Origin of the sequence: Gluconobacter sp. DsW_056, assembly GCF_002153595.1 — a bacterium.
GTDB lineage: Bacteria > Pseudomonadota > Alphaproteobacteria > Acetobacterales > Acetobacteraceae > Gluconobacter > Gluconobacter albidus.
The window spans coordinates 1-115,343 of sequence record NZ_JOPF01000002.1; the positions used below are offsets into that span (position 1 = coordinate 1).

General features: G+C 60.2%; 93 protein-coding genes (1 of these 93 running past the window's edge). 33 read left to right on the forward strand and 60 right to left on the reverse strand.

Annotated features, from left to right (window positions below; genetic code table 11):
• Positions 1-131: 131 nt before the first annotated feature.
• The 4 genes from HK22_RS00845 to HK22_RS00860 all read left to right on the forward strand — a co-directional run bounded on the left by HK22_RS00845 (position 132) and on the right by HK22_RS00860 (position 5,122).
• Complete coding sequence (locus tag HK22_RS00845) at positions 132-1,169, forward strand: 2,5-dihydroxypyridine 5,6-dioxygenase (RefSeq protein ID WP_086648004.1); 1,038 nt, start codon at positions 132-134, stop codon at positions 1,167-1,169.
• Positions 1,169-1,804 carry an N-carbamoylsarcosine amidohydrolase gene (locus tag HK22_RS00850; protein ID WP_086648005.1) on the forward strand — a complete coding sequence of 212 codons (636 nt, stop codon included), beginning with the start codon at positions 1,169-1,171 and terminating at the stop codon, positions 1,802-1,804. Before HK22_RS00845 ends, HK22_RS00850 begins: the two co-directional genes overlap by 1 nt.
• A 28-nt stretch (positions 1,805-1,832) precedes the next feature.
• Positions 1,833-2,630: an alpha/beta fold hydrolase gene (locus HK22_RS00855; protein ID WP_086648006.1), complete on the forward strand. Its 798-nt coding sequence runs from the start codon at positions 1,833-1,835 to the stop codon at positions 2,628-2,630.
• Positions 2,631-2,893: 263 nt separating this feature from the next.
• Positions 2,894-5,122: a TonB-dependent receptor gene (locus tag HK22_RS00860; protein WP_233142307.1), complete on the forward strand. Its 2,229-nt coding sequence runs from the start codon at positions 2,894-2,896 to the stop codon at positions 5,120-5,122.
• A 110-nt stretch (positions 5,123-5,232) separates the two neighbouring features.
• Here HK22_RS00860 and HK22_RS00865 read toward each other — a convergent pair whose 3' ends face one another.
• A complete protein-coding gene (locus tag HK22_RS00865) occupies positions 5,233-6,225 on the reverse strand; it encodes an aldo/keto reductase (protein WP_086648007.1) in 993 nt (330 codons plus the stop codon).
• Positions 6,226-6,267: 42 nt separating this feature from the next.
• Positions 6,268-7,095, reverse strand: a complete 828-nt coding sequence (locus HK22_RS00870; protein ID WP_086648008.1) for an oxidoreductase — start codon at positions 7,093-7,095, stop codon at positions 6,268-6,270.
• 148 nt (positions 7,096-7,243) lie between these two features.
• Here HK22_RS00870 and HK22_RS00875 point away from each other — a divergent pair, with 148 nt between their 5' ends.
• Together HK22_RS00875 and HK22_RS00880 are read left to right on the forward strand one after the other, a co-directional pair.
• A complete protein-coding gene (locus HK22_RS00875) occupies positions 7,244-8,143 on the forward strand; it encodes a LysR family transcriptional regulator (RefSeq protein WP_086648009.1) in 900 nt (299 codons plus the stop codon).
• Positions 8,144-8,346: 203 nt separating this feature from the next.
• The gene (locus HK22_RS00880) at positions 8,347-9,588 is read left to right on the forward strand and encodes a hypothetical protein (protein WP_086648010.1); all 1,242 of its coding nucleotides are present in this window, start codon (positions 8,347-8,349) and stop codon (positions 9,586-9,588) included.
• Positions 9,589-9,700: 112 nt separating this feature from the next.
• On the opposite strand, the gene HK22_RS00885 is transcribed toward HK22_RS00880, so the two are convergent.
• The 12 genes from HK22_RS00885 to HK22_RS00940 all read right to left on the reverse strand — a co-directional run bounded on the left by HK22_RS00885 (position 9,701) and on the right by HK22_RS00940 (position 19,411).
• Entirely contained in the window at positions 9,701-10,660 is a 960-nt protein-coding gene (locus HK22_RS00885) for a hypothetical protein (RefSeq protein WP_086648011.1), read from the reverse strand.
• Between the two features lie 117 nt (positions 10,661-10,777).
• Complete coding sequence (locus HK22_RS00890; RefSeq protein WP_086648012.1) at positions 10,778-11,818, reverse strand: EscU/YscU/HrcU family type III secretion system export apparatus switch protein; 1,041 nt, start codon at positions 11,816-11,818, stop codon at positions 10,778-10,780.
• Positions 11,815-12,621 (reverse strand): type III secretion system export apparatus subunit SctT, encoded by an 807-nt coding sequence (sctT, locus tag HK22_RS00895; protein ID WP_086648013.1) that lies wholly within the window; start codon positions 12,619-12,621, stop codon positions 11,815-11,817. Before sctT ends, HK22_RS00890 begins: the two co-directional genes overlap by 4 nt.
• 3 nt (positions 12,622-12,624) lie before the next feature.
• Complete coding sequence (locus tag HK22_RS00900; RefSeq protein ID WP_062029805.1) at positions 12,625-12,897, reverse strand: EscS/YscS/HrcS family type III secretion system export apparatus protein; 273 nt, start codon at positions 12,895-12,897, stop codon at positions 12,625-12,627.
• A 38-nt stretch (positions 12,898-12,935) separates the two neighbouring features.
• Positions 12,936-13,586 carry a type III secretion system export apparatus subunit SctR gene (gene sctR / locus HK22_RS00905; RefSeq protein WP_086648014.1) on the reverse strand — a complete coding sequence of 217 codons (651 nt, stop codon included), beginning with the start codon at positions 13,584-13,586 and terminating at the stop codon, positions 12,936-12,938.
• Positions 13,583-14,653, reverse strand: coding sequence for a FliM/FliN family flagellar motor switch protein (locus HK22_RS00910; RefSeq protein ID WP_086648015.1), 1,071 nt, complete (start codon positions 14,651-14,653; stop codon positions 13,583-13,585). The genes sctR and HK22_RS00910 overlap by 4 nt, the downstream gene beginning before the upstream one ends.
• Positions 14,650-15,201, reverse strand: coding sequence for a hypothetical protein (locus HK22_RS00915; protein ID WP_143412354.1), 552 nt, complete (start codon positions 15,199-15,201; stop codon positions 14,650-14,652). Before HK22_RS00915 ends, HK22_RS00910 begins: the two co-directional genes overlap by 4 nt.
• Positions 15,177-16,895 carry a FliI/YscN family ATPase gene (locus HK22_RS00920; RefSeq protein ID WP_233142309.1) on the reverse strand — a complete coding sequence of 573 codons (1,719 nt, stop codon included), beginning with the start codon at positions 16,893-16,895 and terminating at the stop codon, positions 15,177-15,179. Before HK22_RS00920 ends, HK22_RS00915 begins: the two co-directional genes overlap by 25 nt.
• A complete protein-coding gene (locus tag HK22_RS00925) occupies positions 16,888-17,487 on the reverse strand; it encodes a hypothetical protein (protein WP_062029796.1) in 600 nt (199 codons plus the stop codon). Before HK22_RS00925 ends, HK22_RS00920 begins: the two co-directional genes overlap by 8 nt.
• The gene (locus tag HK22_RS00930) at positions 17,480-18,115 is read right to left on the reverse strand and encodes a hypothetical protein (protein ID WP_143412355.1); all 636 of its coding nucleotides are present in this window, start codon (positions 18,113-18,115) and stop codon (positions 17,480-17,482) included. The genes HK22_RS00925 and HK22_RS00930 overlap by 8 nt, the downstream gene beginning before the upstream one ends.
• Complete coding sequence (gene sctJ / locus HK22_RS00935; RefSeq protein WP_062029792.1) at positions 18,112-18,870, reverse strand: type III secretion system inner membrane ring lipoprotein SctJ; 759 nt, start codon at positions 18,868-18,870, stop codon at positions 18,112-18,114. The genes HK22_RS00930 and sctJ overlap by 4 nt, the downstream gene beginning before the upstream one ends.
• Before the next feature lie 4 nt (positions 18,871-18,874).
• Positions 18,875-19,411 (reverse strand): hypothetical protein, encoded by a 537-nt coding sequence (locus tag HK22_RS00940; RefSeq protein WP_062029790.1) that lies wholly within the window; start codon positions 19,409-19,411, stop codon positions 18,875-18,877.
• Positions 19,412-19,575: 164 nt separating this feature from the next.
• Here HK22_RS00940 and HK22_RS00945 point away from each other — a divergent pair, with 164 nt between their 5' ends.
• Positions 19,576-20,199, forward strand: a complete 624-nt coding sequence (locus HK22_RS00945; RefSeq protein WP_062108708.1) for a hypothetical protein — start codon at positions 19,576-19,578, stop codon at positions 20,197-20,199.
• An 80-nt stretch (positions 20,200-20,279) separates the two neighbouring features.
• Here HK22_RS00945 and HK22_RS00950 read toward each other — a convergent pair whose 3' ends face one another.
• Positions 20,280-20,813, reverse strand: a complete 534-nt coding sequence (locus HK22_RS00950) for a hypothetical protein (protein WP_062029786.1) — start codon at positions 20,811-20,813, stop codon at positions 20,280-20,282.
• Between the two features lie 308 nt (positions 20,814-21,121).
• On the opposite strand from HK22_RS00950, the gene HK22_RS00955 reads away from it, so the two are divergent.
• On the forward strand, positions 21,122-21,967 hold the full coding sequence (locus HK22_RS00955) for a lipopolysaccharide assembly protein LapB (protein WP_086648018.1): 846 nt from the start codon (positions 21,122-21,124) through the stop codon (positions 21,965-21,967).
• On the opposite strand, the gene HK22_RS00960 is transcribed toward HK22_RS00955, so the two are convergent.
• The 10 genes from HK22_RS00960 to HK22_RS01005 form a co-directional block, all read right to left on the reverse strand.
• Positions 21,928-22,659, reverse strand: a complete 732-nt coding sequence (locus tag HK22_RS00960) for a hypothetical protein (RefSeq protein WP_086648019.1) — start codon at positions 22,657-22,659, stop codon at positions 21,928-21,930. The genes HK22_RS00955 and HK22_RS00960 overlap by 40 nt on opposite strands.
• Entirely contained in the window at positions 22,656-24,098 is a 1,443-nt protein-coding gene (locus HK22_RS00965; protein WP_062029780.1) for a type II and III secretion system protein family protein, read from the reverse strand. Before HK22_RS00965 ends, HK22_RS00960 begins: the two co-directional genes overlap by 4 nt.
• 22 nt (positions 24,099-24,120) lie before the next feature.
• Entirely contained in the window at positions 24,121-24,840 is a 720-nt protein-coding gene (locus HK22_RS00970; RefSeq protein WP_062029778.1) for a response regulator transcription factor, read from the reverse strand.
• Between the two features lie 31 nt (positions 24,841-24,871).
• Positions 24,872-27,013: a type III secretion system export apparatus subunit SctV gene (gene sctV / locus HK22_RS00975; RefSeq protein ID WP_086648020.1), complete on the reverse strand. Its 2,142-nt coding sequence runs from the start codon at positions 27,011-27,013 to the stop codon at positions 24,872-24,874.
• Positions 27,010-27,333 carry a hypothetical protein gene (locus tag HK22_RS00980; protein ID WP_062029774.1) on the reverse strand — a complete coding sequence of 108 codons (324 nt, stop codon included), beginning with the start codon at positions 27,331-27,333 and terminating at the stop codon, positions 27,010-27,012. Before HK22_RS00980 ends, sctV begins: the two co-directional genes overlap by 4 nt.
• Before the next feature lie 4 nt (positions 27,334-27,337).
• On the reverse strand, positions 27,338-27,718 hold the full coding sequence (locus HK22_RS00985; protein ID WP_062508269.1) for a hypothetical protein: 381 nt from the start codon (positions 27,716-27,718) through the stop codon (positions 27,338-27,340).
• Positions 27,719-27,755: 37 nt separating this feature from the next.
• Positions 27,756-28,661, reverse strand: a complete 906-nt coding sequence (locus tag HK22_RS00990; protein WP_086648021.1) for an EscD/YscD/HrpQ family type III secretion system periplasmic domain-containing protein — start codon at positions 28,659-28,661, stop codon at positions 27,756-27,758.
• Positions 28,662-28,769: 108 nt separating this feature from the next.
• Complete coding sequence (locus tag HK22_RS00995) at positions 28,770-28,958, reverse strand: hypothetical protein (protein WP_141306867.1); 189 nt, start codon at positions 28,956-28,958, stop codon at positions 28,770-28,772.
• 166 nt (positions 28,959-29,124) lie between these two features.
• Positions 29,125-29,805: a hypothetical protein gene (locus HK22_RS01000; protein WP_143412356.1), complete on the reverse strand. Its 681-nt coding sequence runs from the start codon at positions 29,803-29,805 to the stop codon at positions 29,125-29,127.
• A 261-nt stretch (positions 29,806-30,066) separates the two neighbouring features.
• Positions 30,067-30,486, reverse strand: a complete 420-nt coding sequence (locus HK22_RS01005; RefSeq protein ID WP_086648023.1) for a lytic transglycosylase domain-containing protein — start codon at positions 30,484-30,486, stop codon at positions 30,067-30,069.
• A 137-nt stretch (positions 30,487-30,623) separates the two neighbouring features.
• Here HK22_RS01005 and gspG point away from each other — a divergent pair, with 137 nt between their 5' ends.
• Positions 30,624-31,067: a type II secretion system major pseudopilin GspG gene (gene gspG, locus HK22_RS01010; RefSeq protein WP_062029762.1), complete on the forward strand. Its 444-nt coding sequence runs from the start codon at positions 30,624-30,626 to the stop codon at positions 31,065-31,067.
• Here gspG and HK22_RS01015 read toward each other — a convergent pair.
• The 5 genes from HK22_RS01015 to HK22_RS01035 form a co-directional block, all read right to left on the reverse strand.
• Complete coding sequence (locus HK22_RS01015; protein WP_233142310.1) at positions 31,044-31,901, reverse strand: type II secretion system protein GspK; 858 nt, start codon at positions 31,899-31,901, stop codon at positions 31,044-31,046. The genes gspG and HK22_RS01015 overlap by 24 nt on opposite strands.
• A 1-nt stretch (position 31,902) precedes the next feature.
• Positions 31,903-34,212, reverse strand: a complete 2,310-nt coding sequence (gene gspD / locus HK22_RS01020) for a type II secretion system secretin GspD (RefSeq protein ID WP_158093523.1) — start codon at positions 34,210-34,212, stop codon at positions 31,903-31,905.
• Positions 34,213-34,247: 35 nt separating this feature from the next.
• Positions 34,248-34,877, reverse strand: a complete 630-nt coding sequence (gene gspM / locus HK22_RS01025) for a type II secretion system protein GspM (RefSeq protein WP_233142312.1) — start codon at positions 34,875-34,877, stop codon at positions 34,248-34,250.
• 5 nt (positions 34,878-34,882) lie between these two features.
• Positions 34,883-35,863: a PilN domain-containing protein gene (locus tag HK22_RS01030; RefSeq protein ID WP_143412357.1), complete on the reverse strand. Its 981-nt coding sequence runs from the start codon at positions 35,861-35,863 to the stop codon at positions 34,883-34,885.
• Positions 35,864-36,066: 203 nt separating this feature from the next.
• Positions 36,067-36,948 carry an A24 family peptidase gene (locus HK22_RS01035; protein ID WP_233142314.1) on the reverse strand — a complete coding sequence of 294 codons (882 nt, stop codon included), beginning with the start codon at positions 36,946-36,948 and terminating at the stop codon, positions 36,067-36,069.
• On the opposite strand from HK22_RS01035, the gene HK22_RS01040 reads away from it, so the two are divergent.
• The 8 genes from HK22_RS01040 to HK22_RS01075 all read left to right on the forward strand — a co-directional run bounded on the left by HK22_RS01040 (position 36,947) and on the right by HK22_RS01075 (position 45,293).
• Complete coding sequence (locus HK22_RS01040) at positions 36,947-38,638, forward strand: GspE/PulE family protein (RefSeq protein WP_086648027.1); 1,692 nt, start codon at positions 36,947-36,949, stop codon at positions 38,636-38,638. The two genes, HK22_RS01035 and HK22_RS01040, sit on opposite strands and share 2 nt — an antisense overlap.
• Positions 38,635-39,885, forward strand: a complete 1,251-nt coding sequence (locus HK22_RS01045) for a type II secretion system F family protein (protein WP_086648028.1) — start codon at positions 38,635-38,637, stop codon at positions 39,883-39,885. The genes HK22_RS01040 and HK22_RS01045 overlap by 4 nt, the downstream gene beginning before the upstream one ends.
• Positions 39,869-40,336, forward strand: a complete 468-nt coding sequence (locus HK22_RS01050; protein ID WP_086648029.1) for a Tfp pilus assembly protein FimT/FimU — start codon at positions 39,869-39,871, stop codon at positions 40,334-40,336. Before HK22_RS01045 ends, HK22_RS01050 begins: the two co-directional genes overlap by 17 nt.
• On the forward strand, positions 40,326-40,739 hold the full coding sequence (locus HK22_RS01055) for a prepilin-type N-terminal cleavage/methylation domain-containing protein (protein ID WP_086648030.1): 414 nt from the start codon (positions 40,326-40,328) through the stop codon (positions 40,737-40,739). The genes HK22_RS01050 and HK22_RS01055 overlap by 11 nt, the downstream gene beginning before the upstream one ends.
• Positions 40,736-41,347: a prepilin-type N-terminal cleavage/methylation domain-containing protein gene (locus HK22_RS01060; RefSeq protein WP_086648031.1), complete on the forward strand. Its 612-nt coding sequence runs from the start codon at positions 40,736-40,738 to the stop codon at positions 41,345-41,347. Before HK22_RS01055 ends, HK22_RS01060 begins: the two co-directional genes overlap by 4 nt.
• Positions 41,348-41,396: 49 nt before the next feature.
• Positions 41,397-41,927, forward strand: coding sequence for a hypothetical protein (locus tag HK22_RS01065; RefSeq protein ID WP_086648032.1), 531 nt, complete (start codon positions 41,397-41,399; stop codon positions 41,925-41,927).
• Between the two features lie 349 nt (positions 41,928-42,276).
• Complete coding sequence (locus HK22_RS01070; RefSeq protein WP_233142330.1) at positions 42,277-43,953, forward strand: phospholipase C; 1,677 nt, start codon at positions 42,277-42,279, stop codon at positions 43,951-43,953.
• Between the two features lie 5 nt (positions 43,954-43,958).
• Entirely contained in the window at positions 43,959-45,293 is a 1,335-nt protein-coding gene (locus HK22_RS01075; RefSeq protein ID WP_233142317.1) for a cytochrome-c peroxidase, read from the forward strand.
• Positions 45,294-45,327: 34 nt separating this feature from the next.
• Here HK22_RS01075 and HK22_RS01080 read toward each other — a convergent pair whose 3' ends face one another.
• The 6 genes from HK22_RS01080 to HK22_RS01105 all read right to left on the reverse strand — a co-directional run bounded on the left by HK22_RS01080 (position 45,328) and on the right by HK22_RS01105 (position 52,047).
• The gene (locus HK22_RS01080; protein ID WP_099253073.1) at positions 45,328-46,785 is read right to left on the reverse strand and encodes a carbohydrate porin; all 1,458 of its coding nucleotides are present in this window, start codon (positions 46,783-46,785) and stop codon (positions 45,328-45,330) included.
• Positions 46,782-47,282 (reverse strand): heme-binding protein, encoded by a 501-nt coding sequence (locus HK22_RS01085; protein WP_231865312.1) that lies wholly within the window; start codon positions 47,280-47,282, stop codon positions 46,782-46,784. Before HK22_RS01085 ends, HK22_RS01080 begins: the two co-directional genes overlap by 4 nt.
• A gap of 14 nt (positions 47,283-47,296) precedes the next feature.
• Positions 47,297-48,931 carry a GMC family oxidoreductase gene (locus tag HK22_RS01090; RefSeq protein ID WP_086648033.1) on the reverse strand — a complete coding sequence of 545 codons (1,635 nt, stop codon included), beginning with the start codon at positions 48,929-48,931 and terminating at the stop codon, positions 47,297-47,299.
• A gap of 17 nt (positions 48,932-48,948) precedes the next feature.
• Complete coding sequence (locus tag HK22_RS01095; RefSeq protein ID WP_158093524.1) at positions 48,949-50,412, reverse strand: cytochrome c; 1,464 nt, start codon at positions 50,410-50,412, stop codon at positions 48,949-48,951.
• 19 nt (positions 50,413-50,431) lie between these two features.
• Positions 50,432-50,983, reverse strand: a complete 552-nt coding sequence (locus tag HK22_RS01100) for a sorbitol dehydrogenase family protein (protein ID WP_086648035.1) — start codon at positions 50,981-50,983, stop codon at positions 50,432-50,434.
• A 137-nt stretch (positions 50,984-51,120) separates the two neighbouring features.
• On the reverse strand, positions 51,121-52,047 hold the full coding sequence (locus HK22_RS01105; RefSeq protein ID WP_086648036.1) for a LysR family transcriptional regulator: 927 nt from the start codon (positions 52,045-52,047) through the stop codon (positions 51,121-51,123).
• Between the two features lie 168 nt (positions 52,048-52,215).
• Here HK22_RS01105 and HK22_RS01110 point away from each other — a divergent pair, with 168 nt between their 5' ends.
• The 7 genes from HK22_RS01110 to HK22_RS01140 all read left to right on the forward strand — a co-directional run bounded on the left by HK22_RS01110 (position 52,216) and on the right by HK22_RS01140 (position 65,650).
• Complete coding sequence (locus HK22_RS01110; RefSeq protein WP_086648037.1) at positions 52,216-54,549, forward strand: TonB-dependent receptor; 2,334 nt, start codon at positions 52,216-52,218, stop codon at positions 54,547-54,549.
• A gap of 40 nt (positions 54,550-54,589) precedes the next feature.
• On the forward strand, positions 54,590-55,876 hold the full coding sequence (locus HK22_RS01115; RefSeq protein ID WP_086648038.1) for an MFS transporter: 1,287 nt from the start codon (positions 54,590-54,592) through the stop codon (positions 55,874-55,876).
• Between the two features lie 27 nt (positions 55,877-55,903).
• Positions 55,904-57,040 (forward strand): M20 family metallopeptidase, encoded by a 1,137-nt coding sequence (locus tag HK22_RS01120; protein WP_198945446.1) that lies wholly within the window; start codon positions 55,904-55,906, stop codon positions 57,038-57,040.
• Positions 57,041-57,476: 436 nt separating this feature from the next.
• Entirely contained in the window at positions 57,477-60,254 is a 2,778-nt protein-coding gene (locus HK22_RS01125) for a TonB-dependent siderophore receptor (protein ID WP_198945447.1), read from the forward strand.
• A gap of 97 nt (positions 60,255-60,351) precedes the next feature.
• Positions 60,352-62,856: a zinc-dependent metalloprotease gene (locus tag HK22_RS01130; protein WP_086648157.1), complete on the forward strand. Its 2,505-nt coding sequence runs from the start codon at positions 60,352-60,354 to the stop codon at positions 62,854-62,856.
• Positions 62,857-62,905: 49 nt separating this feature from the next.
• Positions 62,906-64,672, forward strand: a complete 1,767-nt coding sequence (locus tag HK22_RS01135; RefSeq protein WP_198945448.1) for an amidohydrolase family protein — start codon at positions 62,906-62,908, stop codon at positions 64,670-64,672.
• Between the two features lie 66 nt (positions 64,673-64,738).
• On the forward strand, positions 64,739-65,650 hold the full coding sequence (locus tag HK22_RS01140) for a LysR family transcriptional regulator (protein WP_062027305.1): 912 nt from the start codon (positions 64,739-64,741) through the stop codon (positions 65,648-65,650).
• A 52-nt stretch (positions 65,651-65,702) separates the two neighbouring features.
• Here HK22_RS01140 and HK22_RS01145 read toward each other — a convergent pair whose 3' ends face one another.
• The 10 genes from HK22_RS01145 to HK22_RS01190 form a co-directional block, all read right to left on the reverse strand.
• Complete coding sequence (locus HK22_RS01145) at positions 65,703-66,731, reverse strand: methionine synthase (protein WP_062027303.1); 1,029 nt, start codon at positions 66,729-66,731, stop codon at positions 65,703-65,705.
• A 30-nt stretch (positions 66,732-66,761) separates the two neighbouring features.
• Positions 66,762-67,745 (reverse strand): DUF1852 domain-containing protein, encoded by a 984-nt coding sequence (locus HK22_RS01150; protein ID WP_086648039.1) that lies wholly within the window; start codon positions 67,743-67,745, stop codon positions 66,762-66,764.
• 226 nt (positions 67,746-67,971) lie between these two features.
• Positions 67,972-70,401, reverse strand: coding sequence for an ABC transporter permease (locus HK22_RS01155; protein ID WP_086648040.1), 2,430 nt, complete (start codon positions 70,399-70,401; stop codon positions 67,972-67,974).
• An 11-nt stretch (positions 70,402-70,412) separates the two neighbouring features.
• The gene (locus tag HK22_RS01160; RefSeq protein WP_143412358.1) at positions 70,413-71,825 is read right to left on the reverse strand and encodes a TolC family outer membrane protein; all 1,413 of its coding nucleotides are present in this window, start codon (positions 71,823-71,825) and stop codon (positions 70,413-70,415) included.
• 52 nt (positions 71,826-71,877) lie between these two features.
• On the reverse strand, positions 71,878-74,313 hold the full coding sequence (locus HK22_RS01165) for an ABC transporter permease (RefSeq protein ID WP_086648041.1): 2,436 nt from the start codon (positions 74,311-74,313) through the stop codon (positions 71,878-71,880).
• Positions 74,314-74,318: 5 nt separating this feature from the next.
• Positions 74,319-76,775 carry an ABC transporter permease gene (locus HK22_RS01170; RefSeq protein WP_086648042.1) on the reverse strand — a complete coding sequence of 819 codons (2,457 nt, stop codon included), beginning with the start codon at positions 76,773-76,775 and terminating at the stop codon, positions 74,319-74,321.
• A 5-nt stretch (positions 76,776-76,780) separates the two neighbouring features.
• Complete coding sequence (locus HK22_RS01175; RefSeq protein ID WP_086648043.1) at positions 76,781-79,210, reverse strand: ABC transporter permease; 2,430 nt, start codon at positions 79,208-79,210, stop codon at positions 76,781-76,783.
• A gap of 5 nt (positions 79,211-79,215) precedes the next feature.
• Positions 79,216-81,660, reverse strand: coding sequence for an ABC transporter permease (locus HK22_RS01180; protein ID WP_158093525.1), 2,445 nt, complete (start codon positions 81,658-81,660; stop codon positions 79,216-79,218).
• 27 nt (positions 81,661-81,687) lie between these two features.
• On the reverse strand, positions 81,688-82,371 hold the full coding sequence (locus tag HK22_RS01185) for an ABC transporter ATP-binding protein (RefSeq protein ID WP_062108639.1): 684 nt from the start codon (positions 82,369-82,371) through the stop codon (positions 81,688-81,690).
• Positions 82,372-82,397: 26 nt separating this feature from the next.
• Positions 82,398-83,717 (reverse strand): efflux RND transporter periplasmic adaptor subunit, encoded by a 1,320-nt coding sequence (locus HK22_RS01190; RefSeq protein ID WP_231865377.1) that lies wholly within the window; start codon positions 83,715-83,717, stop codon positions 82,398-82,400.
• Positions 83,718-83,874: 157 nt separating this feature from the next.
• On the opposite strand from HK22_RS01190, the gene HK22_RS01195 reads away from it, so the two are divergent.
• Together HK22_RS01195 and HK22_RS01200 are read left to right on the forward strand one after the other, a co-directional pair.
• Positions 83,875-85,083 carry a sigma-54 dependent transcriptional regulator gene (locus tag HK22_RS01195; protein ID WP_086648045.1) on the forward strand — a complete coding sequence of 403 codons (1,209 nt, stop codon included), beginning with the start codon at positions 83,875-83,877 and terminating at the stop codon, positions 85,081-85,083.
• On the forward strand, positions 85,084-86,304 hold the full coding sequence (locus HK22_RS01200; protein WP_086648046.1) for a PAS domain-containing sensor histidine kinase: 1,221 nt from the start codon (positions 85,084-85,086) through the stop codon (positions 86,302-86,304).
• A 9-nt stretch (positions 86,305-86,313) separates the two neighbouring features.
• Here the strand turns inward: HK22_RS01200 and HK22_RS01205 are convergent, their stop codons facing one another.
• Genes HK22_RS01205 through HK22_RS01220 form a run of 4 tightly spaced genes read right to left on the reverse strand, consistent with a single transcriptional unit; the run spans position 86,314 to position 90,081 of the window.
• Positions 86,314-87,378, reverse strand: a complete 1,065-nt coding sequence (locus tag HK22_RS01205; protein WP_086648047.1) for a sulfate/molybdate ABC transporter ATP-binding protein — start codon at positions 87,376-87,378, stop codon at positions 86,314-86,316.
• Positions 87,375-88,193 carry a sulfate ABC transporter permease gene (locus tag HK22_RS01210; protein ID WP_086648048.1) on the reverse strand — a complete coding sequence of 273 codons (819 nt, stop codon included), beginning with the start codon at positions 88,191-88,193 and terminating at the stop codon, positions 87,375-87,377. Before HK22_RS01210 ends, HK22_RS01205 begins: the two co-directional genes overlap by 4 nt.
• Positions 88,190-89,035, reverse strand: a complete 846-nt coding sequence (gene cysT, locus HK22_RS01215) for a sulfate ABC transporter permease subunit CysT (RefSeq protein WP_369827193.1) — start codon at positions 89,033-89,035, stop codon at positions 88,190-88,192. Before cysT ends, HK22_RS01210 begins: the two co-directional genes overlap by 4 nt.
• A gap of 11 nt (positions 89,036-89,046) precedes the next feature.
• A complete protein-coding gene (locus tag HK22_RS01220; protein ID WP_086648050.1) occupies positions 89,047-90,081 on the reverse strand; it encodes a sulfate ABC transporter substrate-binding protein in 1,035 nt (344 codons plus the stop codon).
• Between the two features lie 268 nt (positions 90,082-90,349).
• On the opposite strand from HK22_RS01220, the gene HK22_RS01225 reads away from it, so the two are divergent.
• The 3 genes from HK22_RS01225 (at position 90,350) to HK22_RS01235 (ending at position 94,871) form a co-directional block, all read left to right on the forward strand.
• Entirely contained in the window at positions 90,350-91,354 is a 1,005-nt protein-coding gene (locus HK22_RS01225; RefSeq protein ID WP_086648051.1) for a formylglycine-generating enzyme family protein, read from the forward strand.
• Positions 91,355-91,377: 23 nt separating this feature from the next.
• Complete coding sequence (locus HK22_RS01230; protein WP_233142319.1) at positions 91,378-93,387, forward strand: sulfatase; 2,010 nt, start codon at positions 91,378-91,380, stop codon at positions 93,385-93,387.
• Positions 93,388-93,473: 86 nt separating this feature from the next.
• Positions 93,474-94,871, forward strand: coding sequence for a sulfatase (locus HK22_RS01235; protein ID WP_086648052.1), 1,398 nt, complete (start codon positions 93,474-93,476; stop codon positions 94,869-94,871).
• A 48-nt stretch (positions 94,872-94,919) separates the two neighbouring features.
• Here the strand turns inward: HK22_RS01235 and HK22_RS01240 are convergent, their stop codons facing one another.
• Positions 94,920-96,284 (reverse strand): aryl-sulfate sulfotransferase, encoded by a 1,365-nt coding sequence (locus tag HK22_RS01240; protein ID WP_086648053.1) that lies wholly within the window; start codon positions 96,282-96,284, stop codon positions 94,920-94,922.
• Between the two features lie 178 nt (positions 96,285-96,462).
• Between HK22_RS01240 and HK22_RS01245 the strand changes: the two genes are divergently transcribed.
• The 4 genes from HK22_RS01245 to HK22_RS01260 all read left to right on the forward strand — a co-directional run bounded on the left by HK22_RS01245 (position 96,463) and on the right by HK22_RS01260 (position 104,423).
• Positions 96,463-97,905 (forward strand): sulfatase, encoded by a 1,443-nt coding sequence (locus HK22_RS01245; protein WP_086648054.1) that lies wholly within the window; start codon positions 96,463-96,465, stop codon positions 97,903-97,905.
• Positions 97,906-98,086: 181 nt separating this feature from the next.
• Entirely contained in the window at positions 98,087-100,606 is a 2,520-nt protein-coding gene (locus HK22_RS01250; protein WP_086648055.1) for a TonB-dependent receptor, read from the forward strand.
• Positions 100,607-100,623: 17 nt separating this feature from the next.
• Positions 100,624-102,972: an arylsulfatase gene (locus HK22_RS01255; protein ID WP_086648160.1), complete on the forward strand. Its 2,349-nt coding sequence runs from the start codon at positions 100,624-100,626 to the stop codon at positions 102,970-102,972.
• 29 nt (positions 102,973-103,001) lie between these two features.
• Entirely contained in the window at positions 103,002-104,423 is a 1,422-nt protein-coding gene (locus HK22_RS01260) for an arylsulfatase (RefSeq protein WP_233142321.1), read from the forward strand.
• A 69-nt stretch (positions 104,424-104,492) separates the two neighbouring features.
• Here HK22_RS01260 and HK22_RS01265 read toward each other — a convergent pair whose 3' ends face one another.
• The 9 genes from HK22_RS01265 to HK22_RS01305 all read right to left on the reverse strand — a co-directional run.
• Entirely contained in the window at positions 104,493-106,250 is a 1,758-nt protein-coding gene (locus tag HK22_RS01265) for a dihydroxyacetone kinase family protein (protein ID WP_086648057.1), read from the reverse strand.
• Positions 106,251-106,286: 36 nt separating this feature from the next.
• On the reverse strand, positions 106,287-107,306 hold the full coding sequence (locus HK22_RS01270; RefSeq protein WP_077803267.1) for an ABC transporter permease: 1,020 nt from the start codon (positions 107,304-107,306) through the stop codon (positions 106,287-106,289).
• Positions 107,296-108,801, reverse strand: a complete 1,506-nt coding sequence (locus tag HK22_RS01275) for a sugar ABC transporter ATP-binding protein (protein ID WP_086648058.1) — start codon at positions 108,799-108,801, stop codon at positions 107,296-107,298. Before HK22_RS01275 ends, HK22_RS01270 begins: the two co-directional genes overlap by 11 nt.
• A gap of 33 nt (positions 108,802-108,834) precedes the next feature.
• The gene (locus tag HK22_RS01280) at positions 108,835-109,767 is read right to left on the reverse strand and encodes a substrate-binding domain-containing protein (protein ID WP_062108616.1); all 933 of its coding nucleotides are present in this window, start codon (positions 109,765-109,767) and stop codon (positions 108,835-108,837) included.
• Positions 109,768-109,821: 54 nt separating this feature from the next.
• Positions 109,822-110,304: an RpiB/LacA/LacB family sugar-phosphate isomerase gene (locus HK22_RS01285; protein ID WP_086648161.1), complete on the reverse strand. Its 483-nt coding sequence runs from the start codon at positions 110,302-110,304 to the stop codon at positions 109,822-109,824.
• Between the two features lie 35 nt (positions 110,305-110,339).
• On the reverse strand, positions 110,340-111,149 hold the full coding sequence (locus HK22_RS01290) for a triose-phosphate isomerase (RefSeq protein ID WP_077803264.1): 810 nt from the start codon (positions 111,147-111,149) through the stop codon (positions 110,340-110,342).
• Between the two features lie 185 nt (positions 111,150-111,334).
• The gene (locus HK22_RS01295; RefSeq protein WP_086648059.1) at positions 111,335-112,318 is read right to left on the reverse strand and encodes a hypothetical protein; all 984 of its coding nucleotides are present in this window, start codon (positions 112,316-112,318) and stop codon (positions 111,335-111,337) included.
• A gap of 3 nt (positions 112,319-112,321) precedes the next feature.
• Positions 112,322-114,031 (reverse strand): glycerol-3-phosphate dehydrogenase/oxidase, encoded by a 1,710-nt coding sequence (locus HK22_RS01300; RefSeq protein WP_086648060.1) that lies wholly within the window; start codon positions 114,029-114,031, stop codon positions 112,322-112,324.
• Positions 114,028-115,343, reverse strand: the 3' portion of a protein-coding gene (locus HK22_RS01305; RefSeq protein WP_086648061.1) for an FGGY-family carbohydrate kinase. 304 nt of this gene lie beyond the right edge of the window; only the last 1,316 of its 1,620 coding nucleotides appear in the window; its start codon lies beyond the right edge, outside the window; the stop codon is at positions 114,028-114,030. The genes HK22_RS01300 and HK22_RS01305 overlap by 4 nt, the downstream gene beginning before the upstream one ends.

Consider the following 115,343-nt stretch of genomic DNA (forward strand, 5'->3'; position numbering starts at 1 on the left):
GTGGCCGGGGCGGGAGACCTCACTTTCACAATCGGCGGTGTGACGCTGGGCGGCATTGCAACCGCCACGATCGCCGCCATCGGCCTCAATCAGATCCTGAGGACGGGATCGGAATCCAAGGAGCCACCTTCATGCCCGTAAGTGATTTTGAACTGGTCCAGGCCTGGCGACAGGTGCTGACGCTGTGCCGTCTGGAAGCGGGGCAGACCGTGACGCTGCTGACATCGCTGGGCAGCAATGAACAGACCCTCCGCTGCGCGGTTCTGGCCGTCCGGGAAAAAGGGGCGATTGCGAACCGGCTGGATCTTCAGCCGACGAACGGGGCGCTGTCCTTCTCGCGTGATCCACTGGCGTTTGTCGGGACGACGCCGCTGACGAACAACCGGGCGGCGGTCGAAATGCTCAAGGCCAGCGATCTGGTTCTGGATCTGATGACGCTGCTGTTCTCGGCTGAGCAGCATGAAATACTTGCAGCAGGTGGCCGCATCCTGCTGGCCGTGGAGCCGCCCGAGGTTCTGGTGCGGATGACGCCGACGATGGAAGACCGGGAGCGTGTGCTGGCGGCTTCGAAAAAGCTTCAGGCGGCGAAAGTGATGCGCGTGACCTCGGCGGCGGGGACGGATGCGTCCTTCGCGCTGGGCGATTATCCGATGCTGGAAGAATATGGTTTCGTGGACGCACCAGGCCGCTGGGACCACTGGCCGAGCGGCTTTCTGGCGACATGGTCCAATGAAGGCTCGGCGGAAGGAAAGATCGTTCTGGCGCCAGGAGACATTCTCCTGCCGCAGAAATCCTATGTGACGGCGCCCATCACCTGCCACCTTGAAAAAGGCTTCGTCCGGGCAATCGAGGGCGGTTACGAGGCCGACCATCTGCGGGACTACATGGAAAGTTTCAACGATCCGGAAGTCTATGCGGTGTCGCATATCGGCTGGGGAATGCAGGATCGGGCGCACTGGTCGGTCATGGGGTTTTATGACCGCGAGGCCAGCATCGGCATGGACCCGCGCGCCTGTTCGGGGAACTTCCTGTGGTCCACGGGGCCGAACAATGAAGCGGGCGGCACGCGAGATACGGCGTGCCATATCGATATTCCGATGCGGGGCTGCACGGTCGCGCTTGATGATGTGTCGGTCGTGAAAGACGGCAGGCTTGTGGAGAACGCATGATGAGCACGCAGGATAACCGCGACGAGGATCGCTACAAGAAGCAAGGTTTCGGAAACGAAATGGGCATGACGGGGCGCATTGCGCTTCTGATTGTCGATTTCGTCAACGGGTTTGCCGATCCGGAAGCCTTTGGCGGCGGCAATATTCCCGAAGCGATCGAGCGGACGAAAACGCTGCTGGCGACGGCGCGGCGTCTGGGCTGGAAAGTGGCGCATACGCGGATCGTGTTCGCGGATGATGGCGCGGATGCGAATATCTTTTCGCTGAAGGTGCCGACGATGCTGGGGCTGACGGAAAGTAACCCCGCGTCTGCGATCGTGGACGAACTGGCGCCGGAGCCGGGCGAATATGTGGTCCGCAAGACGGTGCCGTCGGCATTCGCGGGCACGCCACTGGCTTCCTGGCTGGTGACGCACGGTGTGCAGACCGTTGTTGTCGCCGGATGCGTAACGTCCGGTTGTGTGCGGGCAAGCGTGCTGGATGCGATGCAGTACGGGTTCCGTCCGGTGATCGTCTCCGATTGTGTGGGGGATCGCGCCATCGGGCCGCACGAGGCCAATCTGTTCGACATGGCTCAGAAATGCGGGGACGTCATGGACCTCGACGCCCTGCTGTCCCGCCTTCCCAACGCCTGACTTCACGATTTTTCAGAAGGATCACTTCATGACGCAAACACGTCTGCTTTATGGTGCGAATGTCCATGCCAACGGCATCCGGCAGCATTATCTGCGTTACGGCGGCAAGGGCACGCCGCTGGTACTGGTGCCCGGCATTACAAGCCCGGCCATCACCTGGGGGTTCGTCGCGGAGCGTCTGGCCGCGACGCATGATGTTTATGTGCTGGATGTGCGCGGGCGTGGCCTGTCTTCGACGGGGCGGGATCTGGATTATGACCTCGACACCTATGCGGCGGATGTCCGCGGGTTCATTGATGCGCTGGGCCTGAAAGACGTGGTTCTGATGGGGCATTCCATGGGAGCGCGGATCGCAATCCGTACGGCCCGTCAAAATGACGCGGGACTGGCGCATCTGGCGCTGATCGACCCGCCCGTCAGTGGGCCGGGCCGCCGTGCTTATCCCGCCAAGCTCGACTGGTACACGGAATCAATCCGTCTGGCGCGCAGAGGTATGAGCGGGGCGGACATGAAGCGTTTCTGCCCGACATGGACGGATGAGCAGTGCACTCTGCGGGCGCAGTGGCTCCATACCTGCGATGAGCTGGCGACCCGGATCACGTTTGAGAAGTTCCATACGGAAGACATTCATCAGGATCTGCCCCATCTCAAAACCCCCGCAACTCTTGTCGTGGCAACGCGGGGTGGGGTGATCCAGCAGGAGGATGTTGAAGAAATCCTTCAGCTCAATCCTGCGATTGCCATCGCCACCGTTCCGGATGCGGGTCATATGATTCCCTGGGACAACTTCGATGGTTTCTTCGAAGCGCTTCACGGCCGCTACTGACTTTCAGGATCGAATTCCCGTCCCGCTACAGGACGGACGCCAGATGAGGTAGACTGTATATGTGTAAACGACCCGGCTCCCTGTCTCTTGCACTCTCGGTGACGACGATGCTGTCGGCCGCCTTTTCTTCATCCGCCATGGCAGCCAGCAGACATTCGTCCCTGATGCACAAGATGGTTCCTGCTGCACATAAAACCACGTCTCGTATACGGACTCCGCCGCATCGGCATTCAGGGCCGTATGTAAGTAAAACTGCGGAAAATATGGCAGTTGTGGCGCGTCATCCGCCTCGGGGGAGTGTCGAGACGGTCAGTCAGAAGATGCTGTCGGAGGCGCCTGCCGGAACCAATCCGATGAAGGTGATCGCGCAGCTTCCGGGCATCACGTTCCAGTCGGGCGATGCACAGGGGCTCGACACCTGGAGTGCGCAGATCTTCATGCATGGTTTCCAGCAGCAGGAAATCGGCATGACGCTGGACGGGATGCCGCTCGGGGAGATGACGTACCGGAACTATAACGGCTTGAACCCGATCATGGCGATCTCGTCGGAAAACGTGGCGCGCATTGACGTATCGCAGTCCGCCGGTGCGGAAAGTATGGCGGCGAGCAACAATCTGGGTGGCGGCCTGAGCTATGTTTCGATGACGCCGTCGGACAAAATGGGCGGAACGGCTGCGGCGGGTTTCGGCAGCTACAGTACCTATCACACGTTCCTGCGTTTCGAGAGCGGCAAGCTCAATTCCAGTGGTACGAAGTTCTATACGTCCTACATGCGCAACGATAGCGGGATGTGGAAGGGCTATGGCGAGCAGTTCATGCAGCAGGTGAACGCCAAGCTGGTGCAGCCGATCGGCCATGACAGCTCGATTTCGGCATTCTTTGACTGGAGCGACCTGCACCAGAATACCTATCCGGACATCTCTCCACAGATCATCAAGCGGGTGGGCTATGGTCTGTCGAGCTACGAGAATGGCAGCAATTCCGGCTATATCGCGGCAGTGAATGCGGCGAACGGGATCTATCCCGGCAAGGTCGGAACGCTCGATGATCCGGCGGATGCAGCCTATTATGATGGCAGCACGAATACGGTCGATACGTTTGGCGGGATCAAGGCCGATCTGCGCCTGACGGATCGTCTGACCTGGAATACAACGGCTTACGGGCATGGTGAACGCAACCAGACGTCCTGGGCAACGCCGTATTTCCCATCGCCGACAGGATCGCCCGTCAGCGAGTTGATGAAAGAACCGGAAATCCGGCGTTTCGGCATTGTCTCGGCTTTGCATTATGATGTTGCGCGCAATCATCTTGGCGCGGGTGTCTGGTACGAAAACAACAGCTACATGTCGCCGATGAACGCCTATGCACAGCCGGCGGTGGTGAACGGGGTTGTTCAGGGTGCGGTGCATGACCCCCTGACCCAGTGGCGTGATCCGTTCGCACAGATTTTCAACCAGAATTATAATACCAACACGTTCACGGCCTTCGTGCAGGATACGTATAATGTTCTGCCAAATCTGGCGCTGCATTTCGGCTTCAAGTCCCTGCTGAGCACGACCAATGTCGGGGACGGGTATCTGAACCAGGAGTATTACGGCGCAGGAGCCCGGATCACGAGTGGCGAAAGTCTGACAGTGGCCAAGCCCTTCCTGCCGCATATCAGTGCGGACTGGCATTTCCTGAAGGATCACGAGCTGTATTTCGATATTTCGGAAAACGCCCGGACTTACGCGGAATCCGGCTACAAACTGTCGAACTCGCCTTTTGCCGTCTCCCAGACGGCCTATGACGATACGAAGTCCTCAATCCGCCCCGAAACGGCCTGGACCTATGCAATCGGCTATCGCTACACGGGCAGGCTGGTTGCCGCGACGGTCTATGCGTATCGGACCAACTATAACAACCGTCTGCAGCAGATTACGGAAGGGCCGGTCGTCAACCCGATCTCCGCCGTGTCCAATGTGGGGGGCGTGACGATGAACGGCGTGGATGCGGGGCTGACCCTGACGCCATTTCGCGGCTTCGCGCTGACCAATTCCATCAGCTACAACCATGGTGTCTACGATCAGAACCTTGTCAGCGGCTCTACTGTCTATGCGACCAAGGGCCAGCAGGTCGTGAATTATCCGCGCTTCATGTACAAAGGCCGGGTGTCATACGAGTGGCGGGGCATGACGGCCTATGCCGACGGAAGTTACACCGGCACACGCAATTACAGCTATACGGGAGACGTCAAAAGCCCCGGCTACTGGCTGACGAATGTCGGTGTGCAGTACAGTTTCGGGAACATGAAGAAGTACAACCGCTACCTGGGCGCCATCAAGAACCTGACAGTCGCGTTCAACGGCTCCAACCTGACGAACAAACGCTATATTTCCACGATGGGCCAGAACGGCAATCCGGCGGATATTGCGACAGGCGCGCTGACGGACCAGTCCATGCAGATCGGAGCCCCCCGGATGTTCTTCGGAAGCGTGCGCGCGGATTTCTGAAAACAGGGCCTGCTTCCCGATCGTAGCTGATCACCTGCGACAACTTCGTCGCCTGACACCCTGAGGCTCCGGGTCTTGACTGACCCGAAGCCTCATTCGCAAAGCGTCTATCATAGACCTGTCATTTTCAGGACGGCCTCAGGTAGTCTGTCGCCCTGCACGATGATCTGCGCGGTTGCATCATCAATCTCCTGAAGGTCCGCAGGTGTAAGAACAAGATCGACCGCGTCGAGATTTTCTTCAAGGCGTGAGAGTTTGGTCGTGCCGGGTATTGGCGCAATCCATGGCTTTTGCGCCAGCAGCCAGGCAAGTGCGACCTGTGCCGGCGTTGTCTCTTTACGGCTTGCAACATCTTTCACGACATCCACGAGAGCCAGATTGGCTTTGCGGGCTTCCGGTGAAAAGCGCGGAACGACGTTGCGGAAGTCTCCTGCTGGAAACTTTGTGTCCATCGTGATCTGACCGGTCAGAAAGCCTGCCCCCAGCGGGCTGAAAGGCACAAAACCGATCCCAAGTTCCTCAAGGGCCGGGAGAAGCTCTTTCTCCGGCTCGCGCCAGAACAGGGAATATTCGCTTTGCACCGCTGTCACGGGATGAACGGCATGGGCACGGCGGATCGTCTGTACGCTGGCTTCGGACAGTCCGAAATGTTTGATTTTTCCTTCCCAGACAAGCTCCTTGATTGTGCCCGCAACGTCTTCCATCGGGACATCGGGATCAACGCGGTGCTGATAGAACAGATCAATCCGGTCGGTTTTCAGGCGTTTGAGTGCCGCTTCAGCCACCGCGCGGATATGCTCCGGCCGACTGTTGACACCGCCGGAGCGTTCGCCGGTTTGCTGGTTGATATTAAAACCGAATTTGGTGGCGATCACGACCTTGTCGCGGATCGGTTCAAGCGCTTCGCCGACCAGTTCTTCATTGGTGAACGGCCCGTAGGCTTCGGCAGTATCAAAAAACGTCACGCCGCGATCAAAAGCATCGTGGATCAGTTTGATCATGGCGGAACGATCCGCTGCTTCCCCATAAACGCCGGTCATTCCCATGCAGCCCAGGCCAAGTGCGGAGACTGTGAGGTCTTTTCCTAATGTCCGGTGTCTCATTGTCATTTATCCTGATTTCATGGTTACGAATCTGGGGAGAGGTCAGGAGCAATCCGTGCTTGTACTGACGGCTTTCCACTCTTCAATTTCCTGAAGGTCGGCCTTGATGGCATCCGTGGCCCATCTCACGGCGTCACTGCCAAGGAGAAGACTATCCGGCAGTTTATCCCCGCTGATGACATCAATCAGAACCTGAGCAGCTTTGATGGGATCGCCTGTTTCTTTGCCGCTGGTTTTATCGGCTGTCTTGCGTCGAAGGCCGACTGTTGAATCGTAATCTGCGATAACTGTTTTCGAGCCATGAAGGGAACGACCCGCAAAATCCGTACGGAACGCCCCTGGCTGTACGACCATGACCCTGATGCCCAGAGGAGCAACCTCCTTGCGGAGTGTGGCCGAAATTCCTTCGAGCGCCAGTTTGCTGGCCGAGTAGTAGCCTGATCCCGGGCTCGCGATGCGGGGCGCGACAGAAGAGACGTTTACGATTGTTCCGGCGCGGCGCTGACGCATGCCGGGAAGGACAGCTTTCATGACAGAAACCGGCCCGAAGACATTGGTGGCGAACAGGGCCGCGACATCGACTTCCTCACCTTCCTCTATGGCGGCGCGGTAACCATAACCTGCGTTGTTCACCAGTATGTCGATCCCGCCGAATGGCGTTTCAGCGCTCTGTACGGCCTTCGCAATCTGATCCGTGTTCGTCACATCGAGTGTCTGGGCCAGGGCTTTGCCGGGGTAGGTTTCGACAAGATCTTTCAGACTGTCGGAGTTACGGGCGGTAATGACGGCATTATGGCCGCGTCTGAGCACGGCCTGTGCCAGATCTTTCCCCAACCCGCTGGAGCATCCGGTGATAAGCCATGTGGTCATTTTATTCCTCCATCCGCGAAGACTGTCACTACGGATCATTCAGGTGCTGAAGGGGCATGCCTTACAAAAGATAAGATAGAAGCTATCTGATCTTGTGACTGGCGATTAGGCGCTATAAAGCGGATGTAGTTATTAGAAGAGCTAATCAATGCCGCATGAGAACTTCAATGACCTGGCAGCCTTTGCCGCCGTGGCGCAGGAGCGGAGCTTCACCCGGGCAGCCGCTAAAATGGGGGTGTCCCAGTCAGCGCTCAGTCAGACTATCCGGGGTCTTGAAGAGCGGCTTGGATTGCGCCTGCTCACGCGTACCACCCGCAGCGTTGCGCCGACCGAGGCGGGTGAGCGCCTGTTTCAAACGATTGGGCCAAGATTCAGAGAAATAGAGGCGCAACTGGCCGATTTAAGTGCTTTGCGGGATAAACCTGCCGGTAAGGTGCGAATCACGGCCGGAGAACATCCTGCTCTTTCCATCCTTCAGCCGGCTTTGAAGCGCTTCTTGCCGGATCATCCGGATGTCAGTGTCGAACTGGTTGTTGATTACGGCCTGACGGATATCGTGGCTCAGGGATATGATGCAGGTGTCCGGATGGGCAGACAGGTCGCAAAGGATATGGTGGCGGTCCGGATCGGTCCTGATATGCGAATGGCTGTTGTTGGGTCTCCGAAATATTTCAAAAACCGTTCATTGCCGCAGTCCCCTCATGATCTGATGGAGCATAACTGCATCAATGTTCGGCTGCCCACGTATGAAGGCATTTTCCCGTGGGATCTGGAAAAAGACGGGCAGGAAGTGAATGTACGCGTTGAAGGACAGCTGGTGTTCAACACTCTGGCGCTTCGGGTGCAGTCTGCCCTTGATGGTTTGGGAATAGCCTATCTCCCCGAAGATGCTGTGGCATCACATATCAAGGCCAAGAGGCTGACACGCGTGCTGGAAGAATGGTGCCCAATGTTTTCCGGCTATCATCTGTATTATCCCAGCCGGAAGCATACGCCGGCCCTGTCCCTTCTGATCGACAGGCTTCGCTATCGTGGCAAACAGGATTGAGTATGACCGGAGCCAGGCTCTCTTCCCTCTTTGCCAGGATAGCCGCGCATCATTCTGGAAATACCAGCGCCGGAAAGGGGGGATGTAGCGGAGGATTTTGATGCACTTCTCCAGCTATCGTTCCGTACAGACAGGTTGACGTCAGCATCTGCTTTTAGCGTCCGGGACAGAATGATTTTTCTCTGTCTTGATGGAGTGTGGATATGCTGACTGGGACTATTGCGGCGGGAGGCACGGCATCCGGAGGGCAGGTTGCTGGTACTGAACTGGAGCAGGCTGGCACGGACAGTACCAAGACGGGAAAAAAATCGGACAAGAACGCGGCCTATAACGAGAATCTGGAACAGGGAATGGATACGCTTCAGCAGAGCGATCCGGCCCTGTTTTCCAAAATCATGACTGCGGGAGAGTCCGGAAACGGCAACAGCCTCGTCGAGGACGAGCTTCAGGCCTACAAGAACGGCGACCTGACCAAAAGTCAGGCGATTGCGGCGATTTCCGGTGCCCAGTCACTTGCAAACAACAACGGCGGCGGACGGATCAACAAGAAGGAGCGGGCCGAGGCGAAAGAGGTTCTAGGGGGAAGCTATATCAAGGGCGGCCAGACCCGTGCCGGTCATGCGATCCTCAAATTTCTTGAAGATACGTCCCCGATTGCCCAGATCGTAAAGGGCATCAAATCCACGACGTCTGATGGACCGGGGAAGGAAACGGTTCTTCAGGCGGGAAGTGGTGCTTTGTCGATCGCGACACAGCAGGCCATGTCTGACCTGGAGCAGACAGATCCTTCTCTGGCCCAGCAGTTTTCCACCGATGCCAGCAAGAAGAATGGCAATGCCATGGCGCAGGATCTGGAAGTTGCGGGCGAGGAAGCCGTCAGCTCCGGGGGGGCGTTTTCCGATGCTGACGCAGCAGCGCTCGGAAGCCAGATCGGACAGATGGGGGCAGGCAAGGTCTCAAAGAAGGACGCCGCGGATTTCGAGGCGGAATTCGGAGAAGGCACAATTGATCGTGGCAGCACGAAGGGCGCCAAAGGATGGGACAAATTCGAGACGGGGGTTGGTCATTTCCTGTCTTCTGTCGTCTCTCCGCTGACGGACGGTGTCGGTATGATCGACCAGTTCGCCAAGGGAAACAAAAGTCAGGGTCTGAAAGATCTTGGCGGAATGTTTGAAGGCGTCGCCAGCGATGCCGCGCTGCTCTTTGTTCCCGAAATCGCGCCCGAAGTGGATGGAGCGGAAGCAGCGGCCCGCACGGCCGAAGGTGTTGCGGAAAGTGCGGAAAAGGGTGCTTCCTCCATTGGCGACATTCTCAAGAGTGCTGCCGGGAAAGTCGGCAACGGGCTTCTGACCGGCCTGGATACAGCGGATTATGGCTATAATCTTTACACCATGGGGCAGGGCGACCCGATTGTGCAGCAGCACAAAAATACAGGCGAAGCCTGAGAGGTGCCGGCTTACGCCACCCCGGTGGCGTTCCGGTTTGATGTTCTGAAAGCAGAAGCCATGAACCGGGGCGATATTGCCCCGGCTCATGGCTGTTTTGTCTGATGCCGGATCAGGCGTCTCCGAAGTCTGCCGTGTAATGCTGGCTTGTATCCTGTGCCATGGTCATCGGATTGGAGCTGGTCGCGTTGCGATCATCATCCGGGTGGATATAGGCGTTCCCGGTGCCCAGCTTTGACTCCATATAAGCGCCACCGTCTTTCATGTCCTGCGTTGAGCCGTCATACCATCCGGTCACGGTCGCACGGCCAGCTGCGTCTTTCGTGACCGCATTGGAGGGGGCGTCGCTGGCAATGCTCTGGCTATCGCCTGCGGTTTTGCCGTTGCCGTCGGAAACCTTGATGGAGGCGTTGCGTCCGTCGATGTAGCTGACATCGTCGTTATTGACGCCCTTGGCATCCGCATAGAATTCGAGGCGGCTGGCGGTGGACTGGAAATTGCCGGACGAGTCTGCTTCGGCGTCATAGCCGCCCTGGCCATTCTCGTATTTCAGCGTGCCGGTCTGGCCGGGTTTGAGGTCGATCTCGGCTGTGGGCTGGGTCGTGGACCCACCGTTGAGAAACTGGCCGATCTTCTCGTCGTGATTGCTGGTGTTTGTGATGGTGGTCGTGTTGGGACCGTCTCCCGCACTGACGCCCGAGGTGCCGGACGTCACGGCTGTGGCTGCGGGGCTGGACGTGCCACTCGAAGCCGGAGTTGCGGACGACGTGGATCCTGTGGCGGGTGTCGCAGAGGCCGAAGATCCAGCCGCCGGAGAGGCAACCGGAGAAATGGCCGGGCTTGCCGTATCGGAGCCGGGGTTTGTCGAAGTTTCCTGGTTTCCCTGCTTCAGCAGGGCCATGAGTTCCTGAAAGACTTCCGCAAGTTTGGCCTCTTCCTGCGAATTCTGGGTCCCGCTGCTCTGGCCTGCGCCGGTCGCGCTTCCAGTCCCGGAAGAGAGGCTTCCGGACTGCATTGCGGCCATCAGTTCCTGGATCAGGCTCTGGGTGTCGGGCGTGATTGAAGTGCTCATGTCGTCCTCATCGTGCGGCTGAAAGCGGGCATGGCAAACGGATTCATGGCCGCGTTTTTCTGCACGGTCTGTTTACGATGGGAAGCTGACGTCAGCCTGATTTGCGTCCAGATGACGTCACGACGGAAGATTCTGAAGGATACGCGCAACAGGCTGGAAGAATTCAGGCGTGATCGTTGTGCCGGGCTTGAATTTCTCCGCAAGGTTTCGCGCAAGTTCGTAATCCCAGACGACAGGAATGCGGCTCTCCTGAGCGATTGTGCGATAGATCCCGGCCTGTTCTCCATGCGCCCGACAGACAATACGCGGAAGAGGTGTCTGGGGCGGTTTGTAGCGCAGACCGATGCAAATCCCGTCTCCGCAGATCATGACGCTGGCCTGCTTCGGGCCAAGCGGTGCGGTATTGCGACGGGCCTGGCTCTGGAGGCGTCGCTGCTGGCGCTTGATGAGCGGATTGCCCTGGCTTTCCTTGCGTTCGTTCTTCGCCTCGGTGGGCGTCATCCGCATTTCCTTGAGGAACATCTGCCGCTGGATCAGCAGGTCGATCACGCCGGCAACCATGTAGAAAACACAGGCGGCACCGAAAATCGGCATCAGCAGCGCTGAAAGGATGCGGGGCAGTTCGGCAATCCCGGCCTCGGGCACACGGACGAGACCGCCGATCGCACCATGAATGATAAGTGCCAGTGCGCCGCCGAAAAACAGGACCTTCATCAGTGACATCCCCAGATCCACGAAAGTCCGGGCCTTGAAGAGGTTTGCGAACCCCGAAACCGGATTGATCTTCTCGAATTTCGGCATCACAGGGTCGAGTGCGAAAACAAACCCGCCATTGGTCAGCAGCCTGACGAGAATGCCCGTGACGACGGCCAGAGCGAGAGGGGTCAGGGCATCTTCGAGGCAGATGGTTCTAAGGGCCTGACCCACGCTTGCGACCCCGGATCTGAAATCCATCGCAAGAGAGTTTCCGACCGCATCCATCATCGTTTGCAGATGAACGGCAATCGCGTTTCGCCGCAGCAGAAGCCAGCCGATCAGGATGATGGTCACCACTCCGGACTGAAAATCCGGAGCCTTGGCGATATGGCCTTTGCGACGTTCATCCGCGAGTTTCTTGGCAGAGGCCGGGAGTGATTTTTCCTCGCTGCTACCGCTCATGGCTTCAGCAACTGGCGCATGGTGCCAAGAACATCCCGCGAGGCGACAAGATCATGCTTCATGTACGACACGAGCCAGGCGCAGTAGCCGAACATCATCAGGATGAAGACCAGATTGCGCAGGTTCGGGGCAAGATCATAAAGATGCAGTTTCGGGATGGCGCGCATCAGCAGAATGACGCTCGCCTCACACAGCAGCATCGCCAGCATGACGGGAGCGCCGATTGAAAGACTCACGGTTTCCAGCCGGTCAAGCAGACCCAGCAGGACCATGCCGTACCCCGGCTGCGGCGCCAGCGCCAGAGCGAGCGGAGGCCAGAGCGTTTCGGACGACAGCAGCGTATCGGCCAGAAGATTGAGCCCCCCTGACAGGACAAACAGCGTCGTGACGGCAAGGGCAAAAAAACCGGCGGTTGTGGACTCCTGATTGCCGCTTCCCGGATCTTCGGCCTGACCCTGCGTTGCGCTGCGCTGGGTGTCGAGCAGTTCGCCCGCGCATTGCACGCCCCAGATCGGCAGACCGATGAGCAAACCGATGATGACGCCGATCACCATTTCCTTGGCCCCGAGCATACCAAGCGCCATCAGGGATCGTGGTTCGGTGAGCAATCCGGCATGGATCATGGGGGTTGCCGGAATACCCAGCGCGAAAGCAATGGCCCCCGTGATGGGGCCGCCAAGTTGCATGCGTGTAAAGACCGGCAACACGATGGCCGCCCCCGCAGGGCGGCTCATCGCCAGTGCGATGGAGCTCAGCCAGGGCATCATCTGTTGCAGGACAACAAGGGCGTCAGTGGCAGGCACGGCTCAGAAGCGCGTCATGGCCGGAAAATCGGTCAGAACGTGTTCGGTAAAGGCCAGCAGGGGCGGAAAGAGTGTCGAGGCCATAAGCACCAGCGTCGCGCAGACTGCGACGACCTTGAAGGTCAGCGGCATCGTCTGGTCCTGAAGCTGCGTTACGGCCTGCAGAAGCCCGATCAGAAGCCCGACCACCAGCGCAATCGCCAGCGGCGGTCCCGCGATCGAGGCGAACAGGAAAAGCGCGGAAGAGAGTTCCTGCGTAAGGGCCGCATCATCCACAGGCAGTGTTCTCCCGCAGATGTGTGCGCCTCGAGGGCCTATGCATAGCTCATCACCAGCCCGTGCAGCAGGCGTGTCCAGCCGCTGGCCAGAACGAACAGAAGCAGCTTGAGCGGAACCGAAATCGTGTTGGGCTGCACTTGGGACAGGCCCATCGCGATCAGAATCGTGGTGACGACGAGGTCAATGGTAATGAACGGCAGATAGATCAGGAAGCCGATTTCAAACGCGCGTTTGAGCTCTCCCGTCAGGAAGGAGGGGAGAAGGATCGGGAGCGATTCCGGCGTCAGGCTGTCGCGCATGTCCTCGGGCCACAGGCGCTGGGTGGCGTTCATGAAGAAATTGCGCTCGGGAGCCTGTGTGAAGCGGAGCAGATGCTGGGCGACGGGGGTCTGCACGCGTTCATAGGCATCCACATAATCCGTCAGCGTCTCGTATTTCTGGTCGCTCTCCATGGCCGCCTTGTAGATGTCGTGACCAAGAGGCGCGGAAATGAAAAGCGTGAGGATCAGCGAGATCGCATAGAGCACGATATTCGGCGGAGACTGTTGGATGCCGAGCGCGGTGCGCAGCAGGAACAGGACGACCGAGATTTTTACGAACGATGTGGTGGTGATGACCGCGAGGATCAGGACGCCGAACCCAAGGGTCAGGACAAGGGCCGTGACGAGATTGGTCGAGCCGATCATGCGGTGATGATCCGCGTCACCCGAATGGCGACGGAGGACCCGAGATCCACGAGTTCGCCCTCGCCAATGCGGCGGCCATTGGCCATGATCGACACGGAACGCTCGGTGAGCGCGCCAATATCAATCACATGTCCTTCTCCGATCGTCCTCAGTTCGGCCAGCGAGACCGGCATCCGCGCCAGTTCAAAAGTCAGGGGGATCTGAAGCTGTTCGATGGCGGAGGCTTCGGCCTCGACCGGGATGGCCGGGCGCGGGCTGCTCGCGGAGGAGGGGTGTGTTTCAGTCATGCTGTTCCAATCTGCTGGCCAAATCCGGGCGAGAGGCACAAACCCGCCCTCAAAGACAATCCTGCTGCCGTCATGGCGGACCACTGCGCCCAGCACCTCGCCCGCAACGATGACGTGCCGGACCTGTGCCGCCGTCCCCAGGACCAGTCCGAAACCGGGGCCGAGCGCCATGAGTTCTGCGGGCGAGACCAGAACGCTGCCAACCCTCAGCGACAGCATCACCGGCGGATCGGGAAACCGGCGTACAAGCGGCGGTGCCAGACGATGCAGCACAGGTATCAGCGCCAAAGGCAGGCGCACGAGGCCGCAGAAACTGTCCGAATTTCCAAAACGGGCCTCAAACCCGATCTCGCCAAGCGCGGGCATGTGGGGCAGGGCCTGCTGCGCGGGTTCGATCCGCGTAAACCGGATCGGCGCGCCTGTCGCAGCTTCCAGTGCAGTCAGGCCCTGATCCAGCAACATCTCAAGCAGCAGCAGGGCCGCCAGCGCTTCCATCGGGGCGCGAGGCTTCGGCTCCGCCAGCGAAACCAGCCTTTGAAGGATCTCGTGAGGGAGAACACATTGCCCCTCCCTGTCACCGATCCGAAAACTGATCGCACTCCACTGCCCTGAGGCCCGCTGTCCTGTGACGACGACCGGCGGCGTAAAGCGCACCGAAAGTCGCTCTTCGCCCACGGGCAGGACGAAGTCGTGCCGCCCGAGCAGACCTGCCGTCGCAGCGTCATAGCCCAGCGGCCTCGGTGTAAGGCGATGTATCGCGCGCGGCAGAGACAGCGTCATGGAACGCTGAACCGCGATGTCGTGCCGCGCTGGCGCAGGCGTGTGAGTCGCGCGTTGCTCTGGCGCATCATGGCGATCTCTGCAATGTCCTGCTCCTCGCGCTGCTCCTGCGCCGTGCGTCGTTCGGTCAGAACGCGGTCCAGCAGGTCGCGCGCCTGTTTTTCGCGCTGTTCGTACTGCATCAGGAGGCGACGTGTGGCGGCGGCGAGCTGCCGGGCTTTTTCGACGTCCCGTTCGGCCTGGGCGATCCCGTCTTTCAGGCGCTTTTCGTGACGGGCGAGCTCTTCGATATGATCATGATCCCGACGCAGGAGCACGGCGCTGACCGGCGCATTCTGTGCGCGTGCGACGATCTCCGTCTGAACCCGAAGCTGATGTGTTTGATGGTCGGACAGGATCTGGCTGGCGTGGTTGAGACGCGCCAGACGCTGATCGGCCTGCGACGTTGCCGCCGACAGAAGCTGCCGCGCCTCTGCGGCACGGCGCTGGCGCAGCGTCACAAGCTGTTTCGCTGCCTGCGGGCTCAGGTGCAAAGACGGTTCAGCCATTCCAGCATCTCCGCAAAGGACGTCCGCTCGTCGTTGCCCTGACGTAGGAAACCCCGCAGCGCGCCGATTTTGGCAATCGCCTCATCCGCCAGTGCGTCACCGCCGGGCTTGTATTCGCCGACCTGTAACAGAAATTCGACCTCCTGATATTTCGCCCACAGGCTCCGGATTTTCGTGGCCGCCGCCTGATGCCGGGGATCGGTCACGAGAGACATCACGCGCGACCGGCTGGTCAGGACGTCAATCGCCGGATAGTGCCCCGCCGCCGCCAGTGCGCGCGACAGAATGACATGGCCGTCCAGAATGCCGCGTGTTTCTTCAGCAATCGGATCATCCATCCCGTCCTCGACCAGCACGGTATAAAACGCTGTGATCGACCCCCTTACGCCCATGCCCGCGCGCTCCATGAGCTGGGGCAGGGCTGCGAAAACCGAAGGGGGAAAGCCGCGGCGCGTGGGCGGTTCCCCGGCAGCCAGCCCGATCTCGCGCAGGGCGCGGGCATATCGGGTGACATTGTCCACGAAGAGCAGAACCTTAAGCCCCTGGTCGCGGAAATATTCCGCAACTGTCGTGGCAGCCTGTGCACAGACGACGCGCTCGGCAGCGGGCCGGTCGGAGGTCGCGACGATCAGGACAGCATTTTTCAGCCCGTCCGCCCCCAGATTATGCTCGACGAACTCGCGCACTTCGCGGCCACGTTCGCCCACCAGCGCCACGACTGCGACATCGGCGGAACTGCCCTTGACGATGGCGGACATCAGCGTGGATTTGCCCGCCCCGGCCTCGCCATACACCCCGAGCCGCTGTCCTTCGCCACAGGTCAGCAACCCGTCCAGAGCACGCAGCCCGACGGGCAGCGGCCGGGCGATCGGCTGACGTTCCATCGCGGGGGGCGGTGCAGCCTGGACGGAGCGTGATGGTCCGGCTGGCAATGGTCCCAGACCATCAATCGGCGTGCCGAGTGCATCGAGCACCCGGCCCAGCAGCCGTTCGCCGACCGGGAAGCTGCGTCGCCCTCCGGTTGTGACGACTTCCGTGTCCGCCGAAACCCCTTCGAGACCGCCCATCGGCGTCATGAGGACTTCGTTTCCGTCCAGTCCCACCACCTCGGCATCCAGGGACCAGTCCCGATCGCGGTTCTGCAAACGGCACAGATCGCCCACGGACACATTGGGCAGAATGGCACGGATGATGGTTCCGGTGGCGCTCACGACGCGTCCCTGCATCGGATGTGTGTCGATCCCCGCCGCCCGTGAGCGCAGCATGGGCAGAAGGGTTTTCATCCGCGCGATGACATGATCGGCTGTCTGCGACGGATCGCGGCTCACCTGCATCCGGGGCAGAGGCTCAGCCTGCCGGTCCTGCGTCACGGGCGCGCCGGAAAGACGGGACATGTCTTTCGGGGCCGGGTTTTCAGAAACCGTATCGCGTTTGATGAGAGACGCTCCGGACTGATCGGTCCGGGCGTCTTGTGTGTCGGGACCGGGACGGGAAAGGGCCTGTTCCGCGTCTTCGGGGGGCAGGTCCTGCTCGGGTTGCGTGTTGTCCGTCCGCTGAAACATATGCAGGCGGACGAAATCCGCTTCCAGCGCACTGGCGAGAGACACAGCCGGACGCGCGACATCCATGAGACCGTCCGCGGAAACCGTGTCGTCCGGAGCCTGGGAGGACGGCATGAGCGGGATGTCAGTCATGCTGCATCCACTGTGCGCTGAGATGCTCCCGTAGCACGGCAAGCTGGGCGTCCACGCCCAGTTCCGCCACGCCCAGTTCGCTCTCCAGCACACACCGTCCGGGCGATAGCATCGGGTCGATCTCAAGACGCAGGCCGGGATTATGGACCGTCAGGTCTTCCACGACCGGGCGCAGGATGTCGGCGCAGTCGGACGCCACCCGCAGCGTGGCGAGCGTGCCATGCCGGATTTTCCCCAGCGTATGCCTGATGGCGGCTGGAAGAGCGCTCCCGATATCAAGCCGCCCGAACAGATCCGTCACGACATCCGTCACAATGGCCGGGAGGCTCGTTTCCAGATCCCGGAGCACTTTTGCGACTGCCTCATCGGTCACGAGAAGACGACGCGCCATTTCTGCGGAGGCTTTGTCATGCCCGGTCTGATAGCCACGCCGACATTCCGCATCATAGGCGTTCCGCGTGGCGCAGAGCAGCATCGTGGCGTTTCGGATGGCGGTGTCATAGGCCAGGGACGCGTCGCACCAGGCGCTCATTTCCTCAGGGCGCAAGACCGTCGTGGAGGGTCGCATCCGCGAAAACATCCGCTCAGACATGCGTGGCAATCCCTTCCGCGACCTTCAGGATGATCGCGTCGTACGTGCCGGATGCCGCGGGCAGAAGGGTCCTTGCGGGCAGTTTCAGCGTGGCGAAGCGCCCGTAATCGCCGGCCAGACTGTCGCACCAGCGGATCAGGCAGGACCAGCCGCAGTCGGTGACGGCTCTTGCGAGGCCGGGAAGGTCCGTGTCGGGGTCGGTCGGTGTTCCTGCGGACGGGATTGACAGACCGGCCTGCGCCCAGTGAGCCCCGTTACGGATACCAAACAGCCTGACGTCTTCGCCCAACGTGGCATCAAGGACCGTAATCGCCTGCCGGTCCACCTGTTTGGACAGACTGCGCCAGTGAACGACAGCCCCCATACGTCGTCCCGCCTTCTGCAGGACGGCATCAGGTTGAAGCGCCAGGGCTTCCAGCGCGTCCTGGGGCGGATGAGCCGGCGGCAGGTCCTGACAGTCCAGCATCTCAATCAGGCGGTTCGAAAGCCTTGAACAGGTCTGGAGTTTCCGGACCGTATCACGTTGCAGCATCGGCAGGCGCAGTTGCAGATGGGACGGATGAATACTCGCCAGCATCTGACTGCAGTCTGGCCCAGAAGACGCGCCCGTGCCGTGTGGTGTACTCACGCAGCCTCACGCGGCACGATGGCCAGTTCCGTCGTGGTCGGAACCGCTTTCCTGCGAAAGCGTCGCCACAGGAGGCTGGCGCCATATCCGGCAGGGAAGGCGAAAGCGAAAAACCATCCGGTCCAGCCGAGCGGACTCATCCATTCCGTCTGAACCGGCGCAAGATGGGGAACCGCGACCGGCAGAAGAATGACGGACACCCGGTCATAGGCCAGATCCTGAACGGCATTGGCGACCATCAGCTTGATCTTGGGCAGCAGCCCCGATACAGCCGTTCCGGAATCGTACCGGATGACAACCGATGCCGTCGCCGGTTTGTCCACACCCGTCACCGGATCGCTCGCGGCAGGCGCAATATGAACACGCGCATCAATCACGCCATCAATGTCATTGAGCGTGTGCCCAAGCTCCTGACTGATGCCGTAATACAGCTTGGCGCGCTCGGCCGTTGGGGTGCTGATCATGCCCTGCTGCTGGAAGATCTTGTCCATGCTGTCATATCCGTTGCGGGGATAATGACTGCTGCGCAGGATGGAGACGGCATCCGCCACATGCCGTTCCGACACTTCCACAGTGGAACTGCCGTCCTTGGCGATCAGACGGGTGGCGGAAATCCCGTGCTGCAGAAGGATGGCGATCATCTCCATCGCATCACGTTCCGAAAGCTCGGTGTAGAGCACGGTCTGACACGCAGTGAGGGAGAGGAGAAGGAGCAGGGCGGGAAGGGTGAGAAACAGACGCCGGATACGGAACATGATCTCAGCCTCCCTGTGTGAGGAGGCTCTTCAGCGTGGAGGTCATGTTCTGTGACGACACGGTGATGATATGGGTTTCGAATTCGGAGTTGGTGAATGCCATCTGTCGCGTCAGGGCCTCGTTGTACATCGCAATCCCCTCCTGCTCGACTTTCTCGAACAGACTGTTCAAAGGGGCAGTTTTTCCATCCGTCTTGCCTGCGGAAGCGACACTGGAAGCGCCTGAAAGTCCCGCTGTTCCGACGCTGCCCTGCGGGAGAGCCAGGTGTTCCGTTCCCGTCGTGGGAATAACAGTCGGCGCCAGCGTATTGAGCGTGGAAAAAGCGCTGCTGATCCGCCCCAGCCCGGACAGGATCTGATCCCCCAGTGTGTCTGTCGTGGAGAGGGACTGCGTCTCGTATGTCTGGCGGACAGGTGTACTTTGCAGGAAGGCAACCTGATCGTCGCCGGGCGCAGGCGCTCCTGCGGCCATGCCGCCTGTCTGGTCGGTGAGGGAGCGCTGGGCCAGCGCTGTCGCATCTAATCCCGTAATGCCTGTCATACCTGCGACCCCGAACAATTTCCTGCAACAGGCCCGGACCTATCGGGATCAAGCCTAGGGGCGAAAGCTGATCTGAACCTGACCTTCAAACGGGCTGTCCGAAAGTGTCTTCAGGCGTCCGGCAAGAATTGTCGGGCCTCTGCGCGCGGTCTATAGAAGAAAAGATGAAGCAGAACTCCAATTGCAGTTCGGAAAAGACGGCGATGCCGCACCGGCGATTTCTTTCCGGCGTTCTGCTGGCCTCTGCGGTGCTGGGCTCTGTGGTGCTGGCACTGCCGCACAGCGTCCGGGCAGAGCCGCTCCCGCTGCCCGATCAGGGACGCTATACTGTCATCCATCAGACTTTGCCCGATGTCCTGACCCAGTTCTGTGAAGACGTGAACCTGCGCGTCGTCGTGGACCCGTCCATTCAGGGAAATGTGCGCTCCGGCTTTACCGCCGAGACGCCGCTGGCATTCCTGAATGCGTTGTCCGCCGAATACAGGCTGGACTGGTACTATGACGGCAACACCCTGCACGTCACGCCATCATCCGCGACGACGACACAGTCTTTTCCGCTGGGTGGTGTGTCTTATGCGGCATTGATGCGGGTTGTGGACGCGAAGAAAATGCTCGAGCCCCATTATTCGGTCCACACCGATGATCGCGGGCGTTCCGTCAGCGTCTTCGGGCCACCCGATCTGCGCGATCGCATCAGCCAGACGATCCAATCCCTCAGCGGACCGGGCGCAGGCCATCGGACAATCAGGATTTTCCGGGGGAGTGCCGTTCAGGAAGTCTCGAAATAGATCGGGACATTTTTGACGAACGGATATGAAATCTCTTCCCGGTCAGAAATTGTGACCGGGAAGAGAAGTGCGGGCAGGTTTCAGGACGTCTGCTGCGAGGGAATGGGGGCCAGATCCGGCAGTTGTCCGGTCGTACCGGAGGCATCGGTTCCCGAAGCGTCGCCGCTCGTTCCCGTGTCCTTCGCGCTGGTTGCGCTGGAGCTGCTGGAAGAGTCCTTGTTCCTGGCTTCCTGAGCCTGACCGAAAGAAATCAGGCTGGCAATCTGTGCGGTAGACCCCAGCGTGACAGTGAGAGGCTTCAGGATCTTGTCGAATTTATCGCCAAAATCCTTCGCCGTGTCGCTTTTGGATTTGGCAGGCTTTGCTTTTGGTTCTGCGGTAACGGTGTCGGCTTCAGTATGAGGGGTGTGCGCAGCAGGCGCATGCTCGGACGCGACCGATGTGGGATGTATTTCCGAATTCTGCGAATAAACGGAGCTGGTGGGTCGGGGCGCCGTGTTGTGAAGGGTCTCGTTGAAACCCGTAATTTCGCTCTGCGGGGTGGAGGTGCTGCCGCCCGCGTGGGTTACAGGCGTATGCGGCTCAATTTCGCTGGATCCGATTCTACCGGGCATCTCTGGCTCTCTCCATAACTCAATGTTGCGCTCATCACCGAAATGCTGAAAGACCGGGACAGAGGGGCAAATCGGCGTGCTTTCATTCTGTAAGAGAGCAGTCTGTCTTTATCCTGATCTGGTTTTGACATTTGCAAAGCGCGGTTCCGCTTTCACGTAACCATAACAGTCTGACGAAAATCCCGCTTCCTGCCACCTGTCAAAAAAAATCCATATTTCAGGATGTGTCCTGAAATCGTCAGCGTCTGATAGATTTGGTAAATTGCGCCCTCCAAACCTGGTCTGCGCTTCGTTACGAAAGTTTTTTCATGCGGGTTTCTTTTCCGTCACGTGCTGTGGTCCTTGCTTTCACGCTGACGGTTCCTCTTGCCGGCTGTGTTTCAAGCGCTTCGCATAACGCACAGGATGTCGTGCGGGAGCGGCAGGCGGCGCGAAACCCCGAGACCATGATGAAAGTCGGCGACAGCGCACGCTCACGCGGAGACTGGACCACCGCCGCAGCCTTTTACGGCCGGGCCGTTGCACTGCGCCCCGGACAGCCGGATTATGTCGGGCCTTATGCCGAAGCGCTCATGCATCAGGGGCGGACGAACGAGGCAATCGAAGCCATTCATGGTGCAGAGGCCAACGCGACGTCTGCCGAGCGTGTGCGCCTTGCGCTGCTGCTCGCCCAGTTGCTCAATACCGCACAGCGCTCACAGGAAGCGATCGGGGTTCTCCTCCCCGTGATCCAGCAGAACCCCAATTCCGCTCCTTTGCGTGTGGCGCTGGGAATTTCCTATGAAATTTCCGGAGATGCACAGGGCGCGCGCCAGAGTTATCGCGATGCGCTGCGGATCGACCCCGCCAATATCGCCGCCGCCAATGATCTCGCCCTTTCGGAAGCCCTCGGAGGGCAGCCGCAGCAGGCGCGCACCGAGCTTCTGACCCTCCGGACACAGGCCGTCGAGCGCGGGGCGTCAGCCGCCTCGCTCTCCACGATCGACGGAAATCTGGCGATTGTTTACGCCCTTGAAGGCAAATTGTCGGACGCGCGGCAATCCGCACGTTCTGCCGCCCTCAGCAGCGAACAGATCCAGCAGAACATGCGGTTCTATACGCTCCTGCACGCCGCTCAGGGCGTGGACGCCGCCTCGTCCGCAACGGGGGACTGAGACGTATCGCTCTGTGTCGTGGCGTCTGAGGGGACTGCCGGGCTGTCGCTTCCGGTCGTCGGTGTGGAACTGCTGCCCCCGGTGCTCCCCCCCGTGCTGCCACCGCTCATGGCCGATGGGAAGGTCGACGTCGCAGGCGTTCTGTTCTGCGAATTGCGATCCATCCCCGCCTCCCACAATTCCACAACACGGCCAAACCGCGCACCATTGGCCGGTTGCAGATGTGCAGGCTCCAGCAGATCTCCCGGATTGGCGATTTCCGCGGCGAGCGCTGCCGCCTGAAGGCACTGTCCAAGGGGATAAAGGCTGTCGGACGTGTCTCCGGTCCAGGACGGTCGGAGGGCCTGACGACAATCGGGTTGGGCTACGACATACGCCCTGAGGACGAGCGTGTCCGACACATCATGAACGACGCGGATCCGTGCCGGTTCCACCCCGGCACGGACAAGCGCATGCGTCACCAGAGCCGTAATCTGCGGGTCCGCACCGTTGATCGTGGCGTGGACGGCGCGGGGATCGCCCAGCCTGCTGAGCGCAGTATCGAGCGCACTGTCTGCGTTGGCGGCATCAAGAGGAATGCGATGCTGGTTGACGCCCAGCAGAAGCGGAGGCGGCGAGCCGGACGAACGGGTGCCGCTGAATGTGCAGCCGGTCAGCGACAGTGCAAGAAGGGCGGAAAGCGCGTGTCTCATTCGTAAAGAAACCCGGCCGCACCCTGAAGATGGGGCATGCGTGTGGGGTCGGGCCCATCCGTTGCCGCGGCCGCCGAGCGTCGGAGCAGCAGCGCCTCGATGGCGGATGTCGGACGGATATAGTCGGTCGGCAGCGCCGGGACACGGTCGGACGGGTGAACGATATAGGCCGTGACGACGATCAGCAGTTCGCTCTCGTTGCGCTGGAACGACGTGGAGCGAAACAGCGATCCGAGCACCGGAATATCCGCCAGCCCCGGCACCTTGGAGATGGTATTACTGGCGTCGTTTGAAATCAGGCCGCCAATGGCAAAACTCTGACCCGATGCAAGCTGGATGGTCGTATCGGCCCGGTTGGTGCGGATGGCGGGAACAACGCTGCTGCCGGAAATGGAATACGCGCCTTCCGACGCTTCGGTAGAAACGGAGCTGACTTCCGGTGCGACATGCATGCTGATGGTCCCGTCAGACAGGACCGTTGGCGTGAAATCGACGCTGACACCATAATTTTTGTAGGTGATCCCGACAGTACCCAGACCCTGCGGGATCGGAACCGGGAACTGCCCGCCGGACAGGAACTTGGCTGTCTCGCCGGACATGGTGGTGAGGTTGGGCTCCGCCAGCATGGTCGCAAGCCCCTCCGTCGCCATGGCGTCCAGTGTGCCCGTCACGGAAGACCCTCCACTCGTATAGCTCCCCGAAAGCGCATTGGTTGCGCTCGACAGGGCCTTGATGGCGCTGGGGACGCCACTCAGTCCGCCCGTTGCGGCACCGATGGCGAAAGAGCCCACACCGTTGAAAACCGTTGTCCAGTTAAAGCCCAGATCCTGCGAGAGCTGCCGTTGCACTTCTGCGACCCGCACCACAAGATTGACCTGAACCGGCTCGCCGATTGTCAGACGGTTGATCAGTTTCGCGCCGTTTCCGCCGTATTGCCTGGCAAGCGCTTCAAGATGCGCGGCGGCTTTGGCATCCGGAACGGAGCCGGACAGGACAACGCCTTCAGGCGACATCTGGACCTGAACATTCCGGCCGCCTTCCTTTGCAATCATGGTGCGCATCGCGTCCATGTTGAATGTTACCGTCACATCGCCGGAAATCATTTTCTGGCCGCTCTGGTCCAGCACAATGAGCGTCGTATGGCCGGGCTTTTTGCCGAAGATGAACAGGCCGTCATTATCGGTGTACTGCACGTCCATAATCGTCGGATCGGCGATCATGACATTGCCTGCCGCACGGGGAAGCTGGATCAGCTGCGCTCCTCCGACAGCCAGCGTCATGGTCCCGCTGTGCCGGGCGGCCTGTACCTGCGCGGCTGCGTCTTGCGTGGCCAGCCCGATGCCGGCCGTGCCCATGAGCAGAAAAGATCCCTGCAATGCGGCGCCTGTGCGGGTAATTCGCCAGAACCATGCGCGATGTGTTGAACGGCCTGAAATCATACTGAAAAACTGTCCCCGTTCGTCATGCCGTGAGTTCCTGCGACTGTGCCATCCCCATGTCCTTGTCGAGCCTTGCCGCAAGGCGGTAGCCCACCCCGCGGACGGATTCGATCGTCACGAGAGAACGCGCCTTTGCAAGCTGCCGCCGGATCCGGCTGACACGCACCTCAAGGGAGTTCGGACAGTACTCGGCCTGCGCGCCATAGACGTCGTGCTCAAGCCCGGCCCGGGGCACAACATGACCGCGGCGGCGCATCAGTGATTCCAGGATAAGCGTCTCCCGGCGCTGGAGCGTGAGCTCAAGATTGCCGACCCGCACTTCGCGTGTGGCGGTACAGAGGGTGAGGTCGCTGAACTGGTGCTGCTCTGCCGAACGGATGCGCGGGCGACGCATGATGGTGCGAACACGCGCAACCAGTTCGCGCGGGCTCACATCACGCGTTACGCTGTCATCCGCGCCCGCTTCGAGGGCTGCGATCCGCTCGTCCTGACAATTGGCGATGAGCACGAGGAATTCGTCGCCGTCATGTCGCCGGCAGCGACAGCGCGCCTGCCACCAGACGCTGTAGACGCCATCGCCACTTGTGGAATCAAGCAGGACAAGACTGTAATTCGAAGCCGTCAGGGCCTCGTTTGCATCGTCGAGTGTCGTAAAAACATCCGCGCCGAAACCGGCGCTCTGAAGGTTTTTGGCAAGGCCGTCGGCATACCCGCTATCGGGGGACATGATCATCAGTCTCATGTGCGTTTCTCCTGCAAAATCCGTTGATCCGTCATTGCTGTCTGGCAATGACTGCATCGGCCCCGAACACGTCCGTTCCAATGGACGCGATGGGATGGACGGGGAATTCGTCGGCAAGGTCCTGATACGAGAGAACGGGGTTGTCGAAGCCGTTCCGGATCAGGAATCCCCTGACGAACCGTCGCGTGTCGACCGAACACACGATGATGGGTTTGGTGGTTTCCGCTTCCGCGCCGGATTTTCCGGGCGCGTTGGCCAGACGCTCGCGGACGGCCTCCAGAAGTTTTTGGGATGCATCCACTTCCAGCGCCAGAAACGAGCCGGCAGGCGTCTCGCGGACGGACTGCCGCAGAAGCTGGTCCGTTGCCTGCGACAGAACGATCGCGGGGATCGCCCTGTGGTTCGTCGCATAACGGTGGCAGATCTGACGGGACAGGGCATTGCGGACATGTTCAGCCAGCATCGGCACCTTGTTTTCGGTCTCACCCCACTCCACGAGCGTTTCCAGAATGAGGCGCATGTTGCGCAGCGACACGTCCTCTTCCACGAGACGCCTGAGAACTTCGGCGAGACGCTGGACGGGCACCAGTTTCGTGGCCTCGCGCGTCAGATCGGCATATTGTGCCTCCACGCGCTGGACGATCTGCCGCGTTTCCTGAAGCCCGAGGAAACGCCCGGCATGGCGACGCAACGCAGCACGGAAGCGAAAAGCAATGATCCCGGCATGATCGTAAAACCCGATCCCCGCTGCCCGGAGCCGCCCTTCACTGACGGAGGGAACCCAGAGGGATGGATCATTGGTCAGCAGAGCAACGCCTTCCTCGCCCTCTATCCCGGCAAGGTCCAGATGAACCGGATCGTCGTGCAGCAGAAGGAAATTCCCGCGCAGTTCATGCTCCTCAATGGGAACGTCTTCCAGATCAATTGAAAACCGCAGCTCCCCGCTGCCGTCGTGCTGACGGAGGGTGGGCGGGGGAAACTGGAAGCCCAGATCGTTGCCGATTTCCATGCTGACGCGCGCCAGAAGACGGGTTAGACGTCCCTGGTCCAGAGTGGCGTTCAGCTTCTGGCTGAGAGTAATCGCCATCAGGGGGGTGAAATTTTCCTGAAGGGTTGTGCTGGCCTGTCCCGCCGGTGAGGCGGCGGAGAAGACATCGTCCTGCGCGCCGGGATGCGGTTCGGCGGAGCGTCGGAAAACGCGGTTCGTCAGGCCCTTCCAGTCCGGGCGGCTGCCGCAGAAGAAAATTGCCGCCAGAATGAGGAAGACGGGTTTGGGAAAGCCGGGAATAAGCCCCATCGCCAGAAGAACGACCGACGCCACGCGCAGGGCGCTGCTGTTCGCCGTCAGCTGGGTCGCCATATCGCGGCCCAGATCCATGCCATGACCGCCCACGCGCGTGACCACGACGGCCGCCGTGATGGACAGCAGAAGGGCCGGAATCTGCGAGATCAGAGCATCGCCAACCGTCAGCAGCGTGTAGGTCTGCATGGCCTGGCCAATCGCCATACCGTGCTGCGCCACACCGATGCCGATCCCCCCGACCAGATTGACCACGATGATGATCAGCCCGGCGATCGCATCGCCCTTCACGAATTTCAGGGCGCCATCCATTGCGCCGTGCAGGGCACTTTCGCTGGCCAGTTCCGTGCGACGGCGCCGGGCCTCGATCGCGTCGATATCGCCCGACCGCAGATCGCTGTCGATGCTCATCTGCTTGCCGGGCATGGCATCAAGCGTAAAGCGTGCGCCCACTTCGGCAACGCGTTCGGTGCCTTTTGTGACGACGATGAACTGGACCGTGGTGACGATGGCGAAAACGACGAGACCGACGACGATGTTTCCGCCGATGACGAATTCGCCGAACGTTTCAACAATCGCCCCGGCATCCGCCGTCGTGAGAATCAGCCGCGTGACCGTGACTTCAAGCGCCAGCCGGAACACGGTCGAGACTAGGATCATGCCGGGAAGCGCTGTCAGATCCAGCGGCGACCGCAGATAGACGGCCACCATCAGAAGCAGGACCGACAGGCTGAGATTGCATCCGATCAGCACATCCGCAAAGGCCGCGGGCAGCGGCATGATGAGCATGCCGATCGTCAGGACCAGCACCAGAACGAGGGCCAGATCCTGCCGCTGGCTCATGACCCGGAAAAAGGGCGTGAGATGCTTCATGCCGCAGCGTGCCGCGTATAGTGCGCAAAACAGGTGCGCGCTTCGTCAAGCCGACCAAGCTGATGCAGCGCCCGCGCTCTCAGAAGGGCATTGCCCGCATCAGGAGTGGTCTCAAGCCTGTCGAGACAGTCGAGCACAACAAGGGCGAGTTCACTGCGGCGGATGACGGTATAGACATGCGCCAGCATCCGCAGACATTCATGGTCTCCCGTGCGCTGGGCGAGCACCAGCAGCAACATGGGCAGAGCCCGCCAGGGCCGTCCGCAGCAGATGTAGAGATAGGCCAGGGACAGCAAAAGATCGCGTTGATCGCTTTCCACGATTTCAGCCGCCGATCAGACTGTTGGACGCCTTGAGCAACTGCTCCAGAGCCGCGAGTTCATGTCTGAGGGTTTCCAGTCCCCCGGGGACGACAGGAGCCGAGCTTGAGCGCGAGGAGGCCTGTTCTTCCAGCCGTCGCAGCAGGTCCTGCCTGCGCGACGGCAGAAGAACCGCGGGGTTACGGAGATGCGGCATGATATGGGCATAGACCGCGCCAATAACGGTGGGTGGGTCGATGGTTTCAGACAGCGCGTTCTCAGGCGCCAGTGTCTGGCGAAGGGCGGCAACTTCGGCGTTCAGCAGACTGTCATCATGCTGGAGCGACAGGTCCTGCAGAGCGCGGTCGAGACGGACAGTCCCTTCGGACCAGACTCTCTGAACCATCTGTCCTATCTCCGCCTCATCTGCGGGGGGCCGCAGATCAGTAATTAAAGTTAATAGGCCGTAAACCCTTGCGCATTATTACGGTATGTTTCCGTATCTCGAAAAGCGACAATCCTGTGACAATTTCAGTGCCCACCCGGTAGCGCTGAGAATGTACGACGATATTGGGATTTTTCCCCGTCCAGACGGCCTGAATGGGCACATCAACCGGCGGTGTGGCCGGGGCGGGCGAGACGTTCGAAACCCATACGGCCTGTGTTCCGAAGGAGGCATCGAACCATTTTTCAACCTCGTGGAACGTCTTCATTTCCTGAGCCGAGAGGCTTCCGTCAATGATGATGACGCCGGAAGAGGCACTGACCCTCAGTTCGGGAAGATTGTTTTTTGTCAGCTCTTGCACGACGAGACGGCCCAGTTCCGCATCGCTGACCAACTGTGGGACGGGCTGGGCTGCTGACGGATCCGGCGTATGGGACACGGAGGCCATGTCTGCCCTGCGTGCGGGTGTCGCCGAATGCGACAGCGCCTGTATCACAACAAGCATCAGGGCTGTTGCCATTCCCCCCACAACCATGAGGGTGGGATTGATTCTCCGTTTTGTGGCGGGAATATCTTCGGCAGCGTGCGTAAACGTTTCTGGCGAAGACGCGAGGGTGCCATCAGAACCCAGATGAAGGGAAACAGGCCCAAGCCGCACCGTCGCAGGGGCTGTGACGATCGTGCTCTCGCCAGACGGGAGAGGCACCATATTCACAACAACATCCGGTGCGAGGGCCTGAAGCAGATACGCGCTTTCAGGCTGCGGCTTTATCGAAACATGCTGCGCTGCGATGCCCTCATCGAGCAGCGCCATGGTCGCCTGCGGGCCGGAACCGATGATGACAGGCTCCGTGCCAAGCGTCATGACGGCATCGCTGTGCAATCCGTTCTGAACAACCAGCATGATGCATCCCGGCTTGGGAGGACAGATCCTCCTGGTGGCAAAAACGGAAAATGGCCTGCACGACGGGGTCTGCCCCCGGCATGCAGGCCATGTCCGACGATGCGGAAATCAGTCCTTCGTGAAGGCGGACTTCGCGTTGCTTTCCATCGTCTGGGCAAAGTCGTTTGCAAATGTCTGGGCGTTGGAGATTTCAGACATCTGTTCCTGCTTCTGCAGGTTCTGGTCTTCCATGGCTTCGGACTCCTGCATGATCTGCTGCATGGTTGAGTCGCTGCTGGCAGAGATGGAACCGCTCATTTTATTCTCCATGACGTTGTTGGTGACTGAAAACAGCGCCGTTTTCTCCTGGCGCCATCCGGAAGCCCACATGAACTCCCGAAAACCGTGACGTTCGTAACGAACGCCTGTACACGCTCTGCATTCTCCCGCCGCCCCGAAGGCGCGCCGGGCAGAATGCCGGGCGTCAACCCAGTGCGGACTTCAGTTCGGATGCAGCAGAGCTGCTGTTGAACGTGCCGGACTGAATTTCGCTGGCGAGCATCTTCGCGACATCGGCAAGGTTGCTGTTGCCGGCGTTCGAGGCTTCGCGGGCCAGGGCATTGAGATTGTTGAACTCATCCGATCCGGACTTGCCGGACTGCAGGGCGTCCGCAATCGTGTTGACGTTGTTGCTCAGCGCATCGACGCTGTTGCCCTGAAGAGCCTGCTTGATGGCATTGCTGCTGCCACCCTGGTCGTAGGTGCCATCTGACAGGCTACGGCCGATATTGCCCGCAACGGAAGAGTCGAGGCCGTTACCCTGCTGGCTGGCTTCCGACGAAACAGCCTGAGCGTACTGCTGCAGGGTGTTGCCGTTCGTGCCGTTCATGTCGACGAGCGTCTTCAGCGTTTTCATGTCGTCGCTGAGATTGCCGGTCAGGGACAGGCCCGTGTTTCCAACAGGTGTGGGCGTCGAAGACCCTGTGTCGGACGAACCCGTACCCGAGGCGTTGCCGCTGGCTTCCATTTCCTGCAGGAGCTGGATCAGGGCCTGCTCCATTTCCTGTGCCGTTTCCATGCTCAGGTTCTGGCCGGTCGCTGAAGTGTTGAGGTCGCCCGTGCTCGTCGGGCTAAATGTTGTGTTGTAACTGTCAACCGTGGACATGCTGCTCTCCACATCAGAAAATCTGCGATCAGAGAGCAAGGTGTTACTTACCCTCTTGTCCGAACTTTCCACCCTCTGCGGTTGCAGTTCTCATGGTCGTTTCGGCCTGAAGAAAGAGATATTTGAGCAGTCTGACCGGAACCTGACGTAAAATCCGCCAACACTCATTTCCGGTTAAAACACGTCAATATTCACTGAATTGCAATCAAAGAGACAGGAACGGCGCGTTCCGGTTCCCGCGCCTGAATGTTCAGGCAGAGATCATTCCTGAGGGCTGTTTCCAGCCGCAAACAGGCGCCTGGCCTGCTGGAGAACCCGTTTCTGATAAGCGGAATTCAGCTGGGGTGTGTGGGAATGATAATCCCCTACGGCCTCAAGAAGGTTTCCGTGCGTTTGGTTGAGGTAACTTCGCAGGATAAGAGCCGACGCGGCGATATTGAAGCATCCGTCCGACACAAGACGCGCAGCCGTCTGGGTGGCCGGCATGCGGGTGATCTGGGAGAGAAGCCCGACCCACTGCGTGTTGATCTGCATCAGCCCCAGATCGTCGGAGCCGTTCGTGTTGTGATGCACGAGGCCAATGGCGCCGCGTTCGACTTCCCATATGGCAGGCAGAACCCGCGGAGGAAGATCGTACCGGATGGCGGCCGCGAGCATGCAGGCCAGAAGGGGAGCGGGCATGGCAGACCTGTCGGGACACTCTGTCCGGAATGAAGAAATTATGAAGACAGCACCGTGACCCCCATCATGCGCTGGGCAGAGAAGGTCCGAGGCTTTAGTACCGTTTGACGAACGGTTAAAAAAGGTACGTCATCAAAATGTCATGTCCCAGACAGGTCTCCCGTGCCGAGCGTCGCGATGATGCCGGTTTTACCCTTCTGGAAATTCTTGTGGTTCTGGCCATTCTGGGCCTGCTGGTCGGGCTTGTGGCGCCGGCTGCACTGCGCCAGCTGGGGGGTGCCCGCCAGTCCGTCGTCAAGCAGTCGATCGCTCGGATCGGTACGGTTCTGGACATGTATAAGCTCGATACGGGCGATTATCCCTCCACGGAGGAAGGTCTGGACGCGCTGGTCCATCGCCCGTCATCGGTGGAGAACTGGAATGGTCCTTATCTGAAGGGCGGCGCTGTTCCGTCCGATCCCTGGAACCATGCCTATGTCTACCATGCCCCTTCGGAGCGGGAAGGGCATGACTATGACCTCTGTTCCCACGGACCGAACGGCCGGGGCGAGGCGGGATCAGGAATGATCTGCAATCCCTGAGGGAGTGCTGTCTGGCGTCATGGTTTCCAGACGAACCAGACGCCAGGGAATGGGGCGTTCATCAGGAAGCATGATGGCCTCGGCATGACGCCACATCCTGAAAGCGCCGTGGAAGACGATGGCGTCCACGGAAACAAGGACGCCGCCGTTTCCTTCGCTGTTCGGATCAGTCTGATCCGCGCCGCTTGAAATCCCGGATTTCAGCAGAGCCTGCCGGACGGACGGATCGCCGGTGTGGAGATCGGGCAGTTCCTGCTGGGCAAAGGACAGATGCGGCTCCAGCCCCTCAAGCAGCAGGGGCGTCATGCCAGGAACGGCCGAAAGATCATCCAGATCATGAAACGGCAGTCCCTGTGACACACAGGCCGAGGCTCTGTCCGCCCCATGAAACCCTTCACTGCGCCACCCGAGAAGTGTGGCTGCCAGAGAGGCGGCCTGATCGGATGGAAAACCCTGCGTCATCAGGAGTGCCGCCATCAGCGGCTGACTGGCAATGTTGGGATTGATCCTGTCGCGGCGGATCTGACTGCGCGTTCTGACCCGAAACTCCGTAGTCTCAGGGCTGGAAGACCATTGGCCCGTCGGGCGCGTGCGCCCCGTGGCGACGGCGTAGAGTTCCGTCGTGATGGCGGCGTCTGCCGTTGTCTGGAGCCGCGCTTTCCAGAGTGCCGTGCTTTCGAGGTTCAGGGACGCCCGGCCCAGCATCAGGGCCTGCGTGCCGATCAGGGCCAGAAAAGCAAGCGTCCAGAGCACCAGTAGCAGCGCAAACCCCGCCTCCCGTCCGCGCAGCGGGCCGCGTGGAGGCAAGGGGAGCGATGGGGTGCCGGCCGGCATGTCAGTCGTGCAGTCCGACCGCTTTGAGAATGCGGTGCTGCGGATCTGCCGAGCCGGTCGGGGGCATGCCGTTCATTTCAGCCGGCAGGAGTGCTGCGTGAAGAAGCTGTTCGCGCAGATCTTCCGTCAGGGCGTAGGCTTCGCTCTGGCTGTGAATGATATGGGGCGTAATGAGGATCAGGAGTTCCGTACGGTTTCGCGTGTTGGTCTGGTTTCCGCCCAGCATTCCAAGGAGCGGAATATCCTTCAGCCAGGGCATTCCGCTGTTGTTGCGGTTGGACGTGTCGGAGATCAGCCCGGCCAGTCCGACCGTCTGACCGTCCGCGATGACCACGCGTGACGTGACCTGACGCTGGGAGAAGGTCGGGCTGTTGATGGACCCGCTGCCGGTTGTCGTTGTGCTGGAAGCCACGGAACTGACCTGCTGGGAAATGTCGAGCGTGACCGTCCCGCCATTGCTGACATGGGGGGTGACCTGAAGGATCACGCCCGTGGGCTGATAGTTGATCGAATTCGTAATGGTGGAATTCGACGTCAGAACCCCGGTGGTCGAGCCGGTCAGATACGGCACCATGTCGCCTACCATCAGGGAGGCCGCCTGGTTGTCCACGACCATCAGTTCAGGCGAGGACAGGACGCGCACTTTCGTGACGGCCTGGAGCGCATTTATGACGAAGGGCGCGCCCCCCTGTCCCGACCCGCCGAGAACGAAACCGGGGAACGAACTGGAGAGCTGCGACGACACCAGATTGGCACTTCCAAGGGACTGGGACGCATTGCTGAGAATACCGTTTATTCCGCCCGACTTGAAAAAGAACTGCGTGCCGTAATTGAGCGAGTCATTCAGCGTCACTTCGGCGACCGTGGCATCCACGCGAACCTGAAGGGGCATGATGTCCACCTTGCGGAGCATGGAGGCCACGGTTTCCATCTCGTTGGCCGTCCCATAGACCAGAACGGCATTGTTCTGAGTGTCGGGAATGATGCGGATTTCCGACGTTTCGGAACTGTTGCCCGAACTCCCCAGACCTAGCCCCCCGAGCAGGGGATTATTTGAAATTCCGTCCTGTGCGGTCTGCGTCTGGCCGGACTGGCCGTCCGAAGACGGGCTGTTCTGACCGGAACCGGAGAGCTGGTTGCCCTGCTGTGACGTTCCGCTGCCTGAAGACCCGAAGCCCATCCCGCTGCCGAAACTTCCCGAACTCCCGGAACCGGACGAGGAACTCTGGAAGCCTGAAGAGGAGGGCTGGGCTTTTGCCGTGGGGACGGCCGTGACATGGCCGGGGGTGAAGGCCTGTTGCAGGACATAGGCCACGTCGTTCGCCCGGCTGTTCTGGATGTAGAACACATTCCATTTCCGCACGGTTCTGCGACGCTGCGCCTCGATGACGGAAAAGGCACGACGGGCCTGATCCAGAAGGGCGGGGGTTGCGGCAATGACCATCACCGCTTCGATATGCGGCATGGGCACGACCTGCATCCGGCCTGCCAGCGCCTGTTCCTTTTTGCTGCCCAGAGCAGCCTGAAGGGCCTGCGAGACTTCGCTGGCATTGCCGCTGGTTGCGGGGAACAGGGCATAGGACTGTCCGGCCAGCACATCGGAATCGAATGTCCGGACCAGTTCTTCCAGAGAGGCCCGCGTGGCGGGATCGCCCGAAATCACGACGGCATTTCCCGCCGGGGCCGCAACGATGTGGTCCCCGCCCTTGAGGATGGGCTGAAGCGCCTTCACCAGACTTTCAGCCGAAGTGTAGCGCAGAGGAACGATCGTGTTGCCTGCCGTTCCACCGCCGGTTCCCGCCGTACCCGCAAGAGTGGTCACGCGGTAAATGCCGTTTTCCTCGACAAGCGCCGCGCCTGCGCCCGCGAGTGCGGTCCGGAAAACCGGCAGAAGCTGGTCCTGACGCAGCGGATGCGGCGTACGCAGGGTGATGGTGCCGTGGACGTTTGAATCAACGAGATAGTTGGCCTGAAGCAGTCGCCCGAGAATTTCGTCCGTAACCGACTGGATATCGGCATCCACGAAATTGAGGGTCAGGGTTCCATTTTCAGAGGCGCCACCGCCCGTCTGGCGCGTGCCGGAGGCCCGGCCATAACTCAGCATGCCGCCCCGGGCGGATTCCATACTCCCGACCGGACCGTCAACGCGGGGCGTGGCAGTCTGGCCGTACAGATGTTTCGAGACTGGCAGGGGTGTCAGGTGTGGTGGCGTGGACGAACAGCCCGCCAATAGAGCCAGCGGCGGGAGCGCTGCCATGAGGAGGAAACGGCGGGACATCCCGGAGATGGCAGGGGACAGGGAAGCAGGCACGTTGTCTCTCAGTCTGTTCTGTCGGCGGAAAGGGATCATGGCCGGGGGGCGGTGGACGCCGCGATGGAACGGGGGTCGCGCAGCGCGAGGATGGTGAAGGACGCATCCAGGGCGCGCCCTTCAGCCGTTTCGTCGATCGCCTGCGGGTTGCCGGACACGTCGATCCGGAGATCATCGACCAGCAGGCGCGGAGCGGTGCTGTGGTCCAGGGCGTCCAGAAGACGGACCAGTACGGCATAGGATGTGGTGAGGGAAACCCTCACGCCGAGCCGCTCGAACGCTCCGGTGCGCGAGACGGGGAGCGGTTCCATGCTCGTCGGCAGGGCCTGCCCCTCGAGGGCGGCGTCGTGCACGATCTGCTGGAGGCGGGCAAGGGCCGTTTCCTGCGAGGTTTCACTGATCAGGAGCGTGCTGCCACGCGCCTGAAGCGATGCCGTCCGGGCCCGTTTTTCAAGATCGGGCAGGGTGTCCACAAGGATCTGCGTATGGGTGAGGATGTCCTGCTGTTCGGCCAGATCGGCCTGTCCTTCGGCATACTGGTTCAGCAGAAGCGATGCGCCGGATGCGACCAGCACGAGCACGACGAACGTCATGCCGAGGGCGAGGAGACGTCCTTTTCGTCCGTCGGGCAGGCCGGACATGGGGGGTAAGGCGGAAGCGGACATCAGGATCAGCCCGGAGCGTCAGCATGAAGGGTGAAGAGATCCTGCCGACGGTCTTCGGAGCGTGTGATCGGCCCCGAGAAAGCTGCGTTCGAAAACGCGGCGCGATGCTCCAGAATACCGATCAGTTGCGTAGCCTGTGCGGACTGTCCTTCCAGTGAGACATGACGCTCATGGAGATGCAGTTCCGTCAGGAACGTATCTTCCGGCAAGGCCTGCGTGAGCGTCTGCAACACGAGGAGGGACGATCCCAGCCTGTGTTCTTCCCGGCGGATGGCGGCCGGCCCCTGTGTGAAACCGGCGATGTCCCGTCGCAGCGCCTCGGCCTGCTGCTTTTCTGTGGACAGCGCGGAAAGGGCGTGATCGAGCCGCAGACGCGAGATTTCCTGACGGATGAAGGGAGCTGCGATCAGGGCAAGACCCATCAGGACGAGCAGGGAAGGCCGGATTTTCCTGACTTTCGAGGGCGTGCCAAGTGGAAGGACGCCTTCCATCCCTTCGCACCGCAGATGTGTCGGGATAACGGCATGCTCTGCCAGTTCCTGCATCGCCGCTTCAAAGGTACGGCGTGGTGCCACGAGAAGGCGGAAGCCCACCTGACCGTTACGCAGGGGGAAGGCTTTCCCCGTTGGCGTGACAGTCCAGACGACGTCTTCGGGGCGGAACGGGGTCAGCCTGTCCAGATCGTAGCCGATGGTCTGCACCGCATGGGGAGCGGCTGCGCGGGGTAAAGTGAGTTCACGCGAAAGGATGGCACCGGCAGGCAGGACAAGGCAGACTGGCGCGGGACGGGCTGAAAGAAGGCTCTTCTTGTGGGAGGCCGGGCGCGGAAGGCGGGACAGGCTGCCGGGCTCGAGGGTTCCGTCCCGCTGGACCGGGAGGCGCAGATCCTGCCGCTGGTCCCGCCTCAGGGCGGCAGGTAGAAGCTCCGCCATACGGCTCACCCACCAGCGGAAAACAGCCTCAGGCCCCGGTATCGACAGGATCATGCGTTAAGACAGAACATGGGAAAAGCGGGGAGGGGCCACCTGATGAAACGGTCCACATGAAAGGCAATGAAAAGCTTCGCGAGGCAATATCATTTCACCCCTGCACGATGACAGGGCTGGAATATTATAAATTCATGACAGTTCGAAAACCTCTCTGCCCCTGCATCAGGGCATCGGGTAAGTCATCGAGGATCATATCAGGATCACGAACGGCATAGCATGAGACGCGCCAGCCAGATCGCCGCGGCAAGGCACGGGCCAAAGGGAACAAGGATCGTCATGTTGAAGCGCCCCGAGCGCATGGCCGTTGCCAGAGCCAGCACGATACCCAAGGCCGAACCCGCACCGATGACGACAGGCAGCGCGCCCAGCCCGACCCAGGCTCCGCCCATGGCCAGAAGCTTGACGTCCCCACCCCCGAGACCCTGCCTGTGACGGATCATCCGGTATCCGGCGGCAATGAGCGCGAAGATCAGCCACCCCGCCGCACTCCCGAGCGCACGGTCGAGCAAGCCTTCCGTTCCGGCTGTGGCATATCCTTCCACAAGCCCCATCAAAAGCAGCGGCAGCGTCAGCATGTCGGGAAGCCGCAGGCAGGTGAGGTCGATCACGGAGAGGGCCAGCAACCCCCAGCCGAGGATGCAGTCTCCCACAAAGGACAACGCGTCCCAGTCGGCCAGCCGGAAGGGGAGATCCTGAAAATGACCGGCTATCACGCGGGCCAGAAGGGCCATGGCGGGCACGGTGAGCGCTGCAAGTTCGATCCAGAGATGGTCCGGGGTAATCCGGCTCTTGCAGTGACGGCATCGCCCCTTCTGCGCCGCATAGGACAGGATCGGGATCAGGTCGCGGGCAGACAGCGGAACGTGGCAGCTTTCACAATAGGAGCGGCCGGAGGCCACGGTTTCCCCCCTCGGGATCCGGCGTATGAGCACGCCCAGGAAACTCCCCGCAACCGGGGCCAGAAGGAAAACGGCAACAAGCAGGGAAACGGTCATGGCGATGGGACACTGGCGGATTTGCAATCGCACGACAAGCGCGTGAGAAGCGGGCGTCTGCCCGGCCCGGCAACCGGAGTTCGCCATGCTCCCGGCTGACACGCGCCTTGAGGCCGCGCTGAGCGAGCGTGGCGTCTGCGAAGGTCGCGCGCTGGAGCGGGCCCGCAATGTCGCGACCGAGACCGGACAGTCTCTGGCGCTTGTTCTGCTCCAGCTCGGTCTGGTCAGCGAGGGCGATCTGGCCGCAACCTATGCGGCCATGCTGGACGTAACGGTTCTGACGCCGGAGGATCTGGCCGCCGTTCAGGAACCGGTCCTGCCCGACGATCTGGGGGCGCGGTTCCTGCATCAGGCACGGGCCGTTCCGCTGGGCTGCGCACACGGCACGCTGCGTCTGGCCATGGCGGATCCGCTGGATGATTATACGTCGGCTGCTGTTCAACTCGCCACGGGCTGTGAGGTCCGGCGTGAGGTGGGGCGGCCGTCGGATATTTCGGCGATTTTGAACCGGCTTTATCCTGAGGACGGCGCGGACGGCTCCGGAGGGCAGGGTGATTTCGATGCGGAAGGGTCTGCCGCGGAGGACGATACGGACCGGCTGAAGGATCTTGCCAGCGAGGCGCCGATTATCCGGCTGGTGAACCAGCTGATTTTCCAGGCGGTGGAAACGCGGGCGTCGGATATTCATATCGAACCCTTCGAGGACCGGCTTGTGGTCCGGTATCGTTATGACGGCGTTCTGCATGAGGTGGACAGCCAGAGCCCGCGTCTGGCCGCGGCGATCGTGTCGCGCATCAAGATCATGGCAAAGCTCGATATTGCGGAGCGCAGGTTGCCGCAGGACGGGCGCATCAAGCTGGCCGTGCGCGGGCATGAGGTGGATTTCCGGGTCTCGACTGTTCCGTCGCTGCATGGGGAGACGGTTGTCCTGCGCGTTCTGGACCGGACGACCGTCAGTTTCGACTACAGCCGTCTGGGCCTTGCGCCCTCCGTCATCGCGGCGTTCCGCTCTGCGCTGGAGATGCCCAACGGGATTGTTCTGGTGACGGGGCCGACGGGTTCGGGCAAGACCACCACCCTTTATACGGGGCTGGCCGGGCTCAATGCGACCGAACGCAATGTCATGACGGTCGAGGACCCGGTGGAGTATCAGCTTTCGGGGATCAACCAGCTTCAGATCAGGCCGGCCATTGGACTGACATTTGCCAGTCTGCTCCGCGCCATGCTGCGTCAGGACCCTGATGTCATCATGGTCGGTGAAATCCGGGATATCGAGACCGTCCAGATTGCCGTTCAGGCGGCTTTGACCGGGCATCTCGTGCTGTCCACGCTGCATACGAATTCGGCTGCCGCGGCGGTGACGCGACTGCGGGACATGGGGCTGGAAGACTATCTCATGACGGCCGTTCTGCGCGGTATCCTGGCGCAGAGACTTGTGCGGCGGCTGTGTGGACACTGTCGCCGTCCCGAAGCTGTCGATCCGGCACTGGCGCATCGTCTGGGTCTTGATCCGGGGGCGTCGCACACGCTGTGGCATCCGGTCGGCTGTGCGGAGTGTCGTCAGACCGGCTATAGCGGCCGCAGTGCCGTGGCGGAATTTCTTCCGACATCGCGGGAGATCTCCCGCCTCATCATGGCTGGGGCGGACCATTCCGAGATCGAACAGGCAGCCGTTGCGGCAGGAATGGAAACGCTGTTTCAGGCGGGCCTGAGGCTGGCGCTTGAAGGCGAGACGTCGCTTGAAGAGGTTTCGCGCATCATCGGGCATGGCGGATGAGTGCGGCATCGGGTCCTTCCGAGACGTGGCACTACAGCGCGATTGGTCCGGACGGGCGGCTGGTGCATGGCGACATGCTTGCCAGCACGGAACAGCAGGTGATGCAGCGGCTGCAACGGCAGAAACTGATGGTCGTGCAGGTTGCGCCCGCAACGCGGCGGGGCGCAGTGCAGGGCGGTGTGCGGGTGCTGCTGGGGCGGCGCCATACGCTTCGGCTGCGGCCTGCGGAGGTTGCGGATTTTACCCGCAAACTGGCAACCATGCTGACCGCCGGGCTCGATCTGGACCGTACCCTCAGGTTTCTGGGGGAAACGGCCGTAGGGCCGCGCAATGGTCGGGTCATCGGAGCGTTGCGGGACCGGGTGCGGGATGGTGAGGCCTTTGCCGAGGCCCTTGAGACCATGCCCTCCGTCTTTCCAAAACTCTATGTGGGCATGGTCCGGGCCGGGGAAGCGGGGGGCGCGCTGGGAGAGGCTCTGCTGCATCTTTCGGAGCTGCTCGAACGGGAGAGAAAGCTGCGGGCGACCATTCAGTCCGCGATGATCTATCCGGCGGTTCTGGTCGTGGCGTCCGTGTTCTCGATCGTGCTTCTGCTGACGCAGGTGCTGCCGCAGTTCGTGCCTCTGTTTGAGGAAAATGGCGCCACCCTGCCGCTGGCAACGCGGATCGTGATTGCGACGGGCAGTTTCCTGACGCATTGGGGGCTGGTGCTGCTGGTCGCTTTCGGAATTGCGGGCGTCAGTATTCACGCAGCGCTTCGGAAGCCTGAGCGGCGGCTTGTCTTTGACCGTTTTCTGCTGCGGGTTCCGATCCTCGGATCGTTGTTGCTGGAGATCATGGCCGCCCAGTTTACCCGTACGCTCGGCACGCTGATGCAGAACGGTGTGCCTATTGTGGGGGCTCTGAGAATCACGGAAGGGGTGATTGGCAATACGGCGGGCGCGGCGTGTGTGAGCGAGGCCACGCGGGACATGCGCGAGGGGCGGGGCCTGGCCTATTCTCTGGAGCGGACGAAGGTTTTTCCCGAAGCCATGATCCATTTTCTGCGCGTGGGTGAAGAAACGGCACAGCTTTCGGCCATTGCCCTGCGGTCTGCGGATATTCACGAGGATGCAAGCCGCGTCATCATCCAGCGTCTTCTGGCCATTCTCGTCCCGGCGATTACCATCATCATGGGCGTTCTGGTGGCTGGAATTGTTTCCGCGCTGCTTCTGGCGATGCTGAGCCTCAATGATCTTGCACATTGACGCACAGAGCCGGAGGGATTCCGGTTTTACCCTTCTGGAAATCATAGTGGTGCTGGCCATTGCCGGAATCCTGCTGGGTGTTGCGCTGGAACGGGGACCGCTGCGGAGTGAGGCCCTGTCCTTTTCCGTGGCGCGGCGACAGGTCGTGGATCTTCTGCATCAGGCGCAGGATCTGTCTGAAACCCGCGGTGAAACCGTGACGGTTCTGCTGGACAGCGCGGAGGGGACGTTCCTGACGGTTGAGGGGCACACACTCCGGACGACGCGCATTCACAAACCTGCGCGGGTATTTGTTCCGACGCTCTCTGGCGGGATGATGGCGCGGGCGTCTTACCGGTTCATGGCGGATGGGCGCGTGACGGGGGCGCCGCTGATGGTTGTTCTGGGGCATCATGTCGCCCTTGTCAGCTTCAGCGACGTGACGGGACGGATCCAGATTGATGAGCGCTGAACGATCGGTCCGCACTTTGCGCCAGGATCAGGGCTTCACGCTGCTGGAAGTCATCGTGGCCCTGATGATCGCGGGTTTTGCCCTGGCTGCCATGCTAGGCTCGATCGAAGCGGGGCTGGCGGGTGGGGGACGGGCGGATCATGGTCTGCGTCTGCTTTCTGTGGCCAGGTCGCAGCTGGATGGTGCGCTGGCCATGCCGTCTTTCCGGCCGGGTTCGCAGACCTATGACATCCCGCCGCATTATCATTCCAGTGTGGATATCCGCCAGATTGCGGCGTCTCCGGCGCGGGGGGAGCGGGCGTCACTGGGGCTGTTTTCGGTGGAGGTGCGGGTGTGGGAAGACGGCGCGGCGCGGTCTGTGTCTCTGTCGGGGAGGGCAGTCGGGGCTGCGGTGCAGGAATGAAGCCGGGTCTGGGGTCTGATTCGGGAGAAGACGGTTTTACGCTGCTGGAAATTCTGGTCGTGACGGTCGTGTTCGGGCTGCTGTCCGTCGCCCTCTGGCAGGGGGTGGGCGTGGGAACGCGGGGCTGGTCGCAGGCGGAGCGACGTTATGGAGACGAAGCGACGTTTCAGGGTACGGAAGAGGCCCTGCGTCGTCTGATCGAGCGTGCGGAGACGCCCGATGGCCGGGGCGCCTCTCTTTTTTCCGGTGATTCGGAGCGGCTTGGTTTCGTGTCGTGGCTGCCGGAGCAGGGCGGTTATGGCAGGCAGGTTCAGGTGGGGTTGGGCGTGGATGCGGGCAAACGGCTGGTTCTGCGCTGGCGGCGGTTCCGCCGGGCGGACTGCGCCCTGCAACCTGAAATTCCGCATGAAGAAACGCTGGCCCGGGACGTGGGGCGCGTTGAATTTTCCTATTACGGCGTCGTTGAGGGACATTATGTCTGGCAGAAAACATGGGAAAGCCGGGGGCTTCCCCTGCTGGTCCGCATCCGGATGGAGCGCATCGACGGAGGGGCGCTCTGGCCCGCCATTCTGGTGCGCCCGCTGCTCGCCGCTCCGGCGGGAGAGTGAGGAGATGAGGGCGGAAAATGCGGCCGGTTCAGGGAAGAGGCGTTCCAGAATGATGTTGGTACGATGGTCTCACGGTGGTCTGTTCGGATGTCTTCTGCTGATGGGTGTGATGGGGCAGGCCTGTGCCCAGCCGTCAAAGGAACCGCAGAAGGTTGATGTCGATTCCATTCTGGGGCGTCCCCTGTTTGAGCCTGACCGGCAGCCCCGGGGCAGGGGCGCTGTGCAGGCGGGGGAGCCGCAGGTTGTGGGGATTTCCGGTCGTCCGGGAGGATGGCGGGCGATCATCCGGACCGGCGCCGCTGGCAGTCGCGGCAGGGTTGTGGGTGTGGGAGAGCGTGTGGGCGACTGGAATGTTGCGGAGATCAGCGCGACCGGGGTGATTCTCCGGCGCGGGCAAAGCGTGCGGCGTCTTGCTCCGGTTTTTGTAAAACATCCTGTTCAGACTGTCCCCCAGCTGCAGTCCCAGCCGCAGGGGGCAACGGCGCCGGTGATGCCGGTGCCTGCCCCGCCGGCGGCCCCTGTTTCGGGCCAGTCAAAGCCGACGTTTCATTTCGATCCGGCGTCGGGAGAGGCTCCGTGACACTGATGTGTCAAAGGATATCGTTTTTCACGAAACCATAACACTTCTTTCAAAGGCTTTCATTTAGTTAACGCACTGTCTCATCCACTGTGTTGGCGTGAGCCGGTCAAGGCGGTGTTTACCTGAACCTCTGGCACCCTGCTCCGGTCATGCCGTGCATCATGAAAGATTCCGCGACGTGTCTGCGAAGCGCACCAAAATTGCACTGTCCGTTCTTCTCTCCCTGTCCGTTGCCGCTCCTGCCCTCAGCCAGGCCCGTGGCTGGAATCCCTGGAATGATCAGGGACAGAACCAGAATCAGGGTTCATTCCAGCATGGGTCCGAGACGCGGACGCCCATTCGTCATCTGGTGGTGATCTATCAGGAGAACGTCTCCTTCGATCATTACTTCGCCACCTATCCGAAGGCTGCGAACCCTACGGGAGAGCCGGGCTTCAGGGCGCGCCCCGGTACGCCGACGGTCAACAACCTGCTTTCGCAGGGACTGCTGGAGCAGAACCCCAACACCAATACGGCCAACGGATCTGACGCAGCGCTTCCGTTCCGTCTGGATCGTACGCAGGCCAGCACAGCTGACCAGAATCATGCCTATACGGCCGAACAGATGGCCTATGACAACGGTAAGGCGGACCTTTTCCCGCTTTATACCGGTCGTGGAACATCCGGCGGCGTTGGCGCTTTCGGCACCAAGGGGCAGGTTCTCGGCTATTACGATGGCAACACGGTCACGGCGTACTGGCGTTATGCACAGCGCTTTGCGATGAGCGACAATGCCTACACCGACACCTATGGTCCTTCGACGCCGGGTGCGCTTGAAGTCGTTTCCGGCCAGACGAACGGTCTGAAGCTGCTGGCGACCACGCAGAAGCCGTCCACCGTTGCCAAGTCGTCCGCCTATGTGGCTGACGGACAGGGTGGCTGGACGATGGTTAATGACATCGATCCCGGCTACGACGCCTGCTCCTCCACGACCAATCAGGGCATGATGACAGGTCGTAATATCGGCGATCTTCTGAACGAGCGTGGCATCACCTGGGGCGGCTTCATGGGAGGCTTTGACCTCACCGCCTCCAATACGGATGGGTCAACGGGTTGCTCGCGCACGACATATTCCAGCATCGTGTCCGAAAACGTTGCGGACTACATCCCGCATCACAACTGGTTCCAGTATTACCTCAGCACGTCCAACCCGACCCATGCCCGCCCGGCCTCGGTCAGTTCCATCGGATACAGCTATGTTCCGGGGACGGCGAAAAAGGAACCGGCAAATCATGAATATGATCTGAAGGATTTCTACGCCGCCGTGAAAGCCGGCAACCTGCCTGCCGTGTCTTTCGTGAAGCTCCCCGCCTATCAGGACGGTCACGCCGGCTATTCCGACCCGCTGGACGAGCAGGTTGGCGTGGTTGATGTGGTCAATGCCGTTCAGAAGCTGCCGGAATGGCAGGATACGGCGATCCTGATCGCTTATGATGACTCCGACGGCTGGTATGACCATGCCTATGTCGCGCCGACACACGGCTCTTTCGATGCTGCTGCGGACCAGCTGGGTGGCGCGGGAATCTGCGGTACCGGTACGGCTCCGACAGGCGTTGGCGGAAAGCCGGTCAATGGTCGTTGCGGACCCGGCACGCGTATCCCGCTGATCGTGATTTCGCCCTGGGCCAAGCAGAACTTCGTCAGCCATACCCTGACGACCCAAGCCTCCATCGCGCGCTTCATCGAAGACAACTGGCTGGGCGGCAAGCGTCTGGGGCAGGGGTCCTTTGACGCCACGGCTGGCAAGATCGACGATCTGTTCGATTTTCGTCATGACCCCAACACGGAAACGCTTGAACTCGACGATAACACGGGTGATATCGTTGCAACCCGTCACCCCCATCATGGCGGCGGCCATCAGTCTTCCGGGCATGATGACTCACCGTTTGGCCATCACTCAGGGGACACGGCTTCCAACAACACCGCGCAGGGTTATTTCTCCTCCCTGCTGTCCTCGATCTTCTCCATGTTTTCACGCTACCTCTGATCTTTATGCCTGATTTTCACCATCGGATGCGGCCCGTTCTGGGTCGCATCACTCTTCTGGCGCTTCTCTGGACGGGAAGCGCCCTGGCGCAGCAGACCGGCTCCTGCCTTCCCGCAGAGGATGGCAGCAATCCCTGTCCTGTGCCGTTGCGGCGACCGGATGTTCATCCGCTCTCGCAGATGGCGGAAATCGGGAAACAGATCTTTCACGATCCTCTGATTTCCGGGTCTGGCCGACTGTCCTGCGCGTCGTGTCATGAACCCGGAAATCATTATGCATCCTCGGCTGCAACACCTGTTTTTCTGGGTGGTGCGCATCTGGATCTTCAGGGACAGCGCTCCATTCCGACCCTGACCTATGCCGAGCGGAACCCCAATTTCAGCATCGGTCCCGATAATCCGACCAGCGAAGCCGCGCCAGCCATCGTGGCCAATGCGGCGGCTACACAGCGTGGCGGCAAAAATGCTGCCAATCCGGGTGCTGCATCAGCAAATATGGTGCCGCAGGGAGGGCTGTTCTGGGATGGCCGTGCCGACACTCTGCAGGAGCAGGCGCTCGGCCCGCTTTATGATCCCGCAGAAATGGCCTCGACGCCTGAAAAGGTGACGGAGCGCGTCATTCATGCGCCCTATTCGGACACACTAAAACAGCTTGCGGGTGCTGGCGCCAATGCGTCTTCTTCACTTCTGCTGGCTGAAGCGATTTTTGCCATGGCCCGGTATCAGATCGAAGACCCGGCTTTTCATCGCTACAACAGTAAATTCGATGGCTGGCTCGAAGGGCATGAAAAATTCTCCCCTCTGGAACGGGAGGGGTATCTGGCCTTTAACGATCCCGCAAAAGGCAATTGTGCGGCGTGCCATGTCGATACGGTCGCCAGCACGCGCCTGCCGCCGCTTTTTACGGATCACCAGTATGAAGCCCTGGGAGCGCCGCGTAACATGGCGCTCAAGGCCAATCATGACCCGAATTCGTATGATCTGGGGGTCTGTGACCGTCAGGCGGATGGGCGAACCGCTCTGAGCCTTTATTGCGGGATGTTCACCACGCCGACGCTGCGGAATGTGGCCACACGCAAGGTCTTTTTCCATAACGGGGTTTTTCGTTCACTGGAGGACGTGCTTGATTTCTACGCCCTCCGCGACCTCGAACCCAAGCGCTTCTATCCGGTTTTAAAGACGGGACATGTCGAGGCGTATAACGATATCCCGACCCGGTATCGCGCCAATCTGGACACGACTGACGCTCCGTTTGACCGCAAGCCCGGCGAGCAGCCCGCCATGACCCCGCATGATCGCGAGGCCATTATTGCGTTTCTCAAAACCCTGACGGACCGCTGAGCGAACTCTGTGGATCCTCCCTTGCTGGAGGATCTCAGAAATTCGCCGTCAACTGCCCGCCGATAACTGCGGCGTCCTTGAACGTCGTCGTTGCACCCGGGCGCTGAAGGTACTGGAAATCAGCCTGCAGGGTTGTGCCCCGCATGATGTGGGTACTGTAGAACGCCTCATAGACATTTTCCCAGTGCTGCACCCCGTAAACAGGCCCCCACTGATTGGCCAGATAGGGCAGTCCGAGCGCGAGTGAGGATTCCTGCTGAAGGGTCACGGTATGGCTCATGTCCATGTGCTGGAACATGATACCGGCCTGATCGCCGCTCCGGTGCCAGGCGGTTCCGCTATCGACGAGGCCGATCCATTCGTGGTCCCGCATGGCAACGAGATTGCCCTGCGCATATCCGACGCCACCAATCACGATCAGCCCGTCCGTCACGCCCGGTCCGTTGCGGACCAGCATCTGGTCGAACATGAACCAGGCTGAGGTCATCCCGGCTTCATAGCGCCGGTCCAGTCCCGTAGCCTGAAAGGAGTTGCCGTGGATGTCTTCATAAAGGTTCGGATAGCGCGAATTATCGTACCAGGCGCCGATCTTGTAATTGCCGCGCAGTTTGTCTTTGCCGAAAGAGGGCATCCAGCCGATTTCGATCTGCGACGAGACTTTCCCGAGCCCGCTCTGGGCCATGGCCCAGCCTGAAATGCCACCATTGTAGCTGTGAGGAGAGACCGCGAAGACGCCAGCCATGATGTAGGTCTGCTCTGTGGGGCGCAGACGCAGTACGCCCCCCAGGTTGCCTGATGGCCAGTCGCGCCCACCGGGAACATATTTTCCGGGAGCGAAGTTACTGCACACCGAAACGTTCATGAAGGAGCAGGCGACGTAATCAAAGGCGAAGAAACTGCCTGTCGGAATATCGCCAAGGGACAGGATGATGCGGTCGTTCAGGAAGGATTTATCCGCATACATCGCGACAAGATGTGCGACGACGTTACCACGCCCGCCATAAATCTGTTCCGGATTCGTAACTGAATCACCCAGTGTATGGCTGAAGCTGCGCCCGTGTCCGTTAATCACGAGGAGATGCGTCCACAGCCCCTTGACACCTGCAAGTTGCTGCCAGTCCACATCCAGTTCGGCCGCCACCTGACCGGCTAGCACGTTGTCTTTTGTGCGGCCGCCGGTGACGTTGGCCATGTATTCTTCGTTGAGCGCGACATTGAGATACATGCCGTGCTTTGTCAGCCATGTCTGGGCGCCCCCCCAGTCCCCGAACAGGTGAGGGTTGCCGTACAGCGATGGGACGAGCGGGCCAACTGCGAAGGTGCCCACGCCTTCCATCGCAAAGGCGCGGGCTTTGTAGGAGTCAGGTGTCGCAAGGTTCTGGGAGGTCTCGCTCTGTGCGAGTGCCTGACGGCCGGGGCCAATGATCCCCAGAACCGCGCACAGGAAAAACCCGGCGAGTTTTTTCCTGTGCAGGAGACGTCGGGTTTTCATTCAGTGCTCTTTGCCTTTGAAGCCTGCAGGAAGGTGGTGACTGTGGACTGGGCGAGATGGGCGTCGGTATCGCCCTCACCGCCGCTCAGACCAAGGGCGCCCACGAGTTGGTTGTTCACCATGATCGGATATCCGCCGCCTGCGGGAAGAGCGTTGGGCAGCGTGCTGATCATGTAGTTCCCGCTATTGAGGGCATGTTCCATGTCCGCGGTCGGGCGGGCGAAAGACAGGGCTGTCTTGGCCTTGCGGATGGCCAGTTCGATGCTGCCGAGCTGTGTGCCGTCCATTTTCTGGAAGGACACCAGATTCCCGCCTGCATCGACAATGGCAATGGCGACGCGGTTATGACTGGCGGCTGCCAGTTTTTTGGCCTGTTCGATCAGGGTATTGGAAGTTGTCAGATTCACTGTCAGATCCTTCGCTGAGGCAAACCCCGTAAGGCCTGTTGCGGCGATGAGAAGACTGAGGACGGCGCCCGTGCTCCGGCGTTTAGACATTGTTTTCAAAAGACCTATCCCTGTTTCAGATCATTGAGAATGGCGTCTGCGGCGCGCAGTGAGAGCGCGGCCATTGTCAAAGTCGAATTCACCGTTCCCGAGGCGGCCATTGTGGCACCTGTTGCAAGAAACAGATTGGCGTGATCGTGGGTTCTGAGCCACTTGTCCACGACGGAATCGCGTGGGTCATGGCCCATGATGGTGCCCCCGGTAATGTGATTGTTGGGAGTGAAGTACGGGCTCATCTCGATTTCCGTTCCTCCAAGGGCCTTGGCAATGTCCATGAGACGCTGCCGGGAAATGACGGCCGATTTACGCACATATTCGCCCACATCATAAGTCACTTCGGGGTGTGGAATGCCTAGGGCGTCCTTGTGGTCCTTTGAAAGAACGAGGCGATTGTTCGGATCGGGAAGGACTTCATGATTGGCATAGATGTCCACGCCATGCGCCGTGCGGCGGCGGATTTCCTCATCCAGCTTCTTGCCCACCAGCCCCATGGACAGGGCCTTCATGCCGGCACGGGAATTCTGGGCCGTATTGTTGTAACCAATCTGTGTGGCGGCGTATTCCGAACGGAAATCGCCGTCCCGGAAGTTGGTGATGGAGCTCATCTGGACCGATCCGCCACCAGCCCAGATGGGTTCTGCAGACTGGAAGCTCATGCCGATGCCCGGATGGTCCATCATGTTCCGGCCGACGAGGTCGGACGAGTTTGCAATGCCGCTGGGATTACGGTCGTTTGCGGCGAGAAGCAGCAGTTTCGGGGTTTCGATTCCGTTGGCTGCGACGACGAATGTTTTTGCAACGACACGATGGGACTGTTTTTCGGGATCGTAGAAGCGGATGGCGGTGATCTTGTTTTTCGCGTCCGTTTCCATCGCATAGACGACGGCGTTCGGAATGATTTTTGCGCCGAGCTTTTCGGCCTTCAGTGCGGCATAGACGCCATTATACATCGCGCCAATCGGGCAGATTGGCATGCAGTTGTTGTTGCCGCAGCACTGGGGGCGGCCGTCATAGGGCCGGCTGTTGCGGGCCTGCGGAACGGGCGTGTTCGAAAAGCCGAGCTTGCTGACCACTTCGGTAAAGGTGCGGTCTCCATAGCCATAAGGCATGGAGGTCATGGGCCAGGGGTTTTTGCGCGGCGCGGAAGGCGTGATTTCTTCGCCGTTCGGCCCCATGACGCCCATTTCGCACTCCGCCTCGTAGTAATAGGGCTCGAGTTCGTCATAGCTCACGGCGTAGTCGCGTCCGACGCCGTAGGTGGAATGCAGTTTGAAATCGTTGGGCAGATAGCGCCAGCTTGACGCGGCCCAGTGCCATGTCGTGCCGCCAACGCCCTTGATGATGCCCTGTTTGTAGGCTGTCTGGTCCGGGCCTTTGACGATCAGGTAATTGTTGTCAGGAAAATAGTTGGTATGCGGTGCCCATGGAACGCTGGGATAAGGCGTTGCGTAGTCGTACTGGGATTTGTTGTCGGGCGGCATGTTCCGCCAGTTCTCAACGATCTGGGACCGGTCGCGGCGCGGACCGGCATCCAGCAGCAGAACGGAAAGCCCGTTGCGGACGAGTTTATGGGCAAGCAGGGAGCCACAGATTCCTGCTCCAATGATGACGACATCAGCCGAAAGCGTTTCACCAGACATGATATGATCCTTGAATTCTATTGAGCGACACGCTGTTTCCGACGGCTGACCAGCCACCAGATGCCACCCACCACGATGATGGCGCCAAGGACACCACCAGCCCCGAGCAGGAGCATCACGCGGGGATTTGCGAGCTGGGCGAGCGGAACCTGCTTGCCGCCCATGCGGACCTGTTTGACTGCATCTGCGGAAACCGTGGCCTGTGCGTTACCAAAATGACTCAGAACGTAATCCGCGACTGTCGCGATCTGTTCATCCGTCAGGGGCTGAACCAGAGAGCCGGGACCGAAGGCTGGCATCAGGATTTCGTGGTGATCCGTGGTACGGTCCACGCCATACAGGATGCTGGCGATCAGGTCGTTCGGATTGCGTTGCCCCGTCGTCGTGTTTCCTACGAGAGAGGGATAATATCCATCGGGCGATCCTTTGCCGTTGGATTGATGGCAACTCGCGCAAACCGTTTCATAGAGGGCTGCGCCGTCCGTGGTTTTGGCCAGGGTGCTGTTGTTTCGGCGCGCATTGGCCTCCGCCACGCTGTAGCTGGACGGACGGCCGGAATGTGCGAAATTGGCGACGGTTTCTCCTGCCTCGGCCTTGGGCGGAACGGAACGGAGATAGGTCACGATTGCCGAAATATCCGCATCCGGCAGATATTGCAGGCTGTGCTCGACCGCCTCGGCCATTGGTCCTGCAGCACGGGCATGCGCTGTCTGGCCGGTTTTCAGATACTGATAGAGGTCCTGATCGGACCAGCCGCCAATGCCGCTTTGGGGATCATTGGTAATATTTGGTGCGCGCCAAGAGCCTATGTCCGCACCGGCGAGATAGGCGGACTGGTCCGGCGCGAGGAGGAAATTGCGAGGTGTGTGGCATTCGCCGCAATGGGCCAGTTCATCGACCAGATAACGGCCGCGGTTCCAGTCGTCGTTGTGGGTGTGGTCGAAGACATAAGGCTTGCCTTCGATCCGTGCGGCAATTTTCCAGATCCCCAGAGATGCGCGGATGGAAAACGGGAAGGGAAGCTGCGTTTTGGGCGACGGGGCGTCTACGGGCTTCACTTCATTCATGATGTAGGCGTAGAGCGATTTGACGTCTTCATCCGTCAGGCGGTTATAGGCGTCATACGGCATGGCTGGATAAAGCTGGGCTCCATCGGCGCGGATGCCGTGTCTCAGGGCCTGCGAGAACTGCTCGAGAGTATAGTTTCCGATACCGTATATTTTCGATGGCGTAATGTTTGTAGAGTAAATATTTCCCATAGGAGAGGAAATGGCATAACCGCCAGCCAGAAACTGACCGTCGCGTCCATTTGTATGACAGGCCGCGCAGTCCGCGGCGATCGCGAGATAGTGACCGCGACTGATGGAAGGACGATGGGCTGAGGCGGGTGTCGGCTCTGTCGGTTGTGCCAGGGCGGACGTTCCAGCGAGAAGGAAGACAGTCGTCAGGGCCGTGCCGGACAGGGGACGAAAATATCGCATGATCACTGAGATAATTCCCTTAGAATTCCGGCATGACAGTGACGGAAGCGGGCTCTGCAACCCAGTAATTCGGCCCGTTATGGGCATAGGTCGGGATGACGACGACATCGCGGGATGTCTGGTACATCAGCGCTTTTTCGAAGGCGTAAACCTTGGCATTCGTTCCGCTTTCAATGACGCCCGAGTACCAGCCGCGGATAATCTGGAGGAGCGTGGCGTGCAGAGGGTCACCGGTGAGGGCTGCCTCCAGCGCTTCGACATCCGGATATCCATTTTTGGCGATACGCTCGCGAAGAGCGGCGACCTGATCGGGGAAATCATGTTTCTGCGCCTCGAAAGCCAGGAAAAGGGCAGATCCAATGCCGAGATCCAGGTTTTTATGACCGGTTGCAAAGGCGGAAAGCTGCATGAAATCGGAAATGCCATCACGGTTTGAAGACACTATTTCTTGAGCAGAACCTTTTTTTGCCGTCCCTATGGCGACGGCTGTCAGGCAGGCTCCGGAAAGGGCCAGGAGTCGCCTGCGCGAAAGCATGGCCGAAACCGGATTGGGATCAGATAATGTGTCCAATGGCGCTCTCCTTGAGGAATAGCGTGATGTGTGATGCGCTTTCTTCCGGATTTTTCGCCAATAATGGAAATGACTATTTCTTGTTCGCTCTGACAAAATGGTGATGTGGAGCGTTTTTTAACCGTAACAACTGCGAGTCAGGCAGGCGTCTGGAACAGCCCTGAATTGGTACTGAGAATGTCCCGCCACAGATCGAATGCCGCCGGCATCAGGCGCCGACCGGCGCGAACTGCGGCGTAACGTTCGAAGGATTTCGCAATAGGATGATCCAGAGGAACGGCGCAGACACGATTGAGATCGACATAATCCTGTGCCGCGCCTTTGGTCATGAAGGCGACGCCCAGATTGTGCGCGACGAGGGAGAGTGCCGTTCCGAACAGGTCGCACCGGTAGGCCGGGAAACAGTTGAGCTGCCGGTCTTCCAGAATGGCATCGACATAGGTTTGGGCGGCAAAGTGGGACTGAAAGAAGATGAGCGGGCTGCTCGCGATGTCTTCCATGGTCACGGTGTCTCTCGTAGCCAGCGGGTGTGTGGCCGGCAAAATTGCGCATAACGGCTCGGTCTGGAACGGACGCGCGTTCAGGATGGGGTCGCGCGCTGTGCCAGCGTAAATACAGACATCGACTTCGTCATCACGCACCATCTGGATAAGCTGGGGCAGGGGGGCGGTGCGGATTTCGATGGTGATGCCGGGATGACTGGCGACGAACCGGTGCAGAACGGCCTTGATCAGAACGCTGACAATTCCTTCGCCGCTCCCGATCGTGACATGTCCGCGTTCCAGCGTGCGGTATTCCTGGAGACTGTTCTGGAAGCGCCGGGTCAGGCGGGCCCGTTCGCGTCCATAATTACAGACGACTTCTCCCATTTCCGTCAGGGCCGTGACGCGCCCGCGTTTCATCAGAAGGCTGAGGGCCAGCTGGTCTTCAAGGGCTGCAATCTGGCGGCTGATTGTGGACGCATTGACGCCGATGGCCGTTGCGGCGGAGCGAATGCTGCCAAAGCGCGCGACTGCGTCCAGATATTGCAGGGTTCGTTCGCTTAATTCATGCCCCCCAAACATTTCGTTACTCCGTTGCATTGAACGCAACATTCTTGTCGATGTTACGGCATGGATTCAATCGTTTTTTTAATATTTCATTTAAGAAACGAGTAGGGCTTTCCGGCTGTCATCCGGGGCGTCCTGCAATCCGCCCTTGCGTATAGACAGGCCTCTATAAGGAAGCTTTTCATGGTGCTGCGCGTTCTTTCCCGGAGCTGTAAACTGACAACGGCACTGGCATTCGGTACGGTGGGCGCAACGCTTGGTTCTGCCGAAGCCGCGCCCACGCATTCGGCGCATTCTGTCAAACATGCGGCGCCCTTGGGGGGCGCTTCGGTGCGTCACAGGAATGCGGGCCATGCAACATCCCGGACAGCTACGGATGCGGAGACCATCAAGGTTTCGGTGCGCAAACTTCCGACGCGGTTCAACACAGAGCAGCATGTGGGCTCGTCGACCACAATGATTAGCTCGGAAACGCTGCAGCAACGCGCGGTTATCACCGCGACGGATATTCAGAAGCTGGCGCCGAACCTTCAGATTGAAAGCCAGTACGGTTCGAGTGCGCTGAATTTTCATCTTCGGGGCGTTGGTTTTAACGATCTGACCATGAACAATACGCCTTCCGTCATGCCCTATATTGATGGTGTGGCGTATCCGATTTCGTCCATGACATCCGGGCCTCTGTTCGATATCGACAGTATCGGGGTCGATCCCGGACCGTCCGGCTTTACACATGGACAGACCACGACAGGCGGTGAGGTCCGTATTACGACCAAGGCGCCGGAAAAGCAGTTTCATGCCGGGATTGCCGAAGATTTCGCGTCGTACAACAGGAGCAAGACCGATGCGTTCGTCACCGGCTCCATCACGCATAATCTTCAGTATCGTCTGGCGGCGGAGCTTCTTGAAGGGGGCGGGTACTATACCAACCGTGATACCGGGCAGTCTCTCGGGGATCAGCATACCGGGGCGATCCGCGGCAAGCTGGCCTGGCAGCCGGATGAAGATACGGATGTGGATCTGACCGGATACTGGTCCCTGAACCGCTCGGAAGCTCCGGGTTTCAGGATCAACAACAACCTCTCGGCCTTTGCGGGACAGTATGGACGTGATCTTGGCTATTACCAGACGGGCTGGGACATCAAGCCGGCGTTTGCGAAGCTGGTCGGCTATCATGATACCAAACCCCAGTTCAATGATCTAAACTGGGGCTTTCATCTGGCCATGGCGCATCGCTTCCGGTTTGGAGAGCTTGATGTTTCGAGCGCCTATGACGCCGTTCAGCTTCATGAATACCAGGACCAGGACGGAATGCCGTATGCCACGGCAGACGACTATCGCACTCAGGTTGCGAATTCGTTCACACAGGAAGTCAGTTTTCACAGCCTGAAAGACAGTGCGAGCCGATTCAGCTGGGATGCCGGTCTTTATTACAACCGGATCATGCAGAAGCAGAACAACTACTATGATTTCTCGGATTATGCCCTGCGTGGGTACATGTCCGAGACGAGGTTCAGTTCGCCGCAGGAGACGTTCAACCAGTATGTTACGCTGGGGTACAAGGTTCTGAAAAACCTGCGTTTTGTAGGCAGTATTTCACATGAATCGGATTCCCGGCAGCTTGTCGATCTCACGACAATTCACTTCGGGCACAACGACCTCAACTTCGGAACGCATGGTGCGCTCGCCAACCAGTTTACCGGGAAGGTCGGGATTGAATATCAGGCGACGCCGACCAGTCTGTTTTATGCGGATATTCGCAAAGGCATGAAGCCCGGAGGGTTTACGGCCAATAATACGGTCGTGCCGCAGCAGGCACAGCCCATCAAGCCGGAAACGATCCTGGCCTATGAGATCGGGACGAAGAACGATTTCTTCTCTCACCGTCTGCGCCTGAATGCTGCGGCCTTTTATTATGATTATCGTGACCAGCAGGTGCTCGGAAACATTGTTGTCCCCAGTTATGGGTCTGTGGGGTCTTATGTCAGCGTGCCGCGCTCGACCATCTGGGGCATTGAAGGCTCCATGGAGGCGCATCCCACGCGGGATCTGACCCTCACGCAGGTCGTGGGATATCAGCGGGGCGTTTATGACCAGTTTCATTCCATCAATGCGGCACAGGTGAATGCCTATTACGCCAAGACCGGTATATGGCAGGCGTTTTACAGCAACTATCATGGTGTTGACAGCGGCATTCCCAAGATTTCAATGAACGGATCTGCTGTTTATACCATTCATGTGCTTCCGCATTATCATGTTCTCTTCGATGTTGATTATTCCTACCGTGGGGCAGAAGGTCTGATTCCCGGTAATCCGCCTTACCGGACCGTCCCGGCCTATTTCCTTCTGAACTCGTTCCTGACGTTTGAGCCCAATTCGAGAAAATGGTCTGCCACGGTTTATGCGACCAATCTGGCCGACCGGAAATATGATCTGACGCGCTCTCAGGCCACGAACGTGCAGACAGCGATTTCAGGGCCGCCCCGGTTTATCGGTGGCCGTTTGAATTACAATTTCTGATGATGCCGAACGTCGTTACAGGCCAGAAGGGACAGCATGCATGACAGGCAGGAAAACCGCCCGGACGATCGCTGCCGCGACTGTCGGCAATGCGCTGGAGTTTTTCGACTTTACGGTCTTTACGGCGTATGCGGCCTATATCGGTGATTATTTCTTCGGCAGCACGGATGATTACGTCCGCGTTTTGCAGGCGGTTTCCGTGTTCGGTCTTGGTTTCGTCGCACGGCCTCTGGGGGCTCTGCTGATCGGCTATTATGCCGATACGCGCGGGCGGAAAGCCGCCATGACACTGACGCTGCTTTCGATGTGCATCGGGTCTCTGCTGATTGCCATTCTGCCGGGCTACAGAACGATCGGGATTGCCGCGCCGGCCCTGCTTCTTGTGGCGCGGCTGCTTCAGGGGTTTTCGGTCGGAGGGGAGATGGGACCTGCCACGGCGTTTCTGGTGGAGTCCGCACCGGATACGACAACCTCGCGGCGAGCGGCGTCCTGGCAGCTTGCGAGCCAGTCCTTTGCGACCATCGCTTCCGGACTTCTGGGAGCCCTGCTCAGCCTTGTGCTGACCCATCATGAGCTTGCCCGCTGGGGGTGGCGCATTCCGTTTGCCATCGGGGCCATGATCGGGCCGATCGGGCTCTGGCTGCGGGGTGCGTTGGAGGAAACCCTTGTTCCCGAACCGGGGCAGCAGAAGCCGCCCCATATCCTGTCCGTTTTCACCGGAATGCCTGTGGAGGTTCTGTCAGGCATGCTGATTACGGCGGGTGGGACGGTGCTTCAGTATTTCTTTCTCTACTGTGCCCTGTTTGCCGGGAAAAACCTGCATTTCCATGCGCTTCCGGCCCTGTCGGTGAATATTGCGATCGGTGCCGGTACGGCATTCGGAGCGATTGCCAGTGGGTATCTGGTTTCAGCTTTCGGGCAGACGGCGATCGTCGTGACCTGCCGTGTCATTCTGGCCTGTACGATTGTTCCGGTTTTCATGCTGTTTTCTCATGGCGCAGGGTTTCCGGTTGTTTTTTCGCTTCTGGGATTTCTGGCCATTTTCCATGGCGCAGCCTCGGGAACGGGTACCGGTATTCTCACGCGGCTGTTTCCGATGCCTGTCAGAACCGTGGGTGTGGGCTGCGCCTATTCTCTGGCCGTGACTGTGTTTGGCGGTTCGGCCCAGCCCATTTTCACCGTGATTATCAACCGGACAGGCAGTTCTGTCTCATGGTGTTTTTATGTGGTGGTCATGGCCCTGCTGTCCACGGTTCCGTTCCTGTGGATGAGAAAGCGCCTGCGCGATACGCCTGCCTCTTTGGCCACCGGCCTTCATACGCCCTGATTTTCCAGTTCTCTGAAAGTTTTCTTTATGAAGATGTCATCTGAAGACCTGTCGTCGTTTCTTGCGGAACTCAAGGATTGGGTCAGTATCGAAACGCCGACCACCAGTCCCGACAAGGTGGATGAACTGGGGCGGCTGATCATGTCCAGCGCCAGGAATGTCGGGCTGGCAGCCGAGGTGCACGACGGCAACATGGACACGCGCGGGGCGGCGCTGGGGGATCATTTTGTTCTTTTCGATCCCGAACGGATGTCGAATGAGAAGGGTATCCTGCTGCTCTGCCATATTGATACGGTCCATCCCGTCGGAACGCTCGCCCATGGATTGCCGTGGAAACAGGAAGGGGACAGGCTGTACGGGCCGGGCATTGCTGACATGAAAGCGGGCGTTCTGCTGGCTTTCAGGGCGCTGGCCAGACTGTCCCGGCAGTCGCCGTTGCCAATACGAATGCTGGTTGTGTCGGATGAGGAAATCGGTAGTCCGTCATCCCGGTCGTTGATTGAAGACGAAGCTTCCAGAGCCCGGTATGTGCTCGTGACGGAACCGGGACGACCGGGGAACGGTATCGTGAGCGGCCGAAAAGGCGTTGGGCGGTACTTCCTGTCATGTCAGGGCCGTCCGGCTCATTCCGGTCGGGCGCATGCCGAAGGGCGGAGTGCAATCCGCGAACTTGCTCACCAGATTCTGGCGCTTGAAGCCATGACGGATGAAAGCCGGGGCATCACGGTCAATGTCGGTCTCATTTCCGGAGGGACGGGGGCCAATGTCGTGGCAGAGCACGCCTCGGCGGTCGTTGATCTGCGCGTTCCGGATGGTGCGACCGGGACGGAAATGAATGAGCGTATTCTGGGTCTCGAGGCTGTGGATCCGGATGTTGGTTTCTTTGTTGAAGGCGGGATCAACCGCCCTGGGTATGTGAAAAACGACGGAATTGCCGCACTGGTTGAAAAAGCGGAAGCCATTTCCATTGCGGACGGTCAGACCCTGTTCGATCTGTCTACCGGTGGCGGTTCGGACGGCAATTTCTCTGCCGCGATGGGAGTTCCGACCCTTGATGCACTCGGTATTGTGGGGGACGGAGCCCATACCCTGCAGGAATATATAGAAATTTCCAGTATTCCTGTGAGATGGAACCTGCTGACAGAGTTGATCATGCAGCTTTGAGCAGTGTTTCAGGCGCCCGTCAGAACGTTCAGAGATCCTGCGCAGTATGGGAAATCGCGTTCTGACCGGGATTTTTGAGTATTGTTTTTCCGGGCCGTGCCGGTGCCTGAAACGCCGGGGATTCGAATAATACAAAACGCGAATGTCTGAAAAATTTCTTGTTTCAATCAGGTAACTTTTGTAAATTTTTCTTTACACACATCACACAGGAACCTTTCGTATGGCACAAATAGAGTTTCCGCTGGGCCGCTTTTCCCGCTCTCTTCTGTCAACGTCGATCCTGTGTGTTTTCCCGATGACGGCTGTATGTGCGGCTGATGTGAAAGATGTTACCGCATCTTCCGTGGATGTTAAAAAAAATTCTTCGGAACGTTCCGGTACCGAACATAGATCATCCTCTGGAACCAGCGTAAAGGCTTCTGCAAAAAAGAAGGAATTGCAGAAAGTCACGTCTGTCAAAAGCAGCGCGGCGGAACAGGTGACGGTTACGGGGAGCCATATTGTCCGTAACGGCTTCAGTTCTCCAACGCCGGTGACGGTGCTGGGACATGAGGATATCGCGGCCCAGGTTCCGGCAAATATTTCTGAACTGGTGAACCAGCTTCCTGCTGTGACGCAGGGGAGTACGTCTGCGACCAGTTCGGGCTTTCTGTCTTCGGGGCTGGCCGGGATCAACTCCGTCAATCTTCGCGGTCTGGGGGCCAACCGGACGCTGATCCTGATTGATGGTCAGCGGTCGGTGCCCTCGTCCATCACGGGGCTGGTGGACGTCAACACCATTCCGCAGAACCTTGTCGAACGTGTGGAAGTTGTGACGGGGGGCGCTTCCGCACAGTATGGTTCCGATGCGGTAGGCGGTGTCGTCAATTTCATTCTGAACAAGAAATTCTCAGGCGTGAAGCTCTCGGCTAATACCGGCTTTACGACTTATGCGGACGATCCGAACTATACGCTCAATGCGACGATGGGAAAGACTTTCCTGAACGGGAAGCTCCATGTGCTGCTGGATGCGCAGTATTACCAGCAGTTCGGTGTGGATACGATTGACCGTTCCTGGAACGACAGCGGGTATTTCCAGATCAACAACCCAGCCTATACCGCAACCAATGGTCAGCCGCAGCGGCTTGTGGGGTCAGGGTTTGGTCCCTCGACCTATACGTCGGGTGGTCTGATCAGTTCGGGGCCGCTTGCGGGAACGTATTTTGGAGCACCGGGGCAGACCGGGCAGCTCAAATATGGTGTGAGAAGCTCGGCTTCGAGCCCTTACATGATTGGTGGGGATACGGAGGAGACGCTGAAAGGGCATGTGGGGACCAACTCGCTGACCCCGAGCGAGGAGCGTATCAGCGTTTTTAACCGCACGTCCTACGACATCAGTGAGCATACCGAGATCTTCGGCCAGTTTTCCTGGAACAAATATAGCGGGAGCAGCTATTACCAGCAGACTCCCAGCACCGGGGTTACGATCAACCGCGACAATGCCTATCTGAACCGCGACTATTCACAAGTCGCCAGCCAGATGGCGGCTGCGGGTCTGAACTCGTTCAATATGGGAACGAGCAATGCGGGCTTTCCGGTGCCGGGAAGTGATGTGAGCCGTCAGGTGTTTCGTTATGTCGGCGGGATGAACGGAAAGTTCAAGTTTGCGGGGAATAACTGGCACTGGGACTGGTATTACCAGTATGGCCGGACGTTGGATGATATCCGGCTGAAGAATACCTGGAATGTGTCGCGGATGGCTCTGGCTCAGGATGCCGTGATGCATAACGGCCAGATCATGTGCCGTTCAACCATCAGCAATCCCGGCAATGGCTGTGTGCCGATTGACCGTCTTGGCACGAGCGGTCCTTCCGCTGCGGCGCTGAATTACATCTATGGCGGGCAGACCGGGCAGCCGGCGCGTGAGCAGGTGCTTCAGCAGCATGTCGCCTCCTTCGATATCGGGGGAGACATGTTCCATCTGCCGGGCGGAAATGCAGCCATTGCCATAGGTGGCGACTGGCGGCGTGAGTCTGTGTCGGGTTATGTGAACTCCGCATATCAGTCAGGCTGGCAGTACGGTAACTTCCTGGCCAACAAAGGCTCCTATAACGTCAAGGAAGGCTATGTTGAGCTTGATCTGCCGGTTCTGAAGGGCGTCGATATCAATGGTGCCGGGCGTTATACGGATTATTCCACATCCGGAAGCGTCGAGACCTGGAAGACGGGTGCGACCTATGCGCCCATTCAGGACATCAAGTTCCGTGGGACGTACAGCCATGATATCCGCGCGCCCAATCTGAACGAGCTTTATGCTGCGGGAACATCGCTGAACAATACCGTGGTTCTGCCGGCCAATTCCCCTGATCCGGGTTCACAGCCGTTCACGCAGATCCGGACAGGCAATACCAGTCTTTCACCGGAAACCTCGAACACCTGGACCGTGGGAACGGTTCTCAGTCCGCGTTTCCTGCCCGGTTTCATGGCGTCGGTTGATTATTACAGCATCAATATCAGTAATGCGATCGGGACCGTCACGGGCCAGAATGCCGTTGATTTCTGCTATTCCGGCGGAACGGCCTGGTGCAACAACATCCATTATTCGAATGGCGTATTGCAGAGCATCCTGTTACAGCCGTTCAACTTTGCCAGCCAGAAGGAGCGGGGGCTGGATATCGAGGCGAGCTACAGGTTCCGCCTTGCGAAGATCTGGAAGAAGCTGCCGGGGACATTCTCGGTCCATGGCGAAATCACGCACTACATCTCCAATACGGTTGATAACAACGTCTATCCGATCAACTATGCTGGCGTGAATGGCGGCAGTCTGGCGGGCGATTACAGTGCACCGAAATGGAATTATCGGATCAGCTCTTTCTATAAGGTGGACAACTACACGTTTAATCTCGTGGCGCGTGGTTTCAGTTCGGGTGTTTATGGCAACGACTATGTCCAGTGCACCACGAACTGCCCGGTTTCGACGCCGCAGCATCGGACGATCAACAACAACCACATCAAGGGTGCTGTCTATTTCGATACGTCCATCGCCTATGATTTCACGGCCTATAATCATCCTGTCAGAGCGACGTTCGTTATGAACAACATGCTCAATTCGAAACCGGTTCTGATCGGGAGCGGGCCTGACGGAAACAACGTGCCTGCCTATGCCCAGACCAATGAGTCCCTCTACAATTATCTGGGAAGGGTTTTCCGCGTCGCCGTTACTGCGAATTTCTGAAAACAGGCCGTTTATCGCCTCCGGAAAAGGGCGGATTATGTTCGGGAATGGTCTCCTGAACTTCTTCGCTCTTTCCCGGAGAAAGCAGGAAGTCTTCATGTTGCCTTTGAAATTTTTCCGCCCGTCACGAAATTTCCGTTTTCTGCTTCTCGTGAGCACCATTGCGACTGCGGGTCTGGGGATCGGAACATCGGCGTCTGGTCAGGAGGCGAAAGAGGCGCCACTGCTGGCTGTTCGCGTCGATGCGCATAACGGAAAAACGCTGGTTTCGCTTCCCGCGCCGGACAGTGATGGGCTGTATGGACGCTATCTCTATGCCAGTGCGCTGCGGACAGGGATCGGGTCGGCCAATATCCGGCTGGATCACGGGATGCTCGGGCCGACGCATATTCTGGCTTTTCGCCGGATCGGCTCGCGGGTTGCGGTGATTTTTGAAAATCCGAAATTCATGTCCCAGGGGGATGCGGACGTTCGGGAAGGGGTCAAGCGGAGCTTTCCGTTCAGCGTGATTGCGATGCTGGATATCGTTTCGGTCGATCAGGCCGGGCATACGGTGGTCGATCTCACGCCTTTTTATACGCATGACACGATGGCCATTGCCGAAACGCTCAATGGCGGAGGGATGAAGCTGCCGGATACGGTTGAGGCCGGGGGAAAGGGATTTCATCAGCTTGCCGCCCTCAGTCAGGTGGACTCAGCCAGCGTCAAGGCTTTTCCCGACAATATCGAGGCGGAATCCGTTCTGACCTTTGCGTCCGACGCTCCGGGAAAGGAAGTCAGCCAGCTTTCCCCAGATCCGCATCAGATCAGCTTCATCGTCCATCATTCGCTCGTGCGTCTTCCGGGGGCGGGATATGTGCCGCGCAGGCTGGATATCCGCTCGGGCAGTCATGGGACGGCGGTTTATGATTTCGGGGCACCGTTGGGACAGAATGTTCTGATCGAGTATGCCAACCGTTTCCGGCTGCTCAAAACCGATCCGGCCGCAGCGCGCTCGCGGGTTGTGAAGCCGATCGTTTATTATATCGACAATGCCGCGCCCGAGCCTGTGCGGAGCGCTCTGGCCGAGGGTGTCGCCTGGTGGAACAACGCATTTGATGCTGCCGGGTATATTGACGCGTTCCAGGTGAAGATCCTGCCGCCGGGCGTCGATCCGCAGGATATCCGCTATAACATCGTCAACTGGAATGAACGTCAGACCCGCAGTTATTCTTACGGGATCAGTGTGATTGATCCGCGGACGGGCGAAGTGCTGCGCGGAAACGTGGTGCTGGAAGGGCTTCGGCTTCGGCAGGATCTCATCATCTTCGAGGCGCTGGCGGGGACTGAGGACGAGAATACCGGCCGTGCCGATGATCCTGTCCGGATTTCGCTGGACCGGCTGCGGCAGCTTGGCGTTCACGAGGTGGGTCATACGCTTGGCCTTGTGCATAATTTTTATGCCAGCACGCAGGACCGTGCCTCCGTCATGGATTATCCCGGCCCCCGGATTGGGATAACGGGCGATAAGCTCGATTTTTCCGATGCCTATGCGAAGGGTGTCGGCTCCTGGGACCGCTATGCCATCGACTGGTTGTACGGTCAGCCGAAGCCTGGCGAGGATCCGGAGAAGGCCGCGGCGCTCAAGGCCAAAGCGATCGAGGCGCAGGGCATGCGTTTCGGCACCGATATCGACGGCCGGGACAGCGATTCCGCACTCGCGGGCAACAATATGTGGACGGATGGTGGGGACACGCCGGACGATCTGCGGCAGATGCTGAAGGTGCGTGAGATCGCGCTGTCGCATTTTGGGCCTCATGTCCTGCATCCGGGAGAGCGGCTGTCCGACCTGCGTCGCAAATTCGTTCCGCTCTGGCTGGTGCATCGTTATGACGTCGAGGCTGTCGGCAAGCTGATCGGTGGGCTGGATTACCGCTATGCCGTTGTTGACGGACAGAGTCCGCTGCCGGTCTCGGTTGATGCGAAGCGGCAGCATGCGGCGATGGATGTCCTGCTGGAGACGCTGTCTCCGAAGGTGTTGAGCGTTTCGCCCGCGCTGACGCTCATGCTGTCGTCTGGCGTGAATGGCAACTCTGATCCGCAATACGATACCGAAGTCTTCCGGATGGCCGGGTCTTCCACTTTCGATCCGCTCAATGCGGCAGAGACGGCGGCCGAGATCACGCTGCATTCCCTGCTCGGGCCGGGCCGTCTGGAGCGGATGGTTCTGCAACATGCCCGCGATCCTGCGCTGCCCGGTCTTGGAGATCTGCTGAACAGGCTGACGGCTGATGTCGCGTCCCGGCACCAGACGGCTCTGGAACGGCGGGTTGCCTATCGGACCATTCTCAGCATGGCCCAGACGCGCGATGATCCGCATACCTCGCCGGATGTTGCGCTGGCTCTTTCCGGGGCTATCCGGCAGGCGGCCGGGAATTTCGCGGCGTTCAAAGGGCACGGGGATGAAGCGGTCTGGTGTCAGGAAATGAGTGTCCTGCTGCATGATCAGGCGCGTCTGGGGCGCGAGGCGTTAAAAACAACGCGGCCAGCCGCCAATATTCCGCCGGGAACGCCCATCGGCGGGGGCGAAGGAGGGTGGCTTTCGGAAGATGCCCCGATCTGAAACCGGCCATTTCCGAGCCAGACTGAACGCCAAGGACTGAAAGACGCAGATGATGAAACGAACCCTGATGACCGCGAGCCTTGGTGCCGCACTCATGCTCGCAAGCGTGCCCCTGGCGATGGCGGAGACGACTGCAATTGTGGGAGGCGTCGTTTTTGACGGCACGGGCGCTCCGGCGGCGCGGAAGACCATTGTGATCCGTGATGGCAGGATTGCGGAGGTTGGAAAGGACATCGCCGTTCCTTCCGATGCGCATGTCATTGATGTGCACGGCATGGCGGTCACACCCGGGCTTTTCGATCTTCATACGCACTGGACCGTGGCGGGGGACCCCACTGATTATCCGTCCATCGCCGCCGCCTATCTGCGTTCGGGTGTGACGACGGTCAGCGATTTCAACGAAGCGCCGGAAGCCTATGCGCCCTTGCGGGCGTGGCTGGCGAAGCTCGATGCGCCGCATGTCAATTTTGCGGCCCGGATCAGTACGCCGGGCGGCCATGGTGCGGACTGGGCGGACCAGAACACGACGCGCTGGATCAGTTCTCCGGACAGCGCGAAAGCGGCGATTGACGCAGTGGTGGCGTATCATCCGGACCTGATCAAGATTTTCTCGGATGGCTGGCGCTACAACCGCATGCCCGACAACACCAGCATGAATGAAGCGACGCTGGCGGCGGCCGTGGCGGAGGCCCATCTAAAGGGTCTCAAGGTCATGACCCACACCCTGACCGTCGAACGGGGGCTGATTGCGGCGCGGGCAAAGGTTGATTCGCTGGCGCATGGTCTTCAGGACCGGGTGCTGACCGATGGCGAAGTCGGCGTCATCCGGGAGAGCGGGATGGGTGAAATCCCGACACTTTCGGTGTTCGATCCGGACAAATGGGTTCATTCTTCCGACCACAAGGTCGTTGCGAACAGTGTCCTGTTCGACAATGCACTGCGCAATGTCCGCAAGCTCTTTCGCGCGGGCGTCATCATCGGCGTGGGAACGGATGCGGGGATGCCTGCGACGCCGCATGGTCTTTCAACGCTTCATGAACTCGAACTTCTGGTCCGTGCCGGTCTGACGCCGGCGCAGGCCCTGACGGCTGCGACGCATTCCAGTGCTGTCCTGATCGGGCAGGACAAGGACCGCGGTGTCATCGCGCCGGGTCTGCGGGCAGATATTACGGTTTTTGATGGACGGCCCTGGGAGACGATTTCCGACATTCATCATGTGGCAATGACCATGGTGGATGGAAAGCCGCTCTACGGGCTTGAAACTCCGCCTGCCGACGGGCGGCCCGGATGGCCTGCGCCGCTGCCTGCCGCGAAACTTGTGGATGATTTTGAGCGGACGGATGGGCGTTCCTCGCTGGATACGCTGCGGACCGATACGATGGATCGCGGACCGGACCGCACGGTCGAGGTCTCCGGAATCATGCCGCGCGAGGCGGGCAAGGGGCATGTGCTGTTCATGACGGCGACCATGGCGCAGCAGAAGACGCCTTATGCGGGTGTCTCCGTGCCGCTTTCGACCGGCGCGATCCTGCCCGTGGATGTCTCGGCCTATCATGGAATTTCCGTTGAAGTGCGGGGATCATCCTGCGATGCGCGCATGACGGCCAACGGGACGGTCGGGGCATCCTGGAGCGCATCCCTGCCGCTGTCTGCGCACTGGCAGACGATCCGGGTTCCGTTCACCAGTCTGGCAAGCGTGGACAATCCGCATCACAGGGCCTGGACAGGGCGGGACATCACCGATCTGGAGATCGGTCTTTCCTGTGCTCCGGGAACGACCGCGTGGCTTCAGGCCGACACGCTCAAATTCTACTAGGCGCAGGACTTCTGGAATAATATTTCCCTGTCGGCATACGAGTTTTGTGCATATGACTGACAGGGTATGGCCATTCTCGAACGCAATCATCTGATGATCATTCAGGAAGTCGCCCGGGAGGGGTCGCTGACGGCGGCTGCGGCGCGACTGAACCTGACGCAGCCTGCTCTGAGCCATGCGGTCCGCAAGATCGAAATCCAGCTTGGTGTGAAGATCTGGCGTCGGGAGGGGCGGTCGCTGGTTCTGACGCAGGCGGGGCAGTGGCTGCTTTCGCTTGCGAACCGGCTTCTGCCACAGTTTTCTCTGGCTGAAGAGCGGCTGGAGCAGTTTGCCAATGGAGAGCGCGGTACGCTGAGGATCGGGATGGAGTGCCATCCGTGTTATCAATGGCTGCTCAACGTTGTCTCGCCGTATCTGGAACGCTGGCCGAAAGTCGATGTGGATGTCAGGCAGAAATTCCAGTTCGGGGGGATTGGGGCGCTGCTGGGCAACGAGATTGATATTCTCGTAACGCCGGATCCGCTCTACAAGCCGGAGCTGAAGTTTACCCCCGTCTTTGACTATGAACTCGTGCTAGTTGTCGGCAGCGGCCACAGGCTGCGGGATGTTCAATGTGTCACACCCGAGCAGCTGGCAGATGAGACCCTCATCACTTACCCGGTGCCGACGGAACGACTGGATATTTACACGCAGTTTCTACAGCCCGCCGGGATTGCGCCGCGTCAGCAGAAGCAGATCGAAACGACGGATATCATGCTGGTCATGGTGTCGCATGGCCGGGGCGTGGCCGTTCTTCCCCGATGGCTGGTGGAGGAATACGCCACACGATTTGATCTGCATGCCATCAGGATTGGCAAACACGGCATTGCAAAGCAGATTTTTCTGGGACGGCGCGAAACGGATGAGGATGTCCAGTATCTCACCAATTTCATAAAATTTGCGGCCAGTCCCGGGGATCAGGACGTTCTGATCCCGTAAAACGGGACGACGGAGTGAAGGCCAGGTGCCAACCTCCACTCCGTCAGACCGGTCAGCCCAGAAGTTCTTTCCGGACGATTGCGGCACCTGCGCTCAGGGCGTTCAGCTTACCCGTTGCGACCTGTCGGGACAGCGGGGTCATTCCGCAGTTGGTCGACGGATACAGCTTGTCCGCATCGACGAACTGGAGGGCCTTTCGCAGCGTGCTGGCGACTTCTTCCGGTGTTTCAACGGTGCTGGTCGCCACGTCGATGGCGCCGACCATCACCTTCTTGCCGCGGATGAGTTCGATGAGATCCATCGGAACGCGCGAGTTCTGGCATTCCAGTGAGATCAGATCAATGTTCGACTGCTGCAGCTTGGGGAAAATCTCTTCGTACTGTCTCCACTCCGAGCCCAGAGTGTTCTTCCAGTCGATATTCGCCTTGATGCCGTAGCCGTAGCAGATATGGACAGCGGTTTCGCATTTCAGGCCTTCAATGGCCTTTTCCAATGTTGCGATGCCCCAGTCATTCACTTCGTCGAAGAAAACGTTGAAGGCAGGTTCATCGAACTGGATGATGTCCACGCCAGCCGCTTCAAGTTCACGGGCTTCCTGGTTCAGGATGCGGGCGAACTCCCAGGCCAGCTTTTCACGGCTCTTGTAGTGCGCGTCATGCAGCGTATCAATCATGGTCATGGGGCCGGGGAGGGCCCATTTGATCGGCTTGTCCGTGAGCTTGCGCAGGAACTTGGCGTCCTCGACGAAGACGGGCTTTTCGCGCGACACGGCGCCCACGACGGACGGCACGCTTGCGTCGTAACGGTTGCGAATCTTGACCGTCTGGCGGTTTTCGAAATCGACGCCGCTCAGATGCTCGATGAACGTCGTGACGAAATGCTGGCGCGTCTGTTCGCCGTCGCTGACGATATCAATGCCGGCACGGTTCTGGTTGTCCAGCGTCAGGCGCAGGGCGTCCTGCTTGCCTTCGACCAGTTCCTCCCCCTCCAGTTTCCAGGGGGACCAGAGGGTTTCCGGCTTTGCGAGCCATGAAGGTTTCGGCAGGCTGCCGGCGGTCGAGGTCGGGAGAAGTGTTTTCATGATGATTGCGGCCTTGGTGTTTTTGATGGATCAGGCAGGAAAGCTGGCAGACCACTGCCCCAGAATGTCCTGATACGGCTTGATGAAGCGTTCTTCCGTGAACACGCCCTGCTCAACGGCCAGTCTGCTGCGCTCCTCACGATCGTAAACGATGCGGGTCAGCGAATAGTCCTGATGCTTCAGGGTTGGCTGATAGCAGTCGGATGCAGGGGAATTCGTATTGTAGATTTCCGGCCGATAGATTTTCTGGAAGGATTCCATCGTGCTGATCGTGCTGATCAGTTCAAGATCGGAATAGTCTGACAGAAGATCGCCGATGAAATAGAACGCCAGCGGCGCGGTAGCAAAAGCAGGCATGAAATACCGGACTTTCATGCCCATTTTCCCGAAATACTGATCGGTCAGGGAAAATTCGCGCTGTTCGTATTCGGCCCCCAGAACCGGATGATGGTTTTCGGTCCGGTGATAGGTTCTGTTGCTGGAAACGCTCAGGCAGATGACGGGCGTCTTGCCAAACAGGGCCTTGTAGTCAGCCGAATGGATCGCCGCCTTGAACAGATTGCCATGCAGATCGCCGTAATGCTCGGGAACCTGGAAGTCTGACCGACCCTGATTGTGGTTCAGAAGCAGGACGCTGAAATCATAATCGCGAACATAGGAAGAAAAACTGTTTCCGGAGAGGCCTGGGATCCGCTCGTTTTTAACCTTGTCGACAATGGTCGTGTTGAGAATTTCAATGAGCGGAAAGACGTCATGCTTTGCATCGGCGTTGATGTTCATTTCGATGGAAATGATTTCGAGCTCGACAGAATAGCGATCTGCCCTGGGGTTGTCCCAGTGCGCGAGGGAATTGAAGCGGTTATCAATCATCTGCAGGACTCTCTGCAGGTTTTCCCGCCGGTGTTCACCTCTGGCTAGATTGGCGAAATTGGTTGTCAGGCGTGTGTCGTCCGAAGGCGTGTAGTCTTCGTCAAACCGGGTTTTTTTGATAGAGAACGTAAATTCGGCAGACATTCCTGTTTCACCTTGCTCGGGCAGAAATTCTCCAGACCATGACGGGGATCTGTAGAGAATTTTACGTGTGTGCAGCTTCCAATCGGCAGTTTTCAGGCCGGTTATGTTGAGACGCGTTGGACGCTGTTATGCCCGAGAGGGTCAGTGAGCAAAAATGATTTTATTTCATTGTTCTATGAATTTCATTCATGGTTAGGTTTCGTCAGGGAGCTGTCTGTGCGGCCTGTCATCCGTTTTGGCGCAGGGCGGTGGCGGGGGGCAGGGTTGCGATGCGCCGGGTCTGGGTGATGATCGTCAGGACGGCGATGAAGATGGCGGCGGCCGTAACGGCGAGGAAGGGCAAGGGCGTCAGACTGATCCGGTCATCGAATGTGGACAGCCAGATCCGCATGAGGCCCCAGGAGGCGGGCCATGCGATCAGGCTGGCGAAAGCGACCGGGCGGAGAAACTGTGTGAGGAGAAGCCACAGCACGTCCCGCGTTCCCGCACCGAGGACCTTGCGGATGCCGATTTCCTGACGCCGTCTTGAGACATTGAACGCCGAGAGACCGTAAAGTCCGAGGCAGGCAATGGCGATGGCGACCGTCGATCCGATACCGAACAGTGCGCCGTGGCTTTCATCTGCACGATAGTCCTCGGCGAAGAGGTCGGACGCTGTCCGGGCAGAGAAAGCGACGTCCGGTGCGATTTCGACCCAGGCTTTTGCAAGACGCTCCATTTCGATCTGCGCGGAGGCACCGTTATAGCGGATCAGGCCCCCGATATAGGGGAACGAGCCGGAGGCCCCTGTGAACAGCAGCGGTTTCATGGGGGCGTTTGCCGAATGGATCCGGATATCGTCGATGACGCCGATGACACGATAGGTCTGAGGCGCGCCTGATTCCTGAATATCTTTTCCGATGGCAGTCTGCGGAGACGTAAAGCCGAAGCGTTCGGCGGCGAGGCGCGTCAGGATGACGCTGGTGCCGTTGCCGGCGGTGAACGGGTTGGCGGGATAGTCCTGTCCATGATGGGGATCGAAAAACCGCCCCGCGAGAAGATGCGCGCCGATCGCGTCGAAATACCCCTCCGTTGCGCGTCCCCAGTTCATCGAGTGTTTTCCGGGATGGCCGACGAGCAGCCAGTCTTCGTTGTTGACGGCGTTATAGGGATAGATGTCCGAGCGTGTCGCGATCCGGACACCTGAAACCTGGGCCAGACGCGTCATGATGTCGCGCTGGCGGCTGAGGAGAGAGGCGTCGTCGAGCGCGGGGATAACGATCAGCCCGTCCTGCGTCATGCCACGATCCAGTGTCCGGACATGACACGCCTGAAGACCCATGACGAGGCTGCAGATCGCGAGTGTCATGGCGAAGCTGAACTGGAGCACGACCAGAAGGGAACGCAGTCCACTTTCGATCCGGCCGCCTGCGGGGGTTTTGCTGGCGGCGAGGACGGCAGCGGGACGAAAGCCGGAAATAACCAGAGCGGGATAGAAGCCCGCCAGTGTTCCGGCACCCAGAACGACCAGTGCGTCGATGGAGAGAACGAATCCCCAGTCCATCGAGAGGGTCCAGCCGCCCCACAGATTGACCCAGTGCAGGGCGAGTTCCGTTAGTGCCGTTCCGAGGATGGCGGCGAGCATGACCATCAGATAGGCTTCGGTCATGAACTGTGCGATCAGGCGCGGGCGTGTTGCGCCCAGTACCTTGCGCACTGCGACCTCGCGCGCGCGCAGGGCCGAGCGTGCCGTGGCCAGATTGACGTAGTTGATGATGGCCGTGGCCAGCGCGGCCAGTCCGATCAGGCCGAGAATGCGGATGAGGGCCCGGCTGTTTCCGCCTTCTCCGATGTCGGCCGCGTGGAAATGGAAATCTTTCAGTGGTAGCAGGTCCAGACCGCCAGTCCCGAACATGTCCTGGAGCATGTCCTTCGTCCAGTTTCCGGGGTGTGTGTCAGGATAGTGCGCAAGTCCGGCCCGGATGCGGGGAATGGCGCGCGGGTCGTCGATACGGGCCCAGATCGTGCCCCAGAGCGAACCCCAGTTCGTGAAGGCAGGTTTGGAGAGCCAGCCTGTTGGAATGATCTCGATGAAGTCGAAATCCATTGTCTGGTTCGGCGGCTGGGGGGCGAGAATACCGGTTACGATTGCGTCCGTCTGGCCGTTATCAATCCGCAGCCGCTTTCCCAGTGCTTGTTCGGTCCCGAAATATTTTCGTGCCATGTCGGCTGAAATGACGACTTTACCGGGTCCATCCAGTGCGGTGGCGCGGTCTCCGGCGAGAAGGGGCAGTGCGAAGACGGAAAAGAACTCCGGGTCCGTCATCGTCACCTTTTCCTGCGCGAGGAGTGCCCCGCCCCGCACCACGAGCGTTTCCTGCATGATCCGGATGACGGCGCTGATTTCCGGGAAGTCCTGCTTCAGGAACGGGAAAGGCACGAAGCTGATGAAATCGCTGTCGGCCGGTGCGTGTCCGGCCGGGCGGAAGGCTTCGTCCACGGCATAGAGATGCGAGACGTTGGGAACGCTGGCGTCATAGCTGTTTTCGTAGCGCACGATCAGCGCCATCGTGAGGAACACGGCGATGCCGAGCGCCAGACCCGCCAGATTGAGAAGCGTATAGCGTTTCTGGGCGGTAAGGGTGCGCCAGGTTGCTCTGAAGGTCTCTGCGAACATCGGGTTTTTCCTTACCAGCCGGCCTTGTCGATGGCGGAGATCGGAGCCTGAAGGGGTTCCCAGCCGCGCGTGCGGGCGCGCTGGAGCTTCGCTGCGGCGTCGTAATGCGGAAGGTTTGGTAACAGGTCGTCGGCCTGCAGACGGCCCATCGAGGCGAGAAGGGTGGCTTCGGCGACGATGGTGTCGTGGCGGCTGCCGGCGAGTTCCACCTGTGCCGAGCGCAGGTTCTGATCGGCGTAGAGCACGTCGGTCGTGCTGCGCAGGCCGTAGCCATATTCGATCTGATAGCCCTTGAGGGAGGTCTCGCCGGAGCGGACTTCCGCCGTTCCGGCGCGGATGGCCTGCAATCCGTTTTCGACCGCGTGCCAGTTGGTCGCCACATCCTGCAACGCGGTGCGCCGGGCGAGTTCGACGCTTTCGCGGGCCTGTTCGTCCCTGTTGCGGGCCTGACGGATCTGGGAGTTGTACAGGTCGCCATTGTAAATCGGCTGAACGAGCTGGACGAGGCCCGTGACCTGTTCGCCATACTGGTCGCCGTGGAAGGGGGAGGCCGGGCCGATCGTGCCGAACGTTCCCTGCACCTGAATCTGAGGGCCCCATTGCGAGCGCGCCGTGTCGATATCGGCGGCGGTGGCTTTTCTGGTTTCCTGCATCTGGATCAGCTGCGGATTGAGCGCCAGTGCGGTTCTCAGCGCCTGATCCAGTGTCTCGGGCAGGCCGGGCAGGCCGTCCGGCATCGTCAGTGTGTCCGGTTCCGTTCCGATGAGCGCGCGGAACTGCGCGACCGAGGCTGCGAGCGTGGCCTGAGCCTGCGTGACGGCGACTTCCGCCGAACGACGTCGGGTTTCCGCCTGTTCGACATCCGTGCGTGTGACCTGCTCGGAAGGCTGGCCGCCAAGATTGTAGCGGGATGTTGTGAGCTGTACCTGATGTGTCAGCATGTCCAGATCGGCCTGGCGCACATCGAGAATATTCCGGTCGCGCAGGACGTTCATGTAGGCCGTCACGACGCCGGTGAAGACCTGTGCTTCAACCAGCCTCAACTGGTGCTGCTCCGCACGCGAACGCGCATCCGCCGCGCGGACCTGATTGGCGACGTGACCGAAAGAATAGAGCGTCTGTTTCGCGGAAACATACCCTTCGGCGGAGTTGGACGTATAGGACCCCAGCGCGAAGGCGCTGGTGTAAGGCCCCTGCTGGTAGGAGGCGTCCATGTTGACCTGAACGGTCGGTCGCCAGCCGGACCGGGCCTGCGCGGAGTTTTCGGTGACGGCGCGCTGGTTGGCCTGTTCCCCCCGCAATGTCGGATTGCTGCGATAGGCGAGGGCTAGCGCCTCCTGAAGCGTCAGGGCCTCTGCGGGAGCGGGCAGAAGAGCGGGGACCGAGGCCAGCAGGGCGAGAAGGAGGGCTTTACGGTGGGTCATGGGCGTATCGGGTCCGGAAGAAGCGGAGTGTATGGGGGGCTTATTGGGCGTGTTACTGGGAGCTGAGAGCGATGGCGGGCGCGCTTCGGGCACCGCGGCGGATCTGGAGCAGGGTGGTGAGTGTGGCGAGCGTCAGCACGATCAGCGCGGTCAGGGCGAAATAGAGCGGGGAGAGGCTGATGCGCCGGTCGAACCCGGACAGCCAGCCCCGCATCACCCACCAGGCGACCGGCCAGGCGATGAGGTTTGCGATCAGGACGGGGCGCAGGAATTGCAGCACCAGAAGCCGTGTGACCTGTTGTGCCGTTGCGCCGAGCACCTTGCGGACGCCGATCTCGAACAGGCGGCGTCGCACGTTGAACACGGCAATGCCGTACAGACCGATGCAGGAAATCGACAGCGTCACGAAGGACGCGACGATCATTAGCGTTCCGCGCTGCTGTTCGGGCCGTGTGTCGTCGTCGATGATGTCGCCGACACTGCGCAGGTTCAGTGCGCTTTCGGGATAGACCTGCTTCCACACCGTGGCGATCGCAGTCCGGACAGCGTTTTCGGGGGCGTCGTCAAAGCGGACGGAGAGCACGCCGTAACCGATCGGGCCGGACACGGCGTAATACAGTGCGGGCGTGACACTGGCGCGGCTGTTTTTGAACCGCATGTCAGCGACCACGCCGATGATCGTTTGGACGTCCTTGTTGTGCAGCGTGATCGGCGTTCCGATGGCGCTGGCAGCGTCTGCAAAGCCGAGCGCACGGATGGCGGACTCGTTGAGGACGACGTTGTGGGCGCCGAATGTCCAGGTCTGCCCGGCCAGAAAGCTGTCGAACGGTGCGACCGGCATTGCGCGGCTGTCATAGTCGTGGCTCGTGTCGAACAGACGACCGGCGAGGAGATGTGCGCCCCAGACAGGCAGCGTGGAGGGCTGCATTGCGATTACGGCCAGTAGGGGAGGCGGGGCTGAACGTCCCGGACGGGTCGTATCGAATGTCATGCCTGCGGTGCCGCCGCCGGGTGCGTCGTCCGAAATTGTGACGCCGGTGACGCCGGGAAGGCCGCGGACGAGATCGCTCAGGCGTTGCTGGCGCAGGCGCTCGGCCTGTTCGTTCGGCAGATAGCTCATCAGGAGGCCGGACTGGTGAAAGCCGCGATCCATCGTCTGGAGCAGATGCGTCTGGCGCGAGATGACCAGTGTGCAGATCGTCAGCGTCACGGCGAAGGCGAACTGCACGACGGTCAGCCCCTCACGCAGACGGCTGCCAAGACGCCCGCTTCCCGGCATCCGGGCCGAGGCGAGCACGGCCGCCGGGCGGAAGCGTGAGAGCATCCAGGACGGATAGGCGCCCGCGCAGGCCCCACCGATGATTGCGGAAGCCAGCAGCAGGGGCAGCGCGAAACCGAAATCGAGGCCGACCGGCCAGCCGCTCAGCGTGCTGATCCAGGGGAGGGTCAGTTCGGTCAGGACGAGCGCGATGACGGCCGCGATCAGGGCCAGACCGATGGCCTCCGCCGTGAAAGACAGTCCCAGTGTCAGGACCGTGGCGCCCAGCACCTTGCGCATTGCGACTTCCCGCGCGCGGGTTGCGGCAAGGGCTGTGGAGAGTGTGACGAAATTGACCAGTCCCGCCCCGAGTGCGAGCAGCCCGACGACACCGAGAATGATCGGCAGGCGTTTGTCTGTTCCGCCCCAGCCCAGGGTCGCGTCGAAGAAATGGAGCGTCGTGAGGGGGCGTGCGCGAATTTTGAACGCCTTGGCGTCGTCGGACAACAGTCCGGCGGCATGACGCTGTACGATACCACTGAGAAGATCGGGCAGCTGGGACGCAACGGCTGGCGCAACCCGCACCCAGGTCTCGGCTGCGCTCATTTCCCACGAGGACCCGGCCTGCATTTCGGATGCGGAGGTCGGGACGAGAAGATCGAACTGTGGCGTGGTGTTCAGTGGCAGCTCCTTCAGGACGCCGGTGACATGAAGCCGTTCGGTCCGGCCCTTCTGTGTGATGTCCAGCGTCTTCCCCAGAACATCGTGATCCCGGCCGAAGAAACGCCGCGCCTGCGTTCGTGTCAGCACCACGCCTTCAGGAACAAGGGCCGTGCGCGGATCGCCCTCCGCCAGCGGGAGCGTGAATACATCGAACAGGTGAGCATCCGTCCGGGCGATGAAAACGTCCCAGGCGTTGTCATTGATGCGGACGGTCGCTCCGGAGAAGCCACGCAGGATCGCGGTTGCGTTCCAGTCCGGATGCTCCGCGCGGAGTGCGTCGATCAGCCGGATGCTGGAGACCGGGACTTCTTTGTCGGAGAAGGCATCCAGCCGGTAGATGTGCTCCGCATCGGGGATCCAGCGGTCGAAGGTGAATTCGTAACGTACGATCAGCGCAAGCGTCAGGAACGTCGCCATGCCGAGCGCCATGCCCAGCACGTTCAGCGTTGTGAACAGGCGGCGCTGGAGGATGCCGCGCCAGAATACGAGGGCGATATGGGAAAGCATGGCGTTTACTCCGCTCTGAGCGCGCGGGCCGGTTCGGCACGGGCGAGGCGCAGGGTCTGTCCGAGGACGGTGAGGGCGGCGATGAGGAGCGTCACAAGGACGACGCCTGTGAAATCGAGCCAGGACAGCGCGATGCGCTGATGGAAACCGGACAGCCAGGAGCGCGCCACGAACAGGGCCGGAAGGGCTGCCATCGCGCAGGCCAGCAGGACAGGGCGCAGGAAATCACCGAGCATGAGGGTCAGCACGTTGTTGGTCGTGGCCCCGAGCGCTTTGCGGATTCCGACCTCATGGGTCCGCCGCAGGGCCGTGAAGGACGCCAGACCGTACAGACCCAGACAGGCGATGAAGATTGCGATGCCCGAGGCGATGGAGAACATCCATCCCCGGCGCTGCTCCGTAATGTAAAACGTGGACATGCGGTCCTGCACCGTGCCGAAGCCGGTCGGATCATCAGGGAAAACCGGGTCCCAGGCCGATTTGAGATGCGTTTTCATGATGTTTTCGGGCACGCCCGAGAAGCGGACCGACGCATGGGGGTAATCGAGGGCGGCGGTTGAATTGAACGTGATCTGTGGCGAGACGTCATCGCGGGCGGAGACGAAGCGCATGTCTTCCATGACGCCGATGACCCGCAGCGTGACGGGACCGCTTTTGAGGGGCGTGCCTATGGCGCTTTCCGGTGAGGCAAAGCCCAGCCGGGAGACGGCCGTGCGGTTGAGGACGACGTTCCATGTTTTTCCGGACGACTTGTGGAACGCTTCGTCGCCGGGGCTGTCGTCTTCGCCATGGCTGTTGTCGAACCACCGGCCTGCAAGCATGCGGGGGCGATAGGTCGTGGCGTAGTCTCCGACGACCGTATCGCCGAGGACATGAATGTCTTCGTGATGGGGGCCGACAGGCGTCACGTTGAAGCGGTGGCGGTTGTCGATGTTCGGGGTCAGCTCTGACAGCGATGCGGAGACGACGCCTGGCGTATGGCGCAGGGCTTCGAGAATTGCCCGCTGCTTTCCGATGTCGCTCGTCATGATGTCGGAGCTGATGAGAATGCCGTCACGGGCAAAGCCGAGGTCCTGTGACTGCATGAAATGGGCCTGCCGGTTCACCACCAGCGTGCAGATGGCGAAAGCCACTGCGAAGGCGAACTGCACGATGACGAGACCGTTCCGCAGGCGCGTTGCCCCGCGTCCGCCAGACGGCATGCGCGTGGCCGCCAGAACATGCGCGGGCTGATGGGAGGACAGGATGAGTGCGGGGTAAATTCCGCAGGCGAGACCGGTGAGCAGCACGACCGCGAGGAGGAAGGGAAGCGTGAAGCCGTAATCCATATGCAGGGTCGTACCCGTCAGGGCGGCCGTGAAGGGCAGGGCGATCTCGCACAGCGCAAGCGCGAGTGCTCCGCCAATGGCGGTACTGGCGATCGCTTCGCCGACGAACTGGACAAACAGCGTCTTTCGCGTGGCGCCGAGCGTCTTGCGGATGGCGACTTCCCGCGCCCGAAGGCCAGAGCGGGCCGTGGCGAGATTGATGGCGTTAAGCACCGCTAGGAGCAGCGCGAGCGCGCCGATCAGTGCGAGAATATTCACCACCGAGCGATCGGTCGCGTCATCGCCCGCGACAACATGCAGGTCATTGAAATGCGTCTCGCGCAGGCTGACGAGGGACAGGGCAAAACGACGTTCGGGGTGGACGCCTTCGCTGACGTCGTCATTCGCCGTGCCAGAGGCATGGTCGATCACGAAGCGGGTCAGGTTCCGTGCGATGGCGGTACGGTCGGCTTCGTTCCGCACGTGCAGGAAGATATTGCCCGAGCTTGAGCCCCAGCGTGTGAACTGTGGTTTCTGCATTTCATCGGACGGGAAGGGCGTGATGGCATCCGGGGCGATCGTGACCGGACCCGCGGCACGTGCCAGCACGCCTGTAACCGTCTGGCGGGTGTGATGTCCTTCATGATCGGCTGTGATCGTGCGCCCGATCACGTCCGTTGTGCCGAACAGGGCCTGTGCCGTGGCGGCGGATAGAACGATGGCGTCAGGTCTGCTCAGGGCCGAACGCGGGTCGCCGTGCTCAAGCGGGAGGGCGATGACATCGAAAAAGGACGTGTCCACCAGGGACGTCCCGGCCGCGACGCTTCGGTCGCCGTTATGGAGCTGGTAATCATCCGCCTCGTAGCGCGTCGCATCGACGATCTGCGGGAAATCGGTGTGCAGGAACGGAAAGGCGATGAAGGGGACATCGCCATATTCCTGCGGTGCGCTTCCCGGGAACATGAGATGGGAGTCCAGCCGAAGGACATGCGCCGCGTCGGGGATGGTCGCGTTGAAGCTGTATTCGTAGCGGACCTGGAGGGTCAGCACGAGGCAGACCGCCATGCCGAGTCCTAGCCCGATGACGTTGAGCGCCAGATACAGCGGCTGACGACGGGCCTGACGGAGGATGCTGCGCAGGATGGCGAGAGGCATGACGGTCACTCCGCGCGCAGGGCACGGGCAGGCTCGGCCCGGGCGACACGCAAGGTCTGGAACAGGACGGTCAGGGCGGCGACAAGCAGTGCCGCCACGAAAACCGAGGCGAAATAAAGGGGGGAGAGGGTGATGCGCGCGTCGAAGCCGGACAGCCAGTTCCGCATCGCCATCCATGCCAGGGCACAACCGACCAGCCCCGCACCCACCACCGGCCTGAGGAACTGGCCCATCAGCAGAGCCAGAACGCGGCCGGTTGTTGCGCCCAATGTCTTGCGGATTCCGACTTCGAGCATCCGGCGGGCGACGGTGAAGGAGGCAAGAGCGTACATGCCCATCACCGCGATGAAGATGGCAACGCCCGCGCCGATAGCCAGAAGCTCGCCGCGCTGTTCGTCGTCACGATAGTCATTGGACAGCAGATCGGTGGCCAGCAGGGCCCGGAATGCGAGACCGGGTGCTCTTTGCCGCCAGATCGCCTGAAGAGCGGTTTTAACATCCTGTTTCGAACGGTTTTCAAAGCGGATGCCCGCGCTTGCGAAGTGTTTGGGTTTTGAGGAGTAGAAGTAAATCGAGGGGACGTTTTCCCAGCGGGCGGAGCCGAGGCGCACGTTGTTCACCACGCCAATCACCTGCCATGAGGTCTGGCCGGTATCCTTGCGGATCGTCTGGCCCAGTGCGGCTTCCGGCGTCGCGTAGCCCAGTGCGCGTGCGGAACTGACATCAATGATGACTGAGTGCGTGCCGTCCCCTTTCTGCTGGTCATCTTCGCCATGTGCGTCGTCGAACAGACGTCCCGCGATCAGGTGAAGTCTGAACAGCCGGAAATAGTCGCGGCCGACATCCTGCCATTCGAGATGGGGGCGACGGTCAGGAGCGTTGACGGGGAAGAAATAATCCGCAGCGGAGAACCCGAAACCGCCTGGCATGGTATAAAGACTGGACACCGTCGTCACACCGGGAATGCTGCGGAAAGCGTCCATGAGTGCCAGTTGTGTGGCCGCTGGGCCGACATTGTCGATGAATGGAATGAATGCCAGCCCGCTGCTTTCGAAACCGCGATCCATGTCCCGCACAAAATTGGACTGGCGCAGGATCACCATGCTTGAGGCGCTCAATCCGATTGCAAAGCCGAACTGCATGACCACCAGCCCGAGACGGACGATGGCGCCAAGGCGGCCCATTGTTGCCATACGCGAGGCCGCGAGGACTTTTGCGGGCTGGTAGGATGAAAGCCAGAGCGCCGGATAGGCGCCCGCCATCAGGCCTACGACGACCGTCAGTCCCAGAAGTGCCGGCAGCAGAAGGCTGTAAGGAATCACGACCTCCCAGCCTCCCAGCGCGTTGACCGTCGGGATGGCGATTTCAATCAGGGCCAGGGCCGGGATTGCTGCGCACAGGACAAGCAGCATCGCTTCGCCCATGAACTGGACGATCAGATCGCTCCGGGTGGCGCCCAGCGTCTTGCGCATCGCCACTTCGCGTGCGCGGAGCAGACCACGGGCGGTGGAGAGGTTGATCGTGTTGATGAGGGCGGAAAGGAGCGCCAGAACGCCAATGAGGCCCAGCATGATGACCCCACTCCGGCTGGCGTCCGACGCGCCGAGCGTCCCGTCAAGGAAATGTACGGAAGGCAGTTCGCGGACCCGCCAGTCCCGTAATTCCCCTTTCTCCCGGACCCGTGTGGGGACATTGTCGTTGGAAAACTGCACCATCGCATTCTGCATGTGTCTGGCGTCGGAGGGGCTGCGGAGACGAAAGAAGAGATATCCGCCCTCGATCCCCCATTCCATGAAAGCCGGGGAGGCCAGCATCGCACTGTCGATCGGGATCAGCATGTCGGGTCTGAGCGTCGTATTGCCCGGCACCGGGCCGAGAACACCGGTTACGGTGAGGTCCGCCTTACGGCCGTCGTGATCGACACTCAGCCTGCGTCCGACTACGTCGACAGTATGGAAATAGGCCTGTGCGCGTTCCTCTGAAAGAACGATGCTGTTTGGTGCCGACAGCGCGGTGGCCGCATCGCCGCGGATGAGGGGGTAGGGCAGGGTCGCGAAGAAATCGGGATCGACATAGAGCGCATTGGACGAGTGGATATCGTCCGGCGTGATGATGGAAATACCCTCCGGGCGGATGCGCGTGGCATGTGTGATTTCCGGGAAGGCCGTCCGGAGCGCGTCGTAAACCCGGAACGGGGCATCCGCGATTTCCGCCGGTTTGCCGTCCGAGGCATTGACCGCATCCAGCCTGTAGATGTCGCCTGCGCCCGTAAGCCATCGGTCGAACGTGAATTCGTAACGAACGATCAGCCCGAAAGTGAGGCAGGTTGCGAGACCCAGTGCCAGCCCTGCGACGTTGATGGCCGTGTAGAGCCGATGATGACGCATCTGGCGAAAGAAGGCCGTGAAAACAGGGGAAATTTTCCGGAAGAGCATGATCGTTACTCCGCACGAAGGGCACGGGCGGGTTCGGCCCGGGCGAGGCCGAAGGTGCGGCCGAAGATTGTCAGCGCGCACAGCGCTGCGGCGAGTAGTGTGGTGAGCACGAAATACAGGGGCGTGAGCGCAATGCGGTTGTCGAAGCCCGTGAGCCAGTTGCGCATGAACACCCAGGCCAGCGGCCAGGCAATCAGGCTGGCGTAAAGGACGGGGCGCAGGAACTGGAGCAGCAGTAGGCGCATGATCTGTGCGGTCGTGGCGCCCAGTGTCTTGCGGATGCCGACTTCATGCATCCGGCGTTCGGCATTGAAAGCCGCCAGTCCGTACAGGCCGAGACAGGCGATGGCGATGGCGACGGAGGCGCCGATGCTGAACAGATGGCCGCGTGCGATATCGCCCCGGGTTGATTCCGCGATGATTTCGGTCATGGTCTGGAGCTCGAACGGAACGCCGGGCGCCAGTGTCGGCCATGCCTTGTGCAGTGTGCTCAGAACACGGGGCATCGCACCCGGTGCGGTCCGGAACGCAATGATCCCTTGCTCGATCTGTGTTGTTTCAAGTTCGTAGATCGGCGGAGGCAAGGTGTCCTGCCCGGAATTGAGAATGACGTCCTCGACGACACCGACAATCGTGCGTTTCTCGGCGATATGGCTGTCACCAAACATGAAGGTCTGTCCCAGAGCAGCCTGCGGCGAGGAAAAACCCAGCTTGCGTGTCGCTTCGCGGCTGAGGACGAAGTTCTGCGCCAGCACGGACGGATCACCGTTTTTCGTGTGTGTGACATCTGTCGCGCGCTCGGATGTTGTCAGGCGTCCTGCGAGCAGGTGCAGCCGGAACGTCCTGAAGAACGCTTCGTCATGGGCGACGGTCTGCGCCATGAAGGCTTTCTGGCCGGGTGTGCGGTGGACGCTCCCGACGTCGTAGCGCCCGAGTGTCCCTCCCGCCGAGACGGACAGGTCGGTGACTTCGGACATGGCGCGCAGGGCATTCACGATGGCGTTCTGCTGCCTGTCCAGCGCATTGAGGTTTTCCGTGGCGATAATGGCGAGGCCGGGGATGGTCATGCCCCGGTCCAGATGACGCAGATGCAGCGCCTGCGCGTTGACGACGAGGGTGCAGATCCCGAGTGTCACGGCGAATGCGAACTGGAGTCCCACCAGAAAGAGCCGGATCCGTGCGCCGAAGCGTCCCTGTGTCGGAAGGTGGGCGGAGGCGAGGACCGGTGCGGGTGAGAAGGAGGACAGCATGAAGGCGGGATAAAAGCCGGCGCCGAGCGTGAGGACGACGATGACGCCGCAGAGGAGGGGGAGTGTCCAGCCGTAATCCAGCGCCACGGCCCAGCCCGAGAGGCTGGCGACCGTCGGCACGGCGATTTCCGTCAGTACCAGTCCCAGCATGGCCGCCAGTGTCGTCAGCACCAGGGTTTCTCCAAGAAAGCGGATCATCAGACGAGTGTGGGAGGCGCCGAGAACCTTGCGGATGGCTACTTCCCGCGCCCGTCCCAGAGATTGCGCGGTGGCGAGATTGACGTAATTCACCGCCCCCGCGAGCAGGGACAGGGTGCCGATTGCGGCGAGTGCAAAGAGCACGCTGCGCGATGCTCCGTCATTCGCCACGCCATCGGAGCCGAAATGAACGAGCGGGAGAGGAACAATCTTGAGGGTCATTTTTTCACCCCCCGGATCTTTCTGCTCGATGGCACGAGACATCGGGGAGGCCATCAGGACGTCATGGGCGCTGTGAAGAAAGGACTGGCGCAATGCGGCTGTTGGCAGCACCGCGTAGGTTTGCGCGCACATCGTGTTCCAGCCGTCACACGGGCGATCCGCAGCAGTCTTCGGGATCGCGGCAATCAGATCGGTTGTAATCGTGGTGTTGGCCGGATGGTCGCGGAGCACTCCTGCGACACGATAGACGGACGTCTTCCCGTGACGCGTGACCTCCAGTGTCTGGCCGAGCGCAGACTTTTCACCAAAGAGCTGGCGCGCCATGGTCGTCGACAGGATGATGTTTTCGGGGGATGCGAGAACGGCTGGTGAACCGGCAGTGAATTTCAGATCGAAAAGGTCGAAGAAATTCGGATCGACGAAGCTGATCGTCTGGTCGTAATGCACCGTTCTGCTGGTTTCCGAAGGTACCACGAGATCTGCGGATATCTGTTCAAGGCGCGTACCTTGCAGACCGGGCATACGGCTCTCGACTGCCGGAAGCACGGGGTCATGGATCTCGGCCATATGAAATGTGCCGTTGCCGATCACGAAATCAGCCTGAAGTTCATAGATCGACGCCGACTGCCGGTAAAAGCCGTCCCAGCCCAGTTCGTAGCGCGCCACCAGCGCCAGTGTGAGAAACGTGGCCACGCCCAGCCCGAGCCCGATCACGTTCAGGGCGGTGTAGAGCCTGTAACGCACGGCCAGCCGCCAGAAATCCGACATCATCGTCCTCATGGCCCTCATTCCTCCCTTGCTGTCGCTTCAGATCGCGTTGCGGACTGACACCACGACCTGTCCGTCCAGCATGTCGATGCGGCGGCGGGCGAGGTCAGCGTGGCTTGGGGAATGTGTGACCATGATGATGGTGGCGCCCTCGTCGTTCAGGCGCTGGAGGATGTCCATCACCTGTGCGCCGTTTTCGGTGTCGAGGTTGCCCGTCGGTTCGTCGGCCAGGATCAGGCTGGGTTCGCCCACGATGGCGCGGGCGATGGCCGCACGCTGCTGCTGGCCGCCGGAGAGCTGGGACGGGTAATGTCGCGCACGATGGGCAATACCGACATGGTCCATGGCATGGGACACACGGCTTTGCCGCTCGGCTTTGGGCATGTTGCGATAGATCAGGGCGAGTTCGATGTTCTCCTCGATCGTCAGTTCGTCGATCAGGTTGAAGCTCTGGAACACATAGCCCAGATGTTCGCGGCGGAATTTCGCCAGTTCGGCTTCGTTCATCGCTGTCAGTTCATGGTCGCCGAAGCGGTATGAGCCGCCGGTTGGCCGGTCGATCGTGCCGAGGATGTTGAGCAGCGTGGATTTTCCGCAGCCTGAAGGGCCCATGATCGCGACGAACTCGCCTTTCTCGATCTGGAGGTCGATCTCGTGCAGGGCGGTCGTTTCCACCTCGTCGGAGCGATAAAGGCGCTGGATGTGGGAGAGGTCGATCAGCATGGTGTGTGGTCCTGCAATGCGTTGTGTCAGTGGATCGCGAGGTGACTGAAATTCTTGTAGGAATTGTAGGAAGAGACGATCACCCGGTCGCCGTCATGCACGCCGCCCGTGATCTCGACCTGTTCGGGATTGCGGCGACCCGACGTGATTGACACGCGGTCTGCGCCATGATCGCCCGAGGCCATGACGAAGGCGGAGGAGCCGCCGCTGGCCTCCAGCCATGCGCCGTTGGGCAGGACGAGCGCACGATGGGTTTCTCCGAGCGTGATGCGCAGATCGACGCTCTCTCCGCGCCGCAATCCGGCTGGTGGCGGTCTGTCGAAAGTCAGTTCCGCGCGGAACTGACCGTTCGTAACCTGTGGGTGAACCCGTGAGACGGTCATGGGCAGTTTCGTGTCGCCCAGATCGGCTTCGGCACGCTCGCCGACGGCGACGCGGCCCAGATAGAATTCATCAATATCCGCATCGAGCCTGTACTGGCCTTCGCTGTCGATCTGTCCGATCTTGTCTCCGGCCTTGAGAGACTGTCCCGGCTGGAGATCGAAATTGGTCAGGCGTCCAGCCAGCGGGGCACGGAGGTCGAGCGCTCCGAGACTGGCTTCCACCACGTCCAGATTGGAGCGCAGGCGCTGGGCTTCCTCGTCGATTTCGCCACCCTGCCGGTCCGCGACTTTCAGGTCCTGCGTCAGGGCGCTCTCGAGGCGTTTCAGGCGCTGGGCGTAATAGTCTGCCTCGTCGCGGTAGGACTGGACGTTGGCGTCGGATTCAAAACCCTGATCGTGCAACTGCTGGCGGATGGAGAGTTCGCGCTGGGCCTTAAGCAGATTGTAGCGGGCCTCTGCGCGCTGTGTTTCTTCGGTCGTGCGGGTCTGTTGCAGGGCGAGGCGCTGGGCGCTGACTGCTCCGAGCTGGCTTGCGATCTGGGCTTCGCGGGAGGTGACGTCGAGCTGGAGCTGGGGGTTGGTCAGATGCGCCAGAACGTCTCCCTTTTTCACGAGCGCGCCGTCCTTTGCCACGACTTCGGACACTTCGCCGCCCTGAATGGCATCAATGAAGGTCACGTTGAGCGGGGCCACGGTGGCGCGGACGGGAAGGTAGTCGAGAAATGGCGCGGACCGGACGGTCGCAACTGTTAACTGGTCCTGGGAGACCGAAAGCGTTCCCGATGCCGGGACGAGGCGCCACCCGGCCCAGATCAGGCCCGCAACCGCGACGGGAGCACCATAACGCAGAGCCCGCCGGGACAGGATCCTGCTCCGTGATGGGGCGACTGCCCGGTCCATGACGGCACCGGATGCAGGGCGGAGTGCGGCGTTCGGCGGGGCTTTGGAAACGGGTTGATCCATGCACTGTTTCTCCTGTTGGCAAACAGTGTATCATGGTGGAAATGGAATTTAACTTATTGATAAATAACGATAAAATTGATTCTGATTTTACGGGTATGTCCGGTTTCGAACAGGGTGTCCGGAACCGGACACCCCTGAGAGGTCTGTCAAGATCATAATGAACGCAATCCGAAACGAATCGGGGGAATCCGCCCCTCCGGCACCGTGTCTTCTTTTCGTTGATGACGATCGCGATGTGCAGGTTGCGGCCCGTCTGCTGTTCCGTCGCAGCGGGCTGGACATTCTTTCCGCGCATGGGGCGGATGAGGCGTTGACGCAGCTGGCGTCGTTTCCTGTCGATCTCGTGCTGCTCGATCTCAATTATACGAAAGGAATGACTGCCGGGGCCGAAGGGCTGGCCCTGCTCAGGGACATGCTGGTCCTGCGTCCGGACCTGCCGGTGATTGTCGTGACCGGCCATAGTGGCGTGACGATTGCTGTTGCGGCGATGCGCGCGGGGGCTGTCGATTTCGTTATGAAGCCCTGGAATAACGAGCGCCTTCTGGCGCTGGTCGAGGGGACGCTGAAGAAATGCCGGGCCTGTCAGGCGAGTGAGGCGGAACCCGCTCTGATTGTAGCGTCCGATGATCTGAGGAGGACCGTTGCCGAAGCGGACCGTCTGGCTGTGACCCGCGCGTCACTGATCATCACGGGTGCGCCGGGTGTCGGGAAGATGCTGCTGGCGCGGCGCATTCATGCTCTTTCTTATGAAGACGATCCTGCGGTGATGCTCCGTGCGGAGGATTGCGAGGCTTTGCCGGAAGGGCGGGGAACGTGGATCTTTCGCAATATCGAGGCGCTGTCTGTGCCCATGCAGCGCCGTCTGGCGGACAGGCTGGACGCACGCGTGGCACCCCGCGTGATTGCTCTGTCCTCGCGCGATCATGCGACTCTGGAGGGTATGCTTGATCCGCGGCTGATGCTGCATCTGGGAATGGTCGGACTGACCCTCTCTCCTTTGCAGGGGCGAGCGGACGATATCGCTGCTCTGAGCGCGCATTTCCTGCGGTATTTCGCAGCCCGGCATGGACTTGCCGAACCCGGAATGGACGAGGGCCGGCTTCGGTTACTGTGTGAGGAAGAGTGGTCTCAGAATGTGCGCGGTCTGCGTGCTGTGGTTGAGCGGGCTGTACTCACCGGGAGATGGGAAACGGCTTCCGAAGAGGCTGAAGCGGTTCCGAACACAGCGCTAACGCTGCGCGATACCGAACGATCCCTGATCGAGACAGCGTTGCGCAAGCATGGATTCAATGTGACGCAGACTGCGCGGGAACTGGGTCTGACCAGACCGGCGCTGTATCGTCGTATGGCACGGTACGGGCTTTAGATGCGCGCTGTGGCTGAGACGTTCCTGCGGCTTTGCGGTATCGTGGCGGCCTGTCTGCTGACTGTTCCGGCCTGGCAGCGGGGGTTTTATGCGACGGCCCTGCTGTCTGCCTGCGTGGGGCTGATCTGTGCGGGGTCCGTTGTCGCGGCGCAGATCCGGGTGACGCGGCGTCTGAAACGGCACGAGCCTTCCGTCGTGCGTCCAGTGGATCGGGAAAAGCTGCGGAACCGGGCACTGCTCGATCATGCGCCTGTGCCGCTTCTGGTCCAGTATGTGGATGGGACCCTGCATGCCGCCAATCGTGCGGCGCGGCGTCTGTTCATGACGGAAGGGGTCCTGCGTGAGCCACCCGAAGCTCTCATTGCGGCTTTGGAGAAGGAGGCGTCGGGACCGGAAAAACGCCTGATCCGTCTGCCATCCGCCGGGAGTGCGCCGCGGGTCTATGCGCTGTCGGTCGGAAAAGGTGCCGGGGCAGGAGGGATTGTTGCGTATCTGGCGCTCACGGACATCGAGGCCGGGTTGAACGCTGCGGAAGCTCAGGCGCTGCGTGATCTTCTTCAGGTGCTCAGCCACGAGATCATGAATTCCCTCACACCCATCGTTTCCCTGTCCGCCACGGCCGAGGAGCTGTTTTCCGAAGGGCGGGGGCCGGAAGACACCAGCCATGAGACCGCGCCATTGATTGCGGAGGCTATTGGGACGATCCGGCGTCGTGCAGAGGGGCTGGATCGTTTCGTGCGCGGCTATCGCGATCTGGCGCGTCTGCCCAGACCGGATCTGAAACCCGCAGACCTTGGCGCGCTGGTGCGTGAAATCGCCACGCTTTTTATGGCGCGCTGGGGCGCGCGCGTGGTGCTTGACGTGGTGGTGCCTGCGGGGCGGCTTATGGTCCGGCTTGATGCCGCGCAGATGGAGCAGGCGCTCATGAATCTTCTGAACAACGGGGCCGAGGCTGCTCTGGGACAGTCTGCGCCCCGAGTGCAACTGGCTGTTGAAATGGCCGATCATGCCGTTCTGATCAGAATCCGCGATAATGGTTCAGGGATTGACGCAGCGCTGTGGGAACAGGTTTTCGAGCCGTTCGTCTCGTTCAAGACGGGAGGCAACGGGATCGGACTGCCTCTGGCACGCCAGATTGTCAGGGGACATGGCGGGACGCTGGTCCTGAGCCAGGCTGGCGAGCGATCGGAATGGACGACGACCTTTGACGTGCAGATATGAATGGCCCGCTCAGGCTGGCTTCGTAGGGTCTTCTGACGCAGCAGCGGGATAGAAAATTTTTCCCCGGCTGATGTCGACGCGGACATTCTGCATCTCCTGTGGGGAGAGGTCTGTGGGGGTAATCATTTCAAATGCGGCCTCGGCGGTAACGATCTGATAGCGGACAAGCCCGTTGGAAAAATGGGGGCGTTTTTCCATGGAAGCCTGTCCAGCCCCGGGCAGGAGGAAGATGTCATGTGGGCGGATAAAAGCGGTCGCGTTTCCGTCTGGCCCCTCGAACGGGAAAGGGGCGATATCGGGGTTGTCTGGAACGAACTGACCAAACCGGACGGTACCCGGAAATTTGAGGGTTTCGCCCAGAAACTCCATGACAAAGGGCGTTTGGGGGGCCGCATTCAGGGTGGAGGCGTCGGCGGCCTGAACGATGCGGCCCTCCTGCATGACGACGAGCGTGTCTGCGACGTCCATGGCTTCTTCGTGGTCATGGGTGACGAGAATGGTCGTCAGGTTCATCCGGTCGTGCAGGTCCCGGAGCCAGCGGCGGATGTCACGGCGGACCAGAGGGTCCAGGGCGCCGAAGGGTTCATCGAGCAGGAGAAGTCTGGGGCCTGTTGCCAGTGCGCGGGCAAGGGCCACGCGCTGTCTCTGGCCGCCGGAAAGCTGGTCCGGGTAGGCTTTTGCGAGATGGGGAAGCTGGATGAGGTCCAGAAGTTCGGTGACGCGGCGCTGGATGGCGGCGCGATCGGGGCGCCGCGCGCGGGGCAGGACGTCGAGGCCAAAGGCGATGTTCCGGGCCACGGTCATGTGTCGGAACAGGGCATAGTTCTGGAAGACGAACCCGATGCCCCGGTCCTGTACGGGGCGGTCGTGGATGGGGAGGCCGTCGATCAGCAGCGTGCCTTCGGAATGGGAGGAAAGGCCTGCAATGGCTCTGAGCAGGGTGGTTTTTCCGGCTCCGGATGGCCCGACAAGCGCGACGAACGCGCGGTCTTCGACGGTTAGCGCGATGTTATCGAGCAGTTTGCGCGAAGAGCGGGGGGCGTATTGCGTGAAGGCTTCGAGAGTGATGCTCATGGATGCTGTTTTCTGAAAGAACGCTCGAGAAACATGCGGATCAGGACCGTTGTCATTGCGACAAGGACGAGAAGGGCCGCCATCGCGAAGGCTGCTACGGACTGGTAGCCGTTATAGAGGGTCTCGATATGGAGCGGCATGGTTTCGGTGACGCCGGGGATGTGGCCGGAGATGACGGCGACTGCGCCGAATTCCCCCATGGCGCGGGCTGTCGTGAGAAGAACTCCCGAAAGAAGCGCCCAGCCTGCGTCTGGGAGTGTGACGTGGATCAGGGTTTTCCAGAAGCCCGCGCCGAGCAGGAAGGCGGCTTCTTCGGCGGCCTGGCCCTGCTGTTCCATATAGGGCATGAGGGTACGCGCGACGTAGGGGAAGGTTACGAAGAGCGTTGCAAGGACGATGCCGGGGACGGCGAAGGCGATGTGCAGGCCGTGATGGCCGAGCCAGTTTCCCCACCATCCCTGCCGGCCGAAAAGTAGCAGCCAGACCAGCCCCGCAATCACGGGCGAGACGCTGATGGGGAGTTCGATCAGGCTCACCAGAAGGCGGGCACCTCGGAAGTCGTACTTCGTCAATGTCCAGGCCGCAGCGATGCCGCCTGCCGTGTTGATGACCGTTACGATGGCGGTGACGCAGGCTGTCAGGCGGATGGCGGATCGGGCTTCCGGGTCTTTGAGGGTTTCAAGAGCCGTATGCAGACCCTGACGCAGGGCTTCGTGCAGGATCAGGGCCACAGGCAGGACGATGAGAAGACCGATTATGGTGTAGCTGAGCAGGGTCAGGACAACGGGTATTATCCGGGAAGACTGACTGGTCATGCGCTGTCCTTGCGGACCAGTCCGGAAGAAACCGAACGACGCAGATGGCTGACGGCAACGAGGCAGAGCAGGATCAGCGCGATTGAGGTTGCGCCATCATAGTTGAATTCCTGAAGCCGCATGACAATCAGCAGCGGTGCGACCTCGCTGTGGAAAGGCTGGTTGCCCGCAATGAAGATGACGGAGCCGTATTCCCCGATGCCCCGTGCAAAGGCGAGCCCTGCACCGCTCAGAAGCGGGGGGGCGAGAGCGGGCAGGAGAATACGGCAGAAACGCTGCCATCCCGATGCGCCCAGAAGGAAAGCGGCTTCTTCGACATCTTTGGGAAAGCTGCGAAGCACGGGTTCGACGGAACGGACGATGAAAGGCAGTCCGATGAAGGTCAGCGCGATGACAATTCCGGCGGGAGAAAAGGCGAGTTTCAGTCCCAGTTTTCCTGCAGGGGCGCCGATCCATCCGCCGGGGCCGTAAAGGGTGGCCAGAGCGATGCCGGTCACGGCTGTGGGAATGGCGAAGGGGAGGTCGATCAGGGCGTCTACGGCGCGATGACCGGGCGGGCGGTAGCGGACGAGGGTCCAGGCCAGCAGCAGGCCGATCGGCAGGTCAATGAGGACCGCCAGGAAGGCGCAGATAAAACTGACCCGCAGGGCGGCATACATGCGTGCGTCATGCAGCGCATGGAGCATCGGGCCGAGGCCGTGCTGCCAGGGCCGGAGCAGCAGCGCCGTCAGGGGGAGCACGACGAGCAGCCCGGTCCAGAGCAGGGTCAGGCCCAGCGACAGTGAAAAGCCGGGTAATGTCTGGCGTCGGCGCGGGAAATAACGCAGGCCCGTCACGGTCAGGGGTTTCACACTCAGTGGCTGTAGATCTGGTCGAACACGCCGCCGTCCGAGAAATGGGCTTTCTGCAGGCGGGTCCAGCCGCCCAGGCTGGCGACGTCGAAGGTTGTGGTGTGTGGGAAGACTGCGGCTGTTTCGGCCTGAATCGCAGGGTCCACGGGGCGGAAATAGTGTCTGGCGCCGATCCGCTGGCCTTCTGGGGAGAACAGGAAGTCCAGATAGGCGCGAGAGAAGGCTTCGGTTCCGTGTTCCTGCACGTTGCGGTCCACGGTGGCGACGGGAGGTTCGGCGAGAATGGTGAGGGGGGGCACAACAATATCGAATTTGTCCGGCCCCAGATCGCGCGAGGCCAGCAGGGCTTCGTCTTCCCATGCGATCAGAACATCGCCCAGGCCGCGCTGGACGAAGCTGTTGGTGGCGCCACGCGCGCCCGTATCAAGAACGGGGACATGCGCAAAGAGCGCTTTAAGGTACGCTGTTGCGGACTGTTCCGTCCCGCCGGGCTGATGGAGTGCCCAGCCCCATGCGGCCAGATAGTTCCACCGTGCGCCCCCGGATGTCTTGGGATTTGGGGTAACAACCTGAATGCCGTCGCGGATCAGATCGGGCCAGTCGTGGATGTTCTTTGGATTGCCTTTACGCACGAGGAACACGATCGTGCTGGTATAGGGTGTTGAATTGTGCGGCAGGCGTTTCTGCCAGTCTGTAGCCAGAAGGCCGTTCTGGGCCAGAATATCAATATCGTATGCGAGACCCAGCGTTACGACATCCGCTGGTGCGCCCTCCAGAACCGAGCGTGCCTGCGCGCCGGAGCCGCCATGTGATGACGTTACGACAACGCTGTCTCCGCTATGGGTCCGGGACCAGAAGGCCGGGAAGGCATGGTTGATGTCGCTGTAAAGCTCGCGCGTCGGGTCATAGGACACATTCAGAAGGTGGTAATCCGCAGCATGTGCGGCGGACAGGCACGGACCTGCGATGAGGGCTGCGGCGAGAGCCAGTGTTCCTTTGAGGGTGTAACGGCGGGACGACAGGATTTTCATGGCCATGAGCCTTCGGGAGCAGGGGAATGTCGGGTCGATCTGTATAACAAAAACAAAACGTTATTAATTAAAACAACGATATCATTTTGATTATAGATCTGCCTATTGCCGTCAAGCGTGTCCCGGATCGATTCTTGAAAATCGGCTGAAAAACAAAGATTTCATAAGAAAACAGAACGATTCTGCAACGCGGGATTGAAAACGCCGAAGGGTTTGTGTTTTCAATAACGATGAAATAGAGTTTTTAAAAAATAAAACTATCAGGATCAGTTTAATGACCCTCGGCTCTGCTTCTGCTCACCCGAAAAAAGCGTGCTGCGTTCCGCAGGCGGCACGGGCGTCTTCGCGCGCGCTGTCCGTTCCGGTGTTTCAGGACCGTCAGCCCTGCCGTGTCTCGGGCTATGAGGACATGGTGCTGATCGGGGAGGGGACGCACCAGATTGGCGCTGATGATTCCGAAACCCATGTCGCGGATGGCGAGGGGCCGGTCCGGCTCGTGGAGGTCAATGCTTTCTGGATCGACAGATATGCCGTCACCAACCGGCAGTTTGCGGCCTTTGTCGCAGCTACGGGGTATGTGACGGAAGCTGAAGCGGAGGGGTGGTCGTTCGTTTTCGAAGGAGTGGCGACGGCGACAGCGAAGAAGCGCCGTCTGCGCGGTTCTGTTCCGCAGACGCCGTGGTGGCTGCCGGTCCGTGGCGCGCAGTGGCGTCATCCTGAAGGGCCGGGGTCGCATATTTCGGCCCGTCAGGATCATCCGGTCGTGCATGTTTCGTGGAATGATGCGGCCGCCTATGCGGTCTGGGCGGGCAAGCGTTTGCCGACGGAAGCGGAATGGGAAATTGCCGCGCGGGGCCGGATGCAGAATTTCCGTTACCCCTGGGGAAATGAACTGCGTCCTGATGGGGAGGCGCAGTGCAACATCTGGCAGGGACGTTTCCCTGACGAGAACACCCGCCAAGACGGGTATGTGACGACCGTGCCCGTTACCGCATTTCCGCCGAATGGATACGGCCTTTACAACATGGTGGGCAATACGTGGGAATGGTGCTCCGATTTCTGGAGCCCGGTCTGGCATCAGGCTGAAAATGCCCTGACGCGATGCAATCCTTCAGGACCACACGAGGGGACGGACAGGGTGATCCGGGGGGGATCGCATATGTGCCATCACTCCTATTGCAACCGGTATCGCAATTCGGCACGGACCCATACGACGCCTGACAGCTCTCTCGGCCATATCGGTTTCAGATGTGCGTCATCGGCTGTGGTGGATCTGTGAGTATGGATTGACCCTCCAAAGCGGTGAGACGCCGTCATCTTCTGGCGACGACGGCCGGGGCCGGTGTGGCGTTTTCGGCCGGTGCTGGTGTTGGTGCCAGGGCGAAGACCATCTCTGCCGCGTCAGAGACCCCGGCAGACCGGAAGCCGAACATTATCTGGATCGTCTGCCATGATATCCATGCGCCTCTTCTGGGATGTTACGGCAATCCTCTGGCGGTGACGCCGACGATTGACGCGCTGGCCCGCGAGGGAAACCGCTTTGACAGCGCCTATGCCACCGCCCCGGTCTGCTCTCCGTCGCGTTTCTCGCTGGTCACGGGGCTGTATCCGCAAAGCTGTGGACCGGCGGAAAACATGCGCGCTGTGGCCCGCATTGCAGGACAGTTCGAGAGCCTTCCGGAACTGATGCGTGGGGCGGGGTATTACTGCACCAATAACGTCTTTACCGACTACAACTGTGACCTTGATCCTGCGACGATCTGGGATGAGTGTTCGGTGACGGCGCACTGGCGGAACCGCCCGGCGGGAAAACCCTTTTTCGCGGTCTACAATTATCTCATCACGCATGAATCCCATCTGTTTGAGACGGGCGCGACCGTGACTGATCCTGCGCAGGTCCATATTCCGCCCTATCTGCCGGACACGCCCGATATCCGGGATTCTATTGCGCGCAACATCGACATGGTGAACCGGCAGGACAGGGCTGTGACACATATTCTGGGTGAGCTTGAACAGGACGGTCTGGCTCAGGACACGATCGTCATGTTTTTCGCCGATCATGGCGGGGTGCAGCCCAGAACGAAGCGCTACTGTTATGAAGGGGGGCTGCACGTGCCTCTGATCGTGCGGTTTCCAAAGAAATTCCAGCATTTTGCGCAACGTGCGGCCGGGCAGGTCAGTCCGGATCTTGTGAGTCTGGTGGATATGGCGCCGACGACACTGTCGCTGGCAGGGGCGGCAATTCCCCGGCATATGCAGGGACAGCCGTTTCTGGGGCAGCACGTTCCCCCGCCACGCGAACATGTGTTCAGCGGTCGCAACCGGATGGATGAACGGCTGGATCTGATACGAACGGTCCGGAGTGGGCGTTACCGCTATATCCGCAACTACATGCCGCATCGCATTTACGGACAGCATAATGCGTATGAGTGGAAAGGTCGCGGTTACCAGTCGTGGGAAGAGGAGTGGCTGGCGGGGCGTCTGGATCCCGTTCAGGCAGCCTTCTGGCAGGCCAAGCCGGGTGAGGAGCTTTATGATCTCGCGGATGACCCGCATCAGATCAGCAACCTGATCGACGATCCGGCGCATCAGGCTGCACTGCAACATTTGCGTGGTGTGCTTGATGCGCAGATGACTGCGATCAACGATAATGCGTTCCTTGCGGAAGGGCTGCGACATCAGGGGTATCAGGCAAGCCGCGAGCCTGGCGCTTATCCGTTGCCTGCGCTGATGGCGCTGGGGGCGAAGGTGATCCAGCGTAGCGCAAAACATCTTCCGGCGTTCAGGGCCTCTCTTGGAAATGACAGCGAAGCCGTGCGGTACTGGGCGGCTACGGGTATTCTTGCGGTGCAGACGCCGCTGGATGCCCGGACCACTCATGATGTGGCATTGGCATTTGGAAAAGAGCCGTCTGTGGTGATCAGGGCTGTGCTGGGTGAAATTCTGCTGAATGGCCCCGATGCTGCTCAGGCCATCGACTGGGTTGCGGGAAAGATCGCGCAAACGGGTGATCCGGAGGGGGCCCTGGCTGCGGTTCTGGCGGCGACTTATGGGCGGAACGTGCGCTCTCCCGCCGTAACGCCGGCTGTTCAGGCGGCCCTGACGACGCGTGTTTCGCCGCCTGATGTGCAGGGTGTTCTGGGGCTTTTCGCGGTACGGGCCGCCGCGCGGTATCTCAGCGAAAAACGCGCCGGAACCTATACGCCGCGTCTGAAACAGCCGTCCGATTTTGATGCAGCCTCCATGCAGAGCCCGGCAGGAAAGAAGCTGGTGGCGGCCATGGGAGGCAGGATCAGCGATCCGCAGATCTAGAGGCTGCGGGAAGAAAATCTCAATTCTCTCATGCTTTTCGCAAAGCTTTTGGCTCTGCGGGGGGCCAGAATATCCGCAGGAACATCATGGTACAGGTCAGACGTCGCACCCTTCTTGCCTCAGGCGGAGGCGCCTTCGTGGCAAAAGGATATGGGCAGTCCCTTCCGAAAGGCAGGTGGACGAATATTCTCTATCTTCATTCCCATGACAGCGGGCGGGCGCTCGAGCCCTATGACAGCGCGGTCTCTACTCCGGAAATAGCCTCTCTGGCGCGTGAGGGCGTGACGTTCCGGCAGGCGTTCAGTGCGGCACCGGTCTGCTCTCCCAGTCGTGCGGCTCTGCTGACCGGTCAGTCTCCCCATCGTTCCGGAATGATGGGGCTGGCGCATCGGGGTTTCAGGCTGAACGATCCGCGGCAGCTCCTTTTCCGGGACCTGCAGAAATTCGGATATCAGGCCGTGTTGACAGGGATGCAGCATGTTGCCGCTGATCCAGACACGCTGGGGTATGACAGGAACCTTGCCTATCGCGACGAGAGCGGGAAATGGTGTGCGGAAGCTTCTGTGGTGGCACCCATAGCCGAGCGGTTTCTGGATAGCCGGCCCAGACAGCCGTTTTTTCTGGATGTCGGATTTTTCGAGACGCATCGGGAGTATCCGGACCCGACCCCCGCGGATCTGGAGCGTGTGCAAAGCGTTCCGCGTCCATTACCCGATACGCCGGAAATCCGCCACGATTTCGCGGCGTTCGGAGCAAGCGCCCGTCAGTTGGATGCGGGTGTGGGGCGGGTTTTGCGGGCTTTGTCCAGAAATGGTTATGACCGCAACACGCTGGTTATTTTCGTCACGGATCATGGCATCGCTTTTCCGGGCATGAAGTGCAACCTGACGGATGACGGGATCGGAACGGCACTGATCATGCGGGGGCCGGGTCTGGCCGTGGGGCATCAGTCGGACGTGATGGTCTCGCAGATTGATGTTTTTCCGACAGTTTATGATTACCTGGGCATCCCGCGTCCTTCCTGGCTTGCGGGGCAGTCTTTCCTCCCGGTCTTGCAGGGCAGTCAGGTGGAAATCCGGGATGCCGTCTATGCCGAGATGACATATCACGCGTCTTATGAGCCGATGCGGGCCGTCCGGACGCAGCGATGGAAATATATTCGCAGATTTGGAAGTCGCAGGCAGCCCGTACTGCCGAACTGCGATGACAGTCCCAGCAAGTCCGTCTGGGTCGGGGCCGGATGGCCGGATCATCGTCTGCCTGAAGAGGCTCTTTATGATCTGACGTTCGATCCTGCGGAAACCGGTAACCTGTGTCACGATCCGCAGTACGGAGACGTTCTGCGGGAGATGCGAAAACGCCTGAGGCGCTGGATGCAGGAGACGCAGGACCCGCTTCTCAAAGGGCCTGTGGCGGCTCCGGTGGGGGCCGTTGTCAATCCGCCCGATGGTCAGTCCCCTTCGGAACCGACGGTGCCTGCCTGAGAAGGGAGGGCTGGCGTCATGACTGCGGCCGCCAGCCCTGCGGTTATATTATTTTTCCGGATCTGAAGCCGGGACCACGACTGTTTCGGTATGTGAGACGGTCGAGGGCACCCATCCATATGGCACGGGCTGGATACGATAGACCCAGTTGGAGCGCGTTGTTTTTCCTGGAGAGCTGCCGGGCGTTTCACCTGAATAGGGCGACACATATTCCCACACGATTTCACCCGTGGGCGTGACCTGGAAGAAGCGTCCGTTCATGCCTTCGTCAATCAGGGTATTGCCATTGGGCAGCCGGTCCACGGAGCTGATGAAGCTGCTGTAGAAGGACCATGGCGGGCCGCCCGAATTCTCGCCCGTGTACTGCCAGACGACCTGTGCCGTTACGGGATTGATTTCCAGAATTCGCGAACCGTTAGCGACCTGCAACGGACGGGCGGGATAGCCTGCTTCGCCCTGATTGTCGAAAACGATCAGGTTGCCTGCACCCGGTAGGCCTTCGGGGACAAGATGCGCGTCATGCTGTCCGACGAACTGGTCGACGGCGAAAGGAACAGCCGGTTCGCTGCGGCGCCGCTGCGGGAGGTTGGGGCCCAGACGCCATACGACCTTGCCGGAATGGCGGTCTAGGATCGCGATGAAGTTGGCCTCCCGTGAGTCGATCAGGATGTTGTCTGGCGCGAAACGCTTGTCTCCTGCACGGTACCAGTGGTTATCGCCTACAAGCTGCATGTTGTTGATATGAAGGTAATCCGGATTTTCAGCATGCGTTACCAGTTGAAGCTGGCTGTCGGTAAAGCCGAATTCCTGAAGATGGTCTCCGGCCTTCCAGGTCCAGCGGATTTTGCCGTCCGGGGCGATCTCATAAATCACGTCATCAAGTACCGGCTTGGCTCCGCCGGGGATGGAGCGGTTCTGGTTGGCCAGAAGAAGCGTGCCGCCATCGGGCAGGCGCGCCCAGTCATGATGCTGACGGGCATTGCCTTCGGGCGACTGAAGCCCCCATTCCCAAAGCGTTTTGTCGGACCAGTCCACATAGCCGAAAGTCCGGTTACGGAAACCGGCTGTGGCTCCGGGGATCTTGTGGGTGCCGTCCCCGCGGATTTCCGAAAGCTGTAGCCCGATAATGCCTTTCTGCCCCTGGACCAGAGCGGGATCAATGTATTTGGCGGGGAAACCGGCCTGTGCCCATTGCCGGACCTCGTGACCGTTCATGTCGATGAGATGGGTATGATTGTCGCTTCCGGAAAACAGGAGGAAGCTGTTGTAAGCCTTTTCGGGGCTGTAACGGGTGACGCCGGTCGGCACTACGCTGGGGACGGCTTTTGCCACGTCCGGGAAGGTCATGAGGGCAGTGCACAAGGCCATCGTACCCGTAGCGACGGTGGAAAGCCTGAGTCGGAACGAAGCCATATCACTTACCCTGTCATCTGGAATCATGGTCTCCCGGGGGGAGCTTCCGAACTGAAACCGCTTTTCGGGGTTCTTTCAACCATCAATATTGGTTTTTATGAATTTACATCCTATTTTTTGGTTGTTAATATTTTTAACCATAATTGATAGTTTAATAATCCAGACTGAAAGCCCGCAGATGACCCGATTTGTCCAGAGGCGTCGCGCCTTCCTTTCCACAGTTGCAGGGATCGGCCTTGGCGGAATTACGGGTCTGGGGGCGCGGGCGATCGCCCAGCCCCGGATTTCGGGCCGTTCCGGCGAAGGGGTAAAGGCGCCGAACATCATTTTCATTCTCGCGGATGACCTTGGATACGCGGATGTGAGCTGCTTCGGCACACCGGGTTTTACGACGCCTTCCATCGACCGTATCGCGCATGAAGGCATAAAGCTGACGCGTGCCTATGCGAACTCCGCCGTCTGTTCCGCGACGCGGACGGCCCTGATTACCGGGCGTTATCAGGACCGGATTGCCTGTGGTCTGGAAGAACCGATTGCCTCATCCAGCGGGAAAATCGGGCTTCCGCCGGGATTGCCGACCCTGCCGGAGCAGCTTCACAGGGCTGGATACAGGACGGCTCTGGTGGGGAAGTGGCACCTTGGGAGCCCTCCGGAGTTCGGGCCGCTCAAGAGCGGCTATGACCATTTTTACGGTATTTCCGGTGGCGCTGCCGACTATTTTACCCATCAGGCAAAACCCGGCGAGGACCAGTTTTATCGGGACGACCATCTGATCCACGATCATGGTTACCTGACGGGGCTTCTGGGGGACGAAGCGGTTCGGCTGGTCGACACTTTCGCACAGGACGCGTCGCCATTTTTCCTCAGTCTGCATTTCAATGCGCCGCACTGGCCCTGGGAAGGGCCGGAGGATGAGGCCGAATCGAAGCGCCTGAAAGGCAGGATCTTCGACTATGATGGTGGAACGCAGAAGACCTATGGCCGGATGGTCAAAGCCATGGATGATCAGATCGGCCGGGTTCTTGCGACACTTGACCGTCATCAACTGACGGAAAATACGATCGTCGTGTTTACCAGCGACAACGGTGGTGAGCGTTTCTCCGAGATCTGGCCTTTTACGGGCATGAAGGGGGAGCTTCTGGAGGGTGGGCTCAGGGTGCCGGCGGTTCTGAGGTGGCCCGCACGGGTGAGGGCAGGGTCCGAGAGCGACCAGACCCTCATCACGATGGACTGGCTTCCCAGTTTCCTGGCTGCTGCGGGCGTGACGTCGGACGCAACTTTCCCGTCCGACGGCACAAATCTTCTGCCGTTCCTGAGTGATCCGGAGAAACGCCAGTCGCGCTCACTGTTCTGGCGTTACAAGATCCATGACCAGCACGCTCATCTCGATGGCGATTACAAATATCTGAAAATTGGGGAGAACGAATTTCTCTTCGACGTTGTCAGCGATCCGCGCGAGAGAGCCAATCTGAAAGATCGCAAACCGGAGCTTTTTGCCCGTCTGAAAAAGGAATGGGCAGCCTGGAATGCAACGATGCTGCCTTTCCCGCAGGGCAGCTACAGTTGGGGAGCGGATGCCCAGGATTTTGCGGATCATTATGATGCGTCCCAGTCAGATTGACGTGGGCTTCACCGCAGCTGATCACAACAGGCAACAGAATATATAACTCAAGTAAATAGTATTAATAAATACATCCCGAATCCGTGACGTGTGTATGGACCGAATCAAAACGACGATATATCGTTCTTATGTAAAAACAACGATATAAAAATGTTAATGCGGTTTCGGGAATATTCTGGTCATGAAGAAAAAATACGTCCTGCTTACCGCCATCGCGGCCGTGGTTGATGTGACGGGGTGGGACAGTGCGCAGGCACAGAACGCTGCCCCCACGGAAGGAGCCGCGGCCACGCATGCCGCGCACAGGCATCATACGGCAAAATTGGTTCCGGCAGCCCGGCCCACTCTCAAAGCGGTCAAGGCGCCGGTCTCCGATCCGGAACGGATCCACGTGGTCGCATCTCCGGTGCAGGCAGCAGCGCACACGATTGACCAGGAAACGCATGCGCTTCAGAACGTTCCGCAGGCTGCGACACGGATCGGTGCACAGGAACTGAAGGCCGAACATATCACGGCCCTGCCCCAGGCCGCGCGCCTTCTGCCTACCGTTCAGCTCAATATTTCCAATCCGCGCAACACCACAATCAATATCCGTGGCCTCGGAGCCGCCGGGACAGCAGCGACCGATGGGATCGAAGGGGGCGTGGCGGTGTATGTCGATGGTGTTTATCGTTCACGTCCTGCGACAGCGCTGAGCGATCTGGTCGATCTGAACGGGATCACTGTTCTGCGTGGTCCGGCCGGAACGGAAGGGGGCATGACGGCCACGGCAGGCGCCATCGAACTCACCACGGCAGCGCCGGATCTGCATACCCGACATGTTTATGGTGAGGCGGGGGTTGGAAATTATGATTATAACCGCTGGAGCCTTGGCGTTACGACGCCGCTGATCAAGGACAAGCTTGCGGTCCGGCTGAGTGCTTTGGGATATGGCAACAGCGGCTGGGTCAAAAACCTTGCGGGTGGTGGCGATATTAACGGCCAGACCAGCCGCTCTTTCCGCGCTCAGGTTCTGTATCACCCCACGGATGAGCTGAGTGTCCGGCTGACGGGAGATTATGCCCATCTGCGTGAGAACTGCTGCTCTGGGGGGCTCTACAAGATCGTTGCAACCAAGACGGATGGCAGCGCCGTAGCGGGAACGCTGCCGCAGCGTCTGGGCTGGGCCGGATATGGCGCGACGGCTCCGTCCAATGCGCCCTATACCATCAACCGAAGCTCTCTTTCTGACGCAGAGCAGGAAGACATGGGGCTTTCGGGGCATGTGGACTGGCACCATGCCAATTTTACGCTGTCCTCCATCACGGCTTTCCGGTGGTGGGACTGGGCACCGCATAATGACGGTGATCTGGGGCCGGCCAATGCCATTCTCAACAGCAATGCCAAGGTCGATCAAAGGCAGTTCACGCAGGAACTCCGTTTTTCCAGTTCTCTGGGGCGTCTGCTCGATTATCGGGTTGGAGCGTTTTACATGTGGCAGGAAAACCGTGTTTACGGTGACACCCGCTACGGACCGGATGCCGGGGCATGGTATGGATATGGAACCGGAAGCTCACCCGTTAGCGGTATCTCTGCCGAACAGGCCTCGAATGTCCTGAACAATTATGACGTGCGCAGCTATGGACAGCCCACCACCAATTATTACGGGCTTTACGCGAACGGGACCTGGCACATCACCCGCAAACTGGATTTCGTGACGGGTGTACGATATAATTACAGCACCAAAACGGGAAGTTTTTCCCAGTGGCAGGTCACACCCGAAAGCTATAATTCAGCCGTTACATCAGTGGCTACGGCACAGAAAATCTGGGGCCTGTATGGTAGCAATACGGGATATGGCGCGCATGTCGATAATGGTTTCGTAACCGGACAGTTCGTTGCGAAATACCATGTGGCGGATAATGCCATTGTTTATGGCCGCTATGGCCGTGGCGGAAAATCCGGTGGCCTCAATCTGGTCTCTTTTTCTGCGAGCCAGCTTTCTCAGGGCGCGGTTTCGCCGAATGTCGGAAAGGAGACGGATGACTCCTTTGAGGTTGGGGCGAAGGCGCAGTTTCTTCAAAACCGTCTTCTGGTCAGTGGTGCGCTGTATCAGACGAACGACCATAACTATCAGGTCACGGCAGTTCATGAATATCAGGGCGCGCTGGTTTCCTATCTGAGCAGCGCTCCAAAAGTGCGGGTCCGTGGTGCGGAGATGGACATTCATTACAGCCCGCTTGCCAATCTCGTAACGTCTCTGTCTGCGTCTTATAATGACGCCCAGTTCCTCCAGTATTCCACAAGTGCGCCGCCGGAACTGGCATGGAAAGGCGCTTACAGTCTCGCCCATACGCAGATTCCGTTCGTGCCGAGATGGGCGCTGTCGGCTGCGGTGCAGTATTCGCACGGGATCGGAAAGGTTTTTTCCCGCCCTCTCGATGCCTATGCAGGTGGGAGCTACAATTACAACACCCGTATGAACACCTCCAGCAACAACTCCGTTTATGGCTGGGTGCCGGCTTATGGCACGCTGAACCTGAATTTCGGGTTTCGCGACCATCAGGGGCGCTGGGAGCTTGCGGGCTTTATCAATAATGCAACGGACGAGCGACGTGTGTCGCAGATTTCCCAGGGAAGCGCCGCTTCGGGGAATGGCAGCTGGTACGCCTATGTCACGCAGCCCCGCAATTTCGGCTTTATTGCCCGCGTGAATTACTGAACCGGCGAGGAATGGTCATGAAAAGACAGACGTCTCTGGGCCTTCTTCTGGGCAGTACGCTTTTATGGGGCAGCCTTGCGCAGCATGTCCATGCAGCAGAACCGTCCCAGGCGACGCAGGGTTGGCCGCAATCGCCACAGGCGCCCAGGGGGGCGCCGAATATTGTCGTTATTCTGATTGATGATGTCGGATTTGGTGCGACGAATGTTTTTGGTGGTCCGATTTCGACACCGGATTTTGCACGTCTGGCGGATGCCGGGCTGCGATATGACAATTTTCACGTCAATGCTTTGTGCTCCCCGTCGCGGGCATCATTGCTGACGGGATATAATGACCGGCAGGTGGGGTTTGGAAATATCGAAGAAGCGGCTTCCAGGCATCCGGGATATAATACCGTTCTACCTGCGAACGTGACGCCGGTTGCCGAAGTTCTCAAGGAACACGGGTATAATACGGCGGCATTCGGGAAATGGCACAATACGCCTTACTGGCAGATCAGCGCGGCGGGGCCATTTGATCTGTGGCCGACAGGGCGGTGGGGGTTCGAACATTTCTACGGCTTCCTTGCCGCAGCGGACAACCAGTATTATCCGCGTCTTTACCGTGACCAGACCCCTGTTGAGCCGTTTTCCACTCCGGAACAGGGCTATTACTTCACGACCGACATCACCAACGAAGCCGTTCGCTGGCTGCATCAGCATGACGCCGTGGCGCACGACAAACCGTTCTTCCTTTATTATGCGACGGGTGCGACGCACGAGCCACATCATGTGCCCAAGGCATGGATTGCGAAATATAAAGGGAAGTTCGATCAGGGCTGGGATGTTATCCGGCAGCAGAGCTTTGAGCGTCAGAAGGCGTTTGGCGTTATCCCGGCGAATGCGGAACTGACACCGCGCCCCTCCACGCTGCCTGCATGGGACAGTCTGTCTCCGGATGAAAAGAAGCTGCTCGCGCATCAGGCCGAGGTTTATGCCGCTTTTGCCGAAGAGACGGATCATGAAGTCGGGCGGCTTCTGGCGACGCTGCGGGAGGAAGGCATTGCGGACAACACGCTTGTCCTGGAAGTGTTCGGGGATAATGGGGGGAGTGCCGAAGGCGGGTTTCTGGGGAAGGATGCGAAGACTGCGGAGGGCGGAACGCCGGATGTCAGGACGCGTCTGGCCGACAGTGATGCGCTGGGAAGCGAGTTGTATCTCAACCATTATGCCGCCGCATGGGCATGGGCGCTGACGTCTCCGTTTCAGGGCACGAAACAGGATGCCGCCCATCTGGGCGGGACGACGGACCCGCTGGTCATCTCCTGGCCCGCACGCATCCACGATACTCATGGAATACGGGGGCAATTCGGGCATCTGAACGATATTGCGCCAACGCTTTATGAAGCCGCCGGGATTACACCGCCGTCCCACACGGCGGGCGTTGAGCAACTCCCGATTGAAGGCCGGAGCCTGCTTTATACGTTCGATCATCCCGACGCCCCGTCGCGGCACAAAGTGCAGTATTTCACCACGAGCGGAAATCTGGGCATCTATTCCGATGGATGGTGGGCCGGCCAGCTTGCTCAGGAAACGTGGGAGGTGGGTGACAACCGCGTGTATCTTACCCGTGGGATACAGCCGCAGACGCATCCGTGGGAGCTCTACAGGCTGAGCGATGACTACAGCCAGGCCCATGATCTGGCTGCGAAATATCCCGAAAAACTCAAAGAGCTTCAGGCGCTTTTCCAGCACGAGGCCAGCCGTAATCATGCAGATCCGCTCCGGCCCGGAGTTGACGCCTATCCGCTTGGTACGGCGACAGGCCAGACGGTCTTTACATACCGCTCTGGCGTGGATCGCGTAGGGCCGCGTTTTGCACCGGATCTGGGGCATGATCCGTATACGCTGAGTGCTGATGTCGATGTCCCTGCGGGCGGGGCGCAGGGGGTGATTTTCGCCGAGGGCGGGCGATATGGGGGTGTCACCCTTTATGTTTCGAAGGGGCGCCTTGTTTGTGAAGCCAATGCAAATGGTGTGCGGACAGGACAGATCGTAACGTCTGCTCCTTTGGCGGCAGGACGGCGGCATATTGTCGTGACGGTCACACCGGAGCAGGAGCGGACAGCGGGGAAAAGCGATGCGGCAGCGGAGGTGATCCGGCGCTGGGTGGGCGGGAAACCGGTTCCCGCGACGGTAGGGCTTTCCGTGGACGGAGCCCCGGCCCGGCAGGCGCGTTTCAGCAACATCGCCCTGTCATCGCGCGAGACCCTCGATATCGGTCGTGATCTGGGATCTGCCGTGAGCCCGGCCTATACGGTGCCCGCAGCATTTACGGGCCGTATCGACACGGTCACCCTCACGACTGCGCAGTCCTCCGGCCAATGAATCCCGTTCCATCACAGGAGGCGCAGGCCTTGATCCGTTCAATCCGCATGAACCGCCGGACACTCCTCGCCGGGACCGCAGCGCTCGGCACGGTTACTCTGGGTCTGTCGGAGGGGGCTGCGCATGCGGCTTCCAGGGCAGTCTCGCGGGCGCCCAACATCATTTACATCATCGCGGATGACTTGGGTGTGTATGATCTGGGCTGTTACGGCCAGACCAGAATCCGCACACCGCATATCGACCGGATGGCGGCTCAGGGCATGAAGTTCACGCAGGCCTATGGTGGCGCGCCTATCTGCTCGCCTTCCCGCTGTGCGCTCATGACGGGGCGCCATATGGGACATGCGTCCATCCGCGACAATTTTGCGCTCGCCGGAGGCGTGGTCGGATACAAGGGCAAGGAACAGATCCGCAGGGCCAATCTGTTCGATCAGGAACCGACGGTCGCGTCCGTTCTGAAAGAGCAGGGATATATTACGGGGCTGGTGGGGAAGTGGCATCTCGATGGTTACGATCCTGACGCCATCCCGACGCGGCACGGGTTTGATGAATTCCACGGATGGCTGACGCAAACGGAAAAGACGCAGGGCTATTTTCCGGAGAAATGGTACGACGGCACGACGTTGCAGGATGTCGCGGGAAATGCCGGCGGGGGGCGGGCTGTCTACGAAACCGACATCGTGACGGATCAGAGCTGCGACTTCATCAGGCGTCATCGTCAGAAGCCCTTTTTCCTGACGGTCGCCTATAACGCGCCGCATAGCCCGCATATTACGCCAGCCGAGGGGGATTATGCAGGAGAGCCCTGGGGCGCCCGGGAAAAGGCCTATGCGGCCATGATCGAATTTCTGGACGCTGGCGTCGGCAGTATTCTGCAAACGCTTGAAGCGTCCGGGCTGGACAATGATACGATCGTGTTTGTGTCGTCCGATCATGGGCCGAGATCCGAACCCACGGCGGAGCAGACGGAAGTTGTGACCTTCTTCAACTCTCATGGTCCGTTGCGAGGCTATAAACGTGAGCTTTACGAGGGTGGAATCCGTGTTCCGCTGATTGCGCGCTGGCCTTCACGGATCGCTGCGGGCATGACGAACGGGACGCCCGTTTATCATCCCGATTTGCTGCCGACGGTTCTGGGGCTGGCAGGGCGCAGTGTTCCTGTGGTGACGGATGGTCGCGATCTGACGCCCGTTCTGCTGGGGCAGGGGAATCTGCCGGAGCGACTGCTCTACTGGGAGACATATGAGCCGTCTTTCTGGCAGGCGGCGCGTCTGGGGAAATGGAAAATCGTGCGGCCCGTCGGGTCGTCCCGGCTGGAGCTTTATGACCTGACGGCAGATCCGGGCGAAAAGCACGATGTGGCCGCCAGGCATCCCGAGATTATCCGTGAACTCTCAGGACGACTTGTATCGGAACACAGGCCGTCGCGTGAGTATCCGATCGCCCTTTAACTGGCGAAAAGGGGGGGCACCGATCACCGTCCGCCCAAGCAGAAGAGACGATGACCGGTGACTTTGCTGTCAGGCCCTGAGGTCGTGCAGCAGATCGTGGCCGTGCTGGGCAGCCATGCCGCTTTTCAAGTCCCTGCCGACGCTGCGTACGCACAGGGCGAGGGACAGGGCGCCGGCATCGGGATGCCCCTTGCTGCGCTCGCCATGCATTTTCGCACGTCCCATCCGGGGCAACAGGTTGCGTGTGTCCTGCGCGGCCTGATAGGCGGCTTCCGCGCTTTCCATCCAGGCTTTGACGAGTTCATGGCCCGCGGCCAGTTCGCGCTCCAGTGTTTCCACAAACGGGACCAGCGCATCCACGAGCGTCTTGTCGCCGGGCCTGGCCCTGCCGAGCAGCATGATGCGCTCCATACTGTTGCGGACACCCTGCGAAAGCTGCCCGGCACTTGGCAGACGGCCGTCATCGAGTGCCGTGCTGAAGGCCCGCAGACCTTCGCCCCAGAGCGCGCCCGATGTGCCCCCGGCACGATCGGCCCAGGCATCGGCTGCCGTGGCCAGAACCGTAGCCGGGCCGGCACCGGCATTGGCCGCGTTACGGGCGGCGCGGGCAGACGCTGCGGCCCCGCGCGCCATGCCCTGTCCATGATCGCCATCGCCTGCAAGTGCGTCGATATGGCCGAGGCTGGATTCCTCGGCGGCCAGCATTTTCGCCAGATTTTCCATGACATCCGCGACGCACACCCCGCCCTGACGGCCCGCTGCAGTAGCGGAGCGCATATAGACGATCGTTGCCTCATCTTCGACGGCAAGGTCGGCCACGCCGTCTCCGACCAGGGTGCCGTGGCGCAGGGCCGCGGAATCCACCGGCGCGCGCCAGTACTGCTCAAGATCCTCATCGAGCCAAGTCAGGGTCAGGGAACAGCCCGCCATGTCCAGACTTGTAACATACTCGCCCACCAACGGGGCCACGAGGGTCAGTCCGGCTTTTTCGAACATTGGCACCAGCGCGTTCCACAGCACGAAAAGCTCTTCCTGTTTGGTGCTGCCCAGACCGTTCAGCAACACGGCCACACGGCGCGGCGCCTCGTGGGGAATTTCGGCCAGCAGGCGGTCGAACAGGATTTTTGCCAGTGCTTCCGGGCTGGGGACGTCCTGTTCGTCAATTCCCGGCTCACCGTGAACGCCCAGGCCTAGAGCCATGCGGTTTTTGGCGACCTCGAACAGTTTTTCAGTCTCGCCGGGCAGGGTGCAGCCGTCGAAAGCCACGCCGAAGGTGCAGGTCTGACGGTTCACGCGGTGCGCGACTTCCTCGACCTCATCGAGCGTCAGTCCGGCTTCGGCAGCGGCCCCTACGATCTTGAAAATCAGCAGGTCTCCCGCAATGCCCCGGCGGCGTTCGCGGGTGGAGGCGTCCGAGCTGGCCACGTCATCGGCGGTTGCCAGAACGCGGACGTCATAGCCCTCTTCGCGCAGACGGTCGGCGGCAATGCCGAAATTGAGCACATCGCCCGCGTAGTTGCCGTAGCCGAGGATGATCCCGCCGCCGAGATCGGCCTGTCGGGCGATGCTCTTGATCGCCTGCGTGGAGGGGGATGCGAAAATGTCGCCTGCCACGGCAGCATCGCCGAAGCCCTTGCCGACATAGCCCGCAAAGGCGGGATAATGGCCTGAGCCGCCGCCCAGCACGACGGCGACTTTGCCTTTCGGACCTGGCTTTGCCCGCAGAACGCCGCCACGGACGAGGCGCACAAGGTCATGATGGATCAGGCTGAACCCGCGAAGGGCCGACATTGCGAAATTGGATGCGTCGCCGCAGATCTTGGTCATGTGTTTTTCCTCCAGTCGTGTCCCGCAGCGGGACAGTCAGGCTGCATCACGGTTGAGGTAACGACGGGCCAGTGCGTCGAAGGAGATGGCAAGGACAACGATCCCGCCGCTGACGACCGACTGCCAGTAGGGCGAAATTCCGAACAGGACGATGATGTCTTCGATCATGCCGATAATGACCGCACCCAGAACCGCTCCGACCGGGCTGCCGATGCCGCCGGTGGTCGCGACACCGCCAATGACGGCTGCGGCGATGGGGGCGAGAACCCATGTGTCACCGATGGAAGGCTGGGCCGTTCCCAGACGGGCCACCATCAGGATTCCGGCAAGGGCGGACAGGAACCCGGCGAGGGCAAAAGCGCCCATGCGGATGGCGTTGACGCGGATGCCCAGCATCCGGGCGGCATCCGGGTTGCTGCCGATGGCGTAGATGTAGCGGCCGACGGGCGTGCGGAACATGACGAACGCCACAACCGCCAGACACACCAGAAGCACGACGAACGGCACGGGAACGCCCATGACGAGCCCACGCCCGAGAAAGGAGATGTCACGGGGAATACCCGTAATGGCTACGCCTTTGGTCGCAACGAGGTTGGCGCCGCCATAAACGCCGGCCATACCGATCGTCAGCACCAGCGAGTGCAGGCGGAGCTGCGTAATGAGCGCTCCGTTCAGCAATCCGCACCCGGCTCCCATCAGCAGGCACAGCCCGAGCGAAAGCCAGGGGTTCAGCCCAAGTTGCACCATTAAAATGCCGCCGACCACGCCCGCCAGGCCGCCAATGGCGCCAACGGACAGGTCAAGCTCGCCCAGGATCATGAGAACGGACTGTCCGATCGTGACCAGCCCGACAAAGGCCAGCGCACGCGCGATGATCATCATGTTGAAGGACGTCAGGAAGTGCGGCGACAGCGCACAGGACGCCCCGAAAATGATGACGAGCGCGGCGATGACGCCGCCCAGTGGATTGCCCACCAGACGCGACACCAGAGCCTTCATGGGCGGCAGTTTCGGCGGCTTCGACGGCGTGGCGGGGAGGGTGGTTTCAAGCGACATGACGGGTCTCCGGGGCGCCGATGATCGCGCCGACAAGCGTGTTGACGTCGGTGGTGGCCTGATCGAACGAACCCGTGATCCGGCCGGAATACATGGTGATGATCCGCGAGGCGCAGCGCTGAAGCTCGGTCATTTCGGACGAGACGAGGATGATCCCCACGCCTTCTTCGGCAAGCTGCTGCATGATCCGGTAAATCTGGAATTTGGTTCCGATATCGATCCCTTTGGTGGGTTCGTCGAAAATCAGGACGCGCGGCCTGCGGGCCATCGCCCGTCCGATGATCGCCTTCTGCTGGTTGCCGCCTGACAGATGAACGATTTTTTTGGCCGCGGAGGACGTCCGGACGTCGAACTGCCGGATCGTTTCCTCCACGACGTCATTTTCGCGCCGGGAGGAAATGACGCCGCCGCGCTTCATGCGGTCCAGAACCGAGAGGCTGATATTTTCCCGCACGCTGAGCAGCGGGAAAATGCCATGATGTTTGCGCTCTTCGGAGAGGTAAACCATCCCCATCGCTACGGCACGGTCCGTGCGGCCACGGGGGATTTCCTCTCCGTCGAGGAAGCACTGGCCGGATGTCGCCCGATGATAGCCGAAAATCGTCTGCATCAGTTCGGAGCGGCCCGCGCCGACAAGCCCCGCAAATCCAAGGATCTCGCCCCGGCGCAGGGTGAAGGATGCGTCCGAGAACCCCGGCCCCGAAATTTGTTTAGCGCTCAAGATCGTGTCGTTTTCGCTGATGGCGAAACGCGGCTGGAACTTCTCTTCCAGTGAGACAGAGCTGCCGGACATGAGCTGGATCAGGTGTCCTTCCGTCATGCCCTGCATGGGGTAGGTGCCGACGCTGCGACCATTGCGCAGAACCGTTACCGTGTCGCCCAGCTCAAAGATCTCTTCCATCTTGTGGGAGACAAACACGATCGCGCAGCCGTCATCGCGCAACCTGCGGATGATCCGGAACAGATGCTCGGTTTCGTTTGCCGTCAGCGAGGAGGTCGGTTCATCAAGGATCAGAACCCTGAATTCCTCACGGCAGGCTGCGCGCGCGATCTGCAGAAGCTGCTGGTCCGGCACGCTGATTCGGTTCACCAGATAGCCTGGTTTTGCATGAATTCCGAAGCGCTGGATGAGGTCTGCCGCAGCCTTCTCCATGGCACGCCGCGAGACCGTCAGATGGCCAAACCCGGAGCGGTCGAATGGCATGAACATGTTTTCGGCCACCGTCATGGAACCGAAAAGGCTCAGCTCCTGCGGTACATAGGCGACCTTCGCAAACAGGGTGCGGTCCGCCAGCGCGTCTCCGTCTTCGATCAGGACGCGGCCCTCATCGGGGGCGACGAGGCCGGTCAGGACCTTGATCAGGGTGGATTTTCCGGCACCGTTTTCGCCCGCGAGAATATGGATTTTCCCCGGCTCCAGCGTCAGGTCCACATGATCGAGCGCGACCACGCCGGGATAGGTCTTCCGTACGGCTTCGATCTGAAGAATTGTCATGGTCGTGTTTCCCTTGTCCTGATCGGCAAGATGTCAGAGGGTCTTGCTGGTCAGGAGATCAATTCCGGTGTCGATATATTTGGGTGTCTTCTGTCCCATGGCTTTCTGCCAGGCAGAGATGACAGCCCAGTAACCCTGCATTTCAGGGCGGCTGGAGGCGGAAGATTCCGCTACGCCGTCCTTGATGAGCTGGATCATGTCATTGAGGTTGTCGAGGCCGACTTCCTTGACTTTACCGGTCTTGCCCCCCTCGCGGATGGCCTGTCCGATGCCCACCGGTCCGGATGCATCGCAGGCGACCCAGCCCACCAGGTCCGGATGGGCCTGCATGATGGCGGAGGCCTGTTTCTGGGCGGTTTCGATACTGTCATTGTCGATCCCCGTCGCGACGACTTTCATGTCGGGGTATTTCGCAAAGACCTTCTTTTCACACTCGGCCCGAAGCGTATGGTTTGGCGCTGTGGGCACACCCATCATGATGGCAACCTCGCCCTTCTTGCCAACGAGGTTCGCCAGCCTCTCGGCGGCCATGGTGCCCTGTTCGCAGAAATCCGCGCCGACTGCCGTGATGTCCATGCCTTCGGGGGGCAGGGAGTCGAACACCGTCATCGGGATTTTCTGGTCCGCTGCTTCGTCCATGGCGGCGCGGTTGCCCTTCTCATCCAGCAGATCAAGGATCAGGCCATCGGGATGGGTCGCGACAGCGCGTTCGATAATGTCGTTCTGCGAAGACACATCGGCTGTCTGCGGCGCGCGATATTCGATTTCGACCGGGCGGCCCGTCGCTTTGGTGATCATGTCGCCAGCGGCCTTCGCCCCTGTCATGGCCTTGTCAAACCACGGATGGACCGTTTTGGGGATCAGAACGAAATGCAGGGGCGCGCCACTCTCCGCCGCACAGGCGACGCCGGAGGACAGAACTGGCGCAGCCGCCAGCATTGCGGCAAAAGCGAATGCCGTTTTCATAACTCTGTTCTTTCGAAAATCAGCCTGAACCTGTCCGGGCTGAAAGTTTTTATTTCAGCAGCTCATATCCGCGGAGACGGGCTGCCGGTATTTCCTGCCGAGTGCATCAATTCCGGCAATATTGCGCGCCGATGCACTTGTGGGATCGAAGGTGCAGGCCAGCCAGGCTTCCACGATCGACTTCGCCACTTCCGGTCCGATCACACGCGCGCCCATGGTGATGATATGCGCGTTGTTCGACAGGGCCGCGCGTTCGGCGGAATAGGTGTCATGGGTCAGGGCCGCCCGGATGCCTGGAATTTTGTTGGCGGAAATGCAAACGCCAATTCCGGTTCCACAACACAGGATGCCCCGGTCGAATTCACCGCTCAGAACCGCCAGCGATACGCGCTCGCTCAGTTCGGAATACAGTTCGCCCCGTTCATCTTCGGGATGGGACATGTCGACGACGACATGTCGACCAAGCGTCGAGAGATGCTGGGTCAGAAGTCTCGCCAGGCCTTCGCCTGCGCTGTCTCCACCAATGGCAAGACGCATGGTCATTTTCCTTCTTCCTGCGTTCAGGCGACCGTTCAGGCCGCTATTTTGTCCGAAGCCAGATCACGCACACTGTCGATAAGGGCCATGAAGTCCGTCGCCTTCCAGGCCGCCCGCCCAATGAACACACCATCCACATCCGCAAGTCCGACATAACCGCGGATGTTCTCACGCGAGACGCTTCCGCCATAAAGCAGCGGGATACGCGCGCCCTCCGCCCCTGCGAGGTCCTGCACGACGCGCCGGAGCCGGGTGTGAACATCCGAGACGAAGTCTGCGTCCGCCGGGCGGCCGGAAGCTCCGATGGCCCAGACCGGCTCATAGGCAATCAGGACGTTCGCCAGATCTTTTCGCGCCACACCATGCAGTGCGATTTTGGTCTGCCGGGCGAGCGTTTCGTGCGAGACGCCAAACTCGTACTCGTTCAGCGTATCGCCGATGCAGATGAGCGGGCGTAACCCGTGACGGAGGGCTGCATGAACCTTCAGGTTCACGGTCCAGTCCGTCTCGCCGAAATGCTGGCGACGTTCGGAGTGGCCGATTTCCACCATCGAGGCGCCGCAGCCCCGGATCATTTCCGGTGAAACTTCGCCCGTCCAAGACCCGCTGTCTTCCCAGTGCATGTTCTGCGCGCCCACCATCAGGGCGCTGTCTTCCAGCACGGTGCAGACATCCTTCAGGGACGTGAAAGGCGGGATGACGAAAGGCTGGATCCCCTGCGGGGGAACAAATCCTTCAAGGGCCTGTGCCGAAGCGATGGCTTCGGCCGGTCCCTTGTTCATCTTCCAGCTCGTTCCGATCCAGACCTGAGCCATTTCCGACCTTCCGAAAGGCTGAATGTTCATCCCGATTCTCCGTATTGCAGAACGGCATATGTTATCTTGAGCGTTAAAGCATAACATAAAAGAGTTACCAATACCAAAAATAACGATACAAAATTCAGGAAGTTCAGAGGAAAAATTCTCTTTGAGGGTGATTTTTCTTCTGAATTCTCTGGAAATCAGCTCTGTTTTATAATCACATAAAAATGTTACGCTGCACGCTCCAGCAGGACCGCTTCGGTCACGACGCTATCCAGATCCGCCTCTCTGAGGGGTGGTACGCCCTGAGCGCCCAGTTTTTCATGATAGAGATGTGTTGCTTCTTTCGCCGACAGGGCTCCGTCGGTCACGCTGCGCATGGCCTCGATCAGTAAAAGCGGGTCATCTGCATCCACGATCTTGCGGCCGAAAAGCGCTGCGCGCGCGCCACAGCATTGTGCCTGATGGATCAGTTCCAGACAGTCGCGCGTTGTTCCGCTGCTGCCCCCCATGATGCCCACGATCACGGAAGGGTCGAATGCACAGAGTTCGCTCAGGGCGTCCGCGCCATTGAAGGGCACCTTGAGAAAAACGGGGCGTTCTTCACGCCGCAGGCCTGCCAGACAGCGAACGATCATGTCGTTCAGATAAAAGCCGCGGTCGGCCTGTGCGATCCGGCCTTCATTGGGATTGAAGACCTCAAGGAAATACGAAAAGCGGCTTTCTTCGGCTTCTTCCCGAAAGCGGGTGAATTCTTCCAGCGCAAAGCTGTCCTGCTCGGCGTCGCCGTTGAAGGTCATGGAATACAGGCCAAGGCTGGTCTGCGCTTTTTTCAGCGATGCCGAGCGGAAAGGAACGGATTTCTGGGACTGGTAGGAGCCACCCCGCCCGCGCCACAGATCCGTCGTGTCATTGGCCCGGATCGCGGACTGGATCCGGGTTCCGGCAAAACCGTCTTCCGCGATCAGGGTCTCCAGAATGGAGGCCGAAGTCAGCATGATGTCCACGATGTCCTGCTGGAGGATGCCGTGGATCACGTCGACATATTCGCGGCGCGTCCGGAAACGGGAATGACCCTGTCTGGGGTCGCGACGCAGGCCTGTGGCGCTGACGCCCGCGGCCATGTCGGAATCCTTGGCATCTGCGAGAATGAAATCCGTACGGTCATCCTGACCGGCCAGCATGCGCGCGATTTTTTCTTCGTAACGGTTCATGGTTCAGGCTCTCAGGGCTGTCTGTGAGGGGGATGTGTCGGGGAGGTCGCCCTTCAGGTGGTGGCGCTCCTGCGCTTCTTTCCAGGCGGCGCGGCACTGCCGGTCCGTTTCCTGCGCGCTCCATCCCAGAGCTGCGCCCACGACCCCGCCCACTTCGAGAACGACGTCAGGTGTGAGGAGGCCGCTCAGGGCAATCGGCGTCCGCCGAAAGAGAACATCGGAGAGGGTGCGGACCAGTTCTTCCGAAGCGATGAAGGCCAGTTCGCGCCGTGTGTAGGTCGGGAGCGTCCGCAGTGGCGCGTCGGCTTCCTTCTGGCAGAACACCGCAAAAGCGCGGGCCCGCGATCCGTACCGCTCCAGCAGAATTCCGGCCCTCTGGCGCGGCATGCCATAGGTTACGAAAAACTCGTCCAGATACGCGGAATAGCGCTCCGGCGCCGGATAATCGCGACCGCCGCCAATCGGGAAAGTCTTAGTAGAGAGGTGGCGTGGTGCGCCCAGAGTTTCGAGCAACCGGTCCGCGACCTCTTCGGCCAGTCCGCGGAATGTCGTCCATTTCCCGCCAACCAAGGACAGGAGAGGCGTGTCTCCAAGCCGGTTTTCATGCACGATATGATCGCGGCTGATGGCTCCGGGATCGGACGCATCGGTTGCGGGGAGGGGACGGACGCCACTGTAGCGGTAAACCACGTCATCGGCGCTGAAGCTGAAGCCGGGGAACAGGTCCGCGACCATCCGCAGCATGTAATCCTGTTCGTCGTCGGTGCACGTGGCGGTATCGGGATCTTCGATCCGGATATCCGTCGAGCCGACCAGAACGTGACCGTAAAACGGATAGGCCAGACAGATCCGTCCGTCCGGTGTTCCGAAATACATCATGCGTCCTTTGAGTTCGCGCAGAAGCCCGTCATGCCGTAACAGCAGATGCGAGCCTTTCGTGCCGCCGATATAACGCGTCGTCTCGCCGAGGACGGCATTGATGCGGTCGATCCACGCGCCTCCAGCATTCACAAGCGCCCGCGCCCGGACGTTGCGTGTCTCTCCGGTCATGCTGTCCCTGAGGCGCAGAATGCCATCGGCAAATGAAACCGGAACGGTATAGGTCGCAACCCCGCAGCCGGTCCCGACATTCAGGCCGTCCTGCACACATTCATAACCAAGCCGTTCGGGCTGGGTGATGGCCGCGTCATAATATTGTGCGGTGGCGAGAACGTCCGTCGCCATATGCGGCCATTCTTCCCGCGTTCTGCGATTGAGGAAGAGGCTGTGTCGCGGCATGGCACGCGCGCGCCGTCCCAGAAAATCATAGATCTGAAGCCCGGCTTCCAGCACCAGAGCCCCCCGATCGGTCATTTTGCCGCCCAGACGCAGGAATTTCCGCAAGGATGGGACGATGCCTCCGAACCAGGAGCGGATTGGCAGAACCGTTGGCAGGGGTTTGACCACGTGCGGCGCATTCCGCAGCAGAAGATTGCGCTCCAGAGTGGACTGCGCGACCAAGCGGAATTCACCCGTTTCGAGATATTTGATTCCGCCATGGATCAGCCGCGAGGGCGCGCAGGAGGCGCCGGAACAGATGTCGCTCCGATCAACGAGCAGGACGCGCAGATCCTGTAGGGCCAGCTCGCGAAACAGCCCGGCTCCGTTGATGCCGGCGCCTATGATGACGACATCGAACTCCGCATTCTCGCGGATATCTTTCAGTCCGCTCATGGCCGAACTCCCTGTGTCATGGTGCCGGCCATCGCGTAGTTCAGAACCGGTCCGGCCTCCACGAGATCGTTTTCGCGAGAACGCTCTGTCGTGGCAGGCTTCAGGGAGGATGTTCCGCCATCATAAAGATCTGACCAGAACGGCCTCATGGCCTGCGTCAGTGCGACATAGCGGCGATAGATTCCCTCATAGACGCGTTCGCGGTCCGGCTGCGGTCTGTAGGTGTGCATCGGCACGTCCTGCGCGGCCACGGCGTCTTCAAGGCTGGCGCACAATCCTACGGAAACGCTCGCCGTCAGGGCCGCGCCCAAAGCTCCGGCTTCGCGGACTTCGGGGATGCGGACAGGCATTCCCAGAATATCCGCGAACATCTGGGCGATGGCAGGCTGTCCGCTTCCGCCTCCCGAAATTCCGATCCTGCGAACGGGCCCGGTCTGTTTGAGGGCATCGACATGTTCACGATGATTGAAGACCGTTCCTTCCACCATTGCCTGAAACAGGTCCGCCCGGTCATGCCAGGACTGCACGCCGAACAGGGATGCGCTGGCGGGGGCGTCATAGGGCGAGCCGAACAGGAACGGGTGATACAGCGGAACCGCAGGACGGGCTCCCGGCTGGGACAGGCGCGCTTCTATTTCCGCAGAAAGGCTCCGGGCCGCGTCCTGATCGCCTGGCATGAGGATTTTCGCCAGCCATTCGAGATTGCTGGAGGATGCCGGAGAAATTGCCATGCAGTTCCACAGTCCGCGACGATATCCTGCCCGACAGGCCCAGCCTTCCCCGACGACAGGGCGATCGCGGAAAACCTCGTTGATCGAAAAGGTTCCAGCCGTGATCGACAGATCGCCCGCTCTGGTATGGCCCAGACCGACGGCTGCGGCCGCCACATCATGCAATCCGACCGAAACGGGCGTGCCGGCAACAAGCCCCGTCAGGGCTGCGGCTTCCGCCGTCACGACGCCACCCTGCTCACAGGAGAGGCGCATTTCCGGCAGCGCAGCCCGGATGTCCACAAGGCCCAGAACATCGAGCAGGTCGTCGCTGTAATTCTGCGTGTACAGACCGGTGAAAGACGTGCTGGCCTCGGTCAGATCCGTCGCGATTTCGCCTGTCAGGCAGTAACGGATCCAGTCCTTGGCAAAAATCACGGACCCGATCGCCTGATACCGTTCCGGCTCGTTGTCCCGGATCCAGGCAAGAAGTGTGTTGGCCGAATAGACGTACGGACGCTGCCCCGCGATCGGGAGAGTCAGATCGGAAATACCGTCACGCTTCCAGCGTTCGTGAATGGCCGTCGCCCGGCTGTCGAGCG

Bases quoted from the DNA above. Each gene is read 5' to 3' on its own strand.
- HK22_RS00965 (WP_062029780.1), bottom strand. From the start codon at position 24,098: ATGATTTCAGGCCGTTCAACACATCGCGCATGGTTCTGGCGAATTACC.
- HK22_RS01110 (WP_086648037.1), top strand. From the start codon at position 52,216: ATGGTGCTGCGCGTTCTTTCCCGGAGCTGTAAACTGACAACGGCACTG.
- HK22_RS01075 (WP_233142317.1), top strand. From the start codon at position 43,959: ATGCCTGATTTTCACCATCGGATGCGGCCCGTTCTGGGTCGCATCACT.
- HK22_RS01185 (WP_062108639.1), bottom strand. From the start codon at position 82,371: ATGCTGATCGACCTCTCCCACATCCAGCGCCTTTATCGCTCCGACGAG.
- HK22_RS01240 (WP_086648053.1), bottom strand. From the start codon at position 96,284: ATGGCTTCGTTCCGACTCAGGCTTTCCACCGTCGCTACGGGTACGATG.
- HK22_RS00860 (WP_233142307.1), top strand. From the start codon at position 2,894: ATGGCAGTTGTGGCGCGTCATCCGCCTCGGGGGAGTGTCGAGACGGTC.
- HK22_RS01165 (WP_086648041.1), bottom strand. From the start codon at position 74,313: ATGCTTTCCCATATCGCCCTCGTATTCTGGCGCGGCATCCTCCAGCGC.
- HK22_RS01300 (WP_086648060.1), bottom strand. From the start codon at position 114,031: ATGAGCGGACTGAAAGATATCCGCGAGAATGCGGAGTTCGATGTCGTC.
- HK22_RS01275 (WP_086648058.1), bottom strand. From the start codon at position 108,801: ATGACAATTCTTCAGATCGAAGCCGTACGGAAGACCTATCCCGGCGTG.
- HK22_RS00985 (WP_062508269.1), bottom strand. From the start codon at position 27,718: ATGGTTCAGAGAGTCTGGTCCGAAGGGACTGTCCGTCTCGACCGCGCT.
- HK22_RS01170 (WP_086648042.1), bottom strand. From the start codon at position 76,775: ATGCCTCTCGCCATCCTGCGCAGCATCCTCCGTCAGGCCCGTCGTCAG.
- HK22_RS01225 (WP_086648051.1), top strand. From the start codon at position 90,350: ATGACCCTCGGCTCTGCTTCTGCTCACCCGAAAAAAGCGTGCTGCGTT.
- HK22_RS01115 (WP_086648038.1), top strand. From the start codon at position 54,590: ATGACAGGCAGGAAAACCGCCCGGACGATCGCTGCCGCGACTGTCGGC.
- HK22_RS01250 (WP_086648055.1), top strand. From the start codon at position 98,087: ATGAAGAAAAAATACGTCCTGCTTACCGCCATCGCGGCCGTGGTTGAT.
- HK22_RS00875 (WP_086648009.1), top strand. From the start codon at position 7,244: ATGCCGCATGAGAACTTCAATGACCTGGCAGCCTTTGCCGCCGTGGCG.
- HK22_RS00855 (WP_086648006.1), top strand. From the start codon at position 1,833: ATGACGCAAACACGTCTGCTTTATGGTGCGAATGTCCATGCCAACGGC.
- HK22_RS01265 (WP_086648057.1), bottom strand. From the start codon at position 106,250: ATGACCAAGATCTGCGGCGACGCATCCAATTTCGCAATGTCGGCCCTT.
- HK22_RS01120 (WP_198945446.1), top strand. From the start codon at position 55,904: ATGAAGATGTCATCTGAAGACCTGTCGTCGTTTCTTGCGGAACTCAAG.
- HK22_RS01055 (WP_086648030.1), top strand. From the start codon at position 40,326: ATGAGCGCTGAACGATCGGTCCGCACTTTGCGCCAGGATCAGGGCTTC.
- HK22_RS00940 (WP_062029790.1), bottom strand. From the start codon at position 19,411: ATGACAGGCATTACGGGATTAGATGCGACAGCGCTGGCCCAGCGCTCC.
- HK22_RS01045 (WP_086648028.1), top strand. From the start codon at position 38,635: ATGAGTGCGGCATCGGGTCCTTCCGAGACGTGGCACTACAGCGCGATT.
- HK22_RS01140 (WP_062027305.1), top strand. From the start codon at position 64,739: ATGGCCATTCTCGAACGCAATCATCTGATGATCATTCAGGAAGTCGCC.
- HK22_RS01280 (WP_062108616.1), bottom strand. From the start codon at position 109,767: ATGAAAACGGCATTCGCTTTTGCCGCAATGCTGGCGGCTGCGCCAGTT.
- HK22_RS00990 (WP_086648021.1), bottom strand. From the start codon at position 28,661: ATGCTGGTTGTTCAGAACGGATTGCACAGCGATGCCGTCATGACGCTT.
- HK22_RS01270 (WP_077803267.1), bottom strand. From the start codon at position 107,306: ATGTCGCTTGAAACCACCCTCCCCGCCACGCCGTCGAAGCCGCCGAAA.
- HK22_RS01210 (WP_086648048.1), bottom strand. From the start codon at position 88,193: ATGACCAGTCAGTCTTCCCGGATAATACCCGTTGTCCTGACCCTGCTC.
- HK22_RS00955 (WP_086648018.1), top strand. From the start codon at position 21,122: ATGCGGGTTTCTTTTCCGTCACGTGCTGTGGTCCTTGCTTTCACGCTG.
- HK22_RS00950 (WP_062029786.1), bottom strand. From the start codon at position 20,813: ATGCCCGGTAGAATCGGATCCAGCGAAATTGAGCCGCATACGCCTGTA.
- sctR (WP_086648014.1), bottom strand. From the start codon at position 13,586: ATGATCGGCTCGACCAATCTCGTCACGGCCCTTGTCCTGACCCTTGGG.
- HK22_RS01040 (WP_086648027.1), top strand. From the start codon at position 36,947: ATGCTCCCGGCTGACACGCGCCTTGAGGCCGCGCTGAGCGAGCGTGGC.
- HK22_RS00880 (WP_086648010.1), top strand. From the start codon at position 8,347: ATGCTGACTGGGACTATTGCGGCGGGAGGCACGGCATCCGGAGGGCAG.
- gspM (WP_233142312.1), bottom strand. From the start codon at position 34,877: ATGTCCGCTTCCGCCTTACCCCCCATGTCCGGCCTGCCCGACGGACGA.
- HK22_RS01015 (WP_233142310.1), bottom strand. From the start codon at position 31,901: ATGCCGGCCGGCACCCCATCGCTCCCCTTGCCTCCACGCGGCCCGCTG.
- HK22_RS00925 (WP_062029796.1), bottom strand. From the start codon at position 17,487: ATGTCTGAGCGGATGTTTTCGCGGATGCGACCCTCCACGACGGTCTTG.
- HK22_RS00915 (WP_143412354.1), bottom strand. From the start codon at position 15,201: ATGGCTGAACCGTCTTTGCACCTGAGCCCGCAGGCAGCGAAACAGCTT.
- HK22_RS01190 (WP_231865377.1), bottom strand. From the start codon at position 83,717: ATGGATCAACCCGTTTCCAAAGCCCCGCCGAACGCCGCACTCCGCCCT.
- HK22_RS00995 (WP_141306867.1), bottom strand. From the start codon at position 28,958: ATGAGCGGTTCCATCTCTGCCAGCAGCGACTCAACCATGCAGCAGATC.
- HK22_RS01150 (WP_086648039.1), bottom strand. From the start codon at position 67,745: ATGTCTGCCGAATTTACGTTCTCTATCAAAAAAACCCGGTTTGACGAA.
- HK22_RS00910 (WP_086648015.1), bottom strand. From the start codon at position 14,653: ATGACGCTGTCTCTGCCGCGCGCGATACATCGCCTTACACCGAGGCCG.
- HK22_RS01130 (WP_086648157.1), top strand. From the start codon at position 60,352: ATGTTGCCTTTGAAATTTTTCCGCCCGTCACGAAATTTCCGTTTTCTG.
- HK22_RS01200 (WP_086648046.1), top strand. From the start codon at position 85,084: ATGCGCGCTGTGGCTGAGACGTTCCTGCGGCTTTGCGGTATCGTGGCG.
- HK22_RS01160 (WP_143412358.1), bottom strand. From the start codon at position 71,825: ATGACCCACCGTAAAGCCCTCCTTCTCGCCCTGCTGGCCTCGGTCCCC.
- HK22_RS01030 (WP_143412357.1), bottom strand. From the start codon at position 35,863: ATGATCCTGTCGATACCGGGGCCTGAGGCTGTTTTCCGCTGGTGGGTG.
- sctV (WP_086648020.1), bottom strand. From the start codon at position 27,013: ATGAAGCATCTCACGCCCTTTTTCCGGGTCATGAGCCAGCGGCAGGAT.
- HK22_RS01290 (WP_077803264.1), bottom strand. From the start codon at position 111,149: ATGAACATTCAGCCTTTCGGAAGGTCGGAAATGGCTCAGGTCTGGATC.
- HK22_RS01195 (WP_086648045.1), top strand. From the start codon at position 83,875: ATGAACGCAATCCGAAACGAATCGGGGGAATCCGCCCCTCCGGCACCG.
- HK22_RS01060 (WP_086648031.1), top strand. From the start codon at position 40,736: ATGAAGCCGGGTCTGGGGTCTGATTCGGGAGAAGACGGTTTTACGCTG.
- HK22_RS01090 (WP_086648033.1), bottom strand. From the start codon at position 48,931: ATGTCTGGTGAAACGCTTTCGGCTGATGTCGTCATCATTGGAGCAGGA.
- HK22_RS01135 (WP_198945448.1), top strand. From the start codon at position 62,906: ATGATGAAACGAACCCTGATGACCGCGAGCCTTGGTGCCGCACTCATG.
- HK22_RS01105 (WP_086648036.1), bottom strand. From the start codon at position 52,047: ATGTTTGGGGGGCATGAATTAAGCGAACGAACCCTGCAATATCTGGAC.
- HK22_RS00920 (WP_233142309.1), bottom strand. From the start codon at position 16,895: ATGACTGACATCCCGCTCATGCCGTCCTCCCAGGCTCCGGACGACACG.
- HK22_RS01005 (WP_086648023.1), bottom strand. From the start codon at position 30,486: ATGCCCGCTCCCCTTCTGGCCTGCATGCTCGCGGCCGCCATCCGGTAC.
- HK22_RS01145 (WP_062027303.1), bottom strand. From the start codon at position 66,731: ATGAAAACACTTCTCCCGACCTCGACCGCCGGCAGCCTGCCGAAACCT.
- HK22_RS00890 (WP_086648012.1), bottom strand. From the start codon at position 11,818: ATGAGCGGTAGCAGCGAGGAAAAATCACTCCCGGCCTCTGCCAAGAAA.
- HK22_RS00865 (WP_086648007.1), bottom strand. From the start codon at position 6,225: ATGAGACACCGGACATTAGGAAAAGACCTCACAGTCTCCGCACTTGGC.
- HK22_RS01175 (WP_086648043.1), bottom strand. From the start codon at position 79,210: ATGCTCTTCCGGAAAATTTCCCCTGTTTTCACGGCCTTCTTTCGCCAG.
- HK22_RS01080 (WP_099253073.1), bottom strand. From the start codon at position 46,785: ATGAAAACCCGACGTCTCCTGCACAGGAAAAAACTCGCCGGGTTTTTC.
- sctJ (WP_062029792.1), bottom strand. From the start codon at position 18,870: ATGTTCCGTATCCGGCGTCTGTTTCTCACCCTTCCCGCCCTGCTCCTT.
- HK22_RS01000 (WP_143412356.1), bottom strand. From the start codon at position 29,805: ATGTCCACGGTTGACAGTTACAACACAACATTTAGCCCGACGAGCACG.
- HK22_RS00845 (WP_086648004.1), top strand. From the start codon at position 132: ATGCCCGTAAGTGATTTTGAACTGGTCCAGGCCTGGCGACAGGTGCTG.
- HK22_RS01255 (WP_086648160.1), top strand. From the start codon at position 100,624: ATGAAAAGACAGACGTCTCTGGGCCTTCTTCTGGGCAGTACGCTTTTA.
- HK22_RS01205 (WP_086648047.1), bottom strand. From the start codon at position 87,378: ATGAGCATCACTCTCGAAGCCTTCACGCAATACGCCCCCCGCTCTTCG.
- HK22_RS01245 (WP_086648054.1), top strand. From the start codon at position 96,463: ATGACCCGATTTGTCCAGAGGCGTCGCGCCTTCCTTTCCACAGTTGCA.
- HK22_RS01050 (WP_086648029.1), top strand. From the start codon at position 39,869: ATGATCTTGCACATTGACGCACAGAGCCGGAGGGATTCCGGTTTTACC.
- HK22_RS01295 (WP_086648059.1), bottom strand. From the start codon at position 112,318: ATGAACCGTTACGAAGAAAAAATCGCGCGCATGCTGGCCGGTCAGGAT.
- gspG (WP_062029762.1), top strand. From the start codon at position 30,624: ATGTCATGTCCCAGACAGGTCTCCCGTGCCGAGCGTCGCGATGATGCC.
- HK22_RS01085 (WP_231865312.1), bottom strand. From the start codon at position 47,282: ATGTCTAAACGCCGGAGCACGGGCGCCGTCCTCAGTCTTCTCATCGCC.
- HK22_RS01035 (WP_233142314.1), bottom strand. From the start codon at position 36,948: ATGGCGAACTCCGGTTGCCGGGCCGGGCAGACGCCCGCTTCTCACGCG.
- HK22_RS01180 (WP_158093525.1), bottom strand. From the start codon at position 81,660: ATGAGGACGATGATGTCGGATTTCTGGCGGCTGGCCGTGCGTTACAGG.
- HK22_RS01235 (WP_086648052.1), top strand. From the start codon at position 93,474: ATGGTACAGGTCAGACGTCGCACCCTTCTTGCCTCAGGCGGAGGCGCC.
- HK22_RS00970 (WP_062029778.1), bottom strand. From the start codon at position 24,840: ATGAGACTGATGATCATGTCCCCCGATAGCGGGTATGCCGACGGCCTT.
- HK22_RS00885 (WP_086648011.1), bottom strand. From the start codon at position 10,660: ATGAGCACTTCAATCACGCCCGACACCCAGAGCCTGATCCAGGAACTG.
- HK22_RS00945 (WP_062108708.1), top strand. From the start codon at position 19,576: ATGAAGCAGAACTCCAATTGCAGTTCGGAAAAGACGGCGATGCCGCAC.
- HK22_RS00850 (WP_086648005.1), top strand. From the start codon at position 1,169: ATGAGCACGCAGGATAACCGCGACGAGGATCGCTACAAGAAGCAAGGT.
- HK22_RS01220 (WP_086648050.1), bottom strand. From the start codon at position 90,081: ATGGCCATGAAAATCCTGTCGTCCCGCCGTTACACCCTCAAAGGAACA.
- HK22_RS00960 (WP_086648019.1), bottom strand. From the start codon at position 22,659: ATGAGACACGCGCTTTCCGCCCTTCTTGCACTGTCGCTGACCGGCTGC.
- HK22_RS01095 (WP_158093524.1), bottom strand. From the start codon at position 50,412: ATGCGATATTTTCGTCCCCTGTCCGGCACGGCCCTGACGACTGTCTTC.
- HK22_RS01065 (WP_086648032.1), top strand. From the start codon at position 41,397: ATGATGTTGGTACGATGGTCTCACGGTGGTCTGTTCGGATGTCTTCTG.
- HK22_RS00870 (WP_086648008.1), bottom strand. From the start codon at position 7,095: ATGACCACATGGCTTATCACCGGATGCTCCAGCGGGTTGGGGAAAGAT.
- HK22_RS01155 (WP_086648040.1), bottom strand. From the start codon at position 70,401: ATGTTCGCAGAGACCTTCAGAGCAACCTGGCGCACCCTTACCGCCCAG.
- HK22_RS01285 (WP_086648161.1), bottom strand. From the start codon at position 110,304: ATGCGTCTTGCCATTGGTGGAGACAGCGCAGGCGAAGGCCTGGCGAGA.